At 67.1% G+C, this 111,957-nt stretch carries 104 protein-coding genes (1 of these 104 running past the window's edge); 52 read left to right on the forward strand and 52 right to left on the reverse strand.

Going from position 1 to position 111,957, the window contains the following annotated elements; all coding sequences use genetic code 11:
- Positions 1-80: 80 nt before the first annotated feature.
- The 13 genes from V9K97_RS09475 to V9K97_RS09535 all read left to right on the forward strand — a co-directional run bounded on the left by V9K97_RS09475 (position 81) and on the right by V9K97_RS09535 (position 15,769).
- Positions 81-497, forward strand: a complete 417-nt coding sequence (locus V9K97_RS09475; protein ID WP_337315628.1) for a YjfI family protein — start codon at positions 81-83, stop codon at positions 495-497.
- 15 nt (positions 498-512) lie between these two features.
- Positions 513-1,226, forward strand: a complete 714-nt coding sequence (locus V9K97_RS09480) for a PspA/IM30 family protein (RefSeq protein WP_337317667.1) — start codon at positions 513-515, stop codon at positions 1,224-1,226.
- Positions 1,223-1,585: a hypothetical protein gene (locus V9K97_RS09485; RefSeq protein WP_307700269.1), complete on the forward strand. Its 363-nt coding sequence runs from the start codon at positions 1,223-1,225 to the stop codon at positions 1,583-1,585. The genes V9K97_RS09480 and V9K97_RS09485 overlap by 4 nt, the downstream gene beginning before the upstream one ends.
- Positions 1,586-1,612: 27 nt before the next feature.
- Entirely contained in the window at positions 1,613-2,257 is a 645-nt protein-coding gene (locus tag V9K97_RS09490; RefSeq protein WP_337317669.1) for a ubiquinone biosynthesis protein, read from the forward strand.
- A gap of 53 nt (positions 2,258-2,310) precedes the next feature.
- Positions 2,311-4,479, forward strand: coding sequence for a hypothetical protein (locus V9K97_RS09495; protein ID WP_337317671.1), 2,169 nt, complete (start codon positions 2,311-2,313; stop codon positions 4,477-4,479).
- Between the two features lie 11 nt (positions 4,480-4,490).
- Positions 4,491-5,036, forward strand: coding sequence for a zf-TFIIB domain-containing protein (locus V9K97_RS09500; protein ID WP_337317672.1), 546 nt, complete (start codon positions 4,491-4,493; stop codon positions 5,034-5,036).
- 12 nt (positions 5,037-5,048) lie between these two features.
- The gene (locus V9K97_RS09505; RefSeq protein ID WP_337317674.1) at positions 5,049-10,292 is read left to right on the forward strand and encodes a DNA repair ATPase; all 5,244 of its coding nucleotides are present in this window, start codon (positions 5,049-5,051) and stop codon (positions 10,290-10,292) included.
- A gap of 348 nt (positions 10,293-10,640) precedes the next feature.
- A complete protein-coding gene (locus tag V9K97_RS09510; RefSeq protein ID WP_337317675.1) occupies positions 10,641-11,339 on the forward strand; it encodes a phospholipase D-like domain-containing protein in 699 nt (232 codons plus the stop codon).
- Positions 11,339-12,112, forward strand: a complete 774-nt coding sequence (locus tag V9K97_RS09515) for a hypothetical protein (protein WP_337296335.1) — start codon at positions 11,339-11,341, stop codon at positions 12,110-12,112. The genes V9K97_RS09510 and V9K97_RS09515 overlap by 1 nt, the downstream gene beginning before the upstream one ends.
- Before the next feature lie 105 nt (positions 12,113-12,217).
- A complete protein-coding gene (locus tag V9K97_RS09520) occupies positions 12,218-13,393 on the forward strand; it encodes a CaiB/BaiF CoA transferase family protein (RefSeq protein ID WP_337317677.1) in 1,176 nt (391 codons plus the stop codon).
- On the forward strand, positions 13,390-14,373 hold the full coding sequence (locus V9K97_RS09525) for a hydroxymethylglutaryl-CoA lyase (protein WP_337317679.1): 984 nt from the start codon (positions 13,390-13,392) through the stop codon (positions 14,371-14,373). The genes V9K97_RS09520 and V9K97_RS09525 overlap by 4 nt, the downstream gene beginning before the upstream one ends.
- Positions 14,370-14,750 (forward strand): VOC family protein, encoded by a 381-nt coding sequence (locus tag V9K97_RS09530; protein ID WP_337317680.1) that lies wholly within the window; start codon positions 14,370-14,372, stop codon positions 14,748-14,750. The genes V9K97_RS09525 and V9K97_RS09530 overlap by 4 nt, the downstream gene beginning before the upstream one ends.
- 47 nt (positions 14,751-14,797) lie before the next feature.
- Positions 14,798-15,769: a Bug family tripartite tricarboxylate transporter substrate binding protein gene (locus V9K97_RS09535; RefSeq protein ID WP_337317682.1), complete on the forward strand. Its 972-nt coding sequence runs from the start codon at positions 14,798-14,800 to the stop codon at positions 15,767-15,769.
- Between the two features lie 21 nt (positions 15,770-15,790).
- Here V9K97_RS09535 and V9K97_RS09540 read toward each other — a convergent pair whose 3' ends face one another.
- Both V9K97_RS09540 and V9K97_RS09545 read right to left on the reverse strand, forming a co-directional pair.
- Entirely contained in the window at positions 15,791-15,937 is a 147-nt protein-coding gene (locus V9K97_RS09540; protein ID WP_165442094.1) for a hypothetical protein, read from the reverse strand.
- A 148-nt stretch (positions 15,938-16,085) separates the two neighbouring features.
- A complete protein-coding gene (locus V9K97_RS09545; RefSeq protein WP_258507463.1) occupies positions 16,086-16,652 on the reverse strand; it encodes a LuxR C-terminal-related transcriptional regulator in 567 nt (188 codons plus the stop codon).
- Positions 16,653-16,754: 102 nt separating this feature from the next.
- Here V9K97_RS09545 and V9K97_RS09550 point away from each other — a divergent pair, with 102 nt between their 5' ends.
- Both V9K97_RS09550 and V9K97_RS09555 read left to right on the forward strand, forming a co-directional pair.
- Positions 16,755-17,558, forward strand: coding sequence for a CoA transferase subunit A (locus V9K97_RS09550; protein ID WP_126746824.1), 804 nt, complete (start codon positions 16,755-16,757; stop codon positions 17,556-17,558).
- A gap of 1 nt (position 17,559) precedes the next feature.
- Complete coding sequence (locus tag V9K97_RS09555; protein ID WP_126746825.1) at positions 17,560-18,198, forward strand: 3-oxoacid CoA-transferase subunit B; 639 nt, start codon at positions 17,560-17,562, stop codon at positions 18,196-18,198.
- Here the strand turns inward: V9K97_RS09555 and V9K97_RS09560 are convergent.
- The gene (locus V9K97_RS09560; protein ID WP_337317684.1) at positions 18,122-19,093 is read right to left on the reverse strand and encodes a LysR family transcriptional regulator; all 972 of its coding nucleotides are present in this window, start codon (positions 19,091-19,093) and stop codon (positions 18,122-18,124) included. The genes V9K97_RS09555 and V9K97_RS09560 overlap by 77 nt on opposite strands.
- 140 nt (positions 19,094-19,233) lie before the next feature.
- On the opposite strand from V9K97_RS09560, the gene V9K97_RS09565 reads away from it, so the two are divergent.
- Genes V9K97_RS09565 through mmsB form a run of 4 tightly spaced genes read left to right on the forward strand, consistent with a single transcriptional unit; the run spans position 19,234 to position 23,996 of the window.
- Entirely contained in the window at positions 19,234-20,757 is a 1,524-nt protein-coding gene (locus tag V9K97_RS09565; protein WP_337317686.1) for a CoA-acylating methylmalonate-semialdehyde dehydrogenase, read from the forward strand.
- 12 nt (positions 20,758-20,769) lie between these two features.
- The gene (locus V9K97_RS09570; RefSeq protein WP_337317688.1) at positions 20,770-21,924 is read left to right on the forward strand and encodes an acyl-CoA dehydrogenase family protein; all 1,155 of its coding nucleotides are present in this window, start codon (positions 20,770-20,772) and stop codon (positions 21,922-21,924) included.
- A 28-nt stretch (positions 21,925-21,952) separates the two neighbouring features.
- The gene (locus V9K97_RS09575) at positions 21,953-23,068 is read left to right on the forward strand and encodes an enoyl-CoA hydratase/isomerase family protein (protein WP_337317690.1); all 1,116 of its coding nucleotides are present in this window, start codon (positions 21,953-21,955) and stop codon (positions 23,066-23,068) included.
- Between the two features lie 31 nt (positions 23,069-23,099).
- Positions 23,100-23,996: a 3-hydroxyisobutyrate dehydrogenase gene (gene mmsB / locus V9K97_RS09580; RefSeq protein WP_337317691.1), complete on the forward strand. Its 897-nt coding sequence runs from the start codon at positions 23,100-23,102 to the stop codon at positions 23,994-23,996.
- Positions 23,997-24,049: 53 nt separating this feature from the next.
- On the opposite strand, the gene V9K97_RS09585 is transcribed toward mmsB, so the two are convergent.
- On the reverse strand, positions 24,050-24,976 hold the full coding sequence (locus tag V9K97_RS09585) for a LysR family transcriptional regulator (protein WP_337317693.1): 927 nt from the start codon (positions 24,974-24,976) through the stop codon (positions 24,050-24,052).
- Between the two features lie 102 nt (positions 24,977-25,078).
- Here V9K97_RS09585 and metE point away from each other — a divergent pair, with 102 nt between their 5' ends.
- A complete protein-coding gene (gene metE / locus V9K97_RS09590; RefSeq protein ID WP_337317695.1) occupies positions 25,079-27,433 on the forward strand; it encodes a 5-methyltetrahydropteroyltriglutamate--homocysteine S-methyltransferase in 2,355 nt (784 codons plus the stop codon).
- A gap of 55 nt (positions 27,434-27,488) precedes the next feature.
- Positions 27,489-28,352, forward strand: a complete 864-nt coding sequence (locus tag V9K97_RS09595; RefSeq protein ID WP_337317697.1) for a hypothetical protein — start codon at positions 27,489-27,491, stop codon at positions 28,350-28,352.
- Here V9K97_RS09595 and V9K97_RS09600 read toward each other — a convergent pair.
- A complete protein-coding gene (locus tag V9K97_RS09600; RefSeq protein ID WP_337317699.1) occupies positions 28,294-29,805 on the reverse strand; it encodes a short-chain fatty acyl-CoA regulator family protein in 1,512 nt (503 codons plus the stop codon). The genes V9K97_RS09595 and V9K97_RS09600 overlap by 59 nt on opposite strands.
- 106 nt (positions 29,806-29,911) lie before the next feature.
- Here V9K97_RS09600 and V9K97_RS09605 point away from each other — a divergent pair, with 106 nt between their 5' ends.
- The 6 genes from V9K97_RS09605 (at position 29,912) to V9K97_RS09630 (ending at position 34,879) form a co-directional block, all read left to right on the forward strand.
- Entirely contained in the window at positions 29,912-30,325 is a 414-nt protein-coding gene (locus V9K97_RS09605) for an acyl-CoA thioesterase (protein ID WP_337317702.1), read from the forward strand.
- A complete protein-coding gene (gene prpC / locus V9K97_RS09610; RefSeq protein WP_337317704.1) occupies positions 30,322-31,488 on the forward strand; it encodes a bifunctional 2-methylcitrate synthase/citrate synthase in 1,167 nt (388 codons plus the stop codon). Before V9K97_RS09605 ends, prpC begins: the two co-directional genes overlap by 4 nt.
- A 46-nt stretch (positions 31,489-31,534) precedes the next feature.
- Positions 31,535-32,989 carry a bifunctional 2-methylcitrate dehydratase/aconitate hydratase gene (locus V9K97_RS09615; protein ID WP_337317706.1) on the forward strand — a complete coding sequence of 485 codons (1,455 nt, stop codon included), beginning with the start codon at positions 31,535-31,537 and terminating at the stop codon, positions 32,987-32,989.
- 19 nt (positions 32,990-33,008) lie between these two features.
- On the forward strand, positions 33,009-33,887 hold the full coding sequence (locus tag V9K97_RS09620) for an isocitrate lyase/PEP mutase family protein (RefSeq protein WP_258507439.1): 879 nt from the start codon (positions 33,009-33,011) through the stop codon (positions 33,885-33,887).
- A 163-nt stretch (positions 33,888-34,050) separates the two neighbouring features.
- Entirely contained in the window at positions 34,051-34,392 is a 342-nt protein-coding gene (locus V9K97_RS09625) for an alpha/beta hydrolase (protein WP_258507438.1), read from the forward strand.
- A gap of 211 nt (positions 34,393-34,603) precedes the next feature.
- Complete coding sequence (locus V9K97_RS09630; RefSeq protein WP_258507437.1) at positions 34,604-34,879, forward strand: DUF4242 domain-containing protein; 276 nt, start codon at positions 34,604-34,606, stop codon at positions 34,877-34,879.
- 9 nt (positions 34,880-34,888) lie between these two features.
- Here the strand turns inward: V9K97_RS09630 and V9K97_RS09635 are convergent, their stop codons facing one another.
- The 3 genes from V9K97_RS09635 to V9K97_RS09645 form a co-directional block, all read right to left on the reverse strand.
- A complete protein-coding gene (locus V9K97_RS09635) occupies positions 34,889-35,359 on the reverse strand; it encodes a cupin domain-containing protein (RefSeq protein WP_258507430.1) in 471 nt (156 codons plus the stop codon).
- Positions 35,360-35,425: 66 nt separating this feature from the next.
- Positions 35,426-35,785: a group I truncated hemoglobin gene (locus tag V9K97_RS09640; protein WP_258507429.1), complete on the reverse strand. Its 360-nt coding sequence runs from the start codon at positions 35,783-35,785 to the stop codon at positions 35,426-35,428.
- 110 nt (positions 35,786-35,895) lie between these two features.
- Positions 35,896-38,985, reverse strand: a complete 3,090-nt coding sequence (locus V9K97_RS09645; protein WP_337317708.1) for a helix-turn-helix transcriptional regulator — start codon at positions 38,983-38,985, stop codon at positions 35,896-35,898.
- Between the two features lie 256 nt (positions 38,986-39,241).
- Between V9K97_RS09645 and V9K97_RS09650 the strand changes: the two genes are divergently transcribed.
- From V9K97_RS09650 to V9K97_RS09665, 4 genes are read left to right on the forward strand one after another with little or no spacing between them, the layout of a single operon-like run.
- On the forward strand, positions 39,242-39,928 hold the full coding sequence (locus V9K97_RS09650) for a DUF3348 domain-containing protein (RefSeq protein ID WP_337317710.1): 687 nt from the start codon (positions 39,242-39,244) through the stop codon (positions 39,926-39,928).
- Positions 39,925-42,018 (forward strand): DUF802 domain-containing protein, encoded by a 2,094-nt coding sequence (locus V9K97_RS09655; RefSeq protein WP_337317712.1) that lies wholly within the window; start codon positions 39,925-39,927, stop codon positions 42,016-42,018. Before V9K97_RS09650 ends, V9K97_RS09655 begins: the two co-directional genes overlap by 4 nt.
- Entirely contained in the window at positions 42,018-42,671 is a 654-nt protein-coding gene (locus V9K97_RS09660; protein ID WP_281151826.1) for an OmpA family protein, read from the forward strand. Before V9K97_RS09655 ends, V9K97_RS09660 begins: the two co-directional genes overlap by 1 nt.
- A gap of 23 nt (positions 42,672-42,694) precedes the next feature.
- Positions 42,695-43,333 carry a DUF2894 domain-containing protein gene (locus tag V9K97_RS09665; protein WP_443303059.1) on the forward strand — a complete coding sequence of 213 codons (639 nt, stop codon included), beginning with the start codon at positions 42,695-42,697 and terminating at the stop codon, positions 43,331-43,333.
- 30 nt (positions 43,334-43,363) lie between these two features.
- On the opposite strand, the gene V9K97_RS09670 is transcribed toward V9K97_RS09665, so the two are convergent.
- The 7 genes from V9K97_RS09670 to V9K97_RS09700 all read right to left on the reverse strand — a co-directional run bounded on the left by V9K97_RS09670 (position 43,364) and on the right by V9K97_RS09700 (position 47,576).
- Positions 43,364-43,675, reverse strand: coding sequence for a chaperone modulator CbpM (locus tag V9K97_RS09670; protein ID WP_337317715.1), 312 nt, complete (start codon positions 43,673-43,675; stop codon positions 43,364-43,366).
- 2 nt (positions 43,676-43,677) lie between these two features.
- Positions 43,678-44,640, reverse strand: coding sequence for a DnaJ C-terminal domain-containing protein (locus tag V9K97_RS09675; protein WP_337317717.1), 963 nt, complete (start codon positions 44,638-44,640; stop codon positions 43,678-43,680).
- Between the two features lie 44 nt (positions 44,641-44,684).
- Positions 44,685-45,326, reverse strand: a complete 642-nt coding sequence (locus V9K97_RS09680) for a histidine phosphatase family protein (RefSeq protein ID WP_337317719.1) — start codon at positions 45,324-45,326, stop codon at positions 44,685-44,687.
- A gap of 16 nt (positions 45,327-45,342) precedes the next feature.
- Positions 45,343-45,921 carry a glutathione S-transferase family protein gene (locus V9K97_RS09685; RefSeq protein WP_258507417.1) on the reverse strand — a complete coding sequence of 193 codons (579 nt, stop codon included), beginning with the start codon at positions 45,919-45,921 and terminating at the stop codon, positions 45,343-45,345.
- Positions 45,922-45,949: 28 nt separating this feature from the next.
- Positions 45,950-46,588 (reverse strand): CDP-alcohol phosphatidyltransferase family protein, encoded by a 639-nt coding sequence (locus V9K97_RS09690; RefSeq protein ID WP_337317721.1) that lies wholly within the window; start codon positions 46,586-46,588, stop codon positions 45,950-45,952.
- A gap of 80 nt (positions 46,589-46,668) precedes the next feature.
- Entirely contained in the window at positions 46,669-47,205 is a 537-nt protein-coding gene (locus V9K97_RS09695) for an SRPBCC family protein (RefSeq protein WP_337317722.1), read from the reverse strand.
- Positions 47,206-47,234: 29 nt separating this feature from the next.
- Positions 47,235-47,576 (reverse strand): ArsR/SmtB family transcription factor, encoded by a 342-nt coding sequence (locus V9K97_RS09700; RefSeq protein WP_126746849.1) that lies wholly within the window; start codon positions 47,574-47,576, stop codon positions 47,235-47,237.
- Between the two features lie 167 nt (positions 47,577-47,743).
- Here V9K97_RS09700 and bla point away from each other — a divergent pair, with 167 nt between their 5' ends.
- Complete coding sequence (gene bla, locus V9K97_RS09705) at positions 47,744-48,634, forward strand: class A beta-lactamase (protein WP_337317724.1); 891 nt, start codon at positions 47,744-47,746, stop codon at positions 48,632-48,634.
- A gap of 9 nt (positions 48,635-48,643) precedes the next feature.
- On the opposite strand, the gene V9K97_RS09710 is transcribed toward bla, so the two are convergent.
- From V9K97_RS09710 to V9K97_RS09725, 4 genes are all read right to left on the reverse strand, one after another.
- Positions 48,644-49,945, reverse strand: a complete 1,302-nt coding sequence (locus V9K97_RS09710; protein ID WP_337317726.1) for a UDP-N-acetylglucosamine 1-carboxyvinyltransferase — start codon at positions 49,943-49,945, stop codon at positions 48,644-48,646.
- A gap of 86 nt (positions 49,946-50,031) precedes the next feature.
- Complete coding sequence (locus V9K97_RS09715; RefSeq protein ID WP_337296361.1) at positions 50,032-50,469, reverse strand: helix-turn-helix domain-containing protein; 438 nt, start codon at positions 50,467-50,469, stop codon at positions 50,032-50,034.
- Between the two features lie 67 nt (positions 50,470-50,536).
- Positions 50,537-51,157, reverse strand: coding sequence for a PAQR family membrane homeostasis protein TrhA (gene trhA / locus V9K97_RS09720; protein ID WP_337317727.1), 621 nt, complete (start codon positions 51,155-51,157; stop codon positions 50,537-50,539).
- A gap of 97 nt (positions 51,158-51,254) precedes the next feature.
- A complete protein-coding gene (locus tag V9K97_RS09725; protein ID WP_337317729.1) occupies positions 51,255-52,163 on the reverse strand; it encodes a LysR family transcriptional regulator in 909 nt (302 codons plus the stop codon).
- A 117-nt stretch (positions 52,164-52,280) separates the two neighbouring features.
- On the opposite strand from V9K97_RS09725, the gene V9K97_RS09730 reads away from it, so the two are divergent.
- The 4 genes from V9K97_RS09730 to V9K97_RS09745 are packed head-to-tail and all read left to right on the forward strand — an operon-like array spanning position 52,281 to position 56,657.
- Positions 52,281-52,736 carry a DoxX family protein gene (locus V9K97_RS09730; RefSeq protein WP_337317731.1) on the forward strand — a complete coding sequence of 152 codons (456 nt, stop codon included), beginning with the start codon at positions 52,281-52,283 and terminating at the stop codon, positions 52,734-52,736.
- A gap of 24 nt (positions 52,737-52,760) precedes the next feature.
- The gene (locus tag V9K97_RS09735; RefSeq protein ID WP_337317732.1) at positions 52,761-53,417 is read left to right on the forward strand and encodes a (2Fe-2S)-binding protein; all 657 of its coding nucleotides are present in this window, start codon (positions 52,761-52,763) and stop codon (positions 53,415-53,417) included.
- Positions 53,410-54,405 carry an FAD binding domain-containing protein gene (locus V9K97_RS09740; RefSeq protein ID WP_337317734.1) on the forward strand — a complete coding sequence of 332 codons (996 nt, stop codon included), beginning with the start codon at positions 53,410-53,412 and terminating at the stop codon, positions 54,403-54,405. Before V9K97_RS09735 ends, V9K97_RS09740 begins: the two co-directional genes overlap by 8 nt.
- Positions 54,406-54,407: 2 nt before the next feature.
- Positions 54,408-56,657, forward strand: a complete 2,250-nt coding sequence (locus V9K97_RS09745; RefSeq protein WP_337317735.1) for a xanthine dehydrogenase family protein molybdopterin-binding subunit — start codon at positions 54,408-54,410, stop codon at positions 56,655-56,657.
- Positions 56,658-56,666: 9 nt separating this feature from the next.
- Here V9K97_RS09745 and V9K97_RS09750 read toward each other — a convergent pair whose 3' ends face one another.
- The 4 genes from V9K97_RS09750 to V9K97_RS09765 all read right to left on the reverse strand — a co-directional run bounded on the left by V9K97_RS09750 (position 56,667) and on the right by V9K97_RS09765 (position 61,035).
- Positions 56,667-57,029 carry a hypothetical protein gene (locus tag V9K97_RS09750; protein WP_126746857.1) on the reverse strand — a complete coding sequence of 121 codons (363 nt, stop codon included), beginning with the start codon at positions 57,027-57,029 and terminating at the stop codon, positions 56,667-56,669.
- 146 nt (positions 57,030-57,175) lie between these two features.
- Complete coding sequence (locus tag V9K97_RS09755; protein ID WP_337317737.1) at positions 57,176-58,588, reverse strand: GTPase/DUF3482 domain-containing protein; 1,413 nt, start codon at positions 58,586-58,588, stop codon at positions 57,176-57,178.
- Positions 58,585-59,985, reverse strand: coding sequence for a DUF2868 domain-containing protein (locus V9K97_RS09760; RefSeq protein ID WP_337317738.1), 1,401 nt, complete (start codon positions 59,983-59,985; stop codon positions 58,585-58,587). Before V9K97_RS09760 ends, V9K97_RS09755 begins: the two co-directional genes overlap by 4 nt.
- A gap of 426 nt (positions 59,986-60,411) precedes the next feature.
- A complete protein-coding gene (locus V9K97_RS09765; RefSeq protein WP_337317740.1) occupies positions 60,412-61,035 on the reverse strand; it encodes a TetR/AcrR family transcriptional regulator in 624 nt (207 codons plus the stop codon).
- Between the two features lie 73 nt (positions 61,036-61,108).
- On the opposite strand from V9K97_RS09765, the gene V9K97_RS09770 reads away from it, so the two are divergent.
- Positions 61,109-61,537: a VOC family protein gene (locus V9K97_RS09770; RefSeq protein WP_337317742.1), complete on the forward strand. Its 429-nt coding sequence runs from the start codon at positions 61,109-61,111 to the stop codon at positions 61,535-61,537.
- A 6-nt stretch (positions 61,538-61,543) separates the two neighbouring features.
- Here the strand turns inward: V9K97_RS09770 and V9K97_RS09775 are convergent, their stop codons facing one another.
- From V9K97_RS09775 to V9K97_RS09790, 4 genes are all read right to left on the reverse strand, one after another.
- Entirely contained in the window at positions 61,544-63,406 is a 1,863-nt protein-coding gene (locus tag V9K97_RS09775) for an ABC transporter ATP-binding protein (protein ID WP_337317744.1), read from the reverse strand.
- A gap of 98 nt (positions 63,407-63,504) precedes the next feature.
- Positions 63,505-63,966: a hypothetical protein gene (locus V9K97_RS09780; RefSeq protein ID WP_337317745.1), complete on the reverse strand. Its 462-nt coding sequence runs from the start codon at positions 63,964-63,966 to the stop codon at positions 63,505-63,507.
- Positions 63,967-64,089: 123 nt separating this feature from the next.
- Positions 64,090-64,968: a helix-turn-helix transcriptional regulator gene (locus V9K97_RS09785; protein WP_337317747.1), complete on the reverse strand. Its 879-nt coding sequence runs from the start codon at positions 64,966-64,968 to the stop codon at positions 64,090-64,092.
- On the reverse strand, positions 64,965-65,246 hold the full coding sequence (locus V9K97_RS09790; protein ID WP_337317749.1) for a hypothetical protein: 282 nt from the start codon (positions 65,244-65,246) through the stop codon (positions 64,965-64,967). Before V9K97_RS09790 ends, V9K97_RS09785 begins: the two co-directional genes overlap by 4 nt.
- Positions 65,247-65,414: 168 nt before the next feature.
- Between V9K97_RS09790 and V9K97_RS09795 the strand changes: the two genes are divergently transcribed.
- The 4 genes from V9K97_RS09795 (at position 65,415) to V9K97_RS09810 (ending at position 68,963) form a co-directional block, all read left to right on the forward strand.
- The gene (locus tag V9K97_RS09795) at positions 65,415-66,200 is read left to right on the forward strand and encodes a helix-turn-helix transcriptional regulator (protein WP_337317750.1); all 786 of its coding nucleotides are present in this window, start codon (positions 65,415-65,417) and stop codon (positions 66,198-66,200) included.
- A gap of 58 nt (positions 66,201-66,258) precedes the next feature.
- Positions 66,259-67,089 (forward strand): DODA-type extradiol aromatic ring-opening family dioxygenase, encoded by an 831-nt coding sequence (locus V9K97_RS09800; RefSeq protein ID WP_337317752.1) that lies wholly within the window; start codon positions 66,259-66,261, stop codon positions 67,087-67,089.
- Between the two features lie 28 nt (positions 67,090-67,117).
- A complete protein-coding gene (locus V9K97_RS09805; protein ID WP_337317754.1) occupies positions 67,118-68,005 on the forward strand; it encodes an alpha/beta fold hydrolase in 888 nt (295 codons plus the stop codon).
- Between the two features lie 142 nt (positions 68,006-68,147).
- On the forward strand, positions 68,148-68,963 hold the full coding sequence (locus V9K97_RS09810) for a MipA/OmpV family protein (RefSeq protein ID WP_337317756.1): 816 nt from the start codon (positions 68,148-68,150) through the stop codon (positions 68,961-68,963).
- Here V9K97_RS09810 and V9K97_RS09815 read toward each other — a convergent pair.
- The 4 genes from V9K97_RS09815 to V9K97_RS09830 form a co-directional block, all read right to left on the reverse strand.
- Positions 68,951-70,360, reverse strand: coding sequence for an ATP-binding protein (locus tag V9K97_RS09815; RefSeq protein WP_337317757.1), 1,410 nt, complete (start codon positions 70,358-70,360; stop codon positions 68,951-68,953). The two genes, V9K97_RS09810 and V9K97_RS09815, sit on opposite strands and share 13 nt — an antisense overlap.
- Positions 70,357-71,022, reverse strand: a complete 666-nt coding sequence (locus tag V9K97_RS09820) for a response regulator transcription factor (protein WP_124958177.1) — start codon at positions 71,020-71,022, stop codon at positions 70,357-70,359. The genes V9K97_RS09815 and V9K97_RS09820 overlap by 4 nt, the downstream gene beginning before the upstream one ends.
- Positions 71,023-71,103: 81 nt before the next feature.
- Positions 71,104-72,120, reverse strand: coding sequence for a Bug family tripartite tricarboxylate transporter substrate binding protein (locus V9K97_RS09825; RefSeq protein ID WP_337317762.1), 1,017 nt, complete (start codon positions 72,118-72,120; stop codon positions 71,104-71,106).
- Entirely contained in the window at positions 72,117-73,115 is a 999-nt protein-coding gene (locus V9K97_RS09830; RefSeq protein WP_337317764.1) for a Bug family tripartite tricarboxylate transporter substrate binding protein, read from the reverse strand. The genes V9K97_RS09825 and V9K97_RS09830 overlap by 4 nt, the downstream gene beginning before the upstream one ends.
- Before the next feature lie 167 nt (positions 73,116-73,282).
- Here V9K97_RS09830 and V9K97_RS09835 point away from each other — a divergent pair, with 167 nt between their 5' ends.
- The 7 genes from V9K97_RS09835 (at position 73,283) to V9K97_RS09865 (ending at position 81,611) form a co-directional block, all read left to right on the forward strand.
- Positions 73,283-74,743: an FAD-dependent oxidoreductase gene (locus tag V9K97_RS09835; protein WP_337317766.1), complete on the forward strand. Its 1,461-nt coding sequence runs from the start codon at positions 73,283-73,285 to the stop codon at positions 74,741-74,743.
- Positions 74,744-74,822: 79 nt separating this feature from the next.
- Positions 74,823-75,671, forward strand: a complete 849-nt coding sequence (locus tag V9K97_RS09840; protein ID WP_337296382.1) for an IclR family transcriptional regulator — start codon at positions 74,823-74,825, stop codon at positions 75,669-75,671.
- A 56-nt stretch (positions 75,672-75,727) separates the two neighbouring features.
- Positions 75,728-77,023, forward strand: a complete 1,296-nt coding sequence (locus V9K97_RS09845) for an aconitase X catalytic domain-containing protein (protein ID WP_337317768.1) — start codon at positions 75,728-75,730, stop codon at positions 77,021-77,023.
- 196 nt (positions 77,024-77,219) lie between these two features.
- Positions 77,220-77,675 carry an aconitase X swivel domain-containing protein gene (locus tag V9K97_RS09850; RefSeq protein ID WP_337317770.1) on the forward strand — a complete coding sequence of 152 codons (456 nt, stop codon included), beginning with the start codon at positions 77,220-77,222 and terminating at the stop codon, positions 77,673-77,675.
- Complete coding sequence (gene ilvD / locus V9K97_RS09855; protein WP_337317771.1) at positions 77,672-79,375, forward strand: dihydroxy-acid dehydratase; 1,704 nt, start codon at positions 77,672-77,674, stop codon at positions 79,373-79,375. The genes V9K97_RS09850 and ilvD overlap by 4 nt, the downstream gene beginning before the upstream one ends.
- Before the next feature lie 120 nt (positions 79,376-79,495).
- Positions 79,496-80,623: a porin gene (locus V9K97_RS09860; RefSeq protein ID WP_337317773.1), complete on the forward strand. Its 1,128-nt coding sequence runs from the start codon at positions 79,496-79,498 to the stop codon at positions 80,621-80,623.
- A 13-nt stretch (positions 80,624-80,636) separates the two neighbouring features.
- Positions 80,637-81,611, forward strand: coding sequence for a Bug family tripartite tricarboxylate transporter substrate binding protein (locus V9K97_RS09865; protein ID WP_337317775.1), 975 nt, complete (start codon positions 80,637-80,639; stop codon positions 81,609-81,611).
- A gap of 16 nt (positions 81,612-81,627) precedes the next feature.
- Here V9K97_RS09865 and V9K97_RS09870 read toward each other — a convergent pair whose 3' ends face one another.
- Together V9K97_RS09870 and V9K97_RS09875 are read right to left on the reverse strand one after the other, a co-directional pair.
- Positions 81,628-82,548 carry an aldo/keto reductase gene (locus tag V9K97_RS09870; RefSeq protein WP_443303061.1) on the reverse strand — a complete coding sequence of 307 codons (921 nt, stop codon included), beginning with the start codon at positions 82,546-82,548 and terminating at the stop codon, positions 81,628-81,630.
- Positions 82,549-82,939: 391 nt separating this feature from the next.
- Entirely contained in the window at positions 82,940-84,067 is a 1,128-nt protein-coding gene (locus V9K97_RS09875) for an ABC transporter substrate-binding protein (protein ID WP_337317778.1), read from the reverse strand.
- 120 nt (positions 84,068-84,187) lie between these two features.
- Between V9K97_RS09875 and imuA the strand changes: the two genes are divergently transcribed.
- The 4 genes from imuA (at position 84,188) to V9K97_RS09895 (ending at position 90,693) form a co-directional block, all read left to right on the forward strand.
- Positions 84,188-85,006: a translesion DNA synthesis-associated protein ImuA gene (gene imuA, locus V9K97_RS09880; protein WP_337317780.1), complete on the forward strand. Its 819-nt coding sequence runs from the start codon at positions 84,188-84,190 to the stop codon at positions 85,004-85,006.
- Positions 84,975-86,342, forward strand: a complete 1,368-nt coding sequence (locus tag V9K97_RS09885) for a Y-family DNA polymerase (protein WP_337317782.1) — start codon at positions 84,975-84,977, stop codon at positions 86,340-86,342. The genes imuA and V9K97_RS09885 overlap by 32 nt, the downstream gene beginning before the upstream one ends.
- On the forward strand, positions 86,335-89,691 hold the full coding sequence (locus V9K97_RS09890; protein ID WP_337317783.1) for an error-prone DNA polymerase: 3,357 nt from the start codon (positions 86,335-86,337) through the stop codon (positions 89,689-89,691). The genes V9K97_RS09885 and V9K97_RS09890 overlap by 8 nt, the downstream gene beginning before the upstream one ends.
- 69 nt (positions 89,692-89,760) lie before the next feature.
- Positions 89,761-90,693, forward strand: coding sequence for a hypothetical protein (locus V9K97_RS09895; RefSeq protein ID WP_337296393.1), 933 nt, complete (start codon positions 89,761-89,763; stop codon positions 90,691-90,693).
- Between the two features lie 29 nt (positions 90,694-90,722).
- Here the strand turns inward: V9K97_RS09895 and V9K97_RS09900 are convergent, their stop codons facing one another.
- The 19 genes from V9K97_RS09900 to V9K97_RS09990 form a co-directional block, all read right to left on the reverse strand.
- On the reverse strand, positions 90,723-90,932 hold the full coding sequence (locus V9K97_RS09900) for a hypothetical protein (protein ID WP_337317785.1): 210 nt from the start codon (positions 90,930-90,932) through the stop codon (positions 90,723-90,725).
- Between the two features lie 81 nt (positions 90,933-91,013).
- Complete coding sequence (locus tag V9K97_RS09905; RefSeq protein ID WP_258507331.1) at positions 91,014-91,610, reverse strand: hypothetical protein; 597 nt, start codon at positions 91,608-91,610, stop codon at positions 91,014-91,016.
- A gap of 37 nt (positions 91,611-91,647) precedes the next feature.
- Positions 91,648-91,932 carry a hypothetical protein gene (locus tag V9K97_RS09910; RefSeq protein WP_281148485.1) on the reverse strand — a complete coding sequence of 95 codons (285 nt, stop codon included), beginning with the start codon at positions 91,930-91,932 and terminating at the stop codon, positions 91,648-91,650.
- 60 nt (positions 91,933-91,992) lie between these two features.
- Positions 91,993-93,501: a mannose-1-phosphate guanylyltransferase/mannose-6-phosphate isomerase gene (locus V9K97_RS09915; RefSeq protein ID WP_337317786.1), complete on the reverse strand. Its 1,509-nt coding sequence runs from the start codon at positions 93,499-93,501 to the stop codon at positions 91,993-91,995.
- Positions 93,502-93,537: 36 nt separating this feature from the next.
- The gene (locus tag V9K97_RS09920; protein WP_337296396.1) at positions 93,538-94,329 is read right to left on the reverse strand and encodes a response regulator transcription factor; all 792 of its coding nucleotides are present in this window, start codon (positions 94,327-94,329) and stop codon (positions 93,538-93,540) included.
- Between the two features lie 111 nt (positions 94,330-94,440).
- Positions 94,441-95,721: a glycosyltransferase WbuB gene (locus V9K97_RS09925; protein WP_337317788.1), complete on the reverse strand. Its 1,281-nt coding sequence runs from the start codon at positions 95,719-95,721 to the stop codon at positions 94,441-94,443.
- Entirely contained in the window at positions 95,718-96,983 is a 1,266-nt protein-coding gene (locus V9K97_RS09930) for a lipopolysaccharide biosynthesis protein (RefSeq protein WP_337317789.1), read from the reverse strand. Before V9K97_RS09930 ends, V9K97_RS09925 begins: the two co-directional genes overlap by 4 nt.
- A 29-nt stretch (positions 96,984-97,012) precedes the next feature.
- Complete coding sequence (locus V9K97_RS09935; protein ID WP_258507322.1) at positions 97,013-97,945, reverse strand: hypothetical protein; 933 nt, start codon at positions 97,943-97,945, stop codon at positions 97,013-97,015.
- Positions 97,946-97,985: 40 nt separating this feature from the next.
- Positions 97,986-98,927 (reverse strand): hypothetical protein, encoded by a 942-nt coding sequence (locus V9K97_RS09940; protein ID WP_337296400.1) that lies wholly within the window; start codon positions 98,925-98,927, stop codon positions 97,986-97,988.
- Entirely contained in the window at positions 98,927-100,021 is a 1,095-nt protein-coding gene (locus tag V9K97_RS09945; protein WP_337317792.1) for a glycosyltransferase, read from the reverse strand. Before V9K97_RS09945 ends, V9K97_RS09940 begins: the two co-directional genes overlap by 1 nt.
- 9 nt (positions 100,022-100,030) lie before the next feature.
- Positions 100,031-101,359 carry a hypothetical protein gene (locus tag V9K97_RS09950; protein ID WP_337317793.1) on the reverse strand — a complete coding sequence of 443 codons (1,329 nt, stop codon included), beginning with the start codon at positions 101,357-101,359 and terminating at the stop codon, positions 100,031-100,033.
- A 40-nt stretch (positions 101,360-101,399) separates the two neighbouring features.
- Complete coding sequence (locus V9K97_RS09955; protein ID WP_258507315.1) at positions 101,400-102,377, reverse strand: GDP-L-fucose synthase family protein; 978 nt, start codon at positions 102,375-102,377, stop codon at positions 101,400-101,402.
- A gap of 66 nt (positions 102,378-102,443) precedes the next feature.
- Complete coding sequence (locus tag V9K97_RS09960) at positions 102,444-103,106, reverse strand: sugar transferase (RefSeq protein WP_337296403.1); 663 nt, start codon at positions 103,104-103,106, stop codon at positions 102,444-102,446.
- Positions 103,103-105,415, reverse strand: coding sequence for a polysaccharide biosynthesis tyrosine autokinase (locus V9K97_RS09965; RefSeq protein ID WP_337317795.1), 2,313 nt, complete (start codon positions 105,413-105,415; stop codon positions 103,103-103,105). The genes V9K97_RS09960 and V9K97_RS09965 overlap by 4 nt, the downstream gene beginning before the upstream one ends.
- Before the next feature lie 40 nt (positions 105,416-105,455).
- Positions 105,456-106,646, reverse strand: coding sequence for a polysaccharide biosynthesis/export family protein (locus V9K97_RS09970; protein WP_258507306.1), 1,191 nt, complete (start codon positions 106,644-106,646; stop codon positions 105,456-105,458).
- Between the two features lie 47 nt (positions 106,647-106,693).
- On the reverse strand, positions 106,694-107,620 hold the full coding sequence (locus V9K97_RS09975) for a hypothetical protein (protein WP_337317797.1): 927 nt from the start codon (positions 107,618-107,620) through the stop codon (positions 106,694-106,696).
- The gene (locus V9K97_RS09980) at positions 107,613-108,431 is read right to left on the reverse strand and encodes an alpha/beta fold hydrolase (RefSeq protein ID WP_258507301.1); all 819 of its coding nucleotides are present in this window, start codon (positions 108,429-108,431) and stop codon (positions 107,613-107,615) included. The genes V9K97_RS09975 and V9K97_RS09980 overlap by 8 nt, the downstream gene beginning before the upstream one ends.
- Positions 108,428-109,144: a 4'-phosphopantetheinyl transferase family protein gene (locus tag V9K97_RS09985; protein WP_258507299.1), complete on the reverse strand. Its 717-nt coding sequence runs from the start codon at positions 109,142-109,144 to the stop codon at positions 108,428-108,430. The genes V9K97_RS09980 and V9K97_RS09985 overlap by 4 nt, the downstream gene beginning before the upstream one ends.
- A gap of 5 nt (positions 109,145-109,149) precedes the next feature.
- Positions 109,150-111,957 carry the 3' portion of an amino acid adenylation domain-containing protein gene (locus V9K97_RS09990; RefSeq protein ID WP_337317799.1) on the reverse strand. The gene runs 2,202 nt beyond the window's last position, so 2,808 of the gene's 5,010 nt are visible here — the last part of the coding sequence; its start codon lies off the right edge, out of view; it ends in the stop codon at positions 109,150-109,152.

Raw genomic sequence — 111,957 nt, forward strand, 5'->3', positions numbered from 1 at the left:
CCATTGGCATAGGCCAAAAGATTCTTTGACATGTTATGTCGGCGCACCTATAGTGAACGTCAGGAACAAAAAGGAGGGGTATGCAATCACTGCTCGATCAACTGAAGGGGCTTGACGTTCTGGCCGGTGCCGCAATGGGCGGACTTGCGATGCAATTGCAGCCTATTCCCGGCCATACGCCCGTGGTGCAGGTGAGCATCGAGGGCCGGGACGAGTTGCCGATCTTCATCACCAGTTCAGACATGCAGGTGATCTGCATCTGCTATCTCTGGACCGAAGAAGAAGTGAAGCCCGAGCGCCGGACCGAGCTGCTCGAGTCGTTGCTCGACCTGAATCCCTCGGTGCCGCTGTCGTCCTTCGGCCGCGTCGATGGCCGCTATGTGCTCACCGGTGCGCTCGGCCGCAATGCCAGCGTCGAAGACATCGCGCGCGAAGTGGCGGTGCTCAGCGACAACGCGCTCGATGCGCTGGACGCCCTGTCCGAATTCCTGAACTAAAAGGCGGAAATCATCATGACGGTCATCAAGAAACTGGTCACCTTGCTGCGCGGGAGCGCCCGCGAAATCGGCGAGAGCGTGGTCGACAGCAATGCCACGCGCATCTACGAGCAGGAAATCATCGATGCCAAGCACAGCATCGAGAAGGCCAAGGGTGATCTCACTGGCGTCATGGCCAAGGAGATGCAATCGGCCCGCGAAATCGAACGCCTTAAAAACGAGGTCACGCGCTACGAAGGCCTGGCACTCGAGGCGCTCAACAAGACGCAGGAAGGCCTGGCGCTCGACGTCGCGGCCAAGGTCGGCACGCTCGAAAAAGAGCTCGAGGAGCAGGCCAAGGCGCATGCCTCCTACGCGCTGCAGGTGTCCAAGCTCAAGGACCTCATCAAGACGGCCGAAGTGCGCATTCGCGAGCATGAGCGCGAGATCGGCATTGCCAAGACCACCGAGAGCGTCTACCTCGCCACGCAATCGATCTCCGAGAACATCGGCGCGGGCGGTTCGCGCCTGTCCAATGCGCGCGAATCGCTCGAGCGCATCCGCCGGCGCCACGAAGACCTGGCCGACCGGATGACCGCGAGCCAGGCACTCGAAGACGAGCTCGGCCACAGCGCTCTCGAAAAGAAGCTGGCGGCCGCGGGCATCGGCAGCGATGTCGACCGCACCGGCCTGGTGATGGAGCGCATCCGCGCCCGCCAGGCCAAACCGGCGGAGCCCGGCACCCAATGACCGTACGGGTCAAGCCGGTTCGCTGGCAAGGCTCGGACGAGGCGATACGCGCCGTTCAGGTGGCGTTCGATGTGGAAGAGGCCGTGCTGGAGGCGGTGCGCACGGCGGCCTTCGAGCAGCACGTGTCCACCTCCGACCAGATCCGGCAGGTGCTGGGGCTTGCGACAACGTCCAAACCCAAGCGGCCGCGCCTGACCGTGTCGCTGAATGCGGCAGACTACGAGTTTCTGGCGGCGAGATATGGGCTCGCCCCGGACGACCGCCTGGCCATCAAGGAGAGGGCCACGCGGGATCTGATTGCTTTTGCAAGTGGTGGAAAGAAAAAGGGCACTGGCGCAGCGAAGCCGGGCCGAAGATAAAAACACAACCCGCACGCGGGAGGGTCAATGGGAAATTTCATGGATGCGGTGACGGGGTACCCCACCGCGATCTACACGGTGCTGCTGGGCGTCGTGGTGATCTATTGGGTGCTCGCGGTGGCCGGCATGGTCGACATTGAGCACAGCGGCATCGATGTCGATGTGCAGACCCACGCCGACGGCGACACCAGCGACATAGGGCAACTCGCGAGCTACGTGGTCGCGTTCGGCCTGAACGGCGTGCCGTTCTCGGTGGCGGTGAGCCTGCTGGTGCTGGTGTCGTGGACGCTGTCCTGCCTTGGCGGGGAGTGGCTGCTGCCGCTGGTGCCCACGCTGCCGCTCAAGCTCCTGGCCGGTACGGTGCTGCTGGTGGCGAGCGCCGCCATTGCCATACCCGTCACTGCCGTGGCCATTCGCCCGCTGCGAGGCTTGTTCGTGAGCCATACGGCCGTGAGCAATGCGGCGCTGGTCGGGCAAGCCTGCCGCGTCGTCACCGGGGTGGTGAACGAGAAGGACGGCCGCGCCGAAGTGGCCCGCCGCGGCGCCAGCCTGAACATTCGCGTCTGGGCGCCCACGCCCAACACGCTCAAGCGCGGATCGCAAGCGCTGATTCTCGAATACGACGAGGTGGCCGGCCGCTACCTCATCGCAGCGCACGAAGACATCGTCTGACCGCGCGCATCCCCTTACCGTTCGTTCGCTCTTAAAGCATCTCTGGAGAAAAAATGGAGCCCATCCTCTTTGCCGTGGCCATCCTGGCCGTGGTCATCCTCGGCCTGTTCGCGATGTTCGCCAAGTTCTATCGAAAGATCGAACAGGGCCACGCGCTCATCGTGAACACGCTGCGCGCCGAGCCCGAGGTGACTTTCACCGGGCGAATGGTCTACCCCATCATCCACAAGGCCGAGTTGATGGACATCTCGGTCAAGACCATCGAGATCGACCGCTCCGGCAACGAAGGCCTCATCTGCCGCGACAACATTCGCGCAGACATCAAGGTGAAGTTTTTCGTTCGCGTGAACAAGACCGCGGACGACGTGCTCAAGGTGGCGCAGGGCATTGGCTGCGCGCGCGCTTCGAACCACGAAACGCTCGAAGAATTGTTCTCGGCCAAGTTCTCCGAAGCGCTCAAGACCGTCGGCAAGTCGATGGATTTTGTCGACCTCTACCAGGCGCGAGACGGTTTCCGCGACCAGATCATCAGCCAGATCGGCAACGACCTTTCGGGCTACGTGCTCGAAGACGCCGCCATCGATTACCTCGAGCAAACGCCGCTGTCGGAACTCGACACCAACAACATCCTCGATGCGCAGGGCATCAAGAAGATCACCGAGCTGACGGCGGTCGAGCATGTGCGCACCAACGAACTGCGCCGCAACGAGGAAATGCAGATCAAGAAGAAGAACGTCGAAACGCAGGAAGCGCTGCTCGAGCTTGAGCGCCAGCAGGCCGACGCCACCGCGCGCCAGCAGCGCGAAATTGCCAGCGTGCGCGCCCGGGAAGAGGCCGAGACCGCCAAGATCCAGGCCGAAGAGCGCACCAAGTCCGAAACCGCGCGCCTGGTTGCCGAACAGTCCATCTCGGTGCAGCAGGAAAACGTGCAGCGCGAAAAGGAAGTGGCCGAGAACAACCGCAAGCGCGCAGTCGCCATCGAGGAAGAAAAAGTCACCCGTGCCCGCGATCTTGAAATTGTCGATCGCGAAAAGGAAGTGACGCTGCAGCGCATCGAGAAGGACAAGGCCGTCGAAGTGCAGAAGAAGGCGATTGCCGACGTGATTCGCGAGCGCATCGTGGTCGAACGCACCGTGGCCGAGCAGGAAGAAGCCATCAAGGAACTGCGCGTGGTGGCCGAGGCCGAGCGCACCAAGAAATCCGTCGTGATCATGGCCGAGGGCCAGGCCGAAGAGAAGATGGTGCTCGACGTGAAGGCGGCCGAAACGCAAGAAAAGCGCGCCCGCCACAAGGCGGCCGAAGAACTCACGCTGGCCGACGCCAAGCTGAAGGTGGCCGAGCGCGATGCCGAATCGAAGAAGCGCGAAGCCGAAGGCGTGGAAGCCATCTCGGCCGCGCCGGGCCTTGCCGCCGCCAAGGTCGAGATTGCGACCGCGCAAGCCAAGCTCGCGAGCTTCGAGGCCGAGGCTTCCGGTAAGGAAAAGCTCGGCTTGGCCGACGTGCATGTGCGGCAGGCCGATGCCGACGCCGTCCTCAAGGCCGGCCAGGCCGATGCGCAGGTGATCGAGGCGCGCTCGCAGGCCGAGGCCGCGGGCATGCGCGCCAAGTTCGACGCTGAAGCCTCGGGCAAGGAGAAGCTCGGCCTTGCCGAAGTGAACGTGCGCACGGCCGACGCCGAAGCCACCCTGAAGTCGGGCCAGGCCGACGCGCAGGTGATCGAAGCCCGCTTCAGCGCCGAGGCCAAGGGCCTGCACGAAAAGTTCGAAGCCATGAAGGCAATGAGCCCGGACACCCGCGACCACGAAGAGTTCCGCATGCGCCTGGAAAAGTCGCACATCGAAACCATGAAGGGCATCGATGCGCAGACCTCCATCGCCAAGGAGCAGGCCGAGGTGCTGGGCACAGCGCTCGCCAACGCCAAGATCGACATCGTGGGCGGGCAGGGCGACTACTTCGACAGCTTCGTGCGCTCGCTGTCCGTGGGCAAGGGCATCGACGGCGTCATCTCCAAGAGCAATGCGCTGCAGGTGGCCTTCAAGGACCAGCTGGCCGGCGACCGCGACGTGGTGAAGGACCTGCGCGACATCGTCGGTGCGCTCGGCAATTCGTCCGGCGAGATCCAGAACCTCAGCGTTGCGGCGCTCATGAGCCGCATTACCAGAGACGGCAGCGAAAGCCAGAAAACCGCGCTGAGCAACCTGATCTCCACCTTCCGCAACTGAGTGGGCGCGCAATGAACCCGAACCTCAAATGCAGCTGCTCGGCGCATTCGCCGATGCAAGCCGTTGCCCTGGCCGAGGCGCTCCTGGCCGTGAACTGCACCGACTGCGGCGGCATGGTCATGTCCATGGAAGACTGGCGCGCGTGGAAGGCCGCCGACCCTGCGCGCGAACCCCATGCAATCGATGACGAGGTCATCGAAGTGTTCGATGCCGCATCGGTGCGGCATTGCCCCGAGTGCGACCGCCTCATGCAGCGCCTGCGCGTGAGCGCGGGGCCCGACTTTCGCATCGACCGATGCATTGCCTGTCAGAACCTCTGGTTCGACCAGGGCGAATGGCGTGCGCTCGTGAGCCGCGGCCTGGCCAACCGGCTCGACGAACTGCTGTCCGACAGGTGGCAGCGGCAACTGCAGACCGAAGAGGTGCGCGAGGTGCGCCTTGCCGCGCTGCGCCGCCGCTACGGCAACGACTGCATCGACGAGCTGGACCGCATTCGCGCCTGGCTCGACACCCAGCCCCACCGCGACGAATTGCTCGCTTTGCTGCGCGCGGACTGACCGCGCCGATCTATGCAACCCACGGAAGAATCGGGGGCGCCGGCCGGCGCCCAGGCGCCGTCTGACCAGACCGAAACCCTGGTGTTCGGCAGCGGCAGCTACGACCTGCTGAAGAAGCGGCTCGAAACACAGGGCGAAGGCCTGCTCGCGAAGACGCAGGCGCTCAACGAGCGGCGTCTCGCCGAGTTCGGCCGCTCCGAGCAGGCCTTGGTGCTGCGCACCCGCGCGCGCACCGAGAACAACGCCGTGGCGCGCGACATCGTGCGCATTGGCGATCTGCTGCTGTTCGGCTACAACGTGTTTATCGGCCTGCGCAAGGAAACGGCCGTGAGCGACGTGTTCGGGCTCTACCGATTGGCAGTGCCCGGAGAGGCCGCCACCGAGAACGACGAGCTGCAGCCCGTGCCGCTGGCCGGCACCTTCCTCGAAGACACGCGCTTCGTCTCCGATTTTCGTGAGCTGTACGCCTACTACAAGCAGGCGACGATGCTGCAGCTGCGCGTCACGCAGGACAAGCTGCTCGCGTCCTTCCAGATCGGCCAGCAGTTGGGCGACGTGCGCGTGTTCCGCTGGGCCATCGAGCGCAGCGGCGACATCCACTACATCGACAACCGCGGCGAACGCGACATTGCGCTGCCCGCGAGCCACGACTTCGAATGGACCGTTGCCACGCGCGAAGACCATGTGGGCGGCAAGCACCCCCATGTGAACGTGCTCGACACGGTGTTTGTCGAAACGCTGGGCGGCGACCTCACGGTCAAGATCGAGAACAACACCGAAACCGGCCTTGGTATCTACAGCGAGCCGGTGGAAGACAAGAGCCAGTCGCTGACCGACGCCGAGATTTCGTGGGCCAAGCTCGGCATGCTGATCTTGCTGCGCGTAAAGCCTTACCGCGAGCAGGTCACGCGCTACCTGGTCTTCAACATCCGCACGCAGCAGGTCGAGCGCATCGACGCCATCGGCGGCTCCTGCGTGCAGCTGCCCGAAGACCACGGCATCATCTTTCCGGGCGGCTACTACCTGCAGTCGGGCGAGTACAAGCGCTTCGACCTGCCGGGCGAAGTGGTGGAGAGCCTGCGCTTCAAGCGCATGCTGCGCTCGCCCAACGGGGAAGACGTGGCCTACGTCTTCTACGACCCGAAGCCGGGGCGCTATGCGCTCTTCAACTACAACCTGATCGACAAGAAGCTCGCCACGCCGATCATCGCCAACGGCTACGCGCGCTTTGCCGACGGCCGCATCCTGGTGTTCAACGGCGACGCCGGCGAGCCCACGCGTGTGCACCCGATGCAGCTCTGGCAGACGCCGTTCGCCAGCGAAGAGCATGTGAGCGCGCAGCCGCCCGCCACCGGCTTCTTCGGCAAGATCGGCAATGCCGAGCTGGTGCGCGGCGTGAGCGACCTGATGGGCATTGCCCGTGCGGTACGCGAGCAGGCGCCCACGCGCGCTGCGTACGAAGACTTGATTCGCCAGTGCACCCGCGTGAGCGACGCCTACTTCTGGCTGGACGCCTCCGAGGCGGCCGGCCTGATGGGCGAGCTGCGCAGCATTGCCGACGTGGCGCGCAGCACGCTGGCCGAGTTCGAGAAGGTCGACACCATCCGCCGCGAGACCGCGCGCGCGCTGGCCCGTGCCGAAGACGAGCAGCACGCCTTGCTGGTCGACATTGCCAGCACGCTCTGGCGCGCGCCCGACGATTTCGTGAAGGCCCTGGGCCGCCTGCGCGAACGGCGCGGCGCGCTGCAGATGCTCAAGGAGCTGCGCTACGCCGACCTGCCGCGCATCGCCGCCATGGACGCCGCGCTCGAGACCGAGCAGCAGCGCATCGGCGAACGGGCCATGCAGTTCCTGGCGGCGGACACGGCCTTCAGCGGCCAGCGCCAGGCACTGGACAAGCTGGCGCTAGACCTGCCGAATCTTGCGACTTCGCCCGCGCTTGGCCAGATGCTGGCAACGCTCGACGAGCAAGCGGCCGGCCTCGATTTGCTGACCGAACAGCTCGGGAGCCTGCCAGGCGGTGATGCGGTGATCCGCACTTCGATTCTCGACCGCATCTCGCTGATCTACGCCGACATCAACCGCATGCGCGCCGATGCACGCGCGCGGCGCAAGTCACTCGGCGCAACCGAGGCGCGCGCGGAGTTCGGTGCGCAGTTCAAGCTTTTCAGCCAGGCGGTGGAAAACGCGCTGGAGTTTGCCGACACGCCCGAGAAGTGCGACGACGCGCTCACGCGCCTCTTGGCCCAGCTCGAAGAAATCGAAGGCCGCTTTGCCGAGCAGGAAGACTTTTTGGCCGACATCGCCGAAAAGCGCGAGACCGTGTACGAAGCGCTTTCCGCGCGCCGCCAGAGCCTGGTGGAGGCCCGCCAGCGCCGTGCGCAGGGCGTGGTCGACGCGGCGGGGCGCATCCTCGACGGTATTCCACGCCGCGTTGCGCAGTTCGGCGACCTGAAGCAGGTTCACAGCTACTTCGCGGCCGATCCGATGATCGGCAAGCTGCACACGCTGATTGCAGACCTGCGCACGCTCGGCGCCGCCGTGCCGGCGGACGAGCTCGACACGCGCCTGAAGACGGCGCGCGACCAGGCCCTGCGTTCGATTCGCGACAAACGCGAACTGGTGAGCGAAGGCGGAGACACCCTGCGCCTGGGCCGTCATGCCTTTACCGTGCACCGCCAGCCCGTCGACCTGACCTTGGTGGCCCGCGAGAGCGGTATGGCCTACCAGGTCACCGGCACCGACTACCTGAGCCCCGTGGACGAGCCGCGCCTGCTGCCGCTGCAACGCTACTGGAACCAGGCGCTGGTTTCGGAAACCACCGAACTGTCGCGCGCCGAATACCTGGCCGGCCGCTTGCTCGAGTCGCTGCTCGATGGCAAGGCCGAGCGCACCTGGGCCGAGGTGGTCACGCTCCTCACCGAAGACCCTTTGCATCCGCAGCTGCTCGAAATGGTGCGCCGCTTTGCAGCCGCGCGCTACCAGGAGGGCTACCAGAAGGGCATTCATGACGACGACGCGCTGCGCCTGCTGGGCGCGCTCGTCGCAATGCAAGACCAGGCCGGCCTGCTCGCATGGGGGCCGACCGAACGCGCGCTTGCGTTGCTCTACTGGCAGCACGGCCACCTGATCGCGCACCGCGAATCGCTGCTGCGGCGTGCGCGCGCCGCCTTGCAGATGCAGGCCCTGTTCGCCCGCCGCGACGCGCTGGAGCAGCTCGAAGCCGACACGGCGCGCGCGCTTAACCACTTTGCGCGCGACATGCTGCCCGACCTGCTGCCGTTGGCCGAAACCGCTACCGAAGAAGAGCGCGACGCCCACCAGGGCCGCGTGTCCACCGTGTGCGGCCAGGCGGCTGCCTACCTAGTGCGCGAACTGGCCGGCGAGCACGGCGGGGAAACCTGGGCCGTATCGGGTGCGGGCGAAGACCTGGCCGCCGCGTTGCTTCGCGAGCTCGAAAGGGGTGGACGGCGCGATGCGTGGCAGCACGATCTCGATGCCGCACCGCCGGCGGAGCGCTGGCGCCTTGCGCGCGACTGGGTGCGTGCCTATGCGGTTCATCAGGCGCCGCAGTCGGTCGATTGGGTAGACGACGCGGCCAGCGTGCTGGCCATGCCGATGCAGCGCAAGCGTGTCAACGTGGCGCTCGACCGCACGGTCGAAGGGCTGCGCGGCGAACATCCGCGCGTGGCCGATGGCCGCATGACGCTGAACCTGAACGACTTCTGGCGCCGCTTCCTGTTTCACACCACGCATGCGGTGCCGGGCTACGAGGCGCTGCACAGCTTGCGCCACGAGCTGCTCGAGCGCGAGAAGGCGCGGCTCAAGCTGAGCCAGTTCCAGGCCAAGCCGCTCTCGACCTTCGTTCGCAACCAGCTGATCGACGAGCTCTACCTGCCCATCATCGGCGACAACCTGGCCAAGCAGATCGGCTCGGCGGGGGAGGGCAGCCGCACCGACCGCATGGGCCTGCTGCTGCTGATCTCGCCGCCCGGCTACGGCAAGACCACGCTCATGGAATACGTGGCAGACCGGCTCGGCCTGATCTTCGTGCGCATCAACTGCCCGGCGCTGGGCCATGGCGTCACGGCCATCGACCCGGCCAACGCGCCCAACAGCGCCGCGCGGCAAGAGCTGGAAAAGCTGAACCTCGGCCTGGCAATGGGCAGCAACGTGATGCTGTACCTGGACGACATCCAGCACACGAGCCCGGAGTTTCTGCAGAAGTTCATTGCGCTGGCCGACGGCACGCGCCGCATCGAGGGCGTGTGGAACGGCGAGCCGCGCAGCTACGACATGCGCGGCAAGCGCTTTGCCATCGTGATGGCCGGTAACCCGTACACCGAGTCGGGCGACGTGTTCAAGATCCCGGACATGCTGGCCAACCGGGCGGACATCTACAACCTGGGCGACGTGCTCTCGGGACGCGAGGCGGCCTTTGCGCTTTCGTACATCGAGAACAGCCTGACCTCCAACCCCACGCTGATGCCGCTGGCCTCGCGCGACCCCAAGGACGTGCAGCTGCTGGTCAAGATGGCGCAGGGCCACGAGGTGCCGAGCAGCGCGCTTTCACATGCGTACAGTGCGGTTGAGTTGGAAGAGATAAAGGCACTGCTGCAGCGCCTGTTCCGTGCGCGCGACCTGCTGCTGAAGGTCAACCTCGCCTACATCGAATCGGCCGCGCAACAGGAGGCCTACCGCACGGCGCCGCCGTTCAAGCTGCAGGGCAGCTACCGCAACATGACCAAGCTCGCGGGCAAGATCACCGCGTTGATGCGCGACGACGAGCTCGACGCTTTGCTGCGCGACCATTACCGCGGCGAGGCGCAGACCCTGACCACCGGCGCGGAAGAAAACCTCTTGAGGCTTGCGCAGCTTCTGGGCAGCCCCACGCCGGAAGAAAGCGCGCGCTGGGCGGCCATCTGCGAAGAGTTCGTGCGAAAGAAAAAGCTCGGCGGCGACGACGTCGACGGCAGCCAGCGCATTGCAAGCAGCATGCTCGACGTGGCGCGCGCGGTCGATGCGCTCAAACCCAAGCCGCCCGCCGAAGGCCCGAGCGAAAGCCAGCGGCTGGCCGACGCCATGCTGCAGATTGCGGTGACCTATCGCGAACTGATTCTGCCGCTAGTAACCGCCACCGAACGCCGGCTCGAGCTCGACCGGTCGATCAAGCAGGACATGGAGCGGCTTGCGGCTGAAGTGCAGGCTGCGCGTAGCGTGGTGAAGCGCTCTCCCAAGCCGGACAAGGAGGGCTAGGAATGAGGGGTTGTCTTTCTTTGCGTCATGCTGTTTCGCGCTGCGGTTCTTCAGGGCGCGCGCCCGCCGACGGGGTACCTTTCTCCGCGAATGTCCCCCGGCCTGCGGCCTCCTCCTTTATTTCGCTGCGCAAGGCACCCCATCGACGTGCGCGTTGGGCAGAGCGGTGGTTGATCGAGCGGAACAAGCGCATCGCCCAGTGTGCACAGGGCATCGGGTGCTCCCCGCAGCGAAATAAAGGAGGAGCCGAAGGCGGGGGACATTCGCGGAGGGGAGTACCCGGTGGCCTTTGCACGCGCCCTGAACAAGAGCCCCTGAATACGCGCAGCACTATGGAGATTCACTGAAATGTCCGCACTACCCGAACTACTGGCCCAGCTGGACGCCACCATGGCCGACGAGCGCCTCAGCGATGACGAGCGCCGCGTGCTGGTCCACATCTTGCGCGAAGCTTCACCGCCCGAAGACGGCCTGCGCCAGCTGCGCAATCGCGCGTTCGACCTGGTGCGCTCCCGCACAGCCGACCCGGAGCAGTTGTCCTTGCTCAAGTGGCTCGAAGGCGTGGTCCGCTCGATCGACACGGGCCGCTCTCCCGATGCGGTTGCAGTGCACTCGCAAGCCTTCTTCAGCCCCGGCACCGCTTGCCTGCAGGCGATCAATCAGCAGCTGAAGGCCGCCAGGCGCTCGGTCGATCTGTGCGTGTTTACGCTTTCAGATGACCGCATTACCGCCGAGGTGCTGGCCGCACATCGGCGCGGCGTGGCAGTGCGCTTCATTACCGACAACGACAAAGAATTTGATCGTGGCAGCGACGTAGGGCAATTGCGCGCGGCGGGCATCCCAATTGCGGTGGACCGCACCGAGGCGCATATGCACCACAAGTTCGCCATCTTCGACGGCGCACGGTTGCTGAACGGTAGCTACAACTGGACCCGCAGCGCCTGCGAGCACAACGAGGAGAACGTGATCTTGAGCAACGACCCCTCGCTGGTGCGCCGCTTTGCGGACGAATTCGACATCTTGTGGAAAGAACTGCAGGCCGCCTGATGCCAAGAAGAATCGACTACGACTGGGAACTGCCGCCTGAAATCCAGCAGCGGCTGGGAGGCGCGAGCTACGGTGCGCAGCGCATCATTCACGAGCAGGGCCATCTGCTGGTGATCCTGCACGAGCCGCCCGCCGGCCCCGGTGCGGAGCGCAAGCCGGCGGTGTTCTTGCGCAAGCCCGATGGCGCTTGGTTCCACAAGGGCAACAACCCCGGCGAGCGGGCGTTTGCCAAGCTGCTCGAAAGCTACCGCACGGCGCTGGCTACCTTCGAGACCAGGCACGCAGCCGCTGAAACTTCCGAAGACCTCTTCCAGGTTCTCGGTCCGCTCATTCCGCTGACCCGCGCCGCCATGAACATGCAGGCCGCGTTGCAGGCGGCGCGCGATGCCGTCAAGGAAGACCTCATGCTGATCGACCTGCGCGATCTGGCGGTCGAGATCACGCGCGGCCTGGAGCTGCTGCTGGCCGACACCCGCATGTCGCTCGACTACCGGCTCGCGCACGCGGCCGAGGCGCAGGCGCGCTCTACCCGTGAAGTGAGCCGTGCGCAGCACAAGCTCAACACCATCGCCGCGCTGACTTTTCCGCTCATGGCCGTTGGCGCTGCATTCGGCATGAACCTGCACAGCGGCATGGAGAACATGCCAGTCTGGATGTACTGGGCGATTTTTGCGGGCGGTCTTTTCCTCGGCATCTTGTTGCGCGGGTGGGTCAAGGCGCCCGAGGCAGCGCCGCTGCCGCCCGTCAAGCCTGCAACGGCAAAAAGAAAGTAGGGTTCCGGGCCTTCGCATTTTGCGAAGGGGTGCTGCCGTCAGAGCAATTCCGGCGGACGCGATCTGTTCCTAGAGTTGGGGCATTCCAACAGGAGACAGACGCAGATGAACGCACTCGAAGGCCTCAAGGTGCTGGAACTCGGCCAGCTCATCGCCGGCCCGTTCGCAGGCAAGACGCTGGCGGAATTCGGCGCCGACGTGATCAAGGTCGAGCCTGCCGGCGTCGGCGACCCGCTGCGCAAATGGCGGATGCTGCGCGAAGGCACCTCGGTGTGGTGGGAGGTGCAGTCGCGCAACAAGCGCTCGGTGTGCTTAGACCTGCGCAGCGCTGAAGGCCAGGAGGCGGTGCGCGCCCTGGCGCTCGAGGCCGACGTGCTCATCGAAAACTTCAAGCCGGGCACGCTCGAAGGCTGGGGCCTGGGCTGGGAGCAGCTGCATGCACTCAACCCCCGGCTCATCATGCTGCGCATCTCCGGCTACGGGCAGACCGGCCCCTACCGCGACAAGCCGGGTTTTGGCGTGCTCGGCGAATCGATGGGCGGGCTGCGCTACCTGAGCGGCGAACCGGGCCGGGTGCCCGTGCGCGTGGGCGTTTCGCTCGGCGACACGCTGGCTGCGCTGCATGGCGTCATCGGCGTGCTCACGGCACTGCACCACCGCACGGCCCATGGCGGGGAGGGGCAGTTCATCGACGTGGCGCTGTATGAGTCGGTCTTCAACGTGATGGAAAGCCTGCTGCCCGAATACGACGCTTTCGGCGCGGTGCGGGAGCGTGCCGGCAGCGCGTTGCCGGGTATTGCGCCGACCAATGCCTACAAGTGCAGCGACGGACATTACGTGCTGGTGGCGGGCAATGGCGACAGCATCTTCCGCCGGCTGATGAGGGCCATCGACCGCGCGGACCTGGAGAACGATCCGCAGCTCGTGCACAACGACGGCCGCGTGGCGCGCGTGGAAGAAATCGATACAGCCATCGAGGCCTGGACGCTGCAGCGTAGCCGCGACGAGGTGCTGGCGGTGCTCGATGCGGCGGGCGTGCCCGTCGGGCGCATCTACTCGGTGGCCGACATCGCCGCCGATCCGCAATACCAGGCACGGCAGATGATCGTGGAGGCGACCACTTCCGATGGCGGAACGCTCAAGGTGCCCGGCGTCGTGCCGAAGCTCAGCGCCACGCCGGGCCGCATTGCACACCCTGCGCCGCGGCTCGGCGAACACACGGGCGATCTGAAAGGCCCGGGCTGGCCCGCACGCCGCACCGAAGAAAGCGAGGCCGTATGAAAGCAGGCAACGGCAAGCGGCTCTTCATCAACGACGTGGCCACCCGAGACGGCTTCCAGATGGAAAGCCGGTTCATCCCCACAGACGACAAGATCGCATTGATCGACCGCCTCAGCACGCTCGGCTACGCCAAGATCGAGGTGACCTCGTTCACTTCCGCCAAGGCGATACCGGCACTGCGCGATGGCGAAGAGGTGATGCAGCGCATTACGCGCCGCCCCGGCGTGGTCTACACCGCGCTGGTGCCGAACCTGCGTGGGGCCGAGCGCGCGCTGGAAAGCCGCATCGGCGAATTCAACATCGTCATGTCGGTGAGCGAAACGCACAACCTCAGCAACCTGCGGATGACACGCGAGCAATCCTTCGCCCAACTCACCGAAGTCATAGCGCTGGCAAGGCAGGCCGGCGTGCCGGTGAACGTCTCGCTCTCGTGCGTGTTCGGCTGCCCGATGGAAGGCGAGGTGCCGCTTGCCACGGTGCTCGAATGGATCGACCGCTTCGCCGCGCTGCGGGTGCAGGGCATCACGCTGTGCGACACCACGGGCATGGCTTTTCCCACGCAGGTGCAGGCCGCTTGCGAGGCGGTGCTGGCAAGGCACCCAGCAATGCAATGGACGGCGCACTTTCACAACACGCGCGGCATGGGACTTGCCAACACCGTGGCCGCGGTCGAGGCAGGGATCGAGCGGCTCGACATGTCGCTGGGCGGCATCGGCGGTTGCCCCTATGCACCCGGCGCGACCGGCAATGTGGCCACCGAAGATGTGGTGCACATGCTGCAATGCATGGGCTATGAAACCGGCATGAATCTCGACGGACTGATCGAAGCCGCGTCGGAACTCGAGGCCCTGGTGCAGCACGCTCTGCCGAGCCAGGTTTCCCGCGCCGGTCAGCGCCTCACCCGGCATGCGCCGCCAGCCGATTTCAACGACATCGCGGCCCGTGCGCATGCGCACCGCGGCAAGGAGCTGCAGACATGATCGACCATCTGGACCACCTGGTGCTCACCACCACGGACGAGGAGGCCTGCACCCGCTTCTACGTCGACGTGATGGGTATGACGCTGGAGACTTTTGGCCCGGGCCGCAAGGCTTTTCGCTTCGGCAACCAGAAGATCAACCTGCACGTGAAGGGACACGAGTTCGAGCCCAAGGCGCAAGTGCCAATGCCCGGCTCGCTGGACCTGTGCTTCATCGCGAGCATGCCCTTGGACGACGTGATCGCGCGCCTGAAGGACAGGGGCGTGCCGATCATCGAAGGCCCTGTGATGCGAACGGGCGCCACATCGCGCATCCGCTCGGTCTATGTGCGCGACCCTGACCTGAACCTCATCGAAATCTCCGAGCTGGCGCTCTGAGGGCGCCGGCTTCGAAGACAACCTATAAAAACCACCCGAGACAAACCATGAAAACCACACTTTGCCTTCTGACAGCTAGCCTTGGCCTTGCACTGGCAACCACCACGGCCAGCGCCGATACCTGGCCTTCGAAGCCGATCACCTTCATCGTGCCCACCGCACCAGCGGGCTCCACCGACATCATGGCGCGCATGGTCGGCGAGCCGCTGCAACGCGCGCTGGGCCAGCCCGTGGTCGTCGACAACAAACCTGGTGCCAGCGGCAACATCGGCACCGAAGCCGTGGCGCGCGCCGCGCCCGACGGCTACACGCTGCTGATGCAGTACTCGGGCTACCACGTCGGCAACCCCTCCCTCTATCCGCAACTCAAGTGGAGTCCGTCCAAGGACTTCGTTCCGGTGGCCATGGTGATGCGCGCGCCGCACGTGGTCGCCGTCAGCGGCAAGCTGCCGGTCAACTCCATGAAAGAACTCGTCGAGCACGGCAAGAAAAAAGAGGGCGGCCTCTTCTACGCCTCGTCAGGCAATGGATCGATTCAGCACATTGCGGGCGAACTGCTGTCGCGGCAGGCCAAGCAGCCGATGACGCACGTACCCTACAAGGGCTCGGGTCCGGCCATCAACGACCTGATTGCGGGCAACGTCGACATGTTCATCACCACGCCGCCTTCGGTCATCGGGCACATTGCCAGCGGGCGCATGAAGGCGCTGGCCTATACGGGCAGCAAGCGGCATCCGTCGATGCCCAATGTGCCGACCTCGGCCGAGGCAGGCTTGCCGGGCTACGAAGTGGAGTCGTGGTTTGCGGTGTTCGCGCCGGCCAAGACGCCGCCCGAGGTGGTGGCGAAGCTCAGCGCCGAGATCAAGAAGATCGTCGAGAGCGAGTCGTTCCGCAAGAAGGTGGACGAGCAGGGCGCCTTCGCGACCTACATGGATTCCGCCGCGCTGGGCAAGTTTGTCGACCAGGAACTGGTGGCCTGGTCGAAGGTGATCAAGGCGGCGGATATCAAGCCCGAGTGAACGGGCTGGCGCCGCAGCACGCTACGGCTTGACGCCGAGCACCGAGAGAATGATGGCTGCCAGCGTCAGCGTGACCGGCAACCGGTGCGACGCCAGGGCTTGCGCCCGCGCAACCGACAGCTTCGACGAGAGAAGCAGGTTCTTTTCGGAATGAAGAGGTGTGGTCATATCGATACTCCTGAATGGCTGCGGGCGACTTGTCCGCATGCCTCAAAGATAGTCATCGCAAGGCACCGTGGCACGGGGCTTTGCGCGACACCGCGTTTCCGTTTTTGCAACGATCGGCGCGGAACCAGGTCAGGGTAGCTGCGAAGAATTAGCCGGCAATGAGCTTCTGCACCAGCTCTGCGGTGGTGGCCGCCGCGTACTTGCGCATCAGCCGCGCCCGGTGCAGCTCGACCGTGCGGTGGCTGATGCCCAGCGCCTTGCCGATCTCCTTGGACGTGAGACCACGCATCACCTGCGCGGCCACCTCGCGCTCGCGCGGCGTGAGCTCGGCCTTCACGGCGCGGCGCGAACCCAGGTCTTCGAAGGTCCAGATGCCGGCCTCGTGCGGCGCGGCGCGGTTCATGGCGTGGCCCGTGACATGGCACCAGAAGGTTTCGCCAGCCATGGCGCCGTGCAGGCCACCCAGGCGCTTCATCATGCGGTTGTCGGCGTAGCGGCCGCTGGCGTTCAGGAACGGCTCCATGCGCTTGCCGATGCGCTCGAACTCGGCCACGCTGGGGTACAGAATGCTGAACGAATGCCCGACCAGCGCAGAGGGCGTTGCACCAAAAATCTCGCAAACCCGCTCGTTGCAGGCCACGATGGTGCGGTTGCGCGAAACCACCATGCCCACGGGGGCATGCTCAAAGGCCAGGCGGTAGTCGATCTCCTGCATCGGGGGTCACCATTACGAAATACTACGTATGCGACTACGTAGTATCGTTCAAGGCTCTTCAAAGCTTTCGCCAACTCTCCATCCATCCATCAAGGAGCCCGAGTGAACAAGATTTATCCCTCCGCAGACGCGGCACTCAAGGGGGTCGTGGCCGACGGGCAGATGCTCGCGGTCGGCGGCTTCGGCCTGTGCGGCATTCCCGAGGCGCTGATCGACGCGCTCAAGGACACCGGCGTGCAGAACCTCACCGTCATTTCGAACAACGCGGGCGTCGACGGCTTCGGCCTTGGCAAGCTGCTCGAGACGCGCCAGATCAAGAAAATGATCGCGTCGTACGTGGGCGAGAACAAGGAGTTCGAGCGCCAGTACCTGGCCGGCGAACTCGCCCTCGAATTCACGCCCCAGGGCACGCTGGCCGAAAAGCTGCGCGCGGGCGGCGCGGGCATTCCGGCCTTCTTCACCAAGACCGGTGTGGGCACGCAAGTGGCCGAGGGCAAGGAACTGCGCGAGTTCGACGGCGAAACGTATGTGATGGAACGTTCGCTGGTGCCCGACGTGGCACTGGTCAAGGCCGACGTGGCCGACAAGTCGGGCAACCTGCGCTTTCGCCTCACGGCGCGCAACTTCAACCCGGCCGCCGCCATGGCCGGCAAGATCTGCATCGTCGAAGTCGAGAAGATCGTCGAAGTGGGCGAACTCGCGCCCGACGACATCCACCTGCCGGGCATCTACGTGCACCGCATCGTGCTCAACGCCAACCCCGAGAAGCGCATCGAGAAGCGCACGGTGAGCGCCGCCGCGCCGGCAGACGCAGCGGCCGCCAAGGTCGAGGCCCAGGCTGCCATTGCGCAAGCCGCCGCCGGCAGCGAAGTGCCCGCCCCCGTCAAGAACACCAAAGGAGCCTGAGATGCCCTGGACCCAAGACCAAATGGCCGCGCGTGCGGCGCAAGAACTCGAAGACGGCTTCTACGTGAACCTGGGCATCGGCATTCCCACCCTGGTGGCCAACTTCGTCGGCGACAAGGAAGTGTGGCTGCAGAGCGAGAACGGCATGCTCGGCATCGGCCCGTTCCCGACTGAAGATCAGGTCGACGCCGACCTGATCAACGCCGGCAAGCAGACCGTCACCACGCTGCCGGGCTCGGCCATTTTCGGCAGCCACGACAGCTTTGCGATGATCCGCGGCGGCAAGATCAACCTGTCGATCCTCGGCGCCATGCAGGTCAGCGTGAAGGGCGACCTTGCCAACTGGATGATTCCCGGCAAGATGGTGAAGGGCATGGGCGGCGCCATGGACCTGGTGGCCGGCGTGAAGCGCGTCATCGTGCTGATGGAGCACGTCGCCAAGAAGAAGGACGGCACCGAGGATTTCAAGATCCTCGAGCAGTGCACCTTGCCGCTCACCGGCGTGGGCGTGGTCGACCGCATCATCACCGACCTGGCCGTGATGGACGTGGTGCCCGAAGGCCTCAAGGTGGTCGAACTCGCGCCGGGCGTGAGCTTCGATGCGCTGCAGGCGAAGACCGGGGCGCAGCTGATCCAGTAGTAGGAGTAGGCAGCAGCAGCGCGTCGCGCTGCGCTTCGGCGGCTTCGCGCAGAAAGTTCCACACCGTCTGCATCCGCACGAGGTGCTTGGTTTCCGCCGGCATCGACATCCAGAAGGTGCGCGTGAAGTTCGCCTGGTCGCCGAGCACGGGGCGCAATGCGGCGTCCTGTTCGGCAATGAAGGCCGGCAGCACCGCAATGCCGGCTCCGGCCGCTACCGCCCGGTGCTGCGCCAGCACGCTGGTGCTGCGCAGCGCAAAGGCATCGGGCCGGTGCAGTTCGTCCAGGTACTGCAGTTCCTTGCTGAAGAGCAGGTCGTCCACGTAGCTGATGAAGGTGTGGCCGCGCAGGTCTTCGCGTGTCTTGATCGGCTGGTGCGCGGCCAGGTATTGCTTCGACGCGTAGAGCCGCAGCGTGTAGTCGGTGAGCTTGGTCACGACCACGGGCCCGCGCGCCGGCCGTTCGAGCGAGATCACGATGTCGGCCTCGCGTCGCGACAAGTGAACCAGCCGCGGCATCGCCAGCAGGTCGATGGTGAGCTTGGGGTGCTGCTGCGCGAAAAGCGCGAGCTGCGGCGCCAGCACCACGGTGCCGAAACCCTCGGTAGCGCCTATGCGCACCAGGCCCGACAAGCCTTCCTGCGATGCCGGCGCGGTGCTTTCCACCGCCTGGAAGGCGCTTTCCATGGCCTCGACCTGCGGCTGCAGCTTGCGGCCCGCCTCGGTGAGGCGGTGGCCGCCCGCCTCGCGTGAGAAAAGCGGCGCGCCCACTTCCTTCTCGAGCGCCTGGATGCGCCTGGCCACGGTGGTGTGGTCCACCTCGAGCCGGCGCGCGGCGCTCATCAGCGTGCCCGAGCGGGCCAGCTCCAGAAAGTAGCGAAGGTTGTCCCAGTCCATGTGCTCACATCACCTCGGGTTGCGCTCTGCATTTTTGCAAAGCGATGGCGCATATTTGTCTATTGTCATGGCAAATCTGCAAAGCTAGGATGCGGCTTGAACCTGCCACGCAGGCCCCGAATTCACAGGAGACAAAACCCATGGACGCCACCACCACCCCGAAGACCCAGGTCGCCACCGTCAAGCTGCTGATCGGCGGCAAGTTCGTCGAGTCGAAGACCAGCGAATGGCGCGACATCGTCAACCCGGCCACGCAAGAGGTACTTGCCCGCGTGCCCTTTGCCACGCAGGCCGAGCTCGACGCTGCGGTCGCGTCCGCGAAAGACGCCTTCAAGACCTGGCGCAAGACCCCCATTGGCGCCCGCGCCCGCATCTTCCTGAAGTACCAGCAGCTCATTCGCGAGAACATGAGCGAGCTGGCCGCGATTCTCACGGCGGAGCAGGGCAAGACGCTGCCCGACGCGGAGGGCGACGTGTTCCGCGGCCTCGAAGTGGTCGAGCACGCATCGAACATCGGCAACCTGCAGCTCGGCGAGCTGGCCAACAACGTGGCCAACGGCGTCGACACCTACACGCTGCTGCAGCCGCTGGGTGTGTGCGCCGGCATCACGCCGTTCAACTTCCCGGCCATGATCCCGCTGTGGATGTTCCCGATGGCCATCGTCACCGGCAACACCTTCGTGCTGAAGCCTTCGGAGCAAGACCCGATGGTGACGATGCGCCTGTGCGAACTGGCGCTGGAAGCTGGCATTCCGCCCGGCGTGCTCAACGTGGTGCATGGCGGCGAGGCCGTGGTCAACGGCATCTGCGATCACAAGGACATCAAGGCGATCAGCTTCGTCGGCTCGACCAAGGTCGGCACGCACGTCTACAACCGCGCCACGCTGGCCGGCAAGCGCGTGCAATGCATGATGGGCGCGAAGAACCACGCCATCGTGATGCCCGATGCCAACAAGGAGCAAACGCTCAATGCACTGGCGGGTGCGAGCTTTGGCGCCGCGGGCCAGCGCTGCATGGCTGTGTCGGTGGCGGTGCTGGTGGGCGAGGCGCGCAACTGGGTGCCCGAGCTCATCGCAAAGGCCAAGACGCTGAAGATCGGCGCCGGCACCGAAAAGGGCGTGGACCTGGGGCCGCTGGTTTCCTGCGCAGCCTACGACCGCGTCAACAACCTCATCGAACGCGGTGTGGCCGACGGCGCCAAGCTGGAGCTCGATGGCCGCAAGCCCACCGTGCCCGGCTACGAGAAGGGCAACTTCGTCGGCCCGACGATCTTCTCGGGCGTGAAGCCCGGCATGACGATCTACGACCAGGAAGTGTTCGGGCCGGTGCTGTGCGTGGCCGACGCCGAGAACATCGACGAAGCCATCGAGTTGATCAACAGCAACCCGAACGGCAACGGCACGGCGATCTTCACGCAGTCGGGCGCCGCGGCGCGCCGCTTCCAGGAAGACATCGACGTGGGCCAGGTCGGCATCAACGTGCCGATTCCGGTGCCTGTGCCGATGTTCTCGTTCACCGGTTCGCGCGCTTCCAAGCTCGGCGACCTGGGCCCCTACGGCAAGCAGGTCATCATGTTCTACACGCAGACCAAGACCGTGACGGCACGCTGGTTCGACGACAGCACCGTCTCGCACGGCGTGAACACCACGATCAGCCTCAAGTAAGCAGTCCGGCGAATGGACTTCGAACTTTCAGAGGAACAGCGCGCGTTCGCCGACTCGGCGCGCGACTTTGCGCAGGCCGAGTTCGCACCTTTTGCGGCGCAGTGGGACGCGGAGGCCATCTTCCCGAAGGAGGCCATCGCCAAGGCCGGTGAGCTGGGCTTCTGCGGGCTCTATGCGCCCGAGCGCATCGGCGGCCTCGGCCTGCCGCGGCTTGATTCGGCGTTGGTGTTCGAGGAAATGGCCGCGGTCGACCCCTCGACCACGGCCTTCATCACCATCCACAACATGGCGACTTGGATGCTCGGCACCTGGGCGACCGATGCCGTGGCAGAACGATGGGGCGAAGACCTGACGAGCGGCCGCAAGCTGGCGTCCTATTGCCTTACCGAACCGGGCGCCGGGTCGGACGCGGGCTCGCTCAAGACGCGCGCCGAATTGCAAGGCAACGAATACGTCATCAACGGCGGCAAGGCCTTCATCTCCGGCGCGGGGTCGACCGACGTGCTGGTGCTCATGGCACGCACGGGCGGCGGCGGCGCGGGTGGCATTTCTGCCTTCGCGGTGCCGGCCGATGCGCCCGGCGTGAGCTACGGCAAGAAGGAACACAAGATGGGCTGGAACAGCCAGCCCACGCGCACCATCAGTTTCGACAACGTGCGCGTGCCGGCCGAAAACCTGTTGGGCAAGGAAGGCGAGGGCTTTCGCATTGCCATGAAGGGGCTCGACGGCGGGCGCATCAACATTGCGACCTGCTCGGTAGGCGCGGCGCAGGGCGCGCTGGACGCAGCGCGCCGCTACCTGCACGAGCGCCAGCAGTTCGGCAAGCCGATATCGAGCTTTCAGGCGCTGCAGTTCAAGCTGGCCGACATGGCCACGGAGCTTGTGGCGGCGCGGCAGATGGTGCGGCTTGCCGCAAGCAAGCTCGATGCGGGCCACGCCGATGCCAGCACCTACTGCGCCATGGCCAAGCGCTTTGCGACCGATGCGGGCTTCAACGTGTGCAACGACGCGCTGCAGCTGCACGGCGGCTACGGCTACCTGAGCGAGTTTCCGCTGGAGCGGCTGGTGCGCGATACCCGTGTGCACCAGATCCTCGAAGGCACCAACGAGATCATGCGTGTGATCGTTGCGCGAAAATTGCTGGAAGGGGACAGCGATATCCGCTGACGCCCCGCATCCGGAACCTCTCAAGACAATGACCGACTCCGTAGTTCTCTTCGACGAAATCAAGACCGCCGGCGGCCAGCGCTTCGGCGTTGCAACGCTCAATGCACCGGCTTCGCTCAACGCGCTGTCCGTGGACATGGTGCGCCTGCTCACGCCCAAGCTGCGCGAGTGGGCAAAGGACGACGGCATCGTCGGCGTGCTGATGCAGGCAGCCGGCGAGAAGGCCTTCTGCGCCGGCGGAGACCTGCGCCAGCTGTATCAAACGCTGCTCGAATGCGGCCCCGCGCGCAACACCTACGCCGAAGACTTCTTCCGCGAGGAGTACGAGCTCGACTACCTGATCCACACCTTTCCCAAGCCGTTTCTCTGCTGGGGCCACGGCATCGTGATGGGCGGCGGCGTGGGCCTGATGTCGGGCTGCTCGCACCGCGTGGTTACCGCGCAGAGCCGCATTGCCATGCCCGAGATCAGCATCGGCCTCTACCCGGATGTGGGCGGCAGCTGGTTCTTGCGGCGCACGCCGGGGCGCACGGGGTTGTTCCTGGCGCTCACCGCCGCCAACCTGAATGCGGCCGATACCATCTTCTGCGGGCTGGCCGACGTGCTGGTGCCGCATGAGCACAAGGGCCAGGTGCTCGAGGCGATTGCCGCGACGCGCTGGCACGGCGAGCAGAAGGCCGACCGTGCCGAGCTTTCGCGAATCCTCGCGCGGGCGGGCGAGGGCGCGCAAATGCCGCCCTCCAAGGTGCGTGAGCACTACGACACCATCAATGCGTTGATGGCCGGCGACGACCTGAACGACATCGCCCAGCGCCTGCGCGAGTTGCAAAGCGACGACCCTTGGCTGCAGTCCGCATCCAAGACCTTCATGAAGGGCGCGCCGAGTTCGGCCGCGCTGAGCTTCGAGCTCTGGCAGCGCGTGCACCGCATGTCGCTGGCCGAGGTGTTCCGGCTCGAGTACTGGGCTTCGCTGGGCTTCTGCGCGCACAAGGACTTTGCCGAGGGCATCCGCGCGGTGCTGATCGACAAGGACCGCAACCCGCGCTGGAACCCGGCCACCATCGAAGAGATCACGCCCGAGTTCATCGAAGACCACCTGCGCCCGCGCGGCGAAATGCCGGCGGAGCTGGCTGCGCTGGTCTGACCCGCTTCCACAAATACAACGGAGACAAAAAATGAAGATCGCATTCATCGGCCTCGGCAACATGGGCGGCCCCATGGCCATGAACCTGAAGAAGGCGGGCCACGAGGTCAAGGCTTTCGACCTGTCGGCCGAGGCTTGCAAGAAGTACGCGGCCGAAGGCCTGGGCATTGCCTCCTCGGCGGCAGATTCGGTCGCCGGTGCCGAGGTGGTGATCAGCATGCTGCCGGCCAGCGCGCACGTCGAGGGCCTGTTTCTTGGCGGTGCCGGCAAGCCCGGCCTGCTCGAGAGCATTGCGGCCGGCACGCTCGTCATCGACAGCAGCACCATCGCGGCCGCTACGTCGCGCAAGGTGGCCGAGGCGGCCGCTGCCAAGGGCATTGCCATGATCGATGCGCCGGTTTCCGGCGGCACCGGCGGCGCCATTGCCGGCACGCTCACCTTCATGGTCGGCGGGGAAGCGAAAGACCTGGAGCGCGCCCGCCCGGTGCTCGAGAAGATGGGTGCCAACATCTTTCATGCCGGCGCGGCAGGCGCGGGCCAGACCGCGAAGATCTGCAACAACATGCTGCTCGGCATCTTGATGATCGGCACCTCCGAGGCGCTGGCGCTGGGTGTTGCCAACGGGCTCGACCCGAAGGTGCTGTCCGAAATCATGCGCCGCAGTTCCGGCGGCAACTGGGCGCTTGAGAAGTACAACCCCATGCCGGGCGTGATGGAAACAGCGCCTGCATCGAAGAACTACGCGGGCGGCTTCGGCACCGACCTGATGCTCAAGGACCTGGGCCTGGCGCAAGAAAACGCCACCGCCGTGCGCGCCGCCACGCCGCTGGGCGGGCTGGCACGCAGCCTGTATGCGGCGCACAGCCTCGCGGGCCACGGTGCGCTCGATTTTTCGAGCGTGCTGAAGCTGGTGCAGAAGGCTTCGTAGCCCTTCTTTTCAGACGGCGGGCACGGCCGTAGCAGCGCGGCTTGTGCCCCTGCTCAGAGCAGCTCGATTCCGGGCAGGCTCTTGAAACAGCTCTCGCGCGTGATGCGCACGAAGTCCGCCAGCCATGGCTGGGCCGAGGTGCCCTGCGTGCAGGCCATGTACAGCCGGCCCGTGAGGCCCCTGGCGCCCACCCGCCGCGCCGTAACGTAGCCGCGATCCAGATAGTTCTGCACCGCCCAAAGCGGCAGCGTTGCAACGCCCCGGCCGCTTGCCACCAGCTGCAGCATCGCCACCGTGAGCTCGGTCGTGCGCCGGTGCGCCGGCTCCACGCCGGCAGGGGCCAGCACTTGGCGCACGATGTCGAGCATTTCGTCGGGCACGGGGTAGGTGATGAGCGTCTGGTCGGCAAAGTGGCGCGCGGTGAGATGCGGCTTGGCCGTCAGCGAATGGTCGTTGGCCAGCAGCGCGACGATCTCGAAGCGGAACAGCGCGTGGTAGTCCACCGTTTCATCGGGGTCCTGCTCGGAAACGACCGCTACCTCGGCCCGGTTCTGCATCACCAGCGCGATGGGGTCTGGGTGAAAGCCCGAGACGATGTCGAGCTCGATCTCGGGCCAGCGCTGGCGAAAGGCATCCATGGCCGGCATCAGCCAGTCGAAGCAGGTGTGGCACTCGACCACGATGCGCAGCTGCCCGCTGCGCCCGAGCGCAAGCCGCGCCACGTCGCGCTCCGCTTCTTCGACCAGCGGCAGCGCGGTATCGGCCAGCTGCAGCAGCCGCAGCCCGGTGGTGCTGAACTGCGGCGGCACCGACTTGCGCTCGAACAGCTGCGCGCCGTAGCGGTCTTCAAGCAGCTTGATCTGGTGCGACAGCGCCGACTGCGTGAGGTTGAGCAACTGCGCCGCGCGCACCAGGCTGCCGGTGTCGCGCAGCGCGACCAGCGTGCGCAGGTGCCGTATTTCCAGAATGGACTGCGACATGAATGAATTTCAAGTGAAAGGGCAAAACGTTTCGTTTGAATCATATGCCTCAAAGCCCGACCATTGCGGATTCTCAAGATCCAGCGACCGGAACACCTGCAAATGACCACCCGTACCCACACCCTCGGCTTTCCGCGCACGGGCGCCAATCGGGAACTGAAGTTCGCACTCGAAAAGCACTGGCGCGGCGAAATCGACCGCACCGCGCTCGAAGCGGTCGGCGAACAGCTGCGCGCGCGCCATTGGCAGGCCCAGCGCGACGCGGGGCTCGACTACGTGACCGTCGGCGACTTTGCCTACTACGACCACGTGGCCAACCACATCCAGCTGCTCGGCTGCGAGCCGGCGCGTTTCGGCTTCAAGGGCGACGAGCCCGAACTCTCGCGCTATTTCAAGATGGCCCGCGGCGTCGAAGACGAAGCCGGCCATGTGCACGATGCGGCTTGCGGCCACGGCTGCGAAGGTACGGCGGGCACCTTTGCCCTGGAGATGACCAAGTGGTTCGACACCAACTACCACTACCTTGTGCCCGAGTTCACCGCGGCCACGCGGTTCAAACTGGCCTCGGCGCGCCTGTTCGACGAGGTGGCGCAGGCGCAGCAGGCCGGGCATGCGGTCAAGGCCGTGCTGCTCGGGCCGCTGAGTTTTCTGTACCTTGGCAAGGAGAAAGAGGCGGGCTTCGACCGCTTCTCGCTGCTCGATGCCTTGCTGCCCGTTTACGAGCAAGTGCTGAACCGCCTCAAGCAGCAAGGGGTGGAGTGGGTGCAGATCGACGAGCCCATCCTGGGCCTGGACCTGCCCGATGCCTGGCGCAACGCCTTTGAGCGTGCCTACTGGCAGCTGGCCCGCAGTGCGCCCAAGCTGCTGCTGGCCACCTACTTTTCGCCGCTTTCGGACAACCTGCGCCTGGCTTGCCAGCTGCCGGTGGCCGGCCTGCACGTGGATGCCGTGCGCTCGCCGCAGGAGCTGACGGGCGTGGCCGACTGGCTCCCGGCGCACAAGGTGCTGTCTGTCGGCATCACCGACGGACGCAACATCTGGCGCACCGACCCCGATGCCGCGCTTGCCACGCTGCGCCCGGTGATCGACAAGAACCGTGGCGAACTGTGGATCGCGCCTTCGTGCTCGCTGCTGCATGTGCCGTTCAGCCTGGCTGCGGAAAACAAGCTCGATGCCGAATTGAAGTCGTGGCTCGCGTTTGCGGTCGAAAAGCTCGACGAACTTCGCGTGCTGCGTGCCGTGCTCGACGGCCGCGAAGGCGCCGTCGCTGAGGAGCTCAAGGCCGCGCGTACCGCGGTGGCCGCACGGCGCGGCAGCTCGCGCGTGCACCGCGCCGACGTGGCGCTGCGGCTGGCCCGCAGCGTGGCGGGCGACGACCAGCGCGCCTCTACCTTCACCAAGCGTCAGTCGGTGCAACGCGCGCGCTTTGCGTTCCCCGCGCTGCCGACCACCACCATCGGCTCGTTTCCGCAGACGACGGAGATCCGCGCCGCGCGCGCCGCATTCAAGCGGGGCGATCTCGATGCGGCAGGCTACCGCGAGAAGATGCGCGCCGAGATCGCGCTGGCCGTGCGCAAGCAGGAGGCACTGGGTATCGACGTCCTGGTGCACGGGGAGGCCGAGCGCAACGACATGGTCGAGTACTTCGGCGAGCAGCTCGACGGCTTTGCGTTTACCGCCAACGGCTGGGTGCAGTCGTACGGATCGCGCTGCGTGAAGCCGCCGGTCATCTTCGGCGACGTGGCACGCCCGGCGCCGATGACGGTCGAGTGGACCGCCTATGCGCAGAGCCTCACGCAACTGCCGATGAAGGGCATGCTGACGGGCCCCGTCACCATCCTGCAATGGTCGTTCGTGCGCGACGACCAGCCGCGCGCCACTACTTGCGAGCAGATTGCCTGGGCGATCCGCGACGAGGTGGTCGACCTCGAGGGTGCCGGCATCGGCATCATCCAGATCGACGAGCCCGCGATCCGCGAAGGTTTGCCGCTGCGCCGTGCGGGCTGGCCGGCTTACCTGAAGTCGGCGACGCGCGCATTTCGCATCAGCGCCTCGGGCGTGCGGGACGAGACGCAGATCCACACTCACATGTGCTATTCGGAGTTCAACGACATCCTGCCCGAGATTGCCGCCATGGATGCGGACGTGATCACCATCGAGACCAGCCGCTCCGACATGGAACTGCTGCGGGGCTTCGGTGGGGAGAACAGTGCGGCCGGCTTCCGCTACCCCAACGAGATCGGCCCCGGCGTGTACGACATCCATTCGCCGCGGGTGCCCTCGGTGGACGAGATCGTGCGCCTGATGCGCAAGGCCGCCGGCGTGGTGCCGCCGGAGAACCTCTGGATCAACCCCGACTGCGGCCTGAAGACCCGCGGCTGGCCGGAGACCGAGGCGGCGCTGTCGAACATGGTGACGGCTGCGAAGCTGCTGCGCGAGGAACTGGCCGTCGGCTGAAGAAGCGCGGGCAGGACAGGGGAAGAGGGCGGCGGCGAGCGCCAATAATGGTGCCATGACCGCTTCTCCAGTCGTTGCCAAACGTTTCTCCTTCGCATCTTTTCTTTTGCTCCTGCTGTTGCTGGCGCCCGCATTGGCCCGTGCGCAAGACCGCGCCCAGGCCCTGCTGCAATTCGAAGGCGTACAGGCGCGCTACCAGGCGGCCTATGCGCCTGGCGCTGTGGCGCGCGATGCCCGCGAGTTGCTCGAGCCTGCCGATCAGGCCATTGCCGACAGCGCACTCAAGGCGCTCGATGCAGCAGCCGCGCGGTCTTTCGATGTAGCGGCATCCGTCGCCGCGATCCAGCAGGAAGTGGCGGCCGCTGGCAAGGGCGCGGCCGCGCCAGGCCCGCAGGTGCTGGCAGCGGTGGCCCGCTTCGCGCAACTGCGCGCCGATTACGCTGCGAAGGACCAGGCGGCGAAGTTCGAGTTCTTCAATCGCGAACGCGCGAGGCCGGCCGATCCCGCGCGCACCGAGCTTATCGAGCGCATGGCCGTGGCCGACATGCGAGAGGTCGATTTTTCGAGCCAGCTGCTGCTGAGCTCCGTCGTCAAGCAATTGGCCCGCGGCAATGCCGGCCAGTTCACGTCGCTGCCCGACCGAACGCTCGACATGGCGGTGGACACGCTGTGGTCGCGCGGCGTCACGTCGCCGCGCCCGCGGAATCTATTGACGGTGGCGCGCGAACTCGAAAAGCAGGTGACGCAGGCATTGCTCGCGGCACTGCCCGATGCGGATGTGGCTGCCTTGCTGGCCTGGCGCAACGACCCGCAGGCTCCGGCCGAGCGCGAGGCGCTGGTGGGTGCTTACCGCGCCGAGGTCAAGGCGAGCGGCGCCGTGGCAATCCGGACGATGGTGCGCGGCTGGCCGCGTTCTTGACCGCAGCGCGCGCGGTGCCATATTTGTCGGGTGCCGCGGCATAGGGCATGAACCGGCTCTGGTTCTCGTCCACGTCGAGCGGGCGGCCGACGAACGGAAAGGCGCGCTGCGGGCAGGCTTCGCGTTCGCACACCTTGCAGCCCGCGCCGATGGGTGTCGGCACATCGGGGTCGCGCAGGTCCAGGCCCTTGGAGTAGACGAGCCGCGTCGCATGGCTGATGTCGCAGCCCAGGCCGATCGAAAAAGTCTTGTTGGGCGAGCCGTAGCCGCGGAACCCGTGCGACACCGTGCGCGCGATCCAGAGATAGGCGCGGCCATCGGGCATGCGCGCCAGTTGGGTGAGCACGCGCCCGGGCTGGGCAAAGGCTTCGTACACGTTCCATAGCGGGCAGGTGCCGCCGGTCTTCGAAAAGTGGAAGTGCGTGGCCGATTGCCGCTTCGAGATGTTGCCCGCCCGGTCGACGCGAATCAGGAAGAAGGGCACGCCGCGTGCGTCGGGCCGCTGCAGCGAACTCAGGCGATGGCAAATGGTTTCGAAGCCTACGCCGAAGCGCCTTGCCAGCTGGTCGATGTCGTAGCGCAGCTGTTCGGCCGCTTCGAGAAAGATTCCGTAGGGAAGGAGCAGGGCGGCGGCAAAGTAGTTGGCCAGGCCTATGCGCGCCAGAGAGCGTGCGGTGTCGCTGGAGAGCGGCGCATCGGCCACGAGCTGGTCGATCAGGCCCCCCACTTCAAGGAACGCGAGCTGCGTTGCAAGCTGAAAAGCGTGCTGGCCTGGCTCCAGATAGCGCGAGAGCCGCAGCACGCGCGTGGCCGGGTCGTAGCGGCGTTGCGCGCCGCCTTCGTCGTCATCCGCCGGAATCACCTGCACGCCATGCGCTTCGAGCAGCCGCTGCGCCAGCCGGTCGCCCGGGTTGCCTTCGCGCAGCCGCCACTGCGTGGAGAAGGCCTCGGCCGCGGCATCGAGCGGCGCGATATGGTTCTGGTGCGCAAAGAAGAAGTCGCGCACCTCCTCGAAGGGCATCGGCCGCGCCTGCGGCATGCGCGCGAGGTCGCCGCGGCCGTCGCCCAGTTCGGCAGCCAGCGCTTCGAGCCGTTCCGTGGCGTCGCGGTGGCGCTGGTGCAGCGCCACCAGTGCGCGGCCCACGGCCGGCATTTGCGTGGCCACTTCGCGCAATTCGGCAAGCGCGACGGCATCGCCGCCCGGGTTGTCGGCCAGTGCTTCGCGCAGGCTTGCGACAAGGCGCGCCTCTTCGTCTTCGGAGAAGGCCTGGATGTCGACCCCCAACGTGGCATGCAGGCGCAACAGAACCGGCACCGTGAGCGGTCGCTGGTTCTGCTCGATCTGGTTCAGGTAGCTCGGCGACAGGCCCAGCTGCTGCGCCAGCGCGAACTGGCTCAGGCCGCGCTCTTCGCGCAGGCTTCGCAGGCGCACGCCCATGAAGGTCTTCTTCATCGTCAGTCCGTTCTTCGCAAGATTCGCAAAAATGCATGCGAGGTCTTCGCAATCATTCGCCAATTCAGTCCTTCATTATGGGCACGATCTTGCGTAAATTGCGAATATGCAAAGCGCACGCGGCACAGTCCGACTGATCGAGGTGGTGTTCCCTGAACACACCAACCACTACGGCACCCTGTTCGGTGGGCAAGCGTTGCAGCTGCTGTCGAAGGCGGCGTTTCTTTCCGGCCGCGGCTTCGTGCGTGGCGACGTGGTGATGGCGCGCTGCGGCGAGGTGCTGTTCCATGCGCCGGTGCGGCTGGGCAGCACGCTGGTGCTCGACACGCACGTGTCGCGCGTGGGCCGCAGTTCGCTCACCGTGCGCGTGGCGGGCAGCGTGCAAGACGTAGCTACCGATGCGCTCACCCGTGTGCTCGACGGTGAATTCGAAATGGTGGCGGTCGATGCCGGCGGACGCCCGGTGCGGCTGGCGAACCCGCCGCATTTTCATGAACAGACATTCGAGGAGACGGTATGACACTGATCGCAGAGAACGCGCCCGCCGCCGGCTTCAGGCCGAAGAAATCCGTCGCGCTTTCAGGCGTGACCGCGGGCAACACCGCCCTGTGCACCGTGGGGCGCACCGGCAACGACCTGCACTACCGCGGCTACGACATCCTCGACATTGCCGACGTTTGCGAGTTCGAGGAAATTGCGCACCTGCTGGTGCACGGCAAGCTGCCGACCGCCTCGGAGCTGCGCGCCTACAAGGGCCGGCTAAAGGCGATGCGCGGCCTGCCCGCGAGCGTGAAGGAAGCGCTGGAGCGCCTGCCCGCCAGCGCGCACCCGATGGACGTGATGCGCACCGGCGTTTCCGCGCTCGGATGCGTGCTGCCCGAAAAAGACGACCACTCGCTGCCCGGCGCACGCGACATTGCCGACCGGCTGATGGCATCGCTCGGCTCGATGCTGCTCTATTGGTATCACTGGTCCACACAGGGCAAGCGCATCGAGGTGGAGACCGACGACGATTCGATCGGTGCGCACTTCCTGCACCTGCTGCACGGCCGCTCGCCTTCGGCAAGCTGGGAGCGCGCAATGCACACCTCGCTCAACCTGTATGCCGAGCATGAGTTCAACGCATCGACCTTCACCGCGCGCGTGGTGGCGGGGACGGGCTCCGACGTGTATTCGGCCATTACCGGCGCCATTGGCGCGCTGCGCGGGCCCAAGCACGGCGGCGCCAACGAAGTGGCCTTCGAGATCCAGAAGCGCTACGACACACCCGATGAGGCCGAGGCGGACATTCGCCGCCGCGTGGAAGCCAAGGAGGTCGTCATCGGCTTCGGCCACCCGGTCTACACCGTGTCGGACCCGCGCAACGCGGTCATCAAGCGGGTGGCAAAACAACTCTCGGAAGAGGCCGGCTCCACCCGCATGTTCGACATTGCCGAGCGCATCGAAAGCGTGATGTGGAACGCCAAGAAGATGTTTCCCAACCTCGACTGGTTCAGCGCCGTGAGCTATCACATGCTCGGCGTGCCCACGGCCATGTTCACGCCGCTGTTCGTGATTGCGCGCACCAGCGGTTGGGCCGCCCACATCATCGAGCAGCGGCAAGACAACAAGATCATCCGGCCCAGCGCCAATTACACCGGCCCTGAAGACCTGGCCTTCGTGCCGATCTCGGACCGGCGCTGAAGGCTTGCGCACAGCTCCGCACCGTTTACCGCAACAGAGAAGAACCATGTCCGCTCACATCAGCAACGTCCGCCCCGAACCCGACCAGGTGCTGGTCGACATCGTCGACTACGTGCTCGACCACCAGCAGATCACCAGCGCGCTGGCGTACGAAACAGCGCGCCACTGCTTGATCGACACGCTCGGCTGCGGGCTCGAGGCGCTCGAGTACCCGGCCTGCACCAAGCTGCTCGGCCCGGTCGTGCCAGGCACGGTGGTGCCGCATGGCGCCAAGGTGCCCGGCACGCCGTATCAGCTCGATCCGATCCAGGCGGCCTTCAACATCGGCACGATGATTCGCTGGCTCGACTTCAACGACACCTGGCTGGCAGCGGAGTGGGGCCATCCGAGCGACAACCTCGGCGGCATTCTTGCGACGGCCGACTGGCTCAGCCGGAATGCCGTGGCCGCGGGGCGCAAGCCGCTCGTGATGCACGACGTGCTCACCGCAATGATCCAGGCGCATGAGATCCAGGGCTGCCTTGCGCTGGAGAACTCGTTCAACAAGGTCGGGCTCGATCACGTGGTGCTGGTAAAGGTAGCTTCGACGGCCGTGGTGGCGCGCCTGATGGGCCTCTCGCGAGACGAGATCGTCAACGCCGTGTCGCTGGCCTGGGTCGATGGGCAGAGCCTGCGCACCTACCGCCATGCACCCAACACCGGCAGCCGCAAGAGCTGGGCCGCGGGTGATGCCACGAGCCGCGCCGTGCGCCTAGCGCTCATCGCCAAGACCGGAGAGATGGGCTACCCCAGCGTGCTCACGGCCAAGACCTGGGGCTTCTACGACGTGCTGTTCAAGGGCCAGCCTTTCAGATTCCAACGGCCGTATGCAAGCTACGTGATGGAGAACGTGCTGTTCAAGATCAGCTTTCCGGCCGAGTTCCACAGCCAGACGGCGGTGGAGGCGGCCATGGCGCTGCATGCGCAGCTGAAGCAGGCCGGCAAGACGGTGGAGGACATCGAGCGCGTGACCATCCGCACGCACGAGGCCTGCATTCGCATCATCGACAAGAAGGGGCCGCTCGCCAATCCGGCCGACCGCGACCATTGCATCCAGTACATGGTGGCGGTGCCGATGATCTTCGGCCGCCTCACGGCCGGCGACTACGAAGACAGCGTGGCGAGCGACCCGCGCATCGATGCGCTGCGCGACAAGATCGTGTGCGTGGAAGACCCGCGCTTTACCGCCGACTATCACGACCCCGAAAAGCGCAGCATTGCCAACGCGCTGACCGTGACCTTCAAGGACGGCACCGGCTTTTCGGAAGTGGTCGTCGAGTACCCCATCGGCCACAGGCGCCGCCGCGCGGACGGCATTCCGCTGCTCGAAGCCAAGTTCCGCACCAACCTGGCACGCCGCTTCGCGCACAAGCAGCAGCAGGCCATCCTCGATGTGTCGCTCGATGCGAAGAAGCTCGAAGCCATGCCGGTGCATGAGTATGTCGATCTGTATGCCGCCTAACCGATTGCCGCCTGATCCCATGCAAGCGAACACCGAATCCACCAAGAAGGTGCTGCGCCGCCTGGCCGAGGCGCGCCGCGGCGTGCTGGTGCCGGGGGCATTCAACGCGCTCTCCGCCCGCGTGATCGAAGACCTCGGCTTCGAGGCGATCTACGTCACGGGCGCCGGGGTCACCAACATGCACTTCGGCCTGCCCGACCAGGCCTTCATGGGCTTGCACGAGATAGCGGAGCACACGGCGCGCATTCGCGATGCGGTGAACCTGCCGCTGCTGGTCGATGCCGACACCGGCTTTGGCAATGCGCTGAACGTGCGGCACGCGGTCCGCGTGCTCGAGCGGGCAGGGGCCGACTGCATCCAGCTCGAAGACCAGGTCAGTCCCAAGCGCTGCGGCCACTTTGCGGGCAAGGCGGTCATCGACACGGCCGAGATGCTCGGCAAGATCAAGGCCGCGGCCGATGCGCGCACCGATGCCGACATGCTCATCATGGCCCGCACCGATGCGGCGGCCGTGCACGGCTTCGAGGCGGCCGTCGAACGCGCGCAGCTGTTCAGCGAGGCCGGTGCCGACATCCTTTTCGTGGAAGCCGTGACGCAAGCCGACGAAGTGCGCGCCTTGCCGCGGCGGCTGGGCAAGCCGCAACTGATGAACATGGTGATCGGCGGAAAGACGCCGACCTTCGGCGCCGAAGAACTGGGCGCGCTCGGCTATGGGCTGGTGCTGTACGCCAATGCCGCATTGCAGGGCGCGGTGGCTGGCATGCAACGTGCATTGACGGTTTTGCGTGATACTCGCCGCCTCGACGAAGACCCATCGCTCGTGGCTTCGTTTGCCGAGCGGCAGCGCCTGGTCGGAAAACCCGAGCTCGACCAGCTAGAGAAAAAATACGCAGGTTGAACTAAATTTCTTAAACGAGTTGTGCACTTTTGCCCTCTCGTCAGAAAGTTCCCCGTCATTGTTTCAGTTTCATGAACACTGCGATTCGATTGGCTAGGGTTTTCCCTTGTAATCGTGGTGCAAACTTCAGGGCATCCAAAGCCCAATCAAGAAGGAAATTGAAATGAAGACCTCGAACATCCTCGCCGCCGCCGCTCTCTCCCTGCTCGCCGCCGCTGGCGCCCACGCAGAAACGTACGAAGGCGTGCAGCCCCTGACCTCCGGTTACAGCCGCGCCGACGTGGCGCCCCAAGCCGCCGCCGCAGCCCGCCAAGGCAACGTGTACAGCGATGCCGCTTCGGCAACTGTGGCTCCCGTGCTGGCTGCTTCGACCGACCGCGCCGCAGTTCGCAACGAAGCCGTTGCCGCCGCTCACGCACCGGGCCAGAACCTGCGCCGCGAAGCCTTCGCAGGCAGCGTGGTTCCCTCGCAAGCACGCAGCTTCACGCGCCAAGCCGGCCTGTAAATCACGCCAGGCACGGAACAGCGGCACACGCCGCTTGCTCCCCAAAAAAGCCGGACGATGCCTAGCGCACCGTCCGGCTTTTTGCTTTTTGGCCGTGAACGGCATGGGTAGTCCGCAGGGTAGTCCGAACGGCCAGGGCGGGGCAAACACATGTGCCGCCGGCGGCTGCCAGTTCTAGGATGGCCGTTCCATCCCCTACGAAGGAGCTGCCATGCCTCTCTACCTGATCGAACGCACCTTTGCCGATCAACTCGAGGTCTCGCCCGAGGGGGCGGCCAGCATCATGCGCATCAACGACGATGTCGGGGTTCGTTGGCTCTACTCGTTTTTGAGCGCGGACAAGAAGAAGACCTACTGCCTGTACGAGGCGCCCAGCGCCGAGATGATCCGCGAGGCGGCGCAGCGCAACGGGCTGCCCGCCGACGTGGTGATCGAGGTCGACGAATTGCGTCCGCCGGCCGTGCAGGGCCAGGCCGTTGCGGCCTGAACCCTGGGCCTACTTCGACCGCGGGTCGTCCGCCGGATTGACGTAGGTCACGCCCCAAGGGCCGGTGCCGTGAAGCTGCACCACCGTTTCCTCCTGCGTCCATGCAAAGTGGGGCGTCTTGGCCTGAAGGATCATCATGCCGCCGGCGGTCACGGGCATCGACTTCTGCATGTCGAGCTTGTCGCCCAGGCCCATGTGGAAGGTGCCCGAGAGCACGGTCACCCGCTCGACAGCCGGATGCCAGTGCGACGGAATCCGGTAGTTGGCCGGCACCCTGATGCGCACCGTGAAGGGCACGGCTTCGCTCATCGGCCCTTCGAGCACGGCGAGCTTTGCGCCCGGCGGCAGCGAGGGAACGTCGGCCCATTTCAGGTCGGCCGGTGAAATCATCCGGTGGTCGGGTGTCTGGGCCCAGCTCGTCGCAATGGCGGCAAGCAGCGTGGCACCGATGGCCCAGGCGGCAAATGGTTGGCGTGTCATGGTCTTTTCCTTCTCGTGTGACCGGCGAAAGCGCCGCCGGGGCGCGGACGTGGAGCGCGGCCTTGCCTACAGCCGCACCACATCGCCCTTGAGTGAATAAAGAATGGCGACCACTTCGTTCTTCTCGGCCTGGTCGTAGCCGTTCTTCGCCATCGCTTCGAGGATGTCGTCGATGGCGGCGACCAGCTCCTGCTCGTTGATGTTCATGCCCTTGTGCGCGGTCACCAGGTCCTTGCCGGTGTAGCACTGCGGGCCGCCGCTGCCGGCGCAGAGAAACTCGAACACGTGGCGCTCGACCTCGGGGCGGTTGCTGTTGGCGAAGCGGGCGCGAATGAGCGGGTTGCTGTAGTGGTTCTCGACCACGTCGGTGACGAGCCGCTGGATGCGCTCCTCACCGCCGAGCCGTTCGTACAGGGTTGCGGGCATACGAAGCACTCCTTCCGGTTGTCGACCCGGCGGCGCCGGGCCTGGAACAGACCATAGGACGGGCCGGGCGTGCACGCATCGCCCGAATTGACCATTTGCGGTGCGCGCGGCTACTGGCCGGCAGGTGCAGCGGAGCCTGCGGACGCCACGCGATGGCGGTGCGCCCAGGCCGCGGCTTCGGTGCGGCTGCGGCAGTCGGTCTTCGAAAGAATGTGCCGCACGTGGTGCGCCACCGTGTGCGGGCTGATGAAAAGGCGCTCGGCGATGGCCTGGTTGGTGTGACCGGCGCTGAGCAGCCGCAGCACGTCGACCTCGCGCCGGCTCAGGCCTTCGGGTGCGGCGGGCGATGCATCGGCGCCGCCTTCGAACTCCCGCTGCAGCGCCTCGCAGCGGCGGGCGAGGCCGGCCATGCCGAGTTCGCGGGCTGTCGCCAGCGCCGCGTCGAGCTGCGATGTGGCGGCGGCCATGTCGCCGCCGTTGCCGCTGCGCCGGCCCAGCCACCGCGCCCATTCGAAGCGGCTGTGCGCCAGCCACGGCCGGCTGCCGCCTTGCTCGTCCAGCGCGGCGGCGGCCGCGAAATGCGCCGCGGCGTTTGGGTCATCGCCCATCAAGGCGGCCAGCATGCCGCGGTAGCGGTCCACCGCGCCGAAGCAGGCAATGTTGGTGCCGGTGACCACGTTGCGCCCCGCGTAGGGCGCGAGCAACCGGTAGAGCGTTGCCGCGCGCGGCAGATCGCCAAGCCGTGCGCAGACCTCGGCGGCAAAGACGATGTTGGTGAGCCACATGCCGTCGCGCGCAATACCGGCAAAGCCGTCGCCCGCGAGTGTTTCGTAAGCCTCGCGAGCGGGCTCGTGAAGATCGAGTTCGGTGCAGATCAGCGCGAGGCCGGGCTGCCACAGGCTGCTGCGCGGCACGCTGCCCACCAGCCCGCGCAGCACCGGCAGCACCTCGCCAAGCCGGCCCTGCTGGCGCCGCAGCACGAAGATCTGCAGGCTGTAGGCACCTTGCGCATTGCCCGCGAGAAAGCGCTGCCCGAGCGTGAAGGTCTCGCCCGCCAGCCGCTCGGAATCCGCGAAGCGGCCTTCGTACGCGGCAAGCAGGGTGAGGCTGGCCAGCCCCATCGCCTGCATGAAGGGCTGGCGGATCGCGTCGGCCACACGCGCGTGCACCTGCGCCAGCGAGCGCGCCGCGTCGAGCGAGCCCTTTTCGACCAGGTCGCCGAAATACCAACCGGTGAGCGCATCCACCCATTCGAGATGGCCCGCGCGTTCGGCCACTTCGAGGGCCTCGCATGCGCAGCGCAGGCGCTCGTCGAGTTGTTCGGGGTAGCCGCGCGCCGGCAGGATCGCGGCCAGCGCCTTGAAGAGCGGCTGCGGCATGCCGAGTTCGCGCGCGAGGGCCACGGCACTGCGCTGCGCCGCGTTGGCTTGCTCCTGCCGGCCGCAGAAGATGCAGGCGCGGCACAGCGCGGCAAGCAGGTCGACGCGCAGCGCGGCGTCGAAGCGATCGCTCGTCGCCAGCGCCTCTTCGAGCAGGGCGGCCGCCTCTTCGCCGGGGCGGCTGATGCGCCAGCCGTTGTTCTCGAAGCCGAGGGCCGCCCGCGCGAACATCTCGGCGTCGCCAACGGAGCGCGCCAGCGTGGCGGCCTCCATGAAGGTGGCGGCGCCGGCGTCGTTCTCGCCGGCGTGCATCTGCACCGCACCAAGCGCCAGCAGCAGCGCGCCATGTTGCGCGCGCTCTGCTGGCAACCAGCGCTCCTGCAACTGCAGCGCGAGCCGGTAGCAGCGCAACGCCTCCTCGTACGCCATCACAGCAACGGCCTGCGCTGCGGCGCGCTGGGCGATGTCCAGCGCACGTGCGGGGCTGCCCACGGGCAATGCCGCGGCGGCATGGTAGGCCAGGGGTGCCAGCGCCGCGTCCGGATCGCCGGCGTGCCGCGCCTGGAGCGACTCGGCAATGCGTCCGTGCAGCGCGACGCGGCGCGTTGCGGGCAGTTCGTCGTAAAGCACTTCGCGGATCAGCACGTGGCTGAACTGGTACTGCGCGCCGGAAGGCGACACCTCGACGATGCGGTGCGCCAGCGCTTCGTCGAGCCTGCCCAGCAATTCGGCCTCACCGCTGCTGCCGGCCAGATCGGCCAGCAGCGGCAGGTCGAAGTCGCGGCCGATGCAGGCGGCGATCGAGAGCAGGTCGCAGCAGGGCGCCGAGAGCTGGTTGAGCCGCCGGCCGATCACCGCGCGAATGCCGCCCGGCACGGTTTCGACCTGCACCGCCGCGGCGTGCGGGTCGGTTCCGCAGGAGCCCTGCAAAAAGCGCAGCGTCTCCACCAGGTACAGCGGGTTGCCCTCGGTGCGGCGGTGCATGGTTGCAATGACCGCGGGCGGCGGCGTCACGGCGCTTGCCGCAGCCACCATCCGCTCGGCTTCTTCCAGGCTCAGGCCCTGCAGCGGCAGGCGGCTGAACTGCCGGGTGTTCAGCAGCTCCGCCAGCGTGGCGGCCAAGGGATGCTGACGCGACACATCCATTTCGCGGCAGGAGCCGAGCAGCACGATGCGGCTTTCGGCGAGTTCCTGCGCGATGAAGGCCAGGAGCCGCAGCGACGACGCATCGGCCCAGTGCAGGTTGTCGAGAATCAGCAGCAGCGGGCGCACGGTGGCCACCTGACGCCAGAAATGCGCGACCGCGGCAAACAGCCGAAAGCGCGCCTGGTCGCCTTCGCCGATGGCCGGCACCGCGGTGCCGGGCGGCAGCCGCTCGGCGAGTTCGGGTGCAATCTCGGCCGCCGCGGCGGCATCGCGTCCGAGCAGCGCCGGCAGGCGCTCGTCGCGGCAGGCCCGAAGGCAAGCCTGCATTGCGCGCGTCCAGGGCAGGAAGGGCGGCGCGCCCGGTTCCTCGAGGCAGCGGCCCCACAGGGTCAGCATGCCGCGCCGTACGGCCAGCGTTGCCGCTTCCTGCGCCAGCCGGGTCTTGCCGATGCCGGCCTCGCCGCTGAGCATGACCACGCGCCCGCGCCCGGCCAATGCGCCGCCGAGCGCATCGTGCAGCAGCTGCAGCTCGCCGCGGCGGCCGACGAAGGGCTCCGTCGCGCCGGCTGCCGCGGGGCTCGCCACCGGCGCCGCGCCGCAGGCCGGGCATGGCGCGTCGGCATGCAGGCAAATGCGCCCGCAGCGGTGACAAGCAATCCGGTCCAGCGTGGCCATGCCGCTCCTTGTGCTTTTTTTCCGGCCATGGGCCGGTATGGCCGAGTCTGCGCGCGGCGAGCGCCGGTAGAACTTGGGACTTACGCCACACCGCAAGGAAAGCCGGCTGTCGGTGCAAGGGCAGGGCTCTGCTTCGACCCCGAAAACGCCCGGTTACCACCTGCCGCGTTACCGGAAGTTTCACTGTGCGGCACGGTCCGCGGAGGCGTCCAGGGAGGGTGGCCGGTGTAGACTGCCAGGTTTTTCGTTCTGGGGTATGGCGCACGCTTCACAGCGCACAGTTTTCAATGGTTCGGCGCTTGTTCGCTTGCTTTCGCGACTGGCCGATACGGACTTGCGCGAACCCCGGCAAGCCACCGCGGACCGATTGAGCCAATGGTTCGGCTGGACCGATGCCATTTCGCTGTCCGCGGCGCTGGACGGCATTCCGGCGGCTGCTTCTTCCCGGTTGCGGCCCGGCGCCAACGCCGAGGAGCGGGAGTGCGCCGGTGCGCGCACCGCGCTGGCCAAGGCCATTGCCGAAGACGCCGCCGTGGCGGCTGCGGCCGAGTTCGCGCCCTTTCGCCGCCGCTATCTCGCGCTGCAGCAAGCCATGGAAGCGGGCATCGGCCCGTTGCGCGGGCGCCTTCGGGCCGCGCTGGCGGCCAGGTCGCCAGCCATGGCCCGGCTGGCCGCAGTGGACGTGGTCATGGAGCAGGTGCTGGCCGCGCGCGAGCACAGCCTTCTGGCCGGCGTGCCCGCGCTGCTCGAAAAATATTTCACCCGCTTGAGCGGGGACGGCCTGCTGACGGCGGCCGAACCCGCCAGCGAGGCCCCGGGCGGCGAGTGGCTGCATGTGTTCCGCAAGGACATGAAGAACGTGCTGCTCGCCGAACTGGACTTCCGATTTCAACCCGTCGAAGGGCTCCTTGAAGCCTTTCGCGAGGCAACCAGAGTGCCATGACTAGATTTCTTCAATACGCTGTTTTTGCCGCCGGCCTGGCCGCGGTGTGCTGGGTGGGCGCGGGCTACGTCGGCTCCAACCATCCGCTGGCGCTTTCGATCACGGTGGTGGTCGGTGCGTTCTACCTGATGGGCGTGGTGGAGCTGCACCGCTTCAGGCAGGCCACGTCCACCCTGGCCAGTGCTGTGTCGCGGTTGACTGAAGCCCCGGCCAACCTGGGCTCGTGGCTGGAGCAACTGCATCCGTCGCTGCGCAATGCGGTGCGCCTGCGCATCGAGGGCGAGCGCGTCGGCTTGCCCGGGCCGTCGCTCACGCCGTACCTTGCCGGACTGCTTGTGCTCTTGGGCATGCTGGGCACATTTCTCGGCATGGTGGTCACGCTGAACGGCACCGGCATGGCGCTGGAAAGCGCTACCGACCTGCAGGCCATCCGCGCCTCGCTCTTCGCGCCTGTGAAGGGCCTGGGGCTGGCGTTCGGCACCTCGGTGGCAGGCGTGGCTGCGTCGGCGATGCTGGGTTTGGCCTCTGCGCTGTGCCGGCGTGAGCGGCTGCAGGCCGGGCAGATGCTCGACACCAAGATTGCGACCACCTTGCGCGTGTACTCGCTGGTGCATCAGCGCGAGGCGTCGTTCCAGCTGCTCGAGCAGCAGGCCCAGGCCATGCCCATGCTGGTCGATCAGCTGCAGGCCATGCTGGCCGCCATGGAGCGGCAGAGCCAGGCGTTGAACGAGCGCCTGATCACCAGCCAGGAGCATTTCCACAGCAAGGCCGAGGCGGTGTATGCCGGCCTGGCCTCGTCGGTGGATCAATCGCTGAAGCAGAGCTTGACCGAAAGCGCCCGCATTGCCGGCGCAACGATCCAGCCGGTCGTCGAAGCCACCATGGCCGGCATCGCGCGCGAGACGGCTTCGTTGCACGGCACGGTCGCGCACACAGTGCAGCAGCAGCTCGAAGGGCTTTCGAGCCGCTTCGAGGCCACCACGGCCACCGTGGCCGATACGTGGAAGGCCGCGCTGGCCGAACACCAGCGCAGCAATGAGGCGCTGGCGGGGGACCTGCGCGTTTCGCAGGAGCGCTTTGCCGAAACCTTCGAGCAGCGCTCGGCTTCGCTGGTGGAGACCGTGTCCGCGCGGCTCGAGAGCACCGTGGGCAGCGTATCCGAAACATGGGGCAGTGCGCTCGCAGAGCACCAGCGCGCCAGCGAAAAGCTGACGGGCGACACGCAACAGTCCCTCGCGGCGGCCGCGGCCACCTTCGAGCAGCACTCGGTATCGCTGCTGCGCACGGTGGACCAGGCGCATGCCAGCCTGCAAACCGACATGGCATCGCGCGACGAGCAGCGGCTGTCGGCCTGGACCGCGGCGCTGTCCTCAATGGCTGCGTCGCTGCAGCAGGAATGGCAGCAGGCCGGCGCGAACATGGCCAGCCAGCAGCAACAGCTCTTCGAAACGCTGGCACAAACTGCGCGCGACATGTCGGCGCAGGCGCAAGCGCATGCGAAGAGCACCGTGGCAGAAATCGCCCAGCTGCTGCAAGCCGCTTCGGATGCACCGCGCGTTGCGGCCGAAGTGGTGGCCGAACTGCGGCAGAAGCTCTCTGACAGCATGGCGCGCGACAACGCCATGCTGGAGGAGCGCAGCCGCATCATGGAAACGCTGGGCACCCTGCTCGACGCCGTGAACCATGCCTCCACCGAGCAGCGCTCGGCGGTCGATGCACTGGTCGGCGCCTCGGCCGACGTGCTCGAACGCGTGGGCAGCCGCTTCACCGAAAAGGTCGAGGCCGAAACCGGAAAGCTCGAGAGCGTCGCCGCGCAGATCACCGGCAGCGCGGTCGAGGTGGCAAGCCTCGGCGAGGCCTTCGGCTTTGCGGTGCAGCTGTTCAGCGAATCGAACGACAAGCTGGTGGCGCATCTGCAGCGCGTCGAAGGCGCGCTGGGCAAGTCCATTGCGCGCAGCGACGAGCAGCTGGCCTACTACGTTGCGCAGGCGCGGGAGGTCATCGACCTGAGCATCATGTCGCAGAAGCAGATCGTCGAAGACCTGCAGCAGATTGCCAGCCGGCAAGCCGCGGTGGGCAGCGAAGCATGATGGGTGAAGAAGCCGACGGCGGACTGGAACCGAGCGTTCCCGTATGGGCGGTGTTCGGCGACCTGATGGCCGGGCTGGTCGGCGCGTTTGTGCTCATTCTCGTGGGTGCGCTCGGCATGCAGCTGGACCTTGCGGCCAAGCTCGAAGCCGAAGTGCAGCAGCGGCAGGCTGAAACGCAACGCCGTGAAGCGCTCGAGCAAGCCTTGGCCGGGCCGCTCGCGGCGGGCCGCGTCACGCTGAACAACGGGCGCATCGGCATCAGCGGCAGCGTGCTGTTCGCCTTCAACTCCGCCGACCTGCAGCCTGAAGGCCGCCAGCTGCTCAAGAGCCTGGCCGCGCCGGTGGCGGCCTACCTCAAGGCGCGCGACGAGGTGCTGATGGTGAGCGGCTTCACCGACGACCGGCAGATGCGGCAGTCGAAGGACGGCAACCGCCCCTTCGCAGACAACTGGGAGCTGTCGGCCCAGAGGGCGCTCACGGTCACGCGGGCGCTGATCGAAGAGGGCATTCCCTCGTCATCGGTGTTTGCCGCGGCATTCGGCTCCGAGCAGGCGGTCGCGTCCAATGCCGATGCCGAAGGCCGCTCGAAAAACCGGCGTGTGGAAATGGCGCCCACGCCAAGGCAATCCAACGCCACCACGAAGCGGCCGTGAGCGAGCACGTCGATCCCATCGAGATGATCGGCACCTGGCGTGCGCAGGGGCGGCATCGCGCGGACCCGGTGCGCTTTCATCTCATGGAGGCGTTGGCCAGGCGTACGGCTGCGCACCAGGGGGAGGCGAGGCGCATCCTCGATGAGAAGCTCGCCGGCCTGGCTGCGGCCTACGGCAGGAATCTTGAAAACTCCCAGGGCGCCGATGGAGCCCGCCCTGCAGCGAGACAGCTGCCGGCAGGCGCACCCGCTCGCGGCGCGCTGGCGGAGCTGGTCGACCATATTGCGCGGCATGCACCGGCCATGGGCGGCAGCACCGCGGCGGCGTCAGAAGACACGCTGCACGGCCTTGCGCCGGCGCCCGCCGAACTGAAGAGCCTCAAGTTCTTCAAGAGCACCTGGTCCCGGCTCAGCGCCGAGCGGCGGCTGACGCAGTCGCTCGCCAAGGTGCCCGAGAACGCCGGCCCGCTCAACTCGCACCACCTGGTGCACCGGTCGCTGCTGTTGATGCGCGACTTGTCGCCGGAGTACCTCAACCGCTTCATGACCTACGTCGACACCCTGTTGTGGGTCGATCAGCTGAACGGTGCCGGCGCCGCGGCGCCCGTGAATACGCCGCGCGCCGAAACCTCGAAGAAGACCGGGCGCGGCAAATCCGCCTGACGCTGAGATTGAGGCTGAGGGCGCTGCCGGCTAGCGCAAGCCGTGCGCGCGAATCACGGACTTGAGCCGCCGCACTTCGTGCTGCAGGTCGAGAATCAGCGCGGCGGCGTCCAGGCCCACGCCAAAGTCGCGCTCCAGCCGGCGCGCCTCGAGTGCGCATTGCAGGTCGCTGCTCGAGAACTGCCAGCGCTCGGGCGGTGCCTCGGCGGTAGAAATCTGCACGATGCCCACTTCGACGAGCTGCACCACCCATTCGGTGTCGGCGCCGCAGGCATGGGCGAGCTCGCTCGCGGCAAGCGGCTGCGACGCGCTGATGGCTGTTGTGACGGAAACGGTCGCCATGCTCACACTCCCAGATGCTGGCGTGGGTTGAACGAAGCCGATGCCTGCGCCAGTTGCTCGTAGGCCTTGCGCGCGGCCTCGCTGTCGGCCGGGGGCAGGGCAATGTCGAGCAGCAGGTACAGGTCGCCGGGCTGCTTGCCGCCCAGGCCGCGGCCCTTGAGCCTGAGCTTGAGGCCGCTGCGCGCGTTGCGCGGCACGGTCACCTCGACCGCGCCGCCGGTGGGCACCGGCACCTTCACCTGCGCACCGAGCGCGGCTTCGGCCGGGGTGACGGGCAGCGTCATGTAGAGGTCGCGCTCTTCGACGCGGTAGAGCTTGTGCGGCGCAATGCGCACCTCCAGGTACAGGTCTCCGGCCGGCTCGCCGCCGTGGCCGGGCATGCCCTGTCCGGCAAGCCGGATGAACTGCCCCGGATGCATGCCGGGCGGGATCTTGACGCTGAGCGTGCGCGTCTTGAGCGCAGGGCGGCCCTGCGCGTCGATTTCCTGCGCGCGCAGCGTGATCTCGCGCTCGGCGCCGTTGAGCGCGTCTTCAAGGGAGATCTCGATGGCCGCGTGATGGTCTTCGCCGCGCGCGCGGTAGTTGCGCCTTGCCGCGCCACGCCGCTCGGCTTCGCCGAAGAGCGAGGAGAAGAAGTCGCTGAAGTCCGCGTGGTCGGCCGGCCCTTGCCCCGGGCCGCGGTGAAATTCGAAGCCGGTGTCCCAGTCCGGCGGCGGCTGAAAGTCGCCCTCGGGGTGTCCGCCGCGGGCCACGCGGTCGGCCAGTGCGTCGTAGGCGGCGCGCTTTTCCTTGTCGCGCAGCACGTCGTTGGCTTCGTTGATGTCGCGCATGCGCTTCTCGGCGTCGGCTTCCTTGCTGACGTCGGGGTGGTACTTGCGCGCGAGCTTGCGATAGGCCTTGCGCACCTCGTCTTCCGACGCGGTGCGGTCGATGCCCAGGGCGCTGTAGTAGTCCTTGAATTCCATGGCTGTCGGTTGGTGTGAACGCCGAACAGTGTGCGCCCGGCCGTCTACGCCAGGGCGGAATCCCCGTCGGCATGCCGCAGCAGCGGCATTACAGCCCATGTAGGGCCGCTGCGCGAAAAACGCAATGGCTGCGCATTGCCGAGCAGGCCCAGGTCGATGGGCACGCCGATCAGCGCGGCCAGCGCGTAGAGCGTGCCGCCGTGGGCCACCACCAGAACCGGCGCGGGCTGCGCCAGCGCTTCGTCGAGCGCCTGCCTCTTGCGCGCCACGAACTGTGCAAGGGTTTCGCCGCCGTCGGGCTCGCAGGCCCAGTCGATGTTGACCGACGAGGTGCCGATGAGTGCGCCGAAGTTGCGCTCGCGCAGTGCGGCCTGCGGCGTGGGCTCGATGCGGAGCACGGCCGCCACGGTGTGCGCGGTGTCGTGGGCGCGCCGCGCGTCGCTGCAGACGATGGTGCGGATCGGCTCGCCGGCCAGCAGCTGGGCGGCGCGGGCCGCCTGCTGGAGCCCGAGCTCGCTCAGCGGCTCGTCCACGGCCTGGAAGATGCGCTGCGCATTCCGGCCGGTCTGGCCGTGGCGCAAGAAGTAGAAGTGATCGCAGGCCGGCGCCAGCGGCTGCGCGGCGGCAAGGCTTACCAGCTGGTCGAGGCCGGCGGTCGCGCCATGGGGGAATTGTGCTTGTGCCATGCGGTGTGAATCAACCTCAACCGAACTTCATGCCCTTGGGCCGGGCCTGGAGCCGGTTGATGTAGGCATCGATCTTCGGCCGGTTGGAGCGCCCGCCAAAGGCACGGTGCCAGATGAACATCGAGCCGATCATCACGTCGGCCGCGGTGAACCGCGCGCCGAAGAGATAGGGACCTTCGCCCAGTTCGCGCTCCACCGCGTCCTTGGCCTGCTCGAAGTTGGTCCAGCCGCGCGCGCTGTTGTTGCTGCGCACCCCCAGCATGCTGTCGCCCATCGCGGGCTCCAGCTGCGCCGTCGAATAGACCATGAGCGACAGGTAGCGGCCGCGGTCGGGCGAATCCGCCGGTGGCGCCAGGCGGGCCTGCGGAAACTTGTCGGCCACGTACATGCAGATGGCGGCGTTTTCGAACACGCGCGTGCGGCCGTCCACCAGCGCCGGCAGCTTGCCCGCGGGGTTGATCTTCAGGTACTCGGGTTTCTTGTGGGCCTTTTCGCGGATGAGGGTCTGCACGATCTCGTATTCCACGCCGGCTTCGTCGAGCATCCACTTCGCAACCTGCGAGCGGCTTTGCGGATCGAAATACAGCTTCAGCATTGAAGGGCTCCTTTCAGCGGATGGAGGGTCAGAACTTGGGAATGCGCAGCGTCTTGCTGATCATCAGCGTGCCCGAGAGCGCGAAGAGCAGCGTGAGCGGATGCAGCTGCCACGGGCCGAGCACCCATGCGCCGCCCCACACCGTGTCGCCGATGCGGCCTTGCCAGGCGGCCCATGCCAGCACGCCGACCAGCACCACACTGGTGGGGATGGGCGTGCCTTCGAAGTACTTGACCTTGTCGGCGCCCGCGGAAAGCGCTTCGGCCGTGACGTTGTAACGCGCGAGCCGGCTCACGCCGCAGCCGACGAAGTAGATCAGCAGCACGCAGTCCCAGCCGCCGTCCAGGCCCGCCGCAAAGGCGAGCGCGGCGGGCGCCACGCCGAACGAGATCACATCGGCCAGTGAATCGAGCTCGCGCCCGAGGGCAGAGTGGGTTTGCCGCCAGCGCGCAATGCGGCCGTCGAACACGTCGAACACGAAGGCCGCGGGCGCGAGCGCGGCGGCCCACAAGAACTGCGCAAGCGACTGGCTCGCCATGAAGGCCATGGCAAGGAACACCGCGCCCACGCCGCACGCGGCATTGCCGAGCGTGAACGCATCGGCCAGGTGAAAGCCGCGGATCATCGAGAAATGCTTGCGGGCCGGTGCGGAGGAGGGGGTGGTCATGGGGTGCTTCGGAGTCTGCGAATGCACCGCACCTTAACGCAAGCGGGGCCGCTTGCCTGTAGTCGCCATCCGACTCCGGTTCAGGCCGGAAGCCGGGCCTCGTAGGCTTTTTCGAGCTCCGCGTGGTTGCTCCAGAACCCCCGGGGCGTGCGCTGGTGCAGCACGTCGTCGAGCACGTCCAGATGCGCGTGCCAGCCGCTCGAAACGCTGAGTGTTTCCTTGCGGTCGGGCAGGCGGCGGTGCGTGAGCACCAGGTGCGTCGAATCGCCCCGGGGCGTGAACTCGAAGCTCACCTCGGACGCGGTGGCGCTTTCGCTGCCCCAGCTGATGGTCAGGCGCTTCATTGGGTCGAGCGTCACAAGGCGCGATTTCTGCGAGATGGGGCCACGGCAGTCGGCAAAGCGATCGGGCGCCACTTCGCCGGAAAGGCTGGTGTGGTCGAAGCGCAGTTCGAACACGCCGCCGCTTTTCTCGGCCATGGTGCCGCCGGCCAGCCACCTCGCGCGCTTGTCGGGGTCGACGAAATAGGCCCACACGCGCTCCACCGGCGCGGGCAGGGTGCGTTCCATGCGCACGGTGCCGGGTTCGATCAGGGTTCCGAGGCTGCTTGTCGTCATTGCTTGCTCCTTGAAGAAGGGAAAGAACTTCACTTGCGGGATGCGTTGTCGCGCCGCAGCTCCTGCTCCAGCGCGTCCAGATGGCTGTTCCAGAAGCCTTCGTAGTACCGCAGCCATGCGTTGGCCGAGGCAAGCGCCGCCGGCTCCAGCCGGCAGACGTGCGCGCGGCCCTGCACCGTGCGGGAGACCAGGCCGGCGCGCTCGAGCGCCTTGACGTGCTTGGAGGCGCCCGCAAAAGACATTCGAAACGGCGCCCCGAGCTCGCCCACGCTGCACTCGCCCTGCGCCAGCAGCTGCAGCATCGTGCGCCGCGTGCTGTCGGCCAGGGCATGGAACACGGCGTCGAGCCGTTCGTCATCTAGTTCAACCATGAGGTTGAATATAGTCGTATCCGAAAAGTTATTCAACCAGAAAGTTGAATGAATTGTGCCGTTACACCCGATACAGGCGAGACGCGGTTGCGCAGCCTGGCGCTGGAGCTTGCGAGGTGGCGCTCCTACGATTCCCTTCGTTCCATCCACTCGCTGACAAACACCAAATGAAACCCTTCGCCAATCGCCGCATCTTCCTGCTGGCCGCTTCCGCATTGCCGTTGGCCGGCGCCTGTACCGCCTGGTCCGCGAAATCGCAACAGGCCACATCGGCCGAGGCGCAGCTCGCGGCACTCGAAACCTCCGTGGGCGGGCGGCTCGGCGTGGCAGCGCTGGACACCGGCAGCGGCGCGCGCGTGCAGCACCGCGCAACCGAGCGCTTTCCGCTGTGCAGCACCTTCAAGACGATGCTGGCCGCGGCCATCCTCGCGCGTAGCGCGCATGACGGCAGCCTGCTGGAGCGCCGCGTGAGCTACAGCAGGAGCGACATCCTGACCAATTCGCCCATCACGGAGAAAAACCTGGGGCAGGGGATGACAGTCGCCGCCCTGTGCGCCGCCACCATGCAGTACAGCGACAACGCCGCCGCCAACCTGTTGATGAAGATTCTCGGCGGGCCCGCCGCGGTGACCGCATTCGCGCGCTCCATCGGCGACCCGGCCTTCAGGCTCGACCGCTGGGAGACCGAACTCAACAGCGCCATTCCGGGCGACCTGCGCGACACGACGACACCCGAGGCGATGGCCGCAAGCCTGCAGCGATTGGTGCTGGGCGACGCGCTCGGCGCCGCGCAACGCAGCCAGCTCGAAACCTGGCTGCTGGGCAACACCACCGGCGCCGCTCGCATCCGCGCCGGCGTGCCGGCGGACTGGAAGGTGGGCGACAAGACCGGCCTGGGCTCCTACGGCACCAATAACGACACAGGCGTGCTGTGGCCGCCCTCGGGCGCTCCGGTGGTGCTGGCGGTCTACCTTACCTTTCCCAAGGAGGATGCGCCGGCCCGCAACGACGTCATTGCGTCGGCGGCGCGCATCGTGTTTAACGCACTGCGGGGCTGAGCCCGAGGCTTACTCTTCGCTCGTCCACTCGACCTGCACACCCAGGCTGCGCAGGTTCTCGGCGAAGCGGGGATGGGCACGGCGAATGGGCGCGGCATTGCGGATTTCGGAGCGGCCTTCGATGCTGGCTGCCACCATGAAGAGCGCAATGGCCACGCGGATGATGTACGGGCTCTCGACCACGGCCGGCGTCAGCGGGCTGCCGCCAAAGCTGATGAGCCGATGCGGATCCGACGAGAACACATGGGCGCCGAACTTGGAGAGCTCGCTGGTCCAGCCCAGGGCGCCGTCGTACACCTTGTTCCAGAACATCGCATTGCCCTGGGCACGCACGCCCAGCGCAATGAAGATGGGCAGCAGGTCGACCGGAAAGTAGGGCCACGGCGCGGCCTCCACCTTGGTGAGCACGTTGTTTGTGAAGGGCGTCTGCACCTTGAGCGGGCCGGTGCAGGTGGCGCGCGACCAGCCGTCTTCATGCGTGACCGTGACGCCGAACTTGGCGAAGGTGCGATCGATCAGCGGAAAGTTTTCGGGTGCGCTGTTGCGTACGACCACGTCGCCTCCGGTGATGGCGCCCAGCGCCAGGAAGGTGGTGATCTCGTGAAAGTCTTCGTCGAAGCGGAACTCGCCGCCGCCCAGCGCATTGCCGCCGTGCACCGTGAGCCGCGAGGTGCCGATGCCCTCGATGCGCACGCCCAGCATCGTCATGAAGCGGCAGAACTCCTGCACATGCGGCTCTGACGCTGCATTGGTGAGCGTCGATGTGCCCTTGGCCGCCGCCGCGCACAGCACAAAGTTTTCGGTGGTGGTGACCGAGGCGTAGTCGAGCCAGTGCTCGGTGGGCGCAAGCGGCCCGTCGCAGCGCACAAGCAGCGAGCCGCTGGCGCGCTCCACCTTGCCGCCGAAGCGGCGGAACACGTCCACGTGCGGATCGATCTCGCGCACGCCCAGCGTGCAGCCCTTGACGTTGTCTTCGAGCCGCGCAATGCCGAAGCGCGCCAGGAGCGGAGGCACCAGCATGATCGACGAGCGCATTTCCTCGGGCAGCCGGTCGCGTGCGGCGTCGAACGCCGTTTCGCGGTGGTGCAGTTCCAGCGTGCCGGTGGCGTGGTCCATGCGCGCCTCGCTGCCCAGGCTGCGGAAGATGTCGAGGATCTTGCGCACGTCGGTGATGTCGGGCACGCCGTGCAGCCGCAGCGGCTCACGCGTGAGCAGCGTGGCGCACAGCACCGGCAGCACGGCGTTCTTGTTGGCGGAGGGAGTGATGCGGCCGCGAAGCGGCGTACCGCCGTGCACGATGAGATTGGACATGGGAATACGGGGCGGAAACGAACCGGGGAAATGAGTGCCGGAACTGTACCCGCCGGGCGGCTTGCGCTGTAGAGCGCGAAAGTGAACTATTCCGCGTTCAGCTGTTCCGCCACTTCGCGCCGGCCCAGGCCCCGCACCGATGCCAGGCCCTCCAGCTGTGCCTTGCGCGGCCGTGCCTTGCCTTGTTCCCACTTGTAGATGGTCTGGCCGGTAACGCCAACCAGCTTTCCATAAGCCGCCGCCGAGAGGCCGAGCTTTTCGCGGTGTGCGGCCAGCCGGGTGGCGCTGAACCGGCGGGACGGGCCCGATTCGCCATCGTCCGCATCGCCGGCGGAAGGGGCGCTCGAAGACATCTTCAGCGCACGCCGCAGTTCCTTCTCCAGTTTCTCGACCTGCCGGCGCAGTGCGGCGATCGAGGCGCGATGGTGCGTGGAAGCTTTTTTCAGCGTTTCGATCTCTGTGCGAACTTCCTTGCGGGCGACACGGGAAATCTCGGTTTTGAGGATGGAGGCAATATTTGGCATGGGCGCATTTTGCACACCTTGTGCCAAGCTGGACCGGAAGGTAATGAAAAATGCTTATTTTTCTTGGTCAGAGCACGTACCGGCCCACCGAGATGAAATGGCTCACCGTGCCCGCCAGCACGAACAGGTGCCAGGTGCCGTGCGCATGCCGGAAGCCGCGCCGGTTTCGGTAGAACACCGTGCCCACGGTATAGAGCACGCCGCCCGCCAGCAGCCAGGCCAGGCCGCCGCCATCGAGCCGTGCCGCCAGGGGCGCGGCCGCCAGCACGCCGAGCCAGCCCATGCCGATGTAGAGCGCCAGCGGCGGCTTGGAAACCGCGCTGTCCGGCTGCAGCAGTTCGCGCCCGATGCCGAAGAACGCGGCGCTCCACACCGCGGCAAGCAGCAGCCAGCCCCAGGTGCCCTGCAGCGTGACGAGTGCAAAGGGCGTGTAGGTGCCCGCAATCAGCAGGTAGATGGCGCAGTGGTCGGCCCGCTCCCAAAAGCGCTTCAGCGGCCCGCGCGTGCTGTGGAACAGCGTGGATGCGGCATACAGCAGCGTGGCCGAGAGCGAGAACACCAGCGCACCGACGATGCGTGCGGCATCACCCGTGGGCAAGGTCTTGGCAAGAAAGAGAACGGTGGCCACAAGGGCAAGCACCAGGCCCAGCAGATGGCTGTACCCATTGAGACGTTCGCCGGGGTACATCGCGTGGAGTGCAGCAGTCCTGGTCGGAAAAGGGGGAGGCAGAGGCCAGCGGGATGCTAGGTCGCCCCTATGACCGCACGGTGACTCCGATGCGTGTTCACGTGGCCGTGCCGAAGCGCTCCGCATAGAGCTGCGCAATCCAGTCGATGAACACCCGCACCCGCGGCGACAGCTGCCGGTGGTGCGGGTACAGCACCGAATAGACCATGGGCGGGCAGGGCGTGTGCGCCAATATCTCGACCAGCGAGCCCTCGTGCAACTGGCGCTCCACGCTGAAGCGCGGCACCTGGATGATTCCGCAGCCCTGCTCGGCGCAGATCTTGTAGAGGTCGGCGTTGTTCACGCTGATCCAGTCCTTGAGCATGTACGTTTCGAGCTTGCCGTCGACCATGAACTCGTACGGAAACACCTCGGGCCGCGAAGCGGAAAAGAAATTGACGCCCAGGTGCCTCGCAAGCTCGGCTGGCTGCGTGGGCGTGCCGTATTCGGCCAGGTAGCCCGGGCTTGCGCAGGTCACCTGCGGCAGCAGCGCCAGGCGGCGGGTAACAAGCGATGAATCCTTGGGTTCGCCCGCGCGCACCACGCAGTCGACGCCCTCCCGCAGCAGGTCCACCAGACGGTCGCCGCTGCCCATGACAAGCTCGATGTGCGGATAGCGCTCGTGAAACTCCCGAATGCGCGGCAGCACGATGGCTTGGGCCGGCGCACCGTGGATGTCGATGCGCAGGCGCCCGCGCGGGTTGACCGCCAGTTCCGACAGCGAAGACTCCGCGTCTTCCAGTTCACGCAGCAGATGGCGGCACCGCTCGTAGAAGGCCTGGCCGTCGACGGTGGTGCGCACCTGCCGCGTGGTGCGCTCCAAGAGCCGCACGTGCAGCCTGGCCTCCAGTTCCTTGATGGCATGCGTGGCCGTGGCACGCGGAATGTCGAGCGCGGCCGCGGCCTGGGTAAAGCTGCCCAGATCGACGATGCGGGTGAACAGCTGCATGGCGTCGAAGCGGTCCATGGGTCTCTTCGATTGTTGAGTCTCCTTGAATTCTATTGGCGAGATTTGCGTATTTATTCGCCCATGCAGAACAGAGAGACTTCCGCTCACCCCTTCGACATTCCAAGGAGCGACCTCATGCAACTGATCTTTCCGCGGCTGCGCGGTGTTTATGACCGGCTCGAGCCGTTGAGTTATGCGCTGCTGCGCATCGCGTTCGGGCTGATGCTCATGACGCACGGCGTTCCCAAGCTGCTTGGCCGCAGCCACGGCAGCATGGCCGACCCGATGGCCGGTTCGGTCAACCTGATTGCCAACGTGCTGCACCTGCCTTTCGCGCCGCTGATCGGGTGGTTCATCGCGCTGCTCGAAGGCGTGGGCGGGCTGATGCTGGCGCTGGGCTTTTTGACGCGCATCGTCGCGCCGATGGTGGTGGTGCAGATGCTGGTCATCTGCTACCTGCTGGCGCCAACCTTCCCCTGGATCGACCGTGGCTACGAATACCCGCTGATGCTGGTCTTCGTTGCGCTTTGCATCGCTGCGCGCGGCGGCGGACCGGTTTCGATCGATGCGCGCCTCGGGCGCGAATTCTGAAGACCAACAAAAAAGAAAAGCCCCATGAACCAACTCCAGCAGAACGCGGCCGGCCCGGTGCCTGCCCTTAATACCCTCAACCGCCGAACATTCATGATGACTACCGCGGCCAGCGCCGGTGCCGCCGCTTCGGCCGCCACTGGCACGGCCGCGGAAAGCGGCAGCGCGGCACCGCCCCCCGGCGCCGGCTCCCGGGAGACCCGGGTCACCATCAACGGCAAGCCCCACCAGCTGAAGCTGGAGCCGCGCGCGTCATTGCTCGACGTGCTGCGCGAGCAGCTCGGCCTTACGGGCGCCAAGAAAGGCTGCGACCACGGCCAGTGCGGCGCCTGCACGGTGCACGTGGATGGCCGCCGCGTCGCCTCATGCCTGACACTGGCCGTGAAGACCGACGGCTGCGCCGTGACCACCATCGAGGGCATCGAGCCGACCGACGGCACGCTGCACCCGATGCAGCAGGCCTTTCTCGACCACGATGCACTGCAGTGCGGCTACTGCACGCCCGGCCAGATCATGGCGGCCATTGCCTGCGTGCGCGAGGGCCACGCCACCAGCGAGGCGCAGATCCGCGAATACATGAGCGGCAACATCTGCCGGTGCGGTGCCTACACCGGCATCGTCGAAGCGATCCGCGAGGCGGCGCCGCAGGTGCTTCGCATGGAGGGCCGCCGTCATGCATGACTTCGCCTACCTTCGCCCGCGCAGCACCGGCGAGGCCGTGCAACTGCTGGCCCGGCACCAGCCCGGCGCGCGCTACTTCGCAGGCGGCACCACGCTGTTCGACCTGATGAAGCTCGGCGTGGAAGCGCCGGCCACCGTGGTCGACATCACCCGCATCGAAGGCCTGCGCGAAGTCGATACGTCGAGCCGCGGCGAACTGCGCATCGGCGCGCTCGCGGCCATGAGCGACGTGGCCGAGAACGCCACGGTGAAGCGCGAATTCCCGGCCCTGTCGGAATCGCTCTGGAAGGCCGCCTCGCAGCAGCTGCGCAACATGGCGACCGTGGGCGGCAACCTGCTGCAGCGCACGCGCTGTGCGTACTTTCGCGGCGGACCCGAATTCGCTTGCAACAAGCGCGTGCCCGGCAGCGGCTGCGCGGCGCTGGGCGGGCAGAACCGCGGCCATGCGGTGCTTGGCGGCAGCGAAGCCTGCGTGGCCGTGTATCCGGGCGACTGGGCGGTTGCGCTGGTGGCCTTCGATGCGCTGGTCGACACCGTGAGCCCGCGTGGCGAACGCACGGTGCCGTTGCGCGAACTGCATCGCGCGCCGGGCACCACGCCGCACCTGGAAACGGTGCTCGCGGCCGACGAACTGATCGTGCGCATTCGCATACCGCGCGGGCCCATCGGCCGCGGCTCCACGTATCACAAGATCCGCGACCGCGAGTCCTACGCCTTTGCGCTTGCATCGGCGGCGGTTGCACTGGAGATCAGGGGCAACCGTGTGGCCGACGCGCGCATTGCGCTCGGCGGGGTGGCCACGCATCCGTGGCGCGCCGCGCAGGCGGAGCGCAGCCTTGTGGGCCAGCCGTTCACGCGGGCCGCCGCGCGGCGTGCCGCCGAGCTTGCCTTCGAGGGCGCCAGGCCGCTCGAGCACAACGCATTCAAGGTGGCGCTCGGCATCGAAACGGTGACCGACGCGCTGATGCTGGCCAGGGAAAGGAACTGAAGATGGCAACCCACCTCAAGACAGCGCCAAGGAACACGCCTCGGGCGGGTGCCGAACGTGTCGACGCGCGCGACAAGGTGCGCGGCGCCACGCGCTATGCGGCGGACGATGCGCGCGCCGGGCTGCTGCACGCCGCGCTGGTGCCTTCGCGCATTGCGCGCGGCACCGTCACCGTCATCGACACCGCCGCGGCGCAGTGCGTGCGCGGCGTTCGGCAGGTGTTCACGCACGAGAACGTCGGCGCTTTCGACACCGGGGGCTTCCTGATGGGCGGCGGTTTCGGCTTTCAGAGCTTCTATCCGCTGCGCTCGCCGCAGGTTGCCTACCGCGGGCAGACCGTGGCGATGGTGGTGGCCGAAACCCTGGAAGCCGCTCGCGAGGCCGCGGCGCTGGTGCAGGTGACCTATTCAGCCGTTCCCTTCGTTGCCGGCATCGATGCGTCCGATGCCCAGCCGCAGGCGCAATCGGCATTGCTGCCGCAGCCGATGTTCGCAGACCGGCGCGCAGGCGATGCGGAGGCCGCGCTCCAGGGCGCTGCATTCACGGTGGACGCGTCTTACGAATTGCCGACCCAGCACCAGAACCCGATGGAGATCATCGCGACCGTGGCCGAGTGGAGCGCAGACGGCGTGCTGACCGTTCGCGAGCCCACCCAGAACGCCGAGGGCGTGCGCCACGGCCTCGCCAAGCAGCTCGGCATCGAGCCCGACAAGGTGCGCGTGCTGTCGCCCACCGTGGGCGGCGGCTTCGGCCAGAAAAACTCGCTGCAGTCGCACACCGCGCTGGTAGCGATGGCGGCGCGCGCACTGGGCCAGCCTGTCAAGCTGGTGCTGTCGCGCAGCCAGCTGTTCCACAACGCGAGCTTCAGGCCCGCGAGCCGCCACCATGTGCGCTTGGGCGCGGACCGCAACGGCAAGCTGACCGCGGCCATTCACGAGATCGACCAGCAGACCTCGCGGCACGACCTGTTTCCGTCGAGCGGCACCGAAATCACATCGCGGCTCTACGGCATCAGCAACTTCCTGGGCCGCGAACGGCTCGTGCGCACCGATGTGCAAACGCCCGGCTACATGCGCGCGCCGTTCGAGCATCCGGCCGCCTTTGCATTCGAAAGCGCGGTCGATGAAATGGCCTACGCGCTGGGCCGCGATCCCGTCGCGTTCCGCCTTGCAAACGATACGGCTGTCGACCCGATCAGCGGCAAGCCTTTTTCCTCGCGCCACCTGGCTGAATGCCTCGTCAAGGGAAGCACCGCCTTCGGCTGGGCGCGCCGCACGATGGCACCCCGCTCGATGCGCGCGGCCGACGGCAGCCTCATCGGGTGGGGCGTGGCGGCCGGTGCCTACAAGGCGGCCATTGCACCGGCCATCGCCAAGGTGCGGTTGAACGCCAACGGCACGGTGAGGGTGGCAGTGGGTGGCCACGAGATGGGGCAGGGCATTCGCACCGCCATTGCGTTGACGGTCTCGCGCACGCTCGGCGCGCCGGTGGCGGCGGTGGAAATTGTGCTGGGCGACACCACCGCCGCGCCGCAGCACCTGACCGCCGGCTCCTGGGGCACGGCCACGGCGTTGCCGCCGGTGCAGGAAGCCGCCCAGCGGCTCATGGAAGACCTGCGACAGAAGGCCGGCGGGCAAGCCGGTGCACAACCGGATGCCAATGGCGCCACGGCGGTAGCGCTGCTGCGTGCCTCCGGCCGCCCCTTTGCCGAGGCCGAAAGCCGAATGCGTGCGCCGGGCCAGCCCGAGCAGGTCTTCGGCCGGCTCACCGGTGGCCTGCCCGCTGCGGCGGGACCGGTATATCCCGACTTCGTCGCCTTCAGTTTCATTGCGCATTTCGTCGAAGTGCGCATCGAACCCACCACGCGCCGCATTCGCGTGCCGCGCGTGCTCAGCGTGGCCGACTGCGGCACCGTGGCCAGCCTGCGCACTGCGCGCAGCCAGGTCGAGGGCGGCGTGGTGTGGGGCATAGGCGCCGCGTTGCGCGAGGCGAGCGAGGTCGATCCGCGCTACGGCGGATTTCTCAACGCCGACCTTGCGGAATACGTGCTGCCTGTTGCGGCGGACATCGGCCGCATCGATGTCGACTTTGTCGGCAAGCCCGACACGCGGCTCAACGCCATGGGCGTAAAGGGCCTGGGCGAAGTGGCCATGGTGGGCGTGGCGCCGGCCATCGTGAATGCGGTGTTCCACGCCACCGGCAAGCGCCTGCGCCGGCTGCCGCTGCGGCTGGAAGACCTGCTGGAGAGCTGAGCTTGGCCGCTACTTGCCCGTGGTGCCGAACGAATTGACATGCACCTCGACGATGTCCACGAACTCGGGCAACTCCAACAGGAACTCGGGGTCGCGTGCCAGCGGAGCCACGCGCAGCGGATCGCCGCGCTGTGCGTGCATGGCGTGCATGTGTTCGATCGATTGCCAGTAAGACACGGTCCGGAATTCGGCGGTGTCGCCGTTCAATTTGCGAAAGTACTGCACGCCCAGGCATTCAGGTTTTTTTGCGATCTCCTGGATGCCGTGCTCGAAGCTGTAGCGCAGGTATTCGTCGGCCCGCGCAATGGGCGTGCGGCCTTGCCACACGCGTCCGATCAAAGGGGTGGCGAGCAGTTTGCATTCGACGGACATGGGTGCTCCTTTTTCTTGAGGGCGACAAAACAAACGGCACCCTGTGTGCCGTCGATGTCGTGAAAAAGACTGGCGCTCGTGCCAGTGCCGGTGCGTAGGAATCCGTCGCCTCCCTCTGCAAGTGAAGGCAAGTGAAGGCTGGGCGCTCAGTTTTCGAAAGCGCCCTGAAGCGTGCGCGCCAGCTCGGCCGCGAGTGCCTCGCGCTGCGGCGCGGGGCGCCAGAAGCCGCGCGTTGCCACGCCCTTCGATTCCCACTCCGGATGGTTGCGCGCCAGCCGTGCGGCGCGAACGGCAGCCGCGGTGGCGCGCGTGGGCGCGTCCTGCGTTGCGCTGGTTTCCGCCGCAATGCGCCCGGTGGCCGCGTGCCCGCGCTGCTCCAGCGCCCGCGTGAGCTTCAGCTGCCATGCCACCACCGCGAACAGCGCGCCGTCTTCGATGGTGAGCTCGTGCACGTCGCGCAGCTTGTTCACCAGCTTGCGCCCGAAAGGGCCCCAGCCCTGCGACACGGCACCGCCGATGGCACCGCCCACCGCAGCGCCCGCGCCGAGCGAAATGCCGGCGACGGCAAGGTCCGCCACCACGCCCACAGCGGCGCCGATGACCGCGCCCTTGCCAAGCCGCAGGCCTGCGTCCTTCATGGCCTCGGGGCTGAAGAAGTCCAGCGTCCAGCGGCCTTCGACGAGCGGCAGCGGCGCTTCGCCGGCATCGTCCTGGCGAAAGCCGTAGAGCGCGAGCAGGTCGTCGGTGCATCGCTGCGCCTTGTCGAAAACGTCTTTCTGCAATGCGGCGACGAGCGCCTTCCGGCGCGCGGTGTCCGCGAATTCTTCGGCCGGCACGCTGCGGCGCAAGGCTGCGGCGTCGACCAGCAGTTCGGCGATGCGCGCGCAGGCCGTGCGCCGCCGCTCGGCGGCTTCGGCGGCCAGCGAATCCACCACGCTGTGCAGCAGCTCGCGCCGGTCGCGCAGCAGTGTCGAAAGATCGGTATAGAGCTCGCGCTCGGCTCCGACGAAGGGCGCGGCGGCGTCGAAACGCACCTGCACGTGGAGGCCATAGGCCGAGAGCAACTCTTTCCAGGCGGGCTCACGGCTTGCCGCATCACGCACGAAGTTGAGCACCGGCAGCACGGGCCGAGCGCAGGAGTTGAGCAGTTCGATCTCGTCCCGAAACTTGGGCAGCACCGGCTCCCGCACATCGATGACGAGAAAGGCCGCATCGATGCCGAGCATGGTGCGAAGCACCTTGGCCTCCTGCTCGAACACGCCGTGCGCCTCGGGGCCCTGCAGAAAATTGCGAATGCGTTCGGGCGGCGTGGCCTGCGGGTCGAGCCCGGCCAGGTGCTCGCGAAGGGCCACCGCATCTTCGAGCCCCGGCGTGTCGAAGAAGCGCACGGCAGCCTGGCCGTTCACTTCGAGGTCGGCCGATTCCACGTGGCGCGTGGTGCCCGGGCGCTGCGACACCTCGCCGAAGTTCGCGCGCCGCGTGAGCGTGCGCAGCAGCGAGGTCTTGCCGGCGTTGGTGTGGCCGACGACGGCAATGAGGATGGCTTGCTGCTGCGTCATGGTGTCGTGCCGAGTTGCTGCAAGGCGTCTTCGAGCCGGTGCGTGGCCGCGACGCGTTGCAGGCCGGTGCCCTGCAGCCAGTCCATCCAGCGTTGAGCCAAGCCGGCGTCAGCCGCGTCTTCCGCCGCATGAGCCGGCCACAGACGGCATTCCCCGCAATGGGCCAGCACATCGCGCAGAAAGCGCTCGGTGCCGCGGTCGGGGCTCGATGCGGCATGGCACACCAGCAGCACCGCACGCGGGCGTGCCAGCGCCAGCTGGTCGAGCAATGCGCGCCGGGCCGGGGCGCTGCCGTCGATCCGCTGCACCTGCGCGGCGGGCAACCCCGCGGGCGGCCATGGCAGGTCGGCAGGCAGCTCGAAACCGATGACGAAGAGCGTGTCCTGCAGTTCCGAAGGCGCGAGGCCGGCAGGTGGCGTGCCGGGCGCGCGGCCGGGGTCGGCATCCACGATGGCCGGCGGCGCAAGTGCGGCGAACCTGGCGATGAGCTTGCGGTAATACGGTTCGCTCCAGTCCGGCTGCAGTGCGGCCTTGCGCCTGTGCCACACCGCTGCGCTCAGCAATACCAGCGCAACGCGCGGCAGCAGCCCGTACACGGCAATGCAGCCCGTGAGCCACATCGCCCATGTGCGCTGGCCCGCGGCACCGGGGGTGGCCGAGAGAATGGTCGCGGCATCGGGAACCGGAAAGCCGAGTTGCGCCGGCGCCCAGCCCAGCGCGTGGACCTCGCGCACAAAAAAGGCGGGATCGAGAATCGTCGTTTCCCAACTCAGCGTGTAGCTGCGGAATGCAAGCGCGAACAGCAGCGCGGCCAGCACCACCGCAAAAGAAAGGGCCCAGATGCCGTGGCTCACGAGCCCGAACGCCCAGGGCAGCAGCCGGGCCCGGCTCAAGAGGCCGGTGGCCGCCCGCAGCAGCACCGGTGCCTGGCCCCGCTTGCCGCCGGCCACGCGCGCGGTGAGCGAAAGCCAGATCCATCCGAGCGAGCTTGTATTGAACGAGCCGAAGGGCAGCCACAGGCCGGCCAGCCACAGCAGCAGCGTGAGCAGGTGAATGCCCAGCAGGCTCACGAGCGCGACGATCACGTTGATGTGCCGTTCGCTGCCGCCGACCACGTTGCCCGCCAGGCCCAGGCCGGCAACGACGACCAGCGCCACCAGGCCAAGCAGCACCCACGGCCCCCATTGCCGGATGCGTGACAGTTCGGATTGAAAGCCGATGCGCTCGCCGAGCTGGAGCGCGCGCGACGTGATGCGCGCATGCGCGTCAGCTGAGCGGGAGGCGGCGGTGCGCATGGCTTGCGCATCGTCGAGTGGACCTTTCTCTTCGGTCCATCGGATCGCCTCGGTGATGACCGCGTCCGGAAAAGCAGATTCGCGCAACGCGGTGTTGGTCAACAGGGTCCCTTCGCAAGTGGCGTTCCGCGATGGCGGAAGGCGCGCAAATTATGCCCGGCGCGCCGCGAAGGACTCTATGCGAACGACTGGAAGAGCGACCGCGAGCGATCCCGTTCGTGGAACACCGCGGAACCGGCGTTGCCGGGCCGCAGGTGTTGCCCCCGGCGAGGGGGAGGGAGAAGCGACGCGAAGCGCGCGAAGCCTGGGGAGGGGCTGGTTCTAGCGAAGGCCGAAGAACGAAAGCACGGCCACTACAACCACGACCAGACCGACGATGTAGATGATTGAATTCACGCGAGGACTCCTCGTTGTTGACGACAGCTTCAGCATCGCGCCAGAGGGGGCTGGTTACTGTCGGCGAGGGGCGGCCTGTGCTGTAGGACTCGCCAAGACCCGGGCGAGCGCATGCGCCCCGCCAGCGCAGCCTCAGGCCGCGGGCTTGCGGCGCGGCTCGGGGCCCAGCGCCTGCTCGAGCAGCCAGCGCATTGCCGAATGGATTTCTTGCGCGTCGGCGCCTGCATCCAACTCGAGTGCGGCCCGGTCGAAGGCTGCGGAGAGCAGCCGGGAGAGGGCGTCGAGCGAGACTTCTCCCTTGCCCAGGCCGGCTTTTTCCAGCCCCTGGCGCAGCGAGCCGGCCGAGGTCGCTTCGTCGATGGCCGTGAGTTCTTCCAGGCCCAGCACGGCGGGGCCTTCGATGAGCAGCAGCCGCGTTCGGCCCGGCACGCTCATCGCACTCAGGTAGGCCTTGCTTCCTTCCAACAGGGCGTCGCGCGGCGTCATCTGCCCTGGCGTGGCCGCTTCGATGTCGGCGGCCACGGCTTCGGCTTCGCGCACCAGCACCTGCCTGAACAGGTCGCGCTTGTCCGCGAAGTGGTGATAAAGCGCGCCACGGGTGATACCGGCGGCAACAGCGATCTCGGGCGTCGAGGTGTCCCCGTAGCCCTTGCTGACGAACAGTGCGCGCGCAGCGTCGATGAGCGCAAGGCGCGTGGCTTCCGTGCGTTCGCGATTGGTTCTGGATTGATGAGCGTCGGCGAGTGATTTAGGCATTTACATACAGGCTGTCTGTAGATTAATATTCAACTTACATGCAGGCTGTATGTTAATTGAAAGGATGGACGCCATGAAAGTGACAAGCTACTACCCGGTGATCATGACCAACGACGTGGCCGGAACCGCCGGCTTTTACCAGGCGCATTTCGGCTTCACGCCGCTGTTCATAAGCGAGTGGTACGTGCACCTGCAGCTGGCAGAACATCCATCGGTGAACCTTGCCGTGCTCGACGGCCGGCACGAGACCATTCCCGCACCCGCGCGCGGCCAAGTGGCGGGCGGGCTGCTGCTCAACTTCGAGGTGGACGACCCCGACGCCGTTCACGACCGGCTCGCCGCGGCCGGCCTGCCGGTTCTTCTGCCGCTGCGCGACGAGGACTTCGGCCAGCGCCACTTCATTACCAGCGACCCGAACGGCGTGCTGATCGACATCGTCAAGCCGATTCCGCCGAGCGCCGAGTTCGCGGCGCAATACGAGGCCGGCGCGTTGCCCACCTGAAGCCGGCTACGCCCGCAGCGCTTCGCCTTCGTCTTCTTCGAGCGAATCGCCCAGGAAGCCGCCACTCTGGTGCGCCCACAGCCGCGCGTACAGCCCGCCTTGCGCCATGAGCGAGCGGTGGTCGCCTTCTTCCACCACGCGGCCTTCGTCGAGCACGATGAGCCGGTCCATCGCCGCAATGGTCGAGAGGCGGTGCGCAATGGCAATCACGGTCTTGCCTTCCATCAGCCTGTACAGGCTCTGCTGGATGGCTGTTTCCACCTCGGAGTCGAGCGCGCTGGTGGCCTCGTCGAGCAGCAGGATCGGCGCGTCCTTCAGCATCACCCGCGCAATGGCCACGCGCTGGCGCTGCCCGCCCGACAGCTTCACGCCGCGTTCGCCCACGTGCGCCTCGTAGCCGCGCCGGCCGGTGGCGTCGCCCAGCGTCTGGATGAATTCGTGCGCTTCGGCACGCTTGGCGGCGGCCTCGATCTGCTCCTGCGTGGCGTCGGGCCGGCCATAGGCGATGTTGTCGGCGACCGAACGGTGCATGAGCGACGTGTCTTGCGTGACCATGCCGATGTGGCTGCGCAGCGAATCCTGCGTCACCTGGGCAATGTCCTGCCCGTCGATCAGGATGCGGCCGCTTTCCAGGTCATGAAAGCGCAGCAGCAGGTTGACCAGCGTCGACTTGCCTGCGCCCGAGCGGCCGACCAGCCCGATCTTTTCGCCCGGCTTCACAACCAGGTTCAGGTCGTCGATGACGCGGCGGCCCGCATCCGCATAGCGGAAGCTCGCATGCTCGAAGCGCACCTCGCCGCGCGGCACATGGAGCACGCCGGCATCGGGTGCGTCCAGCACGATGCGTGGGCGCGACAGCGTCTTCATGCCGTCCTGCACGGTGCCGATGTTCTCGAACAGGCTGGTCATCTCCCACATGATCCAGTGCGACATGCCTTGCAGGCGCAGTGCCATGGCGGTGGCCGCGGCCACGGCACCCACGCCCACGGTGCCGTTCGACCACAGCCACAGCGCCGTGCCGGCCATGCCGGCGGTCAGGCCCATGCTGAGCGTGTGGTTGACGATTTCGAAGGCGCTCACCAGCCGCATCTGCCCATAGCCCGTGTACATGAACTCGCGCATGGCTTCGCGCGCAAAGCCGGCCTCGCGCTGCGTGTGCGAGAACAGCTTGACGGTGGCGATGTTGGTGTAGGCGTCGGTCACGCGGCCGGTCATCAGCGCCCGCGCATCGGCCTGCGCCTTGCCCACCTTGCCCAGGCGCGGCACAAAGTACATCAGCGACACCGCATACAGAACCAGCCAGACGATGAACGGCAGCACCAGCTGCACGTCGAGCACGCTCACCAGCACGATGATGGTCACCACGTACACGCCCATGGCCACCACCACGTCGGCCAGCACAAAGAGGGTGTCGCGCACCGCGAGCGCGGTCTGCATCACCTTGGCCGTGATGCGGCCCGCAAATTCGTCCTGGTAGAAGGCCATGCTCTGGCCCAGCATCAGCCGGTGAAAGTTCCAGCGCAGGCGCATCGGCAGGTTCACCGCCAGCGTCTGGTGCTTGACGATGGTTTGCAGCGCGACCACGCCGATGCTGATGACCAGCAGCGCGGCCAGCCACATCAGCGTGTCGCCGCGGTCTGCCCACAGCCGCGAAGGCACCTGGCCGCCGAGCCAGTCGACCACGCGCCCGAGCACGGCGAACAGCAGCGCCTCGAAGGTGGAAATGGCCGCGGTGAGCACCGCCATGGCGGCCATCTTGAGACGCAGGCCCTGCGTGCAGGCCCACAAGAAGGCGAAGAAGCCCGTGGGGGGAAGCGCCGGTTCGGCAGCGGGATAGGGGTGGAGGAGTTTTTCGAAAAAACGAAACAAGGCGTGCAGTCTCCAGGGAGAAGCTGCGACTTTATCCCGGGCGGCGTGTCCTTGCCCCGAAAGGGTGCGTTACGACGTTGCGCTCTGCAGTGCCGGTGTCATTCGCCCAGAACACAGAACCAGTGCCAGCGCACCACGCGGTGCCCGCAGTAGCGGCCGACGACGCGCGCCGCCAGTTCCTGGTTGGCATACATGTCCGCACGCCTGTCGACCCAAAGCATGGCCTCGTAGAGGTCGTCCGAGTCGCCGGTCGAGTCGAACTTGTCCAGCAGCGCATTGGCGAGCGCCCAGTTCGAAAATTCGTCGCCGCTCGCCGCCTGGTTACGCAGCAGGTCGAGTCTGGACTGCGCCGCGGCACTGAACGGGGCTGCCGCGGCTGCAGGTGCCGGTTCGGTCGGTGGCGTGACGCCGACGGCCGGGCTGTTCATCGCAAAGGTCAGGAGAGCGCCGGAGACCACCGCCCCTGTAGCGAAGGACCCGATGAGCTGCGACCGCTTCGAGAGCCGAAGCATGATTGCGCCTTTTGCTGCGGACAGGCGTCGAACGGTGCGGTCGAACATGGCAAACCCTCTTGTTGTAGATATTGGTGCGCGAGCGTAGGCGTCCATCGCAGCCGCCGCGTCATCGGAAGCGATGACGCGGCGGCATACATCGTTCGCGTCAGGCCGTTCGTCCGAGGCCGCTCAATCCGCCAGGCGCGTCTGGTGCCGCGTCGGAGGTGTCGAGTGGTGCAGCAGGCGCAGCAGGTCCCCTTGCCTGGACGTGCCGGTCTTGGAATAGATCCTCTGCAGGTGGGTGCGAATGGTCGGTTCGCCCACGCCCAGCATGCCGGCGGCCTCGGTGCCGCCGAGGCCTTGCGACAGCGCCATGAGCACGCGCAGTTCGCCGCCGGTGAGCCCGTGCAGCCGTCCGAATGCCTCCCCTGGCATCAGCGGCGGCTGCACGGGGTCTTGCATGAACACGGCCACACTCGCCGCGAATGGTGCGAGGACGCCGGCGCGCCGGCCATCGGCAATGGGCAGCAAGGTGGCGACGTAGCCCCCGCCGGTTCCATCGGGGATTCCGATCGCATGATCCATGGCGTGCATGTCGGCACCCTCGCGGCCTGAATCCTGGATCGCCTGCGTCAACGCGGCACGAGCCGCCGGATACACCGGGGACAACCGGTTGTCGACCAATCGCATTGCCGTGCCCGACCTGACCTGTCGCTCCGCGGCGGTGTTCATGTACACGACGTGGCCGTCGCGCGCCGCCAGGAACACGCCGGCCGCCAGTCCGTCGAGGGTCTTCTTCAGCACCTCGGAATTCATCACCTGGATGTCCAGCGCATCGGAAATCGCCAGGGCACGGCAGACATGCGGCGCAAGGAGCTTGAACAGGGCAAGGTCGCTCTGCTGGTAGTGCAGCGACTTGTCGCTGCGCGACGCGTGCAGGGACGCCATGCGCCCGCCGGTGCGCAGCGCCGGAAACCACATGATGTCGAGCACGCCGTGCGGCTGCAGCACCTCGCGGTAGAAGCAGCTGTCATGCAGATGGAAACGCTCCATCGACAGCGCGCTCACTTCCCCAGGTTCGAGAGGACGTCCGCCGCGGCCATCGGGCTCTCGGCGTACCTGGCGCCGAGCTTCTGCAGAAATTCCGGCTCATAGCCGAAGACGTACAACTGGTCGTTCTGTGTCTGCTTCAGGTCGTGCATGCAGATGCCGCCCGCAGCGCTGTCACAACGCTGCGCGATCATTTCGCATGTTGCAGCCCACCGCTGCGGATCGAGGGAGCAGTCGTAGATCGCACCGATCAGCTCCGACAGCTCGGCGGCGGGAATCTGTTCCGGGGCTGTCATTGCACAGGGTACCTACACCACGCCCGCACCAGGGGCACAAGGTCCGTCAAATGCCATACGATGCGGGGCCGATTCATCGACGAATCGTAGGCAGGCGGGCTGCGTCGCGTAATAACCTAAACAGGTGATCAATTGAACGCAGGAGTTGAGCCCGCCGCACAGCCTTCGATGCCCGATTGCACCGAGCAGATCTACGCGCTGTGGGACAAGCTCGCGAACTACCCCATCGGCGACGGCGATGAAGCGCTGGAGCACCTGCTCGGCAGCCTGTGTTCGATCTTCGGCGCGCACAACGCGCTTTGGTCAGTGGTCGTGCGGCTGCCAAGCCCCGCGGTGGGCGATGCGCTGAACGGCTGGCGTCCGCTGTACGTCCGGCTCCTGCGGCCCTTGCCGACGATGGCCGCCTCGGTCCAGGAGCAGTTCGACACCTTGTGGTCGCCGTCTATCGACCTCTCGCAGATCCTTGCGGTGGCCGGCGAGGAACCGTTCCGCGCACAGTTGCTGTTTGAAGCGCTGCCTCCCGAGTGGTTCGACGGCCCCCACTACCAGCGCCACTACCTGGACGTCGGGCACGCGGACAGCATGTCGATGCGCTGCGCGATCAACGCCGATGTGCGGGTGCATCTTTTCATTTTCCGGAGCACGGAAACTCCCCGGTTCTCATCGGCGGACAAGAAGCCTTTCGGCCTGGCGCTTCGCGGGCTGCGGTGGTTCTATCGCCAGCAATTGCTCAGCCACGGGCTCCTCATCGCGAACGCGCCGCTCACCGCAACGGAGCGCAAGGTTTTGCTGGGGCTGCTCGAGGGAAGGGCGGAGAAAGTGATCGCAGCCAATCTGGGCCAAAGCCCGAATACGACGCACATCCACGTGAAGTCGATCTATGCCAAGTTCGGCGTGCATAACCGGGCGGCTCTGACATCCCTCTGGCTCGGGCGCCTGCCCGAAGCCCGCTGATCCACATAGATCGATAGCTGCAGCTAAAGTCGATGCAACGCTTTCAAGGAGCATCGGCTTGACCCACGACGACAACACCTCCCGCCTGCCCACGTACTTCATCTCGCATGGCGGCGGTCCCTGGCCCTGGATGAAGAAAGAAATGGGCGGCATCTACGACCGGCTGGCCGCCTCGCTGGCCGACATGCCGCGCCAGATCGGCCGCACGCCCGGCGCCATCCTCATGGTGTCGGCCCACTGGGAGGCGCCGGTCTTCACCGTGCAGGGCAACCCGCGCCCGCCGATGATCTACGACTACGGCGGCTTTCCCGCGCACACTTATGAAGTGCGCTACGACGCACCGGGCTCGCCCGAACTGGCAAAGCGCGTGCAGTCGCTGCTGGCCGCGGCAGGGCTGCCTGCGGCCGTCGACCCCGAGCGCGGTTTCGACCACGGCATGTTCTCGCCCATGAAGGCGATGTACCCCGACGCCAACGTGCCTGTGGTGCAACTGTCGCTCAAGCGCGGGCTCGACCCGGCGGAGCACCTGGCACTCGGCCGCGCGCTCGCACCCTTGCGGGGTGAAAACGTGCTCATCGTGGGCAGCGGCCTGAGCTATCACAACCTGCGCAACTTCGGCCCGCAGGCGCACGGCGTGTCCAAGGCGTTCGGCGACTGGCTCGACGACACTGCCGTGCAGTCCGCACCGCAGGAGCGCGCGCAGCGGCTGCAGGAATGGGCCTCGGCCCCCTCGGCGCGCATGGCGCATCCGCGCGAGGAGCACCTGATCCCGCTGATGGTGGCGGTCGGCGCGGCCGAGCAGGAGCCGGGTGAACGTGTCTATCACGAGGACGCCTTCATGGGCGGGCTCGTGGTGTCGAGCTACCGCTTCGGCGCCAGCGCCAGCTGAAAAAACGGACAGTTGGCAGAATCGGGCGATGCCTTCCATTCCCGATTCAGATTCAACTCCAGGTTCAGACCGCGAAGCCCGCCTGCTCATCGAACGCATCGCCGCGAGCGGCACGCGCCATGACGTGGTGCACGGCGGCGTTCGCGTCTGCTGGCGCCGCTTCGGCGCTGAAGAAAGCGCCTATCCACCGCTGGTGCTGCTGCACGGCGGCCACGGCAGCTGGATGCACTGGCTGCGCAATGTCGAGGCGCTCTCGGCCGGCCGCACGCTGTGGTTGCCCGACATGCCCGGGTTCAACGACTCCGACGCGCCGCCGCGCGCAGCGCCCGATGAAGATCCGCTCGGCCCGCTGCTCGATGCATTGGGCGGGTCGCTCGACCAGCTGATCGGCGCCGGCACGCCCATCGACCTCGGCGGTTTTTCCTTCGGCGGACTCACCGCTGCGCGCTTCGCAGTGCGGCGCGGTGCCATCCGGCGCCTGGCGCTCGTGGGCAGCGGAGGCCACGGCACGATGCGGCGCATGGCGGTTCAGATGATCAATTGGCGTGCCGCACCGAATCGCGAGGAAGAACGCGCCGCGCTGTTGCACAACCTGGCCGCGCTCATGTTGCACGACAAGGCCGCCATCGATGCGCTGGCTTTCGAGATTCACGACATCTCCTGCCACGGCACGCGCTTTCGCAGCAAGGAGGTGTCGCAGGCGGGTGGGCTGCAGGCCGCGCTCGACACCATCGGCGGGCCGCAACTTCTGCTGTGGGGCGAGTACGACGTCACCGCCGATCCGCGTCCGCTGGTGGCGCAACTCACGGCCGGGCAGCCTCAGCGCGAAGGCGTGGTGATCGACGGGGCAGGGCACTGGGCGCAGTACGAGCGCGCCGATGAGTTCAACCGGCTGCTGCTGCGCTTTCTGGGCTGAGCGCTCGCAGCCTCGCACCTGCTTCATGCGCATTCATCGAATCTTAAAAAGTCTAAAGAGTTATTAAAGCCTCAGGGTCAGCATCCGGCGGCGAGGCGGCCATGCCGCTTCGAACCTTCGACTTTTCACCCTGAGGATCCTGATGAAGAAGCAAACCCGCCTTGCCGCCCGAGGCCCCCGTTTTCATGGCCGCCCGGCCTTCACGGCAATTGCCGTTGGCGTGGTCTCCGCCACTTGCCTGGCACCCGCATGGGCACAGTCCGACGAAGAGAAATTCCCGGCCGGGGGCTCCCAGTGGGGCCTTGGCATTGCAGCGGGAATGGACCGCAAGCCCTACCGAGAATTCGACGACAAGGGGGTCGTCATTCCAATGGTCACCTACGAGAACCGGTGGTTCAGCGTTGCGGGCCCGAGCCTCGACCTGAAGCTTCCTTCCGCTGGCCCGGTGTCCTTCCGGCTGCGCGCGCGATACACGTCCGACGGCTACGAGGCCGAAGACTCCCCCTACCTGACCGGCATGGACGAGCGCAAGGCCAGCATCTGGCTCGGCGGTGCGGCAATCTGGCGCAACGATTTCGCCAACCTGTCGGCCGAGCTGCTGGCCGACGCTTCCGGGCACAGCAAGGGCACACGGGTCAAGCTGCAGGTCGATCGTCGCTTCACTTCGGGTGCCTTCAGCTTCACGCCGCGGGTCGCGGTGCAGTGGGCCGATCGCAAGTATGTGGACTACTACTACGGCGTACGCGCAGCGGAATCGCGCGCGGACCGCGCCCAGTACGACGGCGAATCCGCCGCGAACGTCGAGTTGGGCCTGCGCGTGGACTACGCCGTCGCGCGCAAGCAGACAATCTTCCTGGACGTCAGCGGCACCAGCCTCGGCAGCGGCATCAAGAACAGCCCGCTGGTCGGCCGGTCGAGCCAGACCGGCGTGCGGGTCGGCTACCTCTACAGGTTCTGAGGCACAAAAGCCTCGGCGGAGTCCGTCGGCGGAAACACCACGCGAATGCCGAGGCCCTGGCCGTCGAGCCCGGCGCCGGTCTCGATGGTTGCGCGGTGCACCTCGGCGATGCCCGCCACCAGCGACAACCCGATGCCGCTGCCGCGCGAAGGTGCCCCGGCCACGCGGTGAAAGCGCTTGAAGATGGCTGCGCGCTCCGACGCGGGCACGCCGGGTCCGTCGTCGGCCACCTCGAGGTAGACACACCGCTGCTGCGGCGGCGCCGTGCCCGGTTCCGGGCCGCAGCTCACGCGCACGCGCCCGCCCCTGGGCGTATAGCGCAGCGCGTTGTCCACCAGGTTGCGCAGCAGGATGCCGATCTCGTCGATGTCGCAGCGAATGGTGCACGGCTGCGCATCGAGCAGGATGGTGCGCGCGTGCTGGAGCGCATGCACGTCGAACTCGTTCGCCACGTGCATCACGAGCGCACCCAGGTCGGCCGGCGCATGCTGCGGCGCGTTGGCGCCCGCATTGAGGCGCGCCAGGTCGAGCAGCTGCTCCGACAGGCGCGTGCTGCGCTCGGCCACGGCGAGCAGCTTGGCGAGTGCGATGTCCTTCTCTGCTGCAGTGGGCGCGCGCAGCGCGATCTGGGCCTGCGCCTGCAGCGCCGAGAGCGGCGTGCGCAGCTCGTGCGCCGCGTCGCCGATGAAGCGGCGCTCGCCCTCGACCGCCTCGTCGAGCTGCCGCAGCGCATGGTTGAAGGAGGCCACAAGCGGATGCAGTTCGCGCGGCAGCGGCGCCGGAGACAGCGGCGTGAGGTCGAAGCTGCGCCGCTGGCGCATCTGCTCGCCCAGTGCCAGCACCGGCTTGAGCGAACGGCGCACCACGAACCACATCAGCGCGCCCACGAGCAACAGCAACAGCGTGTTGATGACCAGCGCGGTCATCGCATCTCCGCGCAGCTCGGCGTCGACCACGCTGTGCAGATTGCCCACCTGCACATGCACGCGGCCGGTCTTGTCCGAGACGGAGTAGACGCGCCATCGCGCGCCCCCGATCACGCTGGTGGCCGCGCCTCCGGCGAAGCCGGGCCGCAGCGGGGTGTCGGGTGCGCCGGGCGAGCGCACGAGCAGGCGGTCGCCGTCGAGCCAGATCTGGAACGCGAGCGCCTCGCTCTCGGGCAGCGCTTCATCGCGCAGCTGCAGGCCGTTGGCGCGCGGCCGCAGCCCCTTGAGCTTGTCTTCGCCGGGAATGGTCAGCAGGATGCGCGTGGCGATGGTCTGGAGCTTGTCGTCCCAGATGCTGTTCCTGTTGTGCGTGAGATAGACGAACAGCACCGCGAGCGCCACCGCCCAGCACAGCGCGATGGTCGCGGCGATCACCATGATCATCCGCGCCTGCAGCGAGTTCAGCCTCATGGACGCGGCTGGCCCACCACGTAGCCGTGCCCGTGCACGGTCCGGATCAGGTCGTCGCCGAGCTTGCGGCGCAGCTGGTGGATAAACACGGCGATGGTGTTGCTCTCGACCGCGCTCGCGTTGCCGTAGACGGCGTCCTGCAGATGGTCGCGCGTGACCACGTGGCCGGGCCGCTCGAGCAGCGCCAGCAGCGTGCGGTATTCGTGCGCGCTCAGCGTCACCTCGACGCCGGCCTTCGACACCACGCGGCGGCTGCGGTCGACTTCGATGTCGCCGTGCGAGAACACCGGGATCACGCGGCCCTGGCTGCGCCGGATGACCGAGCGCACGCGCGCCCAGAGCTCGTCGAACTGGAAGGGCTTGACGATGTAGTCGTCGGCGCCCGCGTCGAGCCCGTGGATGCGCTCGCTGAGCTGGCCGCGCGCGGTCAGCATCAGCACGGGCGTCGGGTCGTAGCGGCCGCGCATCGCGCGCAACACCGAGAGCCCCGACTCGCCCGGCAGCCCGATGTCGAGCAGCACGGCGGCATAGGCGTGGTCGATCAGCGCGAGCCGAGCCGCGGGCGCATCGCAGACATGGTCAATGGTCCAGCCGCCCTGGCGCGCGCCGTCGCACACCGCCTCTCCCAGCATGGCATCGTCTTCGACCAGGAGCAGGTGCATTGGGGGCGTGGGTATGGCGCGTGAAAAGCAGTGCGGATGATGCCCCAGAGTTTTTAATATCTTTTTAAGCTGGAGCTTTTGCTATTGCTTCACCAGCCCCAGCTTGCGGATCATGTCGCCCCACTGGTCGTAGGTGGTACGCGTGAGCTCGGCCAGTTGCGCGGGGCTCGAAGACTCTGCTTCATAAGCACCCTGGCGGAAGAAGTCGCGCGTGGCGGGCATCGCCAGCACCTGCGCGAGCGCGCCGTTGAGCCTGGCGACCACGGGCGCCGGCATGCGCGCGGGCCCGAAGAAGCCGAGCCAGCTCGGCATGTCGACGCCGGCAACGCCTTGTTCCGTCATGGTGGGCACGTCGGGCAGCATTGCGCTGCGCTTCGGCGCGGCCACCGCCAGCATGCGAACCTTGCCGGTGGCGGTGTTCTGGATGGCGTTGGGCGCCGCATCGAAGTAGTACTGCACGCGGCCTGCAAGAAAGTCCTTCGCGGCATCGGTGCCGCCTTTGTAGGGCACATGCACCACGTCCAGCCCCGCCTTCTGCGCGAAGGCCTCGCCGTAGATGTGCGACGAGGTGCCGGTGCCGAAGGACGCATAGCTCATCTTGCCGGGATTGGCCTTGATGTGGGCCACGAGCTCCTGCACCGTGCGCGCCGGCACGCTCGCATGCACCGTGAGCACCAGCGGCCCGCGCGCGCCGAGCGAGATCGGTGTGAGGTCCTTGAACGGGTCGTAGCGCACCTGCGCCAGCGTCTGCGGGTTCTGCGCCACCACGGAAGAGGGCGCGTACATCATCGTGTAGCCGTCGGGTGCGGCGCGAATCACTTCTTCCGTGGCAAGGATGAAGCTCGCACCCGGCCGGTTCTCGACGATGATCGGCGTCTGCAGCACCTCGCCGAGCTTGTTGGCGACGAAGCGCGCTTGCGCGTCGGAGGCGCCGCCCGCCGCAAGGCCGAGCACGATGCGGATGCTGCGGCCCTTTTCGGGGAAGGCCGGGGGCTCGGCCGCGAGCGTGCTGGGCGGCAATGCGGTTGCGCCAAGTGCGATGCCGAGGCCAAGGCACGCGGCCATGCGGCGACGGTTGAAGAAGCGCGAGTGGTTCATTGCCTGGCCAACCCCACCTGCTGCACCATCGCACCCCAGCGCTCGTAGCTCGACCGCGTGACGCTTGCAAATTCCTCCGGCGTGGACGCGCCGGCCTCGTAGCCGCCCGAGCGGTAGAACTCGCGCACCTGCGGCATCGACAGCACTTGTGTGAGCGCCGTGTTGAGCCTGGCGACCACCGGCGCCGGCATGTGCGCCGGCCCGTAGAAGCCGAGCCAGCTCGGCAGGTCGAGCCCCGCCACGCCTTGCTCGGCGAAGGTGGGTACGTCGGGCAGGGCCGCAATGCGCGCGTTCGCGGCAATGGCCAGGATCTTCACTTTGCCTGTACCCGAGGTGATGAGTGCCGACGAGGCCGAATCGAACATGTACTGCACGCGGCCGCCGATCAGGTCCTTGGCCGCGTCCGAGCCGCCCTTGTAGGGGATGTGCACCGCGTCGATGCCGGCCTTCTTCACGAAGGCTTCGCCGTAGATGTGCGACGAGGTGCCCGCGCCGAAGGAGGCGTAGCTCACCTTGCCCGGGTTGGCCTTCACGTAGGCGATGAGCTCCTTCACGTTGCTGGCCGGCACGGTGGTGCTCACCGACAGCACCAGCGGACCGCGCCCGCCCATCGAAATGGCGGTGAAGTCCTTGAACGGGTCGTAGGGCACCTGCGAGAAGGTGTGCGGGTTCTGCGCCATGGTCGAAGAGGGCGCGTAGAGCAGCGTGTAGCCGTCGGGCAGCGCGCGCGCCACCTCGCTTGCGGCGAGCATGGTGCTGGCACCGGGCTTGTTGTCGACGATCACGCCGGTGCCCAGCACCTCGCCGAGCTTCTGCGCCACGATGCGCGCCTGCGCATCGGTGCCGCCGCCGGCGGTAAAGCCCACCACGATGCGTATCGGCTTGCCGCCGCGCTCCGGAAAGTCTTGCGCCAGGGCCAAGGGCGCCAGGCCCAGCAAGGCCGCCGCGCCGAGCGCAGCGCCGAACGCACGGCGGGTGCCGCGAGGTTTCTTCATCGATGTCTCCGTTTATGAATGTTCTTCTTATATTGATTTAGAAAACCATAAAAATCCACATACTCTAGGGAATACCCCGAATAAGTGCCATTTTCTACCTTTTGTGTTTGACAAAATGAACATTGAAATCAAAATACGACGAAACAGCCTATCCAAGACACCTATCCATGAAAACTGTCGTCCGCACCGACGAGCGCATCCTCAGCTCCGACATCTTCGACCGCGACAGCCGCGTCAAGCGCCCTGACCACGGCACCTGGGCCGAGCCCGGCAAGAACATTCCGGTCTATCACCGCTGCGGCGTGCTGGTGGTGGGCGGCGGGCCTTCGGGCACTGCGGCCGCCGCGGCTGCCGCCCGTGCCGGCGCCGACGTGGCGCTGCTCGAACGCTACAACCACCTGGGCGGCCTTTCCACCGGCGGCCTCGTGATCTGGATCGACCGCATGACCGACTGGGAAGGCAAGCTGGTGATCCGCGGCTTTGCCGAAGAACTGTTCGACCGCCTGCCGGCCGATGCCATTGCCGGCCCCGCAAGGGAAGACTGGGGCTCGCAAGACACGGCCAAGGCCGCGCATTGGTCGCAGCGCACGGCCGCTTATCACGGCGTGGTCACGTGGTCGCCCACCATCGACCCCGAGCGGCTCAAGCTGCTCTCGCAAGAGATCGTGCTGGAGCGCAAGGTCAAGCTCATCTATCACTCCTGGGCCGCCATTCCCATCGTGCAGGACGGCGCCGTGAAGGGCGTGGTCTTCGAGAGCAAGGAAGGCCGCATGGCGATCATGGCCGACGCGGTGGTCGACGCCACCGGCGACGGCGACCTGTTCGCGCGTGCCGGTGCCGCCTACGTGAACGACATCGAGGAAGCCGACGTGCACCACTGCATGAACACCTCGTGGCTCTTCGGCGGCGTGGACATGAACCGCTGGATCGAATTCAAGGCCGGCCAGCCCGAGGCGTTCACCGCCTTCATGGCACGCGGGCGCGAAGTGTGCGGCCTGTTCGAGCGGCCGTTCGTTTCATGGCGCAACGATGTGGCGCTGTTCATGGGGCCGCGCCAGTCGGGCTACTCGGCGCTGGACGTGGACGACCTCACGGCCGTGGAGGTGCGCTCGCACCGCGCGATGGCCGCGCACCTGGACTATTTCAAGGCGCATGCGCCGGGCTTTGAAGATGCGTACCTGATGCTCAGCGCACCGCAGATCGGCGTGCGCCATGCGCGGCGCCTCACCGGTGTGGGCGCCGTGCTACGCAGCCAGTGGCCCGATGGCGTGGCGCTGGCCGACGAAGTGGGCGTGACGCCCGCGGTGTCGCCCAAGTTTCCGAACATCTCCATTCCCTACGGCGCGCTGGTGCCGCAGCAGCTCGATGGCCTCCTGGCCTGCGGGCGCCATATTTCATGCGACCGCAACTCGCACGGCTTCATGCGCGAGATTCCGCAGTGCTGGATCACCGGGCAGGCGGCCGGCGTGGCGGCGGCGCTGGCCTCGCGGGGCGGCATCGAGCCGCGCCTTGTCGATGTGGGCGCGCTGCAGTCGGCGCTGCTCGCGCAGGGCGTGTACCTGCGCGCCGGTGTCGGGCAGGGCGCGCATGCGCCGGCGGCAGCGGCTGCGGCCGAAGCCGGCGTCTGAATGACTTGCCATGAGCCCGGCCGACCTTTCCCGCGAGCCTCTACATTGCAGAGTCTTGAGTCTTGCAACGGGTTCTTCCATGTCCACTGAAAAAAACGACACCTCTTTTTCCGCATCGGAAGCCGCCGATGCGCGCGGCGACCGCTCCGACACCGTGAGCGCGCTGGAGCGCGGCATCTCGGTGCTGCGCTGCTTCAGCGAAGAGCGCCCCGTGCTGGGCCATGCCGACATCGCGCGCATGACCGGCATTCCGCGCCCCACGGTCAACCGGCTCGTGGCCACGCTGCTCTCCATGGGCATGCTCAAGAGCGCGCAGGTGGCCGACCGCTTCATGCTCGGGCCCGGCGTGGTGTCGCTGTCGCGCGTGTTCCTGGGCAGCCTCGACGTGCGCGCCGCGGCGCGGCCCAGCATGCAGGCCATGGCGGAGGAGGTGGGCGCCTCGGTCTACCTGGCCATACGCGACGGCATGGAGATGGTGCTGATCGAGGCCTGCCGGCCGCGCTCGTCGATGCTCTCGGCGCGGCTCGATGTGGGCTCGCGCGCGCCGCTGGCCAATTCGGCCCTGGGCCGCGCGTACCTTTCGGCGCTGCCCGAGGCGCAGCGCAACCAGCTCATCGATTCGATGCGTCTCTTGCGCGGCCCCGAGTGGGACAGCATCGCGCCCGGCATGACCCGCGCCATCGGCGAAGCGCGGCGGCTGGGTTACTGCCTCTCGCTCGGCGAATTCCACCGCGAGATCAATTCGGTGTCGGTGCCCCTCATCGGGCCCGACGGCGAAGTGATGTCGCTCAACGGCGGCGGCGCGGCTTTCGTGTTCACCGAAGAGCGCCTGCGCAACGAACTGGCACCGCGCCTGCACGACATTGCGCTGACCATTGCGCGCGACATCGGCGGGCATGTGCCCACGCCTACGCCTTCACCGGGTTAGCGGGCACGGCGCGGGCCGACCCCACGACTGCAAACACAAGAACGGAGACACAGGTCATGCACCTGAGCGATGAAGAAAAAGCCATGATGGACGGCCGTGACGGACCGGCCGTGCAGAAGGCGATGGACCTCCTGATGCGCTACGGCGAAGCGCTGGGCGCCGAGCGGCTGGTCGAGACGCGCAACGTGTGCGCCACCATTACCTCGACCACGCCGTTCCAGCGTGACTTTGCGCTGGCCAAGGGCGGCGGCATGGACGCGGTGTTCTCCGAATTCAGCCTCGACAGCCAGGAGACCGTCGAGATTCCGAAGTTCAAGGTCTTCACCAGCCACCTGCAGCTTGGCTTCGACCCCGGCCAGCCCGAGCGCATGGGTGTGAGCGAGGAGATCGTGCAGTTCTACAACAAGAGCGAGCGCCATGCGGCGGGCCTCGGCGCGCAGATCATGAACACCTGCACGCCCTACCAGGTCGGCAACATCCCCACGCGCGGCGAGCACTGCGCGTGGATGGAGTCGTCGGCCGTGGTGTATTGCAACTCGGTGCTCGGTGCGCGCACCAATACCGAGGGCCGCGAGAGCACCGGCGCGGCCATGCTCACCGGGCGCATTCCCTACTGGGGCTACCACCTCGACGAGAACCGCCTTGCCACGCACGTCGTCGAGCTCGACGTCGAGGTCGAGTCGGTGCAGGACTGGGGCCTGCTCGGCTACTACATCGGCGAGCACGTGCAGGAGCGCGTGCCGGTGGTGCACAGCAGGCGCGGCATTGGCCGCGTACCCAACCTGCCGCGGCTCAAGCACTTCGGCGCGGCGGCATCGTCTTCAGGCGGCGTGGAGATGTACCACATTGCCGGCGTCACGCCCGAGGCGCTCACACTGGAGCAGGCGCTCGGCGGCCGTGCACCGGTGGAGGTGCTGCGCTACGGCGAGGCCGAGCGCCGCGCCACCTACGAGAAGATCAACGCGACCGGCAGGGAGGCCGAGGTGCAGTACGTGATGCTCGGCTGCCCGCACTACACCATCGAGCAGATCTGGGAGGCCGCGCAGCTCATCGAAGGGCGCAAGGTGCACCCCGATTGCGAGCTGTGGATCTTTACGCCACGCGCCATCAAGTCGCTGGCCGACCGCAACGGCTACACCAGGATCATCGAGGACGCGGGCGGCATCCTCATGACCGACAGCTGCTCCGCCATGAGCCGCGCCGTGCCCAAGGGCACGAAGACCGTGGCACTCGACTCGGCCAAGCAGGCGCACTACCTGCCCGCCATTCTTGGCGTGCAGGCGTGGTTCGGCAGCACGGCGGAATGCATCGATGCGGCGTGCACTGGGCGGTGGAATGGAGGCATGCAATGAGGCCCCGGATTTTCTCCCTCCCCCTCTGGGGGAGGGCAGGGGTGGGGGCATGCGGCGCATCCATCGAGCGCTCTGGCTGCCCCCATCCCAACCTCGGTGCAGGCAGCCAGAGGCTGCCGCTCTTCGGGCTGTCCAGTTCCGCGCAGGCGGAACTGGAGCCGCAGCCCTCAGCCCCGTCGGGGGAAGGAGCAAAACCATGAGCGCGATCGCACACAACATAGTTCCTCTGGTCATCCGCGGCCGCAAGGTGGTCGGCGGCGTGGCCGAAGGCGAAGCACTCGTCACGCGCGACCGCATCTCGGGCTGGGGCGGCATCGATCCGCGCACCGGCACCGTCATCGAGACGCGGCACGAGCTGCGCGGCCAGAGCTTTGCGGGCAAGGTGCTGGTGTTTCCGGGAGCCAAGGGCTCGTCGGGCTGGTCGGCCATGTTCCACATGACGCGGCTCATGAACTCCGCGCCCGCGGCCTTCCTGTTCAACGAGATGACCACCAAGATGGCGCTCGGCGCAGTGGTGACGCACTCGCCTTCGATGACCGACTTCGAGCGCGACCCTCTGGAATGCATCGAGACCGGCGATTGGGTGCGCGTGGACGCCGACCGCGGCGTGATCGAGATCACCAAGAAGAACAAACCCGGAGACCGCCCATGACCACCCGCCCCCTGCGCAGCAACTTTCCGCGCGGCTCTTATCTTTGGTCAGTGCGCAATGCGCACTGGCGCGCGCTCGGCATTCCGGAAGAAGACTGCGAGAAACCGAAGATCGCCATCGTCAACAGCTCGTCCGAACTCGCGGCTTGCTTCAGCCACCTCGACAAGGTGGCGGCGGAAATCAAGACCGCGATCCGCGCGGCGGGCGGCGTGCCGTTCGAGATCCGCACCGCGGCGCCCAGCGACTTCATCACCGGCGCGGGTGCACGCGGCGCCTACATGCTGGGTGCGCGAGACCTGGTCACCAACGACATCGAAGTGGCGGTGGAAGGCGCGCAGCTCGACGGCATGGTGTGCCTCACCTCGTGCGACAAGACCGTGCCGGGCCAGCTCATGGCCGCCGCGCGGCTCAACATTCCGACGTTGCTCGTGCCCTGCGGCTACCAGCCCAGCGGCGAGTACCGCGGCAAGCACATGGACATCGAGGAAGTGTTTATCGGCGCGATGCATGCCGTCACGGGCCACCTGCCGGTTGAAGAACTCGTGGGCATGAGCCGCGAGGCGATCCGTGGCCCGGGCGTGTGCTCGGGCCTGGGCACGGCCAACTCGATGCACATCGTCTGCGAGGCCCTCGGCCTGGCCTTGCCGGGCAGCGCGCCGGTTGCCGCGCTGAGCCCGAAGATGATGGCCGACGTGCGCGCGGCCGGCACACGCATCGTGCAGATGGTGTGGGACGACCTGAAGCCGCGCGACATCCTCACGCCCGGCGCCTTCGCCAACGCGGTGCGCGCGGTGCTGGCCATCGGCGGCTCGCTCAACACGGCCAAGCACCTGCAGGCGGTTTCGACCGAAGGCGAGTGCGGTGTCGACGTGTATGGCCTTTTCGAAAGCCTCGGCCCGACGACGCCGGTGCTGGCCGGCGTGCGGCCGATCGGCGATCACAGCATCGAAGCCTTCGAGGCGGCAGGCGGCTGCCGCGCGCTCATGAAGCAGCTTGCGCCCTTGCTCGACACGAGCGCGCCCACCGTCACTGGCGGCACCGTGGCCGACAACCTGCAGGGCACCGAAGTTGCCGACGCAGAGGTGATCCGCCCCATCGATCGCCCGGTCGCGCCGCTGCCCGCCATCGTGCTGCTGCGCGGCAATCTTGCGCCCGAGTCCGGCCTCATCAAGACCGGCATCGTCGAGCGAAAGGTGCGCAGCTTCACAGGTCCGGCCGTGTGCTTCTGGACCTCGGACGCCGCCATTGCCGCAATGAAAAAAGGGGAGATCGTGCCGGGCCAGGTGGTCGTGATGCGCGGCGCCGGTGCCTGCGGCGGCCCGGCGATGGGCGGCGGCGCCTCGCGCGTGGTGTTCGCCATCGACGGCGCGGGCCTGGGCGACCAGGTCGCGATCCTGACCGACGGGCATCTTTCAGGCCTGGTCTGCAAGGGGCTTGTGGTGGCCGAGGTCTCGCCCGAAGCCGCTCTCGGCGGGCCGCTGGGGCTGGTGCGCGATGGCGACGTGATCACCATCGACCTGGACGCGCGCCGCCTCGACATTGCATTGACCGATGCGGAACTCAAGGCGCGCCGCGCCGACTGGCAGGCGCCGCCCCCGGCCTTCGACACCGGCTGGCTGCAGCAGTACCGGCGCAACGTGAGCCCGCTGTCCAAGGGCGCCGTGCTCGTGCGCACCGAACGACCCGAGCCTTCCGGCTAGCAGCACCTTTTTACCCCGGCCTTCGCCGACCGGCGCGCACCCCCGTGCGCACCCGGTGGCGCAGCCCTGCGCGCGTTCCGAGTTTTTCAACCAAGAGAAGAAGCAGGAGACAAGAAAACCATGAAGAAGATTTTGATGTGGTCAGCGCTGGGGCTTGCGAGCAGCGGCGCCGCGCATGCGCAATCCACGGTGACCGTGTTCGGCGTGATGGACCTCGGTATCCAGTACACCAACGGCGATGGCGGCGGCTCGGTCAAGGCGCTATCGAACGGCGGGCTTTCAACGAGCCGGCTCGGATTTCGCGGCACCGAAGACCTGGGCGGCGGCTTGCGCGCAGGCTTCTGGCTCGAGGGCAGCCTGAACCCCGACACCGGCACCGGCCGCGCGAGCAACAGCAACAACCAGACGAGCGGCGCGGGCGTGGCGGGGCCGATCACCTTCGACCGCATGTCCTTCGTGAGCCTCTCGCACCAGAAGATGGGTGAACTGCGCCTGGGCCGCGACTTCATTCCCACGCACTACAACAGCATCTACTTCGACCCCTTCAACGCCAACGGCGTGGCGCGCGCGGGCAACCTCACGTTCGCGGGCGCGGGCAACGGGCCGCTCCCTTCGGCCATCACGGGCAGCAACACTGTGAGCTACTGGCTGCCGGCCGGGCTCGGCGGCTTCTACGGCATGGCGATGATCGGCACGGGCGAGAACGATTCCACCGCGCCCAACCGCGACGACGGCAACTTTGCCGGTGCGCGCTTCGGATTCGCCTCGGGCGCATTCGACATTGCTGCCGCCGTGACGCGCACCCACTACGATGCGACCGCCACCATCGGCAACTACACGCACGCCAACATCGGCGGCACGTGGGACGCGGGGTTTGCGAAGTTCTTCGCGCTCTACAACAAGGTAACGGTGAAGCTCGCCGCCGGCACAGTGCGCAAGAACACCACCGAGATCGGCGCGCACATTCCGGCCTTCGAGGTCGGCCGCATCCGCGTGAGCTACGCCTACCTGGACGACCGCAGCGACGAGAGCCTGCGCAATGCCAACGGCATGCCGCGCAACCGCGACGACGCGCGGCAGTTCGGCATCGGCTATGTGCACAACCTCTCCAAACGCACCGCGCTCTACGGCACCTACGCGCGGCTCATGAACAGCGGCCAGGCGCGCTATGTCGTCAGCGGCGGCGTGGCACCGGCCGGTGGCCGCCGCTCGTCGGGCTGGGAGCTCGGCGTGCGGCATCTCTTCTGAACAAGGAGCAAAAATGCGACGCAGAAACCTGACGCTCGCGGCCCTGGCCGCCGGTGGTTCGCTGGCCATGCTGCCCGGCGCGGCAGCTTGGGGTGCCGAGACCTATCCGGACAAGCCGCTGCGCCTGATCGTCGGCTTCGCACCCGGCGGCGGTGCCGACGCGCTCACGCGCATCATTGCGGAGGGGCTGTCGAAGCAGCTCGGCCAGCAGGTGATCGTGGAGAACAGGCTCGGCGCCGACGGCGTGCTCGCGGCGCAGGCCACGTCGTCCGCAAAGCCCGATGGCTATACGCTGCTGATGGGCACCAACACCGCCATGGTGGCGGCACCCACGCTGCGCCCCACGCCGCCTTACGACCCGTTCAAGGCTTTCACGCCGATCAGCTCGGCCGGCCAGTTCTCGATGTTCCTGGTGGTGCCTTCGAGCCTGCCGGCGAAGAGCGTGAACGAGTTGCTGGCCTTGGTCGCGGCCAAGCCCGGCGCCTACAACTCGGCGTCGAGCAACAGCGCTTCGGAACTGGCCATGCTGCAGCTGCTGGGCGAGCGCAAGGTGGTGAACGCGCGCTACAAGGGCGACATGCAAGCCATGACCGACCTGCTCGGCGGCCAGATCCACATGATGTTCACCACCGGCACGTTGGCCCCGGGCTTCGTGAAAGAGGGGCGCATTCGCGCGCTGGTCACGCTGCTGCCGCAGCGCAGCGCCTTGCTGCCCGACGTGCCTACGGGCAGTGAGCTGGGCCTGGGCAAGCTCACCATCACGCCCTGGGCCGGCTTTTTCGGACCCCCAGGGCTGCCGCCCGCCATTACCGCCAAGCTGTCGCAGGAACTGCAGAACACGCTGAAGCGCCCGGACGTGCATGCGCAACTGGTGCAGCAGGGCTTCGAGGGCTACGGCATGAGCCCCGCAAAGTTCACCGAGTTCTTCCGCGCGCAATACGACGCCTTCGGCGCCACCGTGCGGCAGCACAACGTCAAGTTCGAATAGCCGCCGCGGTTGCGGCTCAGAGCCCGATCGAGCGCGCGTTGCTGCGCCAGAACGCCGCATCCGGAAACGAGCCCGCGCCGGCCGCGGCGTTGTCGGCCATGTGCTCGGCGCGGCTGGTGCCGGGAATGGTGCAGGTCACCGCCGGGTGGCTCAGCACGAACTTCAGCAGCACCTGCGCCCAGCTCGTGCAGCCGATCTCGCCGGCCCACGCAGGCAGCGGCTTGTCCCGCAGCCGGCGCAGGAGGCCGCCCCCGCCAAACGGCATGTTGACGATGACCGCCACACCCCGCTCGGCCGCGAGCGGCAGCAGTCGCTGCTCGGCTTCGCGCGCGTCGATCGAATAATTGATCTGCAAAAAGTCGAACTTCTCGGCGCGCAGCACCGCTTCGACCTCGTCGTAGGCAGAGGCGGTGTAGTGCGTAATGCCGATGTAGCGCACGCGGCCTTTCTCTTTCCAGCCGCGCAGCGTGGCCAGATGGGTTTTCCAGTCCATCAGGTTGTGCACTTGCATCAGGTCCATGCGCTCGGTGCGCAGCCGCGCGAAAGACTGCTCCATCTGCGCAATGCCGGCATCGCGGCCCGATGTCCAGACCTTCGTCGCAAGAAAAGCCTTGTTCTCGCGCTGCTTCGATGAGGCCAGCAGTTCGCCGGTGGTTTCCTCAGAGCGCCCGTACATCGGCGAACTGTCGATCACCTTGCCACCCGCGGCAAAGAGGGCGTCGAGCACACCCGGCAGGCGCTTGTATTCATCGGTGCCGGGGCGCTGGTCGAACCCGATCCAGGTGCCGCAACCGACAACCGGCAGGGCCTCCTGGGTGGAAGGAATAGGGCGGGTGTTCATGGTCATCGCAGGCCTGCCTTGTTGCTGTGCGAAGGAGGGGAGCGCGGCACCGGTGCAGAGTGCGGCGCCGAGCCTGAGCAGCCGGGCGCGGGTGATGGGGAGGTGTGGGGTGTTCGTGAGTGGCGTCACGAATCAAATTTTGCGCCAGGGCTTTTTACTCGGCGCTTGCTGGGGCTATCTTGGGGGCGTTGTTACGCTGCTTCAGGGTGGCGCACCCGCCGACGGGGTACCTTGCTCCGCGAATGTCCCCCGGGGCTGCGCCCCTCCTCCTTTATTTCGCTGCGCAAGGCACCCCATCGACGTGTGCGTCATACGCGCTGGTCGTTGATCAGCGGTGCACCAGCAGCGTGCCCCGGTGCACAGGGCATCGGGTGCTCCGCGCAGCGAAATAAAGGAGGAGGCCGCAGGCCGGGGGACATTCGCGGAGGGGAGTACCCGGTGGCCTTTGCACTCGCCCTGAACGATTCGCCCCCCAACACGTACAAACTCAGCGCAAATAGCGCCCGTCAGCCTTCAGCATCGAAAGCTCAGAGAAGGTCAGCCCCCGGTGCTCCCCCGGCCGGTAAGACACAGCAATCCCGCCGATGTCCAGCGTCTTGAACGATTCGAGACCTTTGTGCAGCGAATCGGCCGTCGGGCTTGCCCCCGCCCGCTTCAGGCCCTCGACCATCACTTTGGCCGCCACATAGCCTTCGAGGCTGGCGTAGCTGAACTCCGTTGCGCCGATTTTCTTCATGGCTGCCTGGTACTCGGCAATCATCGGCATTGCCGTGTTCCACGGGTACGGCACGACCTGCGAAATGACCACGCCGGCTGCGTCCTTCTTGATGTCCTGGAACAGCTTCTGGCCGTTCAGGAAAGAGAACGAATAGAAAGCCGTTTCGCCGCCCGCCGCGCGGTAGGCCGTGATGAACTTGGCCGCCACGTCGTTCGTGGCCGACAGCACCACGGCCTTGGGCTTGAGCTTGACCAGTTCCGCCGCGCGTTCGGCTGCGTCCGAGCCGTCATTTTTGATCGACACGCTGCCGACCATTTTTTCGCCGCGCTCGGCAATGAATTTTTGCGTGCTCTCCATCGCCGAGCGCGCGCCCGGGTTGTCGTTGTGCGCGAAGGCGATGCGCGAGAGGCCGATGGTGAACAGGTGGTTCACGATGCGGCTGTATTCCTCGTCGAAGCTGATGCGCACCGGAAAGCCGTATTCGGACGGTTTCACCACCGGCGCCGCACCCGTGTACGAGCCTACGACCGGAATCTTGAGTTCGTTGGCTGCCTTCAAGGCGCCCACCGCCGACGATGTGCCGATCGGCATCAGGATGCCCACGGCGCCGTCCTTCACGAAAGTCTTCACGTTCTCGGCGCCCTTGGCGGGGTCGTAGGCATCGTCGAGCTGGCGCAGCTCGATGGGCCGGCCGTTCACGCCGCCGTTCGCATTCACTGCGGTGAACAGCGCGCGAATGCCGACCAGCGGTTCGGTCGACAGCGTTGCCAGCGGGCCCGTCTGCACATAGGTCTGGCCGATCAGGAGCGGCTTGGTTTGGGCCTGCGCCGCAGGCTGTACCGCAAGGAGGAGAGCGGCAAAGGCCGAAGCCAGCAAATGAATCTTTTTGTATTGCATGGTCACAAATTGTTTGTTCGGCCATCTTAAGAGGCAAGGCGCTTTGGGTAAATCGCTATTTGTCCTGCCCCGGTTGCGGCGCATGGAATACTGTATAAAAATACAGTTAACGATTGCATCATGGGCCTTCCTTTCCTCAACTCCTTTTCCGCCGCCGCAGGCCGTGGCGTCTGGCATGCCGACGAGCTCGGCCTGGCCGACGCGCAGGTCGTCGCCACCGGCCACGCCGCGCTCGACGCCGAGCTGCCGGGTGGCGGCTGGCCTGTAGGCGCCATGACGGAGTTGCTGCAAACCGCGCCCGAGGCCCATGTCTGGCGGCTGCTGCTGCCCGCTTTGGCGCAGGCCGTCCAGGCGCGCGGCGGGCCGGTGGTGCTGATCGGCGCGCCCTATGAACCCTGCGGGCCGTCTCTGGCGGCGCAGGGCTTGCCGGTGGAAGCGCTGATGTGGGTCCGGAGCGACGCGCCGGCTTCGCGCCTGTGGGCCTGCGAACAGGCGCTGCGCTGTGCGGATGTGTCGGCCGTGCTGGCCTGGCTGCCGCAGGCCCGGGTGGGCGAGCTGCGGCGGCTGCAACTGGCCGCCGCCCAGCATGACGTGCTGCTCTTCGTGTGCCGGCCCGAATCGGCCGCGCAGGGTGCGTCGCCGGCGCGGCTTCGGCTTCAGGTGGAAAGCTGCGAGGCCGACAGCTCGCAGATCGAACTGCGCATTCTCAAGCGCCGGGGGCCGCCCTTGGCTGCGCCGGTGATGCTGCCCGCGCGCAACGAACGCATGGCCGCATTGCTGGCGGCCGCCCGGGTGCGCCGCAAGCTGCGGCTGCAGCAGCAGGGCACGGCGGCGGCCGGTGAAGAGACAACATCGACCGCGACAACAGCCACGGTGGTGCGCATCGACGCATGGAAGGGAGGCCCCAATGCACTGGATCGCATTGCGGTGGTCGCTTGAATCCGATTCGCCTGAAGAAGCGCAGCCACTGCCCACGCCCGAGGCGCTGGGCTGGTGGGCGCTGCAATACACGCCGCACGTCGCCTGGCAAGACGAGGCGTTGATGCTCGAGGTTTCGGCCTGCGAGCGCCTGTGGGGCGGGCGCTCGTCGCTGATGCGCCAATTGGCCCACGAGAACCCCGCGCCCGGCGCGGTGATGCTCGGCGCGCAGGGCGCCACAAGCCTCATCGCACTGGCCCGGCTGCGCCTGTTCGAGCGCAACGAGGGCCGGCCCAAGGACATTCCCGCCGGCCTGCCGCTGGACACGCTGAGCGCCGCGCGCGAACACCTCGACCTGCTGGCGCGCCTGGGCTGCCGCACCTGGGGCGACGTGGCGGCCTTGCCGCGCGGCGGCCTCACGCGGCGCTTTGGCGCGGCGTTGCGCGAGGCGCTCGATATCGCCTGGGGCCTTCGCCCTGAAAGCCACAGCTGGCTCACGCTGCCCGACGTGTTCGAGCAGAAGCTCGAGCTGCCCGCGCTGGCCGAAACCGCGCCCGAGCTGATGTGGTCGGCCAACCGCCTGCTCACGGCGCTGCAGTTCTGGCTGCGTGCCCGCCAGCGCGGCGCGCGCGCGCTCGAGCTGCAATGGACGCTCGACCTCAAGCGCTTCAACGGCGTAAACCTGCCGCCGCACCAGCAAGTCACCGTGCGCACGGCCGAGCCCACGCAGGACATGGCGCACCTGCGCCGCCTGCTCTCCGAAAAGCTTGCCCTCACCACGCTTGCGGCGCCCGCAAGCTGGCTGCGCCTGCGCACACTCGAAACCGATCCATGGGCCGGCGCCAGCACCAGCTTTCTGCCCGAAGACAACCGCAAGGGCGACAAGCTGCATGAAATGGTCGAGCGGCTCAGCGTGCGGCTCGGGCCGCAGCAGGTGGTGGTGCCCGTGGCGCAGGCCGATCACCGGCCAGAGCGCAAGCAGGCCTGGCGGCCCGCGCTGCAGAAAGACACTGCGCTGCCGGGCACCCGCAAGGAAGCCAGGGAAACTGCAAAGGCGAAGGCCGCGGCTTCGCAGCCCGATGCGCTCTACCCGCCGTGGCTCTTGCCCGAGCCGCTGCTGCTCGAGATGGACGGCGAGCGCCCGTGCTACCGCGGCCCCCTCAGCAAACTGATCGGGCCGCAGCGCGTCGAAGCCGGCTGGTGGGGCGGCAAGGAAGACGGCGGCCAGCCCGCCATGCGCGACTACTACGTGGCGGAAAGCCCCGAAGCCGGACTGGTGTGGATCTTTCGCGAGCGGCTCTCCGCACGCTTTTCCCAGGGCGAAGTGCGCTGGTACCTGCAGGGGTTCTATGCCTGACCTGAGCGAAAAGCAGCTGCGCGGACGCAACTCCGCCAAGGTGCATGCGCTGCCGTTGCCCTTGCGCAAGAAGCCGCCGCCCACGCTGCCCGACTACGCCGAGCTGCACTGCCTGACCAACTTCAGCTTTCAGCGCGGCGCCTCGACGCCTGAAGAAATGGTCGAGCGCGCCTACCAACTCGGCTACACGGCGCTGGCCATTACCGACGAATGCTCGGTGGCCGGCATCGTGCGCGCGCACGTCTGCTTGCGCGATCTGCCGGCCAAATTGGAAGAACACGAGCGCGACCATCCTGACGAGCCGCCGCTTCCGCGCAACCCCGATTTCCGGCTGCTGTTCGGCAGCGAGTTCCGCTTCGAGCGCTTCAGGCTCGTGGTCATCGCCAACGACACCGAAGGCTGGGGCAACCTGTGCGAGTTCATCACCGCCGCGCGCAATACCGAGCTGCCCAAGGGCGAGTACCGCGTGAGCTGGGACGAGAGCGACGTGGCTTCGCTGCAGCACTGCCAGATTCTCTTCGTGCCGCACAGGGCGCCGGGCGGTGCCATGGACGTCGCCTCGCTGCATGAAGACCTGCTGGCCGCCAAGGCGCTCTATGGAAAGAACCTGTGGCTGGCGGTGGAAATGCTCAACGAGCTCGACGACGACCTGTGGTTCGTCACGCTGATGCAGGCGGGCGAGCACACGGGCGTGCCGCTGGTGGCGGCCGGCGACGTGCACATGCATGCGCGCTCGGCCAAGCCGCTGCACGACGTGCTCACGGCCGTGCGCGAAGGCAAGACCGTGGCCGAATGCGGCTTTGCGCTGCAGTCGAATGCCGAGCGGCATCTGCGGCAGCGGGTGCGGCTGGCCGAGCTGTATCTCTCCGAAATGCTGTCGAACACGCTGGTGGTGGCCGAGCGCTGCCGGTTCGATCCCAATGTGATCCGCGAGACCTACAAGTACCCGCTCGAAACCGTGGGCAACCACGAGACGCCCGTGCAGACGCTGGTGCGCAAGACCTGGGAGGGCGCGGCGGTCCGCTTTCCCGAGGGCATCCCCGGCAAGGTGCGCGAGCAGGTCGAAAAGGAACTCGCGCTGATCGTCGAGCTGAAGTACGAGATGTTCTTTCTCACGGTGGAAGACATCGTGCGCTTTGCGCGCTCGAAGCACATCCTTTGCCAGGGGCGCGGTTCTTCAGCCAACTCGGTCGTCTGCTACTGCCTGGGCATTACCGCGGTCAGCCCTGAAAAAGGCCACCTGCTGTTCGAGCGTTTCCTGAGCCGGCATCGCAATGAGCCGCCCGACATCGATGTCGACTTCGAGCACCAGCGGCGCGAAGAGGTCATCCAGTACATCTACGAAAAGTACGGCCGCGAGCGCGCAGCCATTGCGGCCGTCGTCATCTGCTACCGCGCACGCAGCGCCTTGCGCGACGTGGGCAAGGCCATCGGCATCGACGAGCGCCTGATCGACGAGTTTGCAAAAGACCACTACTGGTTCGACGACACCGTGCTGGGCGAGCAACTGTTCAAGGCGGCCGCGCGCGTCGGCGTGCAGGAAGACGAACTCAAGCTGGTGCAATGGATCGAGATGACGCAGCGCCTCAAGGGCTTTCCGCGCCACCTGAGCCAGCACGTGGGCGGCTTTGTGCTCACGCACACCAAGCTCACGCGCCTGGTGCCGGTCGAAAAGGCATCGATGAAAGACCGCTCCGTCATCCAGTGGGAGAAGGACGACCTCGAAGCCATGGGCATGCTCAAGGTCGACGTGCTCGCGCTCGGCATGCTCAGCGCCATACGCCGCGGCCTCGACCACATGAACCGCTGGCGCGGCTCGATGGTGGAGATGCACCATATTCCGAACGACGACCAGAAGGTGTTCGACATGATCTGTGACGCCGACACCATCGGCGTGTTCCAGATCGAGAGTCGGGCGCAGATGTCGATGCTGCCGCGCCTGAAGCCGCGCTGCTACGAAGACCTGGTGATCGAGGTCGCCATTGTGCGGCCCGGGCCCATACAGGGCGGCATGGTGCATCCCTACCTCAAGCAGCGCGAGCGGGTGGCCAAGGGCTTGGCGATCCACTACGAGAAGGAAGAGCTGAAAGAAGCACTCGGACGCACGCTCGGCGTGCCGATCTTCCAGGAGCAGGTGATGCAGATCGCCATGATCGCGGCCAAGTTCACCGCCGACGAGGCCGATCAGTTGAGGCGCGCCATGGCCGCATGGAAGCGCAAGGGCGGCCTCGAGAAATTCCACGAGAAGCTCGTGAAAGGCATGGTCGACAACGGCTACAAGGAGTCTTTCGCCGAGGCCATCTTCAAGCAGATCCTCGGGTTTGGCGACTACGGCTTTCCCGAAAGCCATGCCGCGAGCTTTGCGCTGCTGGTCACCGTGAGCAGCTGGCTCAAGAACTACGAGCCGGCCTGCTTTCTGGCAGCCTTGCTCGACTCGCAGCCCATGGGCTTCTACAGCCCCTCGCAGCTCGTGCAGGACGCGCGCCGGCATGGCGTGGAAGTGCGGCCGGTCGATGTCGCGTGCAGCGACATCGACACCACGCTCGAGGCCCGCAGCCCCGATGCACCGCGTATGCCGCCGGGCACCGATGCGCGCTACGCCAATCGCCTCGGCAACGAGAACCAGCCCGCGGTGCGGCTCGGGCTGAACCGGGTTTCGAGCCTCAGCAAGGAAGGCGCAAAGCGCCTGCTCGAGGCGCGCGCGCAAGCGTCCTTCACCAGCACCGAAGACCTCGCCCTGCGCGCCGAACTCGACGGCAAGGACATGGCCGCGCTGGCCGCCGCCGATGCGCTGATGTCTCTTTCGGGGCATCGGCGCCAGCAGGTGTGGGACGCCACGGCGCAGAGGCGTTCGCCGGCCTTGCTCAAGGGCGTGCCGATCAACGAGCAGGTCCTGCAGCTGCCCGCGGCACCCGAGGGCGAGGAAATCGTCGGCGACTACGCGGCGCTCGGCCTCACGCTGCGGCGCCATCCGCTCGCGCTGCTGCGCCCGCGCCTTGCACGCATGAAGCTCATGAGCGCCGAAGAACTGCGCAGCCTGCCCAGCGGCCAGACTGCGCGCGCCTGCGGCATCGTCAAGGGGCGGCAGCGCCCGGGCACCGCCAACGGCACCATCTTCGTCACGCTCGAGGACGAGACCGGCAATGTCAACGTCATCGTCTGGAGCCATGTCATCGAAGCCTGGCGCGAGCCGCTGCTCAAGTCGCACCTGCTGGCGGTGCAGGGCACCTGGCAGCGCGACGACGAGACCGGCGGCAAGGTGCAACACCTGATTGCCACCGGCTTCAAGGACCTGACGCCGCTCATGGGCCGGCTGGCGCAGAGCAACACCAGCCGCGATTTTCATTGACGGCGCCGGATGCAACCGATCGTTCCATGGCTCGCGCAATCGGCCACTTTTCGCTAACCTGCTTCTTCCATGTCCGCACTTGCACTTGATCCCGTCGTGGCCTTGCCGATCGGTCCGCCGCCGCCTGCGCCCGATGTACCCATTCCCATGCCGCCGCCACCGCAGCCCGGGCCGCCGCCGGAAGGCGATCCACCGCCCGCGGAGCCGCCGTTCACCGACCCCGGCTTTCCGCCGCCGGTGATCGATCCGCCGCCGCCCATGCAGAAAACCGGCGAGGTGCCTTTCGGAAAGGCGCACGCGCGGCGGCTGCGCGAAATCTACCGTTCGGCCGGCTGGCCCTGCTGCGACACCATCGAGGTCGAGCTGCTGGCCGGCGGGTTTCTCGAGCGCGTTCGCACGCCGCACGGCCACGAAACCCTGCGCGTCACCGACGCCGGCATTGCCCGCATTGCCACCACGCTCACCATCAACCGCGCGGCGCTCTCGCCGCATGAAGCACTGGTCGAGCGCGTGGCACGCGAAATGACGCGCGGCGGCCGCATCGCCTGGCGCGGCCTCGGCCTGCGGGCGCGCCTGCCGCCGCTCGAAGAGGGCGGCAAGCCGCGCTGGTGCATTGCGAAGCCCGATGTGTTTTCCATTCGCAATACCAGCGTCGAGGCCTATGCGCACCCCATCGTGCACGAGGTGAAGGTGAGCCGCGCCGACTTGCTGGGCGACCTGCGCAAGCCGGACAAGCGTGCGGCCTACCTCGATCTGGGAGGCGAGTGCTGGTACGTGCTGGGCAACGATGCGCGCGGCCGCTGCATCGCATCGCCCGACGAAATTCCGCAGGAGTGCGGCGTGCTGGTGCTCGAAGGCGAGCGGCTGGTGGTGGCGCGCGCGGCCGTGCACCGCGCGTTCGAGCGCATTCCGTTCGGCGTGTGGCTGGCGCTTGCAAAGGCGCAGCCCATTGCGGGTTTCGATGACGATGCGCAGGACATGCTGGGCGACGATGCGCCCTGAATGACGGCCTGCGCGGCCGTTGCAAATCACTAGGACTCAGGCCACCACTGCTCGGCCGTGGTGCGAATGACGCGGGCCGCCTGCAGGCGGATGTCCTTGCCGTCGCCGCGCTCCTTGTCGGAGACCACGCGAAAAGGCCAGGTCGAAATGCGGCCCGCATGCGGGCGCGGCTGCAAGCGCCTCAGCGGCGAAAAAAACAGGATCCGCGCAGAAGGCGCTGGCGGGCTGGCGGTGGTCATGGTGTCGCCTCGAATGTTGCTCTGGGAGACGAGTAATTCTAGAGGAAACACTGTATGAACGTACAGTATATTTGCGCCGTCTCAAATGCTGAGGAGAGGGTGCATGGCCCGTGGCATGTCCGGCCCGCTGCGCAGGTTGCGCTCGATGAATTCGCGGGCAATGGCATCCAGATTGGCCGGCGCCGGCGTGACGAAGGACATGCGGTATTTCAGCAACCGGCCGTTGCGCCCCGTCAGAAAGGTGAACGACTCGTAGGTCTTCTGGCTCTGGGCGTGCAGCACGCGAAAGCTCACGCGCCGGAAGGCCTGCCCGTCGATCAGCTCATCGCGCACCGGGCCGACTTCCACCTTGGCATAGACGCCTCGCGCGCCCGCAAGCCGGACCTCTTCCACCGCGGCCTTGAAGTGCTCGTCGAACTCCGGGTCGGCGACGCCGGCGGCCCAGTCGCTGCGCTTCATGCCGTACACGTAGACGTCGACCCAGCCCACGTTGCTTTGGTACCGGTGGCTGACGCCCAGGCCGGGCTGCCCGGCCTCGTACGAGGTCGAGCGCACGTACTGCCATTGCACCGCACTGGCGGCCGGAGCCGAGGCGACGGGAGGTCTCGCGGGCGGCGCGGTGCAGCCCGCGAGCAGGGCTGCGGCCGTCAAGATCAGGGCAGGCCAACGCTTCGTCATGAAGGGCCTGCCTGAAACGGGGTGGCTGCCTCGGCCGTCAGTCCGGCCGGACTTCGAAATACGCTTCGTCGGCCTCGCCCAGCGCGCGAAAGCCTGCGGTCTTGGCGGCTTCGTAGGCCTTGGCCCAGTTTGCGGCCAGCGCGATCTCGTCTTTCGTCAACTCGTCGGCACTCGATTCGCTGGCGTTTTCGAAGGCCTTCAAGGCCTGCGTCACGCCGTCTCCCAGCAGCTTGTCGAGTTCGCGCCGGAAGCGCGACTCCGCCGCGGAAATGACTTCGGCCGGTGCATCGGGGAAGTCGATCAGGTTCACTGTGTAGCTCATGGGCCGGATGCTACGTGATGGCAACAGCCCCGTCCTCCGGTGGCGTTGTTGCCGCGCATGTCAGGGGTGTGCCGCCAGCTGTGCACCCGCACTCGCGCTGGCGCTTGCAGCCAGCGCTTCGGGCGGCATCGCCGTCGCCGTTTCGGGCTGCGCCCTGATGGAGGCGCAGCGGCCGTAAGTGTCGTCGAAGCGCACGATGTCGTCCTCGCCCAGGTAGCTGCCGGTCTGCACCTCGATCACTTCGAGCATGGTCTTGCCCGGGTTCTCGAGCCGGTGGATCGCGCCCGAGGGCAGGTAGATGGATTCGTTCTCCCGCACCAGGCTGACCTGGCCGTCGCAGGTGGCCTTGGCGGTGCCGCGCACCACAATCCAGTGCTCGGCGCGATGGTGGTGCATTTGCAGCGACAGCTTGGCGCCCGGATTCACCGTGAGGCGCTTCACCTGGAAGCGGTCGCCGAAGTCGAGCCTGTCGTAGGCGCCCCAAGGCCGCACCACCCGCCGGTGTTCGGTCGCTTCGGCCTGGCCTTGCTGCGCGAGCATGCGCACCACCTCGCCGACCTGCTCGGCGCAATCCGCCTTCGCCACCAGCACGGCGTCGGGCGTGTCCACGATGATCAGGTCCTCGGTGCCCAGGGCCACCACCGGCCGGTGCGGCGCATGAATGAAGGTATTGCGCGCACGCAGCGTCCTGGCCTGGCCGCTCAGGCGGTTGCCGGTGCCGTCTTCCGGATGCAGCGTGGCCACGGCGTTCCAGCTTCCCACGTCGCTCCAGGCGCCTTCGAACTTCACCACGGCAATGTTCTGCTGCTTTTCGAGCACCGCATAGTCGATGCTGTCGCTGCGGCAGGCCTGGAAGGCCTCGGGGTCCAGGCGGTCGAAGCTGCCCTCGCTCGAAACACCGGCGGTCGCACGCTGGCAGGCCAGCAGGATGTCGGGCGCGTGGGCGTTCAACGCCGCTATCAACGTACTTGCCTGCACCAGGAAGATGCCCGCGTTCCAGCTGTAGCCGCCGTGCAGGATCAGCGATTCGGCCACCGACGCCGTGGGCTTTTCGACGAAGCGCACCACGGCCCGGCTGCAGCCGTCGGCCGACACCGCGCCGGCTTCGATGTAGCCATAGGCGGTGCTCGCGAAAGACGGCATCACGCCGAAGGTCACGATGTGCCCGGCCAGCGCCGCATCGACGCCGCGCCTTATCGTCTCGGCGAACAGCAGCGTGTCGGGAATGTGGTGGTCGGAGGGGGCGAACAGAAGCAGGTCGTCCTTGCCGGCGAGCAGTGCCGCAGCCGCCATGGCCGCCGCGGTGTTGCGCGCCATCGGCTCCAGGATCTGCCGCCCGGTGGCACCGGCTTTCTCGACGGCCTCGCGCACCAGGAAGCGGTGGTCTTCCGATGCGATGCACGTGATGTTGCTGTTCAGGCTGCACAGTCGCTCCAGCGTCATCTGCAGCAGGCTCTTGTCGCCGATCAGCGGCGCGAACTGCTTGGGAAGCGTCTTGCGCGAGAGCGGCCACAGGCGGGTGCCGCTGCCTCCGCAGAGCACGACGGGATGGATGGTGGGGGTGTTCATGACAACGTCCTTGATGAAGGGGGAAGGCCGGCCGGCTCAGAGCTGCCCGGTGTTGGTGGCAAAGCTCACCGCCTGCGCGCGCGAATGCACCTGCAGCTTCTTGTAGATGTTCTTGATGTGGGCGTTGACCGTCTGCCCCGAGATTCCGAGCCTCATGCTGATCTCCTTCGACACGCAGCCGCGCGCCACGCAGCGGAGCACTTCGCGCTCGCGCGTCGTCAGCGTTACCTCGCGCTGCTGCGGTGCTTCTACGGGAGGCGGCTCGCTGGTGTGCTGGTTCATGCGTGTCAGCAGCCGGCGCGCCAGCTTGGGCGTGATGGCCGCGCCGCCGTTCACCACCTGCAGCACGGCCTGCGCAAAGCTCTGCAGCCAGGCGTGCTTGAGCAGGTAGCCCGTGGCGCCAAGCTCGAAGGCATGCATCACATGGGCGTCGTCTTCCATGGCCGAGATGACGATGATTTCGCAGTAGCGATGCAGCTTGCGCGCCTCGCGAATGAGCTCGAAGCCCGATCCGTCGCCGAGCCGGAGGTCGACCATCAGCACGTCGAATTCATGGGTCGCCAGCAGGCGACGGCCGTCGCGCACGCTGCCGGCCTGCGCCTCCAGCTGGATGCGCATGTCCGACAGCAGCTCCTGGGCAATCACGCGGCGCATGAACTCGTCGTCGTCGACGAGCAGCACGCGAACCGGGGCGTCTTCCTGCCCCGTCAGGAAATGCGGCCACAGCGGTTCGGCCGGAGGACAGACGCCGGACGGATAAACCGTGCGGCGCTCGGACGCCCGAGCGGAGTCAGGGGAGTCGGAAGAGTGAGGCGCGGTGTCGGACATGAAGGTTCCTAGAGAGTTGTTAGGGTTGGAGGAGGTTTCACGTTTGCATCGAGATACGCCGGCCCTCGGGGGCTGGCACTTGGGGAGCCTTTGCAGGCAGCTTTGAAAGAGTCATGGCCTGGATCCGGTGGGGGCGGGAACCGCGAGCGGCTCGGCCACGCAGCGCATCAGTTCGCGCTCCAGGCGCTGGAGAATGGCGTTGCGGTCCAGCTCTGTTTCCGCGAACGAACGGGCGGCCGCGCCCATGGCTTCGCGTTGCGGGCGAGACATCGCGAGTTGCGCGATGGCGTCGGCCAGCGCGTCCGCATCGCCGGGGGCAACCACCATGCCGCGGCCGGACACCACGTTGCTCAGCTCGGTGCCCGCATGGGCCGTCACGATCACGGCCTTGCCGCTCGCGAGCATGCCGGCCAGCTTCGAAGGCATCACCAGGTCCGCGGCGTCGGCGCGCTGCGGCAGCACGTGGATGTCCGCCATGCCCAGCAGTTCGTTGAGCCGCTCGGCAGGCTGCAGGTCGATGAAGTGAACGCGCGGCAAGTTTGCGCAGGCTGCCTTCAGCGGCTCGCGGCTCGGGCCGTTGCCGCAGAACACGAAGTGGATATGCGCCGCCGCGACCAGGCGGTGCGCCGCATCGGCCAGCAACTCGATGCCCTGCTTGGCGCCCAGGCTGCCCGCATAGAGCACCACCACCTCGTCCGCCGGAATGCCGAGCATGCTCCGGTAGCCGGTGGCGCCGCCCGCATCCGGCGCATCGGCGGGTTGCGGAAAGATCGAGCGCACATCCACCCAGTTGGGCAGCAGCACCAGCCGGGTTTCGTCAATGCCCTTGTCCTTCGCCTTGTCGAGCATGGCGGCCGAGATGGTCGATACGCGGGTGAACCGGCCAAGCAGCCAGCGTTCCACCGAGAGCGCGAAGCGCCGCACCCGCGCGCCGCGCACCAGGCCCATGCCAAAGGCGGCGTCCACCTCGTAGTCCTGGATGTGCAGCCACGACTTGATGCCGAGCATCCGCGAGAAGAGGAGCGCGGACGGCGCGCAGAAAAGGGGCGGCTCGACCACGAAGACCACGTCCGGCTTCCAGCGGATCTGCGCGATGAGCAAGGGCATGCTCGACACCATGAAAGAGAACAGATGCGCGAGCCGCGCGAGCGCCCGCGGCCGCGCCGGCACCCAGGTCGGCGCGCGCCAGACCGTGATGCCGTTCCAGTCGGTCTTGCGATAAGCCCAGGCCGAATACCCTTCGAACGGGGCCCACTGCGGAAAGAAGGGCGGCGATGCGATCACGCGTACGTCGTGGCCCTTTGCATGCAGCCACTGCGCCATCTCGCCCGAGTACTTGCCAATGCCGACCAGCTCGGGCGTGAAGTTCATCGAGTAAAGCAGAATTTTCACGATGCCCTTTCAAAGGAACCGCGGACCAGCCGCACGATCGGGTAGAAGCCGAACAGCGCGCGCATGCGCACTTCGTAGAGAAGAAAGTCGGTGAAGAAGGCGATGAAGAAAACGTAGTGCGGCTTGCCGGGAAAAACCGACACCACCACGCCGTAGGACACAAGCCGCAGCGCCACTTCGAGCAATGCCCAGCCGCCGAGTGCGGCCACCGGGCTCTTGAGCGCCAGCAGCATCTCGTGGTGGATCGTGTAGGTGCGCAGCAGGAAGTACGGCGCAATGCACAGAAAGATCTCGAGCGCCTCGTGCCCCACCTTCAGCAGCGGCGCGGCCACCGTGATCAGCGCGGCCAGGCCGGCAAAGAGCGCGCAGCCCAGCAGGAACGATTGCTTGGCCAGCTGCAGCGTCGACGCATCGAGCTTGCCGGCCTCGGCACCCAGCATGGCGCGCGTCTTCGTATAGAGAAACGCCTGCACGAACTGCGACGGTGCTTCCGCCAGCAGAAACGCGACCTTGAAAGCGCCCACGTATCCGAGCGGCATGAAGAAGGCGACCACCAGCAGGTCCGACTTGCGAAGCAGGAACATCAGCAGCGAATAAACGGTGGCGCCGCCCTGCGACTGCAGGCGCAGCGCCGGCCGGCCGCGCGGCGGACCTGCAGCCCAGCCCGTGCGCATGCTGGCCGCGCCCACGATCAAAAAGGCCAAGAGGTTGATGAGCAGCAGCTGCCAGGCACCCAGCTCGAACCCCAGCACGATGAGCGCCGCGATGCCCAGCACCAGAATGCTCGAGCGGATGCCCGTCTCCAGGTTGAGCAGCCCCGCATAGCCCAGCCCCCGGCTGTAGGAAAGGCGCAGGCTGATGAACGAGAACACCGCCATCGTGGATACCATCAGCACAAAGGGCGCGCCCGCCACCGGCAGGTGCTGAACCTTCAGGATCAGCACGATCAGCAGCGTGGCCAGCGGAATGCCGATGGCCAGGGTGCGCAGCACGTCGCCCCGGCGCACGCCCGGCGGCACGCTGCCGGCTTCGCGCGAAAAGAGAAGCGAACTGCCCAGCGTGCCCACGACCAGTGCCGCTTCCAGCACCGACTGGTAGATCGAGTACTCGCCGAACTCCGCGGGCGAGACATACGCCGCCATCAGAAAGACGGCCAGGAAGCCCGACAGGTAGGCATACAGTCGCGAAGCCAGCGCACCCAGGCCGCGCAACTGCACGGCGCGAAAGCCGGGCAGCGTGATGGAGCGGTCGAGGAGGTTCATGGCCTGCGCCTGTTGCGTGCCGGGCCGCGTCATTTCGGCGCGGAGGCGCCCGCGAATGGGCCGGCGCCGGCGGCACGCTGTGCGAGCAGGCCGCGGCCGAAGGCCCAGTTCTTGGCGCGGCGCGCCGCCTGCAGCACATACGTCAGCGCGGCGGCCGTGTGCACGCGGCCATGCAGCACGTGCGACATGGCCATCTTTGCGCTGCCCTGGAAGTGCAGGGCCATCACGCCCACCAGCTCGCCGGCCGGCGTGACCACGCTGGGCTGGCCGTCGACATACACGATGCGCTTGGCGCCGCCCCGGGCCTGGAATTCGTTCAACAGCAGGTTGTGGCCGCCGTTGATGTTGTGGTCGATCATCCGTCCGCCGAACACGCGGTTGATCGGATCCGCATTGCCGCTCGCCTGGGCCCAGAGGTGGAGCAGCGTCATGTCGGACACGCCGCCGCGCACGCCGCGGGCTGCGAACCGCGCCGCAATGGCGCGCAGCTTGCGGCGGCCGGCGGGCGTGGCGTAGGTGTTGAGCACAAAGGCGATGAAGCGCTGCAGGCCCATCGCGGTCCAGTAGCTCACGTGCGGCGATATCTGGCATGGGTCCCAGCCGTCGCGGGGGCGCATGTAGGAGCCGGAGAAATCCGCCTTTCCGGCCACGCGCCGTATGTGCGCGCCGACGCCGCGAAACAGCAGCACGTCGCTGTCGATCAGCACGAACTCGCGGCACTCCGGATGCGCCTTGAGATATTCGGCCAGGAGGAAGTAGCGCCGGAAGCAGATCTTCTCGAACTCCGGCGAGTTGCTGGACAGGTGCACATAGTGGCTGCACAGGCGCTCGTAGTCGGGTCCGGCGTCGGTGCCCGCCAGCACGACGAGATGCTCCTCGGCCCGGGCCGCGGACTCGCGGCACAGCAGCAGGGTCTTGTTCTGGCGGTCTTCCACCACGATGAATGCGAGAGCGTTGGTCATGGGCTATGGAAAAAAGATGGCGTTGGTCGTGGGTCGGCGCTCAGGGCCGGGGCGCGGTGGCGCTGCGCACCAGCGCGATGTGCGTGGGTAGAAAGCGGTAGTCCGAGTCCAGCGGCAGGTCGAGCGTGAACAGCCCGCCGCGCGCTTTCGCATCGGCGATCCAGTCGCGCACCTGGGCGGCCGTGAAGCGCGGCGCAGTGGTCTGGCCCCACGACGCGCCGAGCGGCGTGAGCACGTGGAACGCCAGGCCCGATGCGGGGGTGGTGGAAGGCACCGAAGGCGCCGGAGGCTGCAGGAGCTCGCCCGCCATGAGGTTCTGGCACGGCGCGGCCTTGGCACTGAAGCGCTGCGGCCCCTCGCCGGAGTTGAAGGCGAGCCACCGCTTGGGCGCACCGGTGCGCGCGGCGGCGCAGAGCCCGTTCCAGTCTTCGGCCGACATGCCCTTGGTGTTGTAGACACCGTCGAACCACCAGCCCTTGGCCAGCGCGCCGTAGTGTTCCGACCATTCCCGGACCACCGCGGTCCATCCGGCGATGAAGCGCGCGGGCGGCGGCTTCTGCTCCGAAACATCGCCCAGGCAATCCATCAGGTAGGCATCGCCCTGCGGCGCACGGAAGGGCAAATACAGCACCAGCCCAATGCCGCGGCGCTGCAAGGCGCGGGCGATCTCCATCGGCAAGTCGCGCGGTGGGCGGTTCTCGATGCTGCCGGGGCACAGCAGCTCCAGCGCCGCATTGGGCGCGATGAACTGGCCATTGTTCTGGCCGAGCGTCAGGATGAGGTAGGAGGCCCGCATGCGTGCGAGCGATGCCGCAAGCGCCTCGGCATCGAATCGCGCCACATCGGCAATGGTCTGCTTGTCGGGCAGGTAATGCACCATCACCCCGAAGCCCGTCATCGGCGGCGCGGCCGACGCCGCGCAAGCCGCGCACAGCAGCCATGCCGGGAGAAGCCGCCGAAGAGCGCCTGCAAGCCAGGTCATCACATGGCCCCCGCGAGCGAAACGGCTTCATGCTTGAGCGTGAGGTAGCGCCTTGCCACCGTTCCCGGCGCGCAGGCTTCGGCAAGCGGCCAGGCCGGCTGCTTGGCCCGGTGCTCGGCCAGGTAGCGCGACAAACCGTCGAGGTCGGTGGAGCCGTTGCCGATGAAGAAGGCGTAGTCGCCGAACAGCTCCCGGTGCACCGGAATGTCCGACAGCAGCAGCGGCACGCCCAGCGTGGCGGCCTCGGCGGCGGAAAGGTTGAAGCCCTCGAACGCCGACAGCGAAATGAAGGCCGCCGCGCCGCAGTACAGCTGCGTCAGCTCCTTGCGCGAAACCATTCCCCTGTGGCGCACGCAGCCGCTGATGGCGGGATCCATGCGGGCAGCCATCCGCTTCACTTCTGCGGCGCCGTTACCGGTCACGTCCAGCCAGTCGACCAGGCCCTCGCGCTTCATGCGCTCGAACAGCTTCAGCGTGCCGTCGAAGTTCTTGTGCGGGTAGTAGTGGTACGAGGCGATGAGGTAGCGCTCGCCAATGGCCGCCGCGCGTGCCGGCTTGACCGGGCCCGGCGGGCCGGGCGAGCGCGTTGCATCGACGGGGTTGAAGATGACGTTCGGGTGCTCGCAGCGCCCGAAGTAGCGCTCGAAATCCTGCTGGCTGCTTCTGCTGATGAACACCACATCGGCCGCGCTGCGCGCCACGCGCCGCAGGCACCAGTCGAGCCACAGGCGCTTGGTGCGGCTGAAATACTGCGGGTAGGCCTTGTACTGCAGGTCGTGCACCACCACGATCGAATCGCGGTGGCGCCCAAAGAGCGTGAACGGCAGGAAGTAGTTGGGGAACAGCGAGAACACCGTCTCGCCGGATACCAGCGCCCTCAGCCGGTGATAGTTGTAGAGCACTATCTCCAGCAGGAACCGGCTGATCCTCAGGCGCTGCGCGGCGGCGTAGATGCGCGGGTGCCGCTCGCTGATCGGCTGGATGTGGTCGCCCTTGCACATGCGCATCCTGCGCAGCAGAAGATCGGACACATTCAGCACGCCGCCCGCGCCCTTGTTAAGGCTGATCGAGTCGTAGAAGAGGTATTTGTACATGGTGAAGCCTCACGTCGTGCCCTGGGCGTAGATCGCCGGCGCGCGGCGCGGCTGGCGAAACCGCGAGCTCAGCAGCCCGGCAAAAACCGCCGCGATCAGCCCCGAGGCCGCGAACGGGCCCCACCCGAGAATCGGGCCGCGCATGAAGGGCACATATGCGGCCAGCAGCACCAGAGCGCACAGGTAGGTGCTCGAGAGCGCGGCATGCGGCTGGGCCACCTTGTCGAGCACGCGGAACAGGGCCGAGACCGCCAGGCCAAGCATCACCGGCCCCGCCAGGCCGAAGTCGAAGTACGCCGTGGTGAATGGCGGCAGCGAGAGGTTGCTCTGCGAGAAGTTGCCCAGCACGGCCGGCCACCCCAGGGGGTCGAACTCCGGATACATCTTCAGGCTGCGCGGCAGCATGAAAGAGAACGCCGACAACAGGTAGCGGCCGAAACCGAGCTCGGGTTCGGGCGCGCGCTCCAGCAGCCCGGCCACGATGTACATCGCGTCGAAGTCCTGGCTGTAGGGAAAGGTGGTGAGCGTCTCGCCCCAGAAGCTGCCGCGAGAAATCAGGTTCAGCACCGGGCCGAGGCCGGCGATGGCACCGAAGATCAGCATGGCGAGCAGCCAGCGGCGCTTCACGCCAAGCACGTAGATGAAAAGCGGCAGCAGGCCGATCAGCAGGATCTGCCGCGGCGTGTTGACCGGATAGGCCGCAATGCCGGCCAGCACCAGCGCAAAGCCGGCGGCGCACCACGACCAGATCGTCCGGCGGCGGTATGCGTGGATGGCCAGCGCCACGAAGCACATCAGCACGATGAGCTTCGGCAGCGTCGAATAGACGATGAAATCGACCGGAAGGTTCTGGCCTTCGTCCGGCAGGCCGCGCGCAATGAAGTTCAGGTCGGGGCGGATGAACAGCGACGCGAACGCCGCGACCGTGCCGCTCAACAGCAGCAGCACGGGGTGCGCAACGCCGGCGATCTGCGTCTCGGGCACGCCGGCCCCGCGCGCGAAAGCCGGGGCCGCCGCCTCATGCATGCCGAACCTGGCGGCCTCCACACCCGCCATGTACAGCAGCAGCAGCGTGATGGCTTGCGTGTGCGCGCCCGCGCCGATCACGCCCGTGTCCCAGAACGAAACGTCGGCCGCGATCTGCATGGCCGGCGCCACCGAGAAGTAGGTGAGGATGGCGGTGTAGTGGATCAGCAGGAACGTGCTCGTTCCCGCGGCGCCGAGCATTGCAAGCTGCACCAGCGAGAGCACGCACACCGCCGCGTAGCCCCAGACCGGGTCTACCTGGGCGCATGCGAACGCAGCCGCAATGCCGAACCAGAAGCAGAGTGTTCTCATGACAGGCCTTGTGGAGGTCGGGGGTGTGAAGTGGTTTGGCTCAGGCGTGGGCGATCTCTTGGACCGGGCGGATCGCCTCCTGGTAGGCCGCATAGGTGCGGCGCAGGCCTTCTTCGAGCGGCACCGTGGCTTGCCACCCGATGGCGGCTGCGCACGACACGTCGAGCAGCTTCCTGGGCGCGCCGTCCGGCTGCGAGGTGTCGAAGCAGATCCGGCCGCGGTAGCCGACGACGTCGCCGATCAACGCCGCCAGTTCGCCGATCGACAGGTCTTCACCCGTGCCGAGGTTGATGTGGGCGCACATGGGCGTGGTGTGCTGCTCGTAGCTGTCGCGCGTCATGTCCATCACCGCGATGCAGCCGTCGGCCATGTCGTCGACATAGAGGAACTCGCGCCGCGCGCGGCCGGTGCCCCAGATCACCACCTCGGGCGCGTTCTCCAGCTTGGCCAGGTGAAAGCGCCTGATGAGGGCCGGCACCACGTGGCTGTTCTGCGCGTGGTAGTTGTCTCCGGGCCCGTACAGGTTGGTGGGCATCACGCTGCGGTAGTCGATGCCGTGGGAGGCGCCGTACTGCCGGTTGTAGCTCTCGCACAGCTTGATGCCTGCAATCTTGGCGATTGCATAGGGTTCGTTCGTCGGCTCGAGCTTGCCGCCGAGCAGCGCATCTTCGTGGATGGGCTGCTCGGCAAGCCGCGGGTAGATGCAGCTCGAGCCGAGGAACAGGAGACGCCTGACGTTCGCAAGGAACGCCTGGTGCGTGACATTGGCGGCGATCAGGAGGTTCTGGTAGATGAACTCCGCCGGGTAAGTCATGTTGGCGTGGATGCCGCCGACCCTTGCCGCCGCGAGATAGACCTGATCGATCTGCTCGGTGGCGAAGAACCGGCGCACTGCCTCCTGGTCGAGCAGGTCGAGCTCCTCGCGGCCGCGCGTGACGACCTCGTGCCCGAGGCCCCGCAGGCGCTTCATGAGCGACTGACCCACCATGCCGCGATGACCAGCAACGTATATACGCATATGTTCTTTCGGTTGAAGGTTGAGGAATGAGATGGTCGGAACAAGGAGTGCGCGGGGCCCCGGCGCCTAGCCGGAACCCTTTGCGCCCGCGACCACCAGAAAGGTTTTCAGCAGGATCACGATGTCCTGGCGCAGAGACAGCGTGGCGACGTAGTCGGCGTCCATGGCGGCCCTGCGCCGGTAGCTGACTTCGCTGCGCCCGCTCACCTGCCACAGGCCGGTGATGCCCGGGCGCACCGAGCAGTAGTGGCCCCAGTAAGGGCCGTACAGGTCCTTCTGCGAGAACATGCAGGGGCGCGGTCCGACCATGCTCATGTCGCCCTTGAGCACGTTCCAGAACTGCGGCAGTTCGTCGAGGCTGTACTTGCGCAGGAACGCGCCGAAGGGCGTGATGCGCGGGTCATGCTCCAGCTTCTGGTACATGTCCCATTGCCGCCGCGCCTCTTCGTTCTCCCGCAGGTGGCGCGCCAGCACCGCGTCGGAGTCGGCCACCATCGAGCGGAACTTGTAGAAGCTGAAGACGCGCCCGTCCCGGCCGTAGCGCGGCTGCTTGTAGATCGCCGGGCCGCCGGAAGTCAGCCGCACGCCGAGCCACACCAGCGCGTAGACCCAGCCCAGGAAGAGGAAGAAGCAGCTCGCCATCACGATGTCCATACCGCGCTTGGTGGCCATCAGCAACCGCGAATTGCCCGCCCACTGGACGGGAGCATTCGATCGCAGGGTGTTCACGCTGTCGCTCCCTCCGCGGCGGCCGCGGCTGCGACCGGCGTTGCGGGCCGGGGCAGTTCGGGCGCTGTCGGGTAGTCGTGGGCCCGCAGCCGGTAGGCACCGTAGCGGTAGGCAAGGCTGCCGTAGTAGCGCCGGCGCGTGTCGAGCGCGTTGAGCACCACGCCCTGGAAATGCGCACCGGCATGCCGCAGCTGCTTCACGCTTTCGGTCAGGTCGCCCAGTTCGTTGTCGCCGGCGCGCGCAACCATGAGCAGCGTGCCCATGCAGGTCGCCATCTCGGCCGTTTCCGATGCGAGCAGGGTGGGCGGCGTGTCGACAATCACCACGTCGTAGCGCGTCGAGACCTTCTCGAGCACGCGGGCGAAGGCATCGCTCGTGAGAAGGCCCGTCGGGTCGGACGGCAACGCGCCTGTCGTCATCACGTCGAGATGCGGCAGGACTCCCTTGTGGATGGCGCCGTCGAGCTCGATGGAGCCCTGGATCAGCTCCGAGAGGCCGCCTGTGCGCTTCAGTCCGAAGCGGGGTGCCACGCTGCTGCGCCGGAGGTCGGCATCGATCAGCAGCACGCACCGGCCGCTCGATGCAAGCACCGCCGCGAGGTTGGACGACACGAAGGTCTTGCCCGCGCCGGGAGTGGCGCTGGAAATCATGATCCGGTTGTTCAGCGCGCGCGGCATCGCGAACTTCAGCGCGGTGCGCAGCCGCCGCAAGCCCTCGAGCGCCGGATCGTCCGGATGAGCCGCCGCCAGCAGGTGCACGCCGGGCTTGCCTTGGAGCACGGCGCGGTCGAGATGGCGCTGCTGGTCGCTCAGCGTGACGGTGCTGTACACGTCCAGGCCGGTGTGGGTTTCAATCTCCGCCGGGCTGGCAATGGTGTTGCGCCACGACCTGCGCATGAAGGTCGAGGCCGCACCGATGAACAGGCCCGCCAGCAGCGCAAGCACCATGGTGATCGAGGCCTTGGGCCGGATCTGCTTTTCAGGCGTCAGCGCCTGGTCGAGCACGCGCACGTTGCCGATGCGCCCCTCTTTCGCGAGCCGCATCTGCAGCGAGCTGTTGAGCAGCGACACGTAGAGGTCGGTGTTGACCTTGATGTCCCGCTGCATGCGCAGCGAGTCCTGCTGCATCATGGGCATGCGGCGGATGCGCTGTTCCACGCCGCCGAGTGCCTTCTTCAGCGAGGCGATCTGCGCGTCGATGGTCATGACGCTCGGGTCGCGGGCCGTGAAGCGCTCGGTCAGCTCCAGCCGCTTCTGCGTTGCATCGAAGAGCTTGGTCTGCAGGTCGATGTTCTGCGACAGCGCGTTGCGCGCCTCGTCGTCGAGGCTGATCGTGCCGTTGCGGTTGCGGTACTGGTTGTAGACCTCTTCGGAGTCCTCCAGCTGCTGCTTGAACTTGGGCAGCTCGCCGCCCAGGAAGTTGAGTGCGCGCTGGGCCTGTGCCGTCTTCTGGTCGATGTTCACGCGAACATACAGCCGAGCGACTTCATTGAGAAGGTTGGCCAGCTGCGTGCGGTTGCCGGTCTGCCAGCTCACGTCCATCACCGAAGACTGCTTGCCCTTTTCGATCACGCGCAGGTCCTTCTGCAGCTCGAGCAGGGTGAGCTGCTTCGACTGGCGCACCAGCGAGAACGCGGCGCCCGGCAACCCCGAGACGGAGCCCACCAGCAGGTGCACAGGGCCGAGCGGCGTTTCGGCGTCGAGCGGCGTGCCGACCTTGCCTTCGATCGGTGCATCCAGCTTGGGGTGCGTTAGCGTGTAGGCGCCGTTCTCGCCGGCGGTCAACAGGAAACGCGTGCCCTCCAGATCCGTCGGCACGTCCATCTGCGCCACCACGATGCGCTCGTTGCCGCTCACGTAGCCCGAAAGGCCCGCAAAGCCGGGTTCGGAGAGCGTCTTCGCGCGGCGTGCGAGCCAGGGGCCGACGATCGGCAGATAGAGCGGCTCGGCCTCGATGTAGAGCTTGGTGTTCTCGATGGCCTGCCCGAGCACCAGGCGCGACTTCAGGATCTCGGCCTCGCCGGCCGTCGGCGTCTTGGCGTTCAGTGCGCTGCTCGCGGAGTCGCCGACCAGCGTGCCGCCCGAGCGCTCCGGGTCTTCGACCTGGATGAGCACGTTGGCCTCGTACACGCGCGGCCCGAACATCGCGTAGGCGGCGCCGATCAGCAGCGCCACCGCGGTGATCTTCGCGATCTTCCATCGGTTGTCGATCAGCAAGTCGATGTGCTCCCGCAGTCTTGAAGGAGGCTGTTCGGAAGCCGGCGCCGCATCTGTGGGGGCGGTAACCATGGGTTGCCAGTGCGCATTCATGAGATCACCTTTTTGGGTTGCCTGGACGGGAGGGGAGGGTTCAGCGGCGGCTTGCCGTGCCGCCAAGGTTCACGACCTGCGCGGCGGGAAGGATCAGGCTGATGACGCGGTTCCATCGCACCAGCGGCACCGGGTCGATGTAGACGACGTCGCGCGCCTGCAGCGGAAAGCGGTCGGCCAGTGCCAGCGCCACCGGGTTCTTCGCGTCGAGGTGGTAGATCTCGGGCACTTCGCCGCGCGAGTTGCGCACCACGTAGATCTGGCCGGGCGACGAGGTCAGCAGGTCGGGCCCGCCCGCATCGCCCAGCGCCTCGTTCAGGCTCAGCCTGCCGTTGCGCATCAGCAGGGCCGACGGGTTGCGGATCTCGCCCATCACATACACGCGGCTGTCTTCGCGGGTGCCCACGTTCACGAGGTCGCCGTTCTGCAGCGGGATGCGGCTCGCGTCGAAGCCGTAGCGCTGCAGCAGCGGCAGGTCGATGGTCACCGTGCGCTCGCCGCGCGTGAGGGTCACGCGGGAGCGGTCGGCGGCGGTGGTCACGCTGCCGGCGCGGTTGATCGCCTCTGCAAGCGTCATCGGCACGTCGGTGAAGATCTGCAGGCCCGGGGTGCGGACCTCGCCTTCCACGTACACGCGGCGGCTGCGGAACGACTGGATCCGAACGCTGACCAGCGGGTCTTTCACGAAGGGTGAAATGCGCCGCGTGATCAGGTCTGAGGCGGCGCTTTCCGTCATGCCCTCGACCTTGGTGCGGCCGATGTAGGGAAAGCTGATCTCGCCCGATCCGTCGACGATGAAGCCGGGAGCCACGCTCACGCCCGTCGGGTCCGACTGCTGCGAGATCACGGCGCCCGCGTTGGGCATGAGTTCCGGATGCCGGTACACCACGATGCCGATCACGTCGCCCGGAGCGATCGTGTAGGCCGGGGCCTTGCCGAAGAGCTGCCGCACCTCCGCCGGCACGCCCTGCGGCTCCTGCGCGGCGCGGGTGCGGATCAGCTCGGGCGTGATGGGAACGATCTTCGGCTCGCCTTCCGCGTGGGAGCTGCTCCAGCCGCTGGTGTCCGGCGTCTTGAAGCCGGGAATCCCGCAGCCAGCCAGGCACAGCGGCAGCACCAGCGCAACCACCGACCCGATCCGGCGTCGGACGCGCTCGCGGGCGGAAGCTTGGACGGACGCGGGGGCAACGGGTGCGCCGCGCGAAGAACTGGCTGGGTCAAGGTGTGCCATGGGATGGTCCTTTGCTCGTGGGGGATCCTGAAAGTCCTGGAATGGGTTCACTGCGGCGCGTAGGCGCCATGCAGCGGGGGCTCGGCAACGGCCGGCGTGGGGCTCACGGTGCGGCGCTCGGCGCCGGCGCCCGAGGCGCATGCGGTTACCCAGTCGCCGACCGACTGGAGAAAGAGCTGCTGGCCCTTTGCCGTGCAGAAGGTGTGGTCGAGCTCGCGCATGAACTCGTACTGGAGGGCCTGCGCGAAGGGCTCGCGCCGGAAGGGCCCGAGCTGGTCGCGGCCGCGGTCCGACACATGCAGGGAGCCCGAATACAGCAGCTGCACCGCCACCTTCCGTTCGACCAGGCGCTTCATGGCCGCGCCGAACCACAGGGCGTTGACCTGCGGCGGCTTTCTTTCCGTGAAGAAGCCGGGCAGCGCCTTTGTCGAATGGCTGCGCAGAAAGTGCCGCTGGAGCCAGCGCTTGGCCTTGCCCGCGAAGGCCGGGTGCGCGGGGGCTGCAATGGCGCGCCGCACCGTGCGCTCCCAGCGTGAGCGCCATTCCGGAAACGCGAAGCCGTCGAACAGCGAAATTGCGACCACGCGCGTGTCCGCTTCGGCCACTGCCATGGCGTGTTCCACGCCCGAGCACATGGCCACGATCACGAACTGCCGGATGCCCATCGTTTTCTCGAGCAGGTCCATGCCGGCCTGCAGATCGTGTATTGCGCGGGTCTGCAGGTCGTGCGAGAAGTCGGAGGCCTCGCTGTCTCCCACGCCGCCCAGGTCGAAGCGCAGGCTGCTCACGCCGCGCGCGGCCAGCACATGCGCCAGCTTCACGTTGATGCGGCGCGGGCCGATGCGATGGTTGGCGCCCATGTTGAACATCAGGCATGCGGCGGTGGCCGGCACTTGCCGCGCGGGCATCGTGACGGTGCCGACCAGCGAGTTGCCGGCGCCGAACCGCACCGGGGTTTGCGTCATGTCATTCATGAAGGGCCCCCTGCAGGCGGTTGAGCGCGTCGGCCGGAACCATGGCGCTGTTGGGGTAGGGGTCTGAAGTCCAGTCGAGCCGGTGCTGGAAGTACGCAAGGCGCACCGGCATGTAGCGCGACTGCTGCTCGGCCGCCCACTGCGCCGTCTCTTCGTCGTCCGGCCCTGTGAGCACCAGCGTGTCGTGCAGGGCCGTGAGCGGGAGCGATTCAGGCGTGAGCGTGGCCAGCTGCGTGCGCAGCGTGGGCGAAAGCGAGGTGCCCAGTGCCTCCTCGGGCATGGCGCCGGGCTCGCGCGAAAGGCTGCGGCGCCACGCCAGGTCGGGAATGCAGAAGGTCGTGTCGAGGGCCGCCACATGCTCTTCGCGCAGCAGGCGCGCATAGCGGCGCCCGTCGATCACCGGCTCCCACAGCACCAGCCGCGCCGGGTCGCAGCGCCCGTTGCGCGCCGCCAGCACGGCCAGGGTGGCGCCGAGCCGCGCGCCCACCCAGACGATGCGGCTTCCGGGCGCGCGCCGGCGCAGCTCTTCATGCGCAGAGCACAGGTCGCGCCGCCAGCCGTCGAGCTCGCCGTCGTCCTCGTCGCCCGGTGAATCGCCGGTGCCGTAGAAGTCGAAGCGCAAGGTTGCGATGCCGGAGCGCGCGAGGCGTTCGGCCAGCACCTTGAAGAAGCGGTGCGTGCGCATGCCTTCCTGCCCGAAAGGCGGACAGATGAGCACCGCGGTGTTTCCGGGCAGAGCTTCCTCGGCGGCGTGGAACAGGCCGAAGATCTGCCGCGATGCGGGGCCGAAAAGGAATGGATAGGGGGTCATGCAAAGCTCTCCGTTGCCCCGCGCGGCACGCTGGCGCGGGTGTGGGTCTGCCGCCACTCGGCGATCGATCCCACGCTGTCCATGCGCGAAGGCGCGGGCTGCAGCACAAGCCACAGGATTCGGCCGGCGACCGGCACCTCGACGCTGCGGCAGTCCGCGTCCACACCCACTTCAAAGCGCTCCGGAGGCACGATCAGCCCCAGCCCGATGGCTTTGAGGCAGGCTTCCTTGCGCGTCCAGCAGGTGAGAAAGGCCTGGTCGCGCTCGTTGGCGGGCAGGGCGCGCAGCGCTTCGTTCTCCAGCCGCGTGAAATGCGTGGCGGCAAGTGCCAATGCGTCGGGCACGGGGCGAAGCTGCTCCACGTCCACGCCCAGCGGGCCGCGCTCGCCGATGGCGATCAGGCCCAGCCCCTGGCTGTGGCTCAGCGAGAAATGAACACGCGGCCAGCCCAGCAGCGAAGGCTTGCCGAAGGCGCTGTGCGTGAAGCGCAGCGCATCGGCGCGCGCGCCGGTCTGCTCGGCCAGCGCGTAGCGCAGCGCGGCGTGCGCCGCCACGTACCGTTGCCGCTCCTGGGGAAAGCGGAACTGTCCGGCGCGTGTGCGTTCCTCCTTGGAGAGGATCAGCGCGGCGCCGGGACCGGCGCAGTCATCCAGGTCGAAATACCGGCAGAGCGGTGCGTCGACAGAAGAAAGGGCGAAGGCCGCGTGTCCCATGATCGTTACTCCTTGCGCAGCCAGCCGCCGAAGGTGCGGCTCAGCAGGCCCTCGCCGCGCGCACCGGCCTTGAGGTTGCCCATGGCCAGCGGCGCGAGCTCCGAGAGATCGGCGCTGTCATGCGCTTCGCGGGCGGAGGCGGCAATCTGGCCGAGGTTCTCGAACAGGTAGCGGCGCGACTGCACGCGATAGCCCAGCGTCTGCTCGGTCTGCTGCAGCGCCCGCAGCACGAGCAGCGAATCTCCGCCGAGGTCGAAGAAGTTGTCGGTCGGGCGGATGTCGTTGACGTCGATGCCGATTACCGAGGCCCAGATCTGCGCGAGGCGGGCGTGCTCGGGGTTCAGGAGCGTCTCGTCCGCCTTCGGGGCCACGGCCGTGCCGTTGACCGGTGCCGCGGCCGTGGCCTTGAGCGGATCGACCGCCGCGAGCTTGCGCAGGTACACGGCGCTGGCCGAGCCTTCTTCGGTGGAGAGTTCGGCCAGCGTGGCTTCGGGATGCTCGGCGGCCCGTTGCAGCAACTCCAGGTAGCGGTCGCGCAGGTGCGCGCCGGTTTCGCGCAGGTAGATGTCGGCGTTGTAGTTCAGCGCGCCCTCCAGCCCGTGCGGCTTGTCCATCAGCCACATGCCGATGTCGTCGGTGGCGCCGTGCTGCATCAGGTGCAGCTGGCGGGTTTGCAGGCTGCCCAGGCGCCGTGCGCGGTCGCGCGCGTCCTGGAACGAGAACATCGTCTGGTAAGGGCCGACCGCGCGGATGCGGGCGCCCAGGGCGGGCTCCGCCATGAGCCGCTCGAACGGCACCTGCTGGTAGTTCATGATCGACAGCAGCTCACGCTTCACGTAGCGCATGAACTCGGCGAGCGGCTGGTCCAGCTTGACCTGCAGCGACACCGGCAGCACGTTGTTGAAGAAGCCCATCACGTCTTCGGTTTCGGGCTGCTGGCGGCCGCGCACCGGGTTGGCGATGACGATCGACTCCGAGCCGATGACCCGGCTCATGGTGAGCGCATAGATGCCGAAGGTCAGCATGCTCAGCGTCACGTCCATGTCGCGGGCCACCTTGCGCAACTGCTGCGTGGTCGCAAGGTCGACACGGATCCACTGCGCGCCGCCCTGGCCGCTCTTGCCCGAGCGCCGCGGCATGTCGGTGTTGGGCACGCGCGGCATCGGCGCGTCGGCGAAGCGCTTCAGCCAGAAGTCCAGCTGCTCCTGGAAGCCGGGCTCGTTCATCCAGTTGGCCTGCCATTCGGCATAGTCGCCGTGCGTGGTGGCAAGCGCGGGCAGGCCGTGCGGGCGACCGCGTTCCGCCGCGTCGTAGATGGCGGAGAGCTCACGCTGGAGCAGGTCGAATGACCAGCCGTCCCAGATCAGGTGGTGCGGCACGAACACGAACACATGCTCATGCGCATCGAGCTGGAACACCGCCGCATGCATCATGGGCGCGCGGTGAATGTCGATCGGCCGGTCGGCAAGTTCCTGCATGCGATCGGCCAGCTCGGCTTCGCGCTGGTCGGCCGGCAGGTTGCGCAGGTCGATGAAAGGCAGCTCGAAGTCCACCGCCTCCGACATCGCCTGCACCGGCTGCCCGGTGTGCGGGTCGGTCGCCATGCGGGTGCGCAGGGCGGGCTGGCGGCGAATGATTTCCCTGAACGCGGCCTCGAAGCGCTGCATATCGAAGTTGCCGGTCAGGCGCTGGGCGGCGGGCGCGTTGTAGACCGAGCGGCCGGGATGCAGGTCCTCCATGAACCGGATGCGTTCCTGCGACGGCGTCAGCGGCGCCGTCTTGCGATTGATGCGGCAGGGCAGCGGCGCCTGTGCCCGGGAGCCCGCGCTTTGCAGGCCTTCGACCACGGCGGCCAGCTTTTCGGCCGTGGGCGCCTCGAACAGCGAGCGCAGCGGCAGCGTGATCTTGAACTCGCGGCTCAGCAGCGTGGTAAGGCGCGAAGCCAGCAGCGAATGGCCGCCCATGGCGAAGAAGTCGTCCCGCATGTCGAGGCCGGGCAGGCTCAGCACCTTTTCCATGGTTTCGAGCACCTTGCGTTCGCAATCGGTGCGGGGGGCCGCGCCGCGCCGCGCCTCGTCGCGCGAGACGGCCTGCGGCGGCGGCAGCGAAACCCGGTCGACCTTGCCGTTGGGCAGCGTGGGCAGCGTCTTCAGCGCCACCACGTGCTGCGGCAGCATGAAGGCGGGCAGGTGCTCGCGCAGGTGCGCCATCAGCACGTCCTGGTCGAACTCGACACCGGGCGTGAGCGCAAGGTAGGCCACCAGGCGCACGTCGCCCGGGCTGTCTTCGCGCGCCACGACCACGCAGCGCGAAACGCCGGTCACCTCGCGGCAGCGCGCCTCGATCTCGCCCGGCTCGATGCGGTAGCCGCGCACCTTGAGCTGGAAGTCCAGCCGCCCCAGATGCTGGATCAGCCCGTCGTTGCGCCAGCGGCCGCGGTCGCCGGTGCGGTACAGCCGCTTGGCCGTTCCGAAGATGCGGGCGATGACGAAGCGCTCGGCCGTGAGCTCGGGCCGGTCGATGTAGCCTTGCGACAGCCCGTCGCCGGCAATGCAGATTTCTCCCGGCACGCCGATGGGGCAGGGCTGCAGGTCGGCGTCGAGAATCCAGATCTCGGTGTTGTCCACCGGGTGGCCGATGGACACGCCGCGCGATGCCACGGCCTTGGGGTCGACCAGCCATGCGGTCGAATACACCGTGGTTTCGGTCGGACCGTAGCCGTTCCAGAGCTCCGAAAGACGCTCGCACAGCGCAAGCGCAAAGCTCGGGCGCAGCGGCTCGCCGCCGATCCAGCCGCGAAAGCCCGGTGCGCC

Source organism: Variovorax sp. CCNWLW186, assembly GCF_037203865.1.
Classification (GTDB): Bacteria; Pseudomonadota; Gammaproteobacteria; order Burkholderiales; family Burkholderiaceae_C; genus Variovorax.

What these genes read in the sequence shown, in the direction of transcription:
- V9K97_RS09675 (WP_337317717.1), bottom strand. Translation starts at nt 44,640, where the DNA reads ATGGAATTCAAGGACTACTACAGCGCCCTGGGCATCGACCGCACCGCG.
- V9K97_RS09505 (WP_337317674.1), top strand. Translation starts at nt 5,049, where the DNA reads ATGCAACCCACGGAAGAATCGGGGGCGCCGGCCGGCGCCCAGGCGCCG.
- V9K97_RS09900 (WP_337317785.1), bottom strand. Translation starts at nt 90,932, where the DNA reads ATGACCACCGCCAGCCCGCCAGCGCCTTCTGCGCGGATCCTGTTTTTT.
- V9K97_RS09750 (WP_126746857.1), bottom strand. Translation starts at nt 57,029, where the DNA reads ATGTCCGTCGAATGCAAACTGCTCGCCACCCCTTTGATCGGACGCGTG.
- V9K97_RS09515 (WP_337296335.1), top strand. Translation starts at nt 11,339, where the DNA reads ATGCCAAGAAGAATCGACTACGACTGGGAACTGCCGCCTGAAATCCAG.
- V9K97_RS09685 (WP_258507417.1), bottom strand. Translation starts at nt 45,921, where the DNA reads ATGCTGAAGCTGTATTTCGATCCGCAAAGCCGCTCGCAGGTTGCGAAG.
- V9K97_RS09520 (WP_337317677.1), top strand. Translation starts at nt 12,218, where the DNA reads ATGAACGCACTCGAAGGCCTCAAGGTGCTGGAACTCGGCCAGCTCATC.
- V9K97_RS09770 (WP_337317742.1), top strand. Translation starts at nt 61,109, where the DNA reads ATGAAAGTGACAAGCTACTACCCGGTGATCATGACCAACGACGTGGCC.
- V9K97_RS09605 (WP_337317702.1), top strand. Translation starts at nt 29,912, where the DNA reads ATGCAAAGCGCACGCGGCACAGTCCGACTGATCGAGGTGGTGTTCCCT.
- V9K97_RS09490 (WP_337317669.1), top strand. Translation starts at nt 1,613, where the DNA reads ATGGGAAATTTCATGGATGCGGTGACGGGGTACCCCACCGCGATCTAC.
- V9K97_RS09560 (WP_337317684.1), bottom strand. Translation starts at nt 19,093, where the DNA reads ATGGACTGGGACAACCTTCGCTACTTTCTGGAGCTGGCCCGCTCGGGC.
- ilvD (WP_337317771.1), top strand. Translation starts at nt 77,672, where the DNA reads ATGACCACCCGCCCCCTGCGCAGCAACTTTCCGCGCGGCTCTTATCTT.
- V9K97_RS09980 (WP_258507301.1), bottom strand. Translation starts at nt 108,431, where the DNA reads ATGACCCCCTATCCATTCCTTTTCGGCCCCGCATCGCGGCAGATCTTC.
- V9K97_RS09940 (WP_337296400.1), bottom strand. Translation starts at nt 98,927, where the DNA reads ATGACCTGGCTTGCAGGCGCTCTTCGGCGGCTTCTCCCGGCATGGCTG.
- V9K97_RS09790 (WP_337317749.1), bottom strand. Translation starts at nt 65,246, where the DNA reads ATGACAGCCCCGGAACAGATTCCCGCCGCCGAGCTGTCGGAGCTGATC.
- V9K97_RS09810 (WP_337317756.1), top strand. Translation starts at nt 68,148, where the DNA reads ATGAAGAAGCAAACCCGCCTTGCCGCCCGAGGCCCCCGTTTTCATGGC.
- V9K97_RS09615 (WP_337317706.1), top strand. Translation starts at nt 31,535, where the DNA reads ATGTCCGCTCACATCAGCAACGTCCGCCCCGAACCCGACCAGGTGCTG.
- V9K97_RS09640 (WP_258507429.1), bottom strand. Translation starts at nt 35,785, where the DNA reads ATGCCCGCAACCCTGTACGAACGGCTCGGCGGTGAGGAGCGCATCCAG.
- V9K97_RS09795 (WP_337317750.1), top strand. Translation starts at nt 65,415, where the DNA reads ATGCCCGATTGCACCGAGCAGATCTACGCGCTGTGGGACAAGCTCGCG.
- V9K97_RS09710 (WP_337317726.1), bottom strand. Translation starts at nt 49,945, where the DNA reads ATGTCCAATCTCATCGTGCACGGCGGTACGCCGCTTCGCGGCCGCATC.
- V9K97_RS09935 (WP_258507322.1), bottom strand. Translation starts at nt 97,945, where the DNA reads ATGACCAACGCTCTCGCATTCATCGTGGTGGAAGACCGCCAGAACAAG.
- V9K97_RS09670 (WP_337317715.1), bottom strand. Translation starts at nt 43,675, where the DNA reads ATGGCGACCGTTTCCGTCACAACAGCCATCAGCGCGTCGCAGCCGCTT.
- V9K97_RS09620 (WP_258507439.1), top strand. Translation starts at nt 33,009, where the DNA reads ATGCAAGCGAACACCGAATCCACCAAGAAGGTGCTGCGCCGCCTGGCC.
- V9K97_RS09540 (WP_165442094.1), bottom strand. Translation starts at nt 15,937, where the DNA reads ATGACCACACCTCTTCATTCCGAAAAGAACCTGCTTCTCTCGTCGAAG.
- V9K97_RS09600 (WP_337317699.1), bottom strand. Translation starts at nt 29,805, where the DNA reads ATGAAGAAGACCTTCATGGGCGTGCGCCTGCGAAGCCTGCGCGAAGAG.
- V9K97_RS09875 (WP_337317778.1), bottom strand. Translation starts at nt 84,067, where the DNA reads ATGCAATACAAAAAGATTCATTTGCTGGCTTCGGCCTTTGCCGCTCTC.
- imuA (WP_337317780.1), top strand. Translation starts at nt 84,188, where the DNA reads ATGGGCCTTCCTTTCCTCAACTCCTTTTCCGCCGCCGCAGGCCGTGGC.
- V9K97_RS09680 (WP_337317719.1), bottom strand. Translation starts at nt 45,326, where the DNA reads ATGGCACAAGCACAATTCCCCCATGGCGCGACCGCCGGCCTCGACCAG.
- V9K97_RS09510 (WP_337317675.1), top strand. Translation starts at nt 10,641, where the DNA reads ATGTCCGCACTACCCGAACTACTGGCCCAGCTGGACGCCACCATGGCC.
- V9K97_RS09555 (WP_126746825.1), top strand. Translation starts at nt 17,560, where the DNA reads ATGCCCTGGACCCAAGACCAAATGGCCGCGCGTGCGGCGCAAGAACTC.
- V9K97_RS09815 (WP_337317757.1), bottom strand. Translation starts at nt 70,360, where the DNA reads ATGAGGCTGAACTCGCTGCAGGCGCGGATGATCATGGTGATCGCCGCG.
- V9K97_RS09715 (WP_337296361.1), bottom strand. Translation starts at nt 50,469, where the DNA reads ATGCCAAATATTGCCTCCATCCTCAAAACCGAGATTTCCCGTGTCGCC.
- V9K97_RS09725 (WP_337317729.1), bottom strand. Translation starts at nt 52,163, where the DNA reads ATGGACCGCTTCGACGCCATGCAGCTGTTCACCCGCATCGTCGATCTG.
- V9K97_RS09475 (WP_337315628.1), top strand. Translation starts at nt 81, where the DNA reads ATGCAATCACTGCTCGATCAACTGAAGGGGCTTGACGTTCTGGCCGGT.
- V9K97_RS09965 (WP_337317795.1), bottom strand. Translation starts at nt 105,415, where the DNA reads ATGAATGCGCACTGGCAACCCATGGTTACCGCCCCCACAGATGCGGCG.
- V9K97_RS09530 (WP_337317680.1), top strand. Translation starts at nt 14,370, where the DNA reads ATGATCGACCATCTGGACCACCTGGTGCTCACCACCACGGACGAGGAG.
- V9K97_RS09970 (WP_258507306.1), bottom strand. Translation starts at nt 106,646, where the DNA reads ATGGCACACCTTGACCCAGCCAGTTCTTCGCGCGGCGCACCCGTTGCC.
- V9K97_RS09525 (WP_337317679.1), top strand. Translation starts at nt 13,390, where the DNA reads ATGAAAGCAGGCAACGGCAAGCGGCTCTTCATCAACGACGTGGCCACC.
- V9K97_RS09565 (WP_337317686.1), top strand. Translation starts at nt 19,234, where the DNA reads ATGGACGCCACCACCACCCCGAAGACCCAGGTCGCCACCGTCAAGCTG.
- V9K97_RS09835 (WP_337317766.1), top strand. Translation starts at nt 73,283, where the DNA reads ATGAAAACTGTCGTCCGCACCGACGAGCGCATCCTCAGCTCCGACATC.
- V9K97_RS09660 (WP_281151826.1), top strand. Translation starts at nt 42,018, where the DNA reads ATGGGTGAAGAAGCCGACGGCGGACTGGAACCGAGCGTTCCCGTATGG.
- V9K97_RS09700 (WP_126746849.1), bottom strand. Translation starts at nt 47,576, where the DNA reads ATGGTTGAACTAGATGACGAACGGCTCGACGCCGTGTTCCATGCCCTG.
- V9K97_RS09570 (WP_337317688.1), top strand. Translation starts at nt 20,770, where the DNA reads ATGGACTTCGAACTTTCAGAGGAACAGCGCGCGTTCGCCGACTCGGCG.
- trhA (WP_337317727.1), bottom strand. Translation starts at nt 51,157, where the DNA reads ATGTACCCCGGCGAACGTCTCAATGGGTACAGCCATCTGCTGGGCCTG.
- V9K97_RS09495 (WP_337317671.1), top strand. Translation starts at nt 2,311, where the DNA reads ATGGAGCCCATCCTCTTTGCCGTGGCCATCCTGGCCGTGGTCATCCTC.
- V9K97_RS09480 (WP_337317667.1), top strand. Translation starts at nt 513, where the DNA reads ATGACGGTCATCAAGAAACTGGTCACCTTGCTGCGCGGGAGCGCCCGC.
- V9K97_RS09645 (WP_337317708.1), bottom strand. Translation starts at nt 38,985, where the DNA reads ATGGCCACGCTGGACCGGATTGCTTGTCACCGCTGCGGGCGCATTTGC.
- V9K97_RS09625 (WP_258507438.1), top strand. Translation starts at nt 34,051, where the DNA reads ATGAAGACCTCGAACATCCTCGCCGCCGCCGCTCTCTCCCTGCTCGCC.
- V9K97_RS09945 (WP_337317792.1), bottom strand. Translation starts at nt 100,021, where the DNA reads ATGTACAAATACCTCTTCTACGACTCGATCAGCCTTAACAAGGGCGCG.
- V9K97_RS09655 (WP_337317712.1), top strand. Translation starts at nt 39,925, where the DNA reads ATGACTAGATTTCTTCAATACGCTGTTTTTGCCGCCGGCCTGGCCGCG.
- V9K97_RS09975 (WP_337317797.1), bottom strand. Translation starts at nt 107,620, where the DNA reads ATGAATGACATGACGCAAACCCCGGTGCGGTTCGGCGCCGGCAACTCG.
- metE (WP_337317695.1), top strand. Translation starts at nt 25,079, where the DNA reads ATGACCACCCGTACCCACACCCTCGGCTTTCCGCGCACGGGCGCCAAT.
- V9K97_RS09755 (WP_337317737.1), bottom strand. Translation starts at nt 58,588, where the DNA reads ATGACGCAGCAGCAAGCCATCCTCATTGCCGTCGTCGGCCACACCAAC.
- mmsB (WP_337317691.1), top strand. Translation starts at nt 23,100, where the DNA reads ATGAAGATCGCATTCATCGGCCTCGGCAACATGGGCGGCCCCATGGCC.
- V9K97_RS09850 (WP_337317770.1), top strand. Translation starts at nt 77,220, where the DNA reads ATGAGCGCGATCGCACACAACATAGTTCCTCTGGTCATCCGCGGCCGC.
- V9K97_RS09845 (WP_337317768.1), top strand. Translation starts at nt 75,728, where the DNA reads ATGCACCTGAGCGATGAAGAAAAAGCCATGATGGACGGCCGTGACGGA.
- V9K97_RS09840 (WP_337296382.1), top strand. Translation starts at nt 74,823, where the DNA reads ATGTCCACTGAAAAAAACGACACCTCTTTTTCCGCATCGGAAGCCGCC.
- V9K97_RS09865 (WP_337317775.1), top strand. Translation starts at nt 80,637, where the DNA reads ATGCGACGCAGAAACCTGACGCTCGCGGCCCTGGCCGCCGGTGGTTCG.
- V9K97_RS09955 (WP_258507315.1), bottom strand. Translation starts at nt 102,377, where the DNA reads ATGCGTATATACGTTGCTGGTCATCGCGGCATGGTGGGTCAGTCGCTC.
- V9K97_RS09910 (WP_281148485.1), bottom strand. Translation starts at nt 91,932, where the DNA reads ATGAGCTACACAGTGAACCTGATCGACTTCCCCGATGCACCGGCCGAA.
- V9K97_RS09545 (WP_258507463.1), bottom strand. Translation starts at nt 16,652, where the DNA reads ATGCAGGAGATCGACTACCGCCTGGCCTTTGAGCATGCCCCCGTGGGC.
- V9K97_RS09665 (WP_443303059.1), top strand. Translation starts at nt 42,695, where the DNA reads ATGATCGGCACCTGGCGTGCGCAGGGGCGGCATCGCGCGGACCCGGTG.
- V9K97_RS09860 (WP_337317773.1), top strand. Translation starts at nt 79,496, where the DNA reads ATGAAGAAGATTTTGATGTGGTCAGCGCTGGGGCTTGCGAGCAGCGGC.
- V9K97_RS09890 (WP_337317783.1), top strand. Translation starts at nt 86,335, where the DNA reads ATGCCTGACCTGAGCGAAAAGCAGCTGCGCGGACGCAACTCCGCCAAG.
- V9K97_RS09885 (WP_337317782.1), top strand. Translation starts at nt 84,975, where the DNA reads ATGCACTGGATCGCATTGCGGTGGTCGCTTGAATCCGATTCGCCTGAA.
- V9K97_RS09485 (WP_307700269.1), top strand. Translation starts at nt 1,223, where the DNA reads ATGACCGTACGGGTCAAGCCGGTTCGCTGGCAAGGCTCGGACGAGGCG.
- V9K97_RS09695 (WP_337317722.1), bottom strand. Translation starts at nt 47,205, where the DNA reads ATGACGACAAGCAGCCTCGGAACCCTGATCGAACCCGGCACCGTGCGC.
- V9K97_RS09630 (WP_258507437.1), top strand. Translation starts at nt 34,604, where the DNA reads ATGCCTCTCTACCTGATCGAACGCACCTTTGCCGATCAACTCGAGGTC.
- V9K97_RS09820 (WP_124958177.1), bottom strand. Translation starts at nt 71,022, where the DNA reads ATGCACCTGCTCCTGGTCGAAGACGATGCCATGCTGGGAGAGGCGGTG.
- V9K97_RS09575 (WP_337317690.1), top strand. Translation starts at nt 21,953, where the DNA reads ATGACCGACTCCGTAGTTCTCTTCGACGAAATCAAGACCGCCGGCGGC.
- V9K97_RS09730 (WP_337317731.1), top strand. Translation starts at nt 52,281, where the DNA reads ATGCAACTGATCTTTCCGCGGCTGCGCGGTGTTTATGACCGGCTCGAG.
- V9K97_RS09830 (WP_337317764.1), bottom strand. Translation starts at nt 73,115, where the DNA reads ATGAAGAAACCTCGCGGCACCCGCCGTGCGTTCGGCGCTGCGCTCGGC.
- V9K97_RS09825 (WP_337317762.1), bottom strand. Translation starts at nt 72,120, where the DNA reads ATGAACCACTCGCGCTTCTTCAACCGTCGCCGCATGGCCGCGTGCCTT.
- V9K97_RS09735 (WP_337317732.1), top strand. Translation starts at nt 52,761, where the DNA reads ATGAACCAACTCCAGCAGAACGCGGCCGGCCCGGTGCCTGCCCTTAAT.
- V9K97_RS09500 (WP_337317672.1), top strand. Translation starts at nt 4,491, where the DNA reads ATGAACCCGAACCTCAAATGCAGCTGCTCGGCGCATTCGCCGATGCAA.
- prpC (WP_337317704.1), top strand. Translation starts at nt 30,322, where the DNA reads ATGACACTGATCGCAGAGAACGCGCCCGCCGCCGGCTTCAGGCCGAAG.
- V9K97_RS09595 (WP_337317697.1), top strand. Translation starts at nt 27,489, where the DNA reads ATGACCGCTTCTCCAGTCGTTGCCAAACGTTTCTCCTTCGCATCTTTT.
- V9K97_RS09535 (WP_337317682.1), top strand. Translation starts at nt 14,798, where the DNA reads ATGAAAACCACACTTTGCCTTCTGACAGCTAGCCTTGGCCTTGCACTG.
- V9K97_RS09635 (WP_258507430.1), bottom strand. Translation starts at nt 35,359, where the DNA reads ATGACACGCCAACCATTTGCCGCCTGGGCCATCGGTGCCACGCTGCTT.
- V9K97_RS09930 (WP_337317789.1), bottom strand. Translation starts at nt 96,983, where the DNA reads ATGAACCTCCTCGACCGCTCCATCACGCTGCCCGGCTTTCGCGCCGTG.
- V9K97_RS09985 (WP_258507299.1), bottom strand. Translation starts at nt 109,144, where the DNA reads ATGGGACACGCGGCCTTCGCCCTTTCTTCTGTCGACGCACCGCTCTGC.
- V9K97_RS09950 (WP_337317793.1), bottom strand. Translation starts at nt 101,359, where the DNA reads ATGAGAACACTCTGCTTCTGGTTCGGCATTGCGGCTGCGTTCGCATGC.
- V9K97_RS09585 (WP_337317693.1), bottom strand. Translation starts at nt 24,976, where the DNA reads ATGTCGCAGTCCATTCTGGAAATACGGCACCTGCGCACGCTGGTCGCG.
- V9K97_RS09765 (WP_337317740.1), bottom strand. Translation starts at nt 61,035, where the DNA reads ATGCCTAAATCACTCGCCGACGCTCATCAATCCAGAACCAATCGCGAA.
- V9K97_RS09915 (WP_337317786.1), bottom strand. Translation starts at nt 93,501, where the DNA reads ATGAACACCCCCACCATCCATCCCGTCGTGCTCTGCGGAGGCAGCGGC.
- V9K97_RS09895 (WP_337296393.1), top strand. Translation starts at nt 89,761, where the DNA reads ATGTCCGCACTTGCACTTGATCCCGTCGTGGCCTTGCCGATCGGTCCG.
- V9K97_RS09690 (WP_337317721.1), bottom strand. Translation starts at nt 46,588, where the DNA reads ATGACCACCCCCTCCTCCGCACCGGCCCGCAAGCATTTCTCGATGATC.
- V9K97_RS09905 (WP_258507331.1), bottom strand. Translation starts at nt 91,610, where the DNA reads ATGACGAAGCGTTGGCCTGCCCTGATCTTGACGGCCGCAGCCCTGCTC.
- V9K97_RS09650 (WP_337317710.1), top strand. Translation starts at nt 39,242, where the DNA reads ATGGCGCACGCTTCACAGCGCACAGTTTTCAATGGTTCGGCGCTTGTT.
- V9K97_RS09740 (WP_337317734.1), top strand. Translation starts at nt 53,410, where the DNA reads ATGCATGACTTCGCCTACCTTCGCCCGCGCAGCACCGGCGAGGCCGTG.
- V9K97_RS09920 (WP_337296396.1), bottom strand. Translation starts at nt 94,329, where the DNA reads ATGTCCGACACCGCGCCTCACTCTTCCGACTCCCCTGACTCCGCTCGG.
- V9K97_RS09745 (WP_337317735.1), top strand. Translation starts at nt 54,408, where the DNA reads ATGGCAACCCACCTCAAGACAGCGCCAAGGAACACGCCTCGGGCGGGT.
- V9K97_RS09780 (WP_337317745.1), bottom strand. Translation starts at nt 63,966, where the DNA reads ATGTTCGACCGCACCGTTCGACGCCTGTCCGCAGCAAAAGGCGCAATC.
- V9K97_RS09805 (WP_337317754.1), top strand. Translation starts at nt 67,118, where the DNA reads ATGCCTTCCATTCCCGATTCAGATTCAACTCCAGGTTCAGACCGCGAA.
- bla (WP_337317724.1), top strand. Translation starts at nt 47,744, where the DNA reads ATGAAACCCTTCGCCAATCGCCGCATCTTCCTGCTGGCCGCTTCCGCA.